We start from the raw sequence: 115,343 nt of genomic DNA on the forward strand, positions 1-115,343 counted from the left end.
GACACGTTTTGCATAAGACCAACCGATTCACGCGCACCCTGATCGCTTCGGCGGCCCTGATCACCACGTTTACGGCGGCCGGCACCGCGGCCGCCGCCGACACGTGGCCGTCCAAGACCATTCGCTTCGTCGTGCCGTTCTCGGCCGGCGGCGCCAACGATCTGATGGCCCGCGCGGCGGCCGAAGGCGCGTCGAAGGTGCTGGGCCAGACGGTACTGATCGACAATCGTCCGGGCGCGGGCGGTACCGTGGGCGCGGAAGTCGTCGCCCGCAGCGCCCCCGACGGCTATACGTTCCTGATCAGCGCGGCGGGCGTGATCTCGAACAGCATGATCAAGAAGTCGATCCCGTTCAAGGACGATGCGCTGGTGCCGGTCGTGATGATCGGCCTGGCCCCGTCCGTGATCGTGGTGCCGAAGAGCTCCCCGTACAACACCCTGCGCGAATTCGTCGATGCCTCGAAGAAAGGCAACGGCTTCAACTTCGCGACCGCGGGCACCGGCAGCACGCCGCATTTCGTGGCCGAGATCCTCAACGTGAAGTACGGCGCCAAGCTGCAGTCGATTCCGTACAAGAGCGGTGGCGAGAGCACGACCGCCGTGCTCGGCGGACAGGTGGAAGGCACGTCGGAGGCCAGCATCATCGCACTGCCGCATATCGTGGGCGAAGGCAAGTTCAAGCCGCTGGCCACGACGTGGACGCAGCGCATCTCCGCCTACCCGCAGCTGTCCACGGCCACGGAGCAAGGCTTCCCGGACCTGCAGATCGCGCACTGGGCCGGCGTGCACGCGCCCAAGGGCACGCCGCCCGCGATCATGGACAAGGTGGCGGCCGCGGTCGATCAGGCCATGCGCGACCCGGCCACGGCGGCCAGGCTCAAGTCCGTCGGTATCGAGCCCATCGGCGGCACGCGCGCCGAGTTCGTGAAGTTCGTGGACGCCGAACGCCGCCGCCTGGGCGAGATCGTCAAGGCCGCGAAGATGCAGGAAAAATAAGCGATCTCGCAAACCTGCAAACAAAAAGGCCGCCCCTCGGGGCGGCCTTTCTACATGGCGACGTGGCTTACGAAGCCAGCTGCTTCCACGTATCGATCACCGAATCAGGATTCAGCGAGATCGACTTGATGCCTTCCTTGGCGAGCCACGCGGCAAAGTCCGGATGGTCCGAAGGACCCTGGCCGCAGATGCCGACATACTTGTCCAGGCGCAGCGCCGTGGAGATCGCACGGGCCAGCATGAACTGCACCGCCGGATCGCGCTCGTCGAAGTCCTTGGCCAGCAGCTCCATGCCGGAGTCGCGGTCGAGGCCCAGCGTCAACTGCGTCAGGTCGTTCGAGCCGATCGAGAAGCCGTCGAAGTACTGGAGGAACTCTTCGGCCAGAATCGCGTTCGACGGCACTTCGCACATCATGATGATGCGCAGGCCGTTCTCGCCGCGCTTGAGGCCGTGCTTGGCCAGCAGCTCGATGACCTTTTCCGCCTGACCCAGGGTCCGCACGAACGGCACCATGATCTCGACGTTGGTCAGGCCCATTTCGTCGCGCACGCGCTTCATGGCCTTGCATTCCATCTCGAACGCCTCGGCGAAGTCGTCGGAGATATAGCGCGAGGCGCCACGGAAACCCAGCATCGGGTTTTCTTCGTCCGGCTCGTAGCGCGAACCGCCGATCAGCTTCTTGTACTCGTTGGACTTGAAGTCCGACAGACGCACGATCACGGGCTTCGGATAGAACGCCGCGCCGATCGTCGCGATGCCTTCGGCCAGCTTGTCCACGTAGAACGCGCGCGGGCTCGCGTGGCCGCGGGCCACCGATTCCACGGCCTTCTTCAGGTCGGCATCGACCTGCGGATAGTCGAGAATCGCCTTCGGGTGGACGCCGATGTTGTTGTTGATGATGAACTCGAGACGCGCCAGGCCCACGCCTTCGTTCGGGATCTGCGCGAAGTCGAACGCGAGCTGCGGATTGCCCACGTTCATCATGATCTTGACGTCGATGGCCGGCATTTCGCCGCGCTGGACCTCGGTCACTTCGGTCTCGAGCAGGCCGTCGTAGATCCGGCCTTCGTCACCCTCGGCGCAGGACACGGTCACCAGCGTGCCATCCTTGAGGATGTCGGTCGCGTCGCCGCAACCCACCACGGCGGGCACGCCGAGTTCGCGCGCGATGATCGCCGCGTGGCAGGTACGGCCGCCACGGTTCGTCACGATCGCCGAAGCACGCTTCATCACCGGCTCCCAGTTCGGGTCGGTCATGTCGGCCACGAGCACGTCGCCGGGCTGCACACGTTCCATTTCCGACGGATCGTTGATCACGCGGACCGGACCGGTACCGATCTTCTGGCCAATGGCGCGGCCGCTGGTCAGCACGGGTGCCGTGCCCTTCAGCTTGAAGCGCTGCTCGGCCTTGCCGGCGGACTGGCTCTTCACCGTTTCCGGGCGCGCCTGCAGGATGTAGATCTTGCCGTCCTTGCCGTCCTTGCCCCACTCGATGTCCATCGGGCGGCCGTAGTGCTTCTCGATGATGACCGCGTACTTGGCCAGTTCCGACACGTCGGCGTCGGTGATCGAGTAACGGTTGCGCAGTTCCACGGGCACATCGACGGTCTTCACGCGGCCGGCTTCGCCCGGTGCCGTGAATTCCATCTTGATGAGCTTCGAGCCGATCGAGCGGCGGATGATCGGGTACTTGCCCGACGCCAGCGTCGGCTTGAACACGTGGAACTCGTCCGGGTTCACGGCGCCCTGCACCACCGTCTCGCCGAGGCCGTAGCTCGACGTGATGAACACCACGTCGGGGAAGCCCGACTCGGTGTCGATCGTGAACATCACGCCCGACGATGCGAGGTCCGAACGCACCATGCGCTGGATGCCGGCGGACAGCGCCACCACGTCGTGGGCAAAGCCCTTGTGCACGCGGTACGAGATCGCGCGGTCGTTGTACAGCGAGGCGAACACGTGCTTGATCTTGTCCAGCACGTCATCGATGCCGCTGACGTTCAGATACGACTCCTGCTGGCCCGCGAACGAAGCGTCCGGCAGATCCTCGGCCGTGGCCGACGAACGCACGGCGAACGACGCCTCGGCGCCTTCGCGCGCGGACACCGTTGCGTAGAACTCGCGAATCTCCTTTTCCAGACGCGGCTGCAGGGGCGCGTTCACGACCCAGCCGCGAATCTCGGCGCCGGCCTCGGCCAGTGCCTTGACGTCGTCGACGTCGAGTGCCTTCAGGCGCGCGGAGATGCGCGCGGTCAGGTCGTTGTGAGCCAGGAAATCGCGGAAGGCGAGCGCGGTCGTCGCAAAGCCGCCGGGAACGCGGACGCCGGCTTGGGCCAGCTGGGAGATCATCTCGCCGAGCGACGAGTTCTTGCCGCCGACAGTCTCCACGTCGTGCATGCGGAGCTGCTCGAACGGCAGCACATAGGCGCCGTCGAGTGCGCCGGCATTTGCCTGATTGGCGTTGGTCATGAAAGCCTCAAAACAAAGTAAGAAATCTTTCGTGTCGCCCGGTATCTTGTTGGAGTTCTGTTCCCGGAAGCGATCGCTTGGCTAAGCATTTGCCCGGCATTTCCATCGCCTTTGCTGCGGCGCACATTGTTGACAATCGACCGTATGATCGTTGTCTGGCTTGCGCCCGCGCAATTGCTTAGCCAAAAGATCGCCGCTATTCTACCGTGCCGCACCGCACTTCGCGAAAATGCGGCTCCAAATAATTGATCAGACATGTCCCTTCCGGAAGCGCCTGATGCGCCGCAACCGGCGTCCGTAGCGCCCACCCCCGTCACCGGCGCCGCCGATCGCCCTGCCGTCCGTACGGTCTTTATCGTCTCGGATGGCACCGGCATTACCGCCGAAACATTCAGCCACTCGATCCTCGCGCAGTTCGAGATGCGTTTCCGCAAGGTGCGCATGCCGTTCGTCGATACGCCCGAGAAGGCACATATCGCCGTGGGCAAGATCAACGAGGCGTTCTACAACGAAGGCGTGCCGCCGATCGTGTTTACGACGCTCGTCAACGCCGAATCCAACAAGGCCATCCGCCGCGCCAAGGCGATGATCCTGGACATGTTCCAGACCTTCATCGAGCCGCTGGAGAAGGAGCTCGGCCTCAAGTCCACGCACGCGATCGGCCGCTTCCACCAGAACGCCGACACCGAGGCGTACAAGAACCGCATCGAGGCCATCAACTTCTCGCTCGCGCACGACGACGGCCAGTCGCACAAGAACCTGCAGGAAGCCGACGTCATCCTCGTGGGCGTCTCGCGCAGCGGCAAGACCCCGACCAGCCTCTACCTGGCCATGCAGTACGGCCTCAAGGCCGCCAACTACCCGCTGATTCCCGACGACTTCGAACGCGGCAAGCTGCCCACGGCGCTCTATGCGTTCAAGAACAAGATCTTCGGGCTTTCGATCGATCCGCAGCGCCTGACCGAAATCCGCAACGAGCGCCGGCCCGGCAGCAAGTACGCGGCCATCGAGAACTGCCGCTACGAGGTCAACGAGGCCGAGACGATGATGCGGCGCGAGGGCATCAAGTGGCTGTCCTCGACCCACAAGTCGATCGAGGAAATCGCGACGACGATCCTGCAGGAAATCAAGGTCGATCGCGACAACTATTGACCGCTATTTTGAGAATCGTCTCCTGTTCGGAGCCCTGACACGGTGGCAAATTTCAATGGCAACGCTGTCGTTGTCCACAGGAGAAAACCACCGTGTCCCATCCCCAAGGCCATGTGCATACCGCTGGCGACTTCCCGCATACCCTGACCCCACGCGATCCCGGCCACCTGCCGCCGAAGGTCGGCGCCCTTCTTTTCGCCGGCGTTCTCACGTCGCTGTCCGCCGTGTTTGCCATCGTGGAATACAGCGGCCGCGACCTGAAGGACGCCCTCGTTCGCATCGAAACCCAATTCGACAATCGGCTCGGTCGCCTGGAAACCCAATTCGACAATCGGCTCGGTCGCCTGGAAACCAAATTCGATCAGCGGTTTGATCGCCTCGAGGCGCAGGTGCACGCCCTCGATCGCAAGGTGGACAGACTCGAAGTTCGGCTCGACAAGGTCGAAGCATTCATCGCCCCGAAGACGGGGCAACCGGCGGACACCAGGGCGCAGACGCGCTAGCCCGCTATGCGCCCGCCCCGCGCCGCTGCCGCACCGCCTCGAACAGGCAAACGGCAGTGGCCGCCGCCACGTTCAGCGATTCGAGTCCGCCTGGCTGTGGAATGGTCACCGTGCGGGACACATGCGCCATCCATGCCGCGCTGACGCCAGCGCCTTCGTTACCGACGACCCACCCCACCGGCGCCCGCAGATCGGTATCGAATACCGCCGCATCCGCGTGCGAGGATGTCGCCAGCAACGGCACCCGCAGCCGGCTGGACAGCATGTCGAGCGTGCAGTGCTCGACGATATTCAGATGGAAGTTCGCGCCCATGCCGGCGCGCAGGGTCTTGGCCGACCATGCCGACGCGCTGCCGGTCACGAGGAACGCGTGCGGAATGCCCGCCGCGGCCGCGCTGCGCAGGATCGAGCCGACGTTGCCCGCGTCCTGCACGCCATCGAGAATCACGCAATCGGTGTCGATGGTCTGCGGCAGATGCCCGCCCGGCGTGTCGATCACGAACAGCAGATCGATCCCATTGGCGACGGGGGCGATCTGCGAGAACAGCGCGTCGGCCAGCACGATGACGCGGTGCTCGTCGACGGCGTCGCGCAGCGCCCGCACCTCGGGATGATCGTAGTGGCGCTCGCCGAGCACGCATTGCACGGGCTGCCCCAGCGCCGCGACGTAGGCCTGCGCGAGGTGCACGCCATCGAGCACGGACTGGCCCGCCTTGCGCTGCTGGTGGGTGGAGCCCGTCAGCGCCTTCAGATGCTTGAACAGCGCGTTGTCGCGCGATGTGATGTGCTTCACCGTAGAACCTTCAGAACGGCGGCGCTTCCTGCGCAACCGTCATGCGATCGAGCACGATGCGCACCGGCGCGAACGTGCGGCGGTGATGCGGCGTGGCCCCGAACTGCTCGAGCGCGGCCAGATGTTGCGGCGTGGGATAGCCCACATGGCTGTCGAACCCGTACTCGGGATACTGCTGGTGCAGCGCGTGCAGTTCGCGGTCGCGTGCGACCTTGGCGAGGATCGACGCCGCCGAGATCGCACGCACCTTGGCATCGCCCTTTACGATCGCTTCGACCGGAAACGCGACCTGCGGGCAGCGATTGCCGTCCACCTGCACGAGGTCGGGAATCACGCCTTTGGCGGCGAGCCCCTGCACCGCGCGCTGCATGGCCAGCATCGAGGCATGCAGGATATTGATCGAGTCGATCTCCTCGACCGTCGCAAACGAAATATGCCAGCCCAGCGCGCGTTCGCAGATGCGCTCGAACAGCACTTCGCGCTTCTCCGCGCTGAGGATCTTGGAATCGGCCAGCCCGCGGATCTGGCGCGCGGGGTCGAGCACCACGGCGGCCGCATACACGGGCCCCGCGAGCGGGCCGCGACCGGCCTCGTCCACGCCGCACAGGCGCTGTACGACGGCCACGGTCTGAGTGAGTTCGAGCCCCAGTTGCGGCGAAGGCGACTTGGCGCGCGGCATCAGCGTACCCCCCGCTGATGCATGAGATCGACCACGACATCGGCGGCGATCGATGCGGTATTGCGCTTGAGGGTCTCGTGCATCGCCGTGAAATGCTCGCGGAGGAATGCGATATTGCCTTCGTCGTTGAGCTGCAGCAGCGTTTCGCGCGCGAGCGCCTCGGGCGTGGCATCGTCCTGCAGCAGTTCCGGCACGACAAAGCGGCCGGACAGGATATTCGGCAGCCCGACATAGGGCAGATAGCCCTGCCGCTTCATGATCTGCGCGGTCAGCCAGGGCACCTTGTAAGAGATGACCATCGGCTTCTTGTACAGCGCGGCTTCCAGCGTGGCGGTGCCGCTCGCCAGCAGCACGACGTCGGCGGCTTCCATCGCAAGATGCGACTGACCATCGACGATCGTCACGTCGAGTTCCGGATGATCGAGCGCATGTCCCTCGATGATCGCGCGCAGCGGCGCGCTTGCCGCAGGCACGACGAAGGCGAGGTTGCCGTCCATGCGATGCATGCGCGCCATCGCGCCGAAGAACGTGGCGCCGAGGTTCTTCACCTCCGACTGCCGGCTGCCCGGCAGCACCGCGACGACGCGCTTGCCCTCGGGCAGGCCCAGCGTCGCGCGCGCACCGGCCACATCGGGCACCATCGGAATCACGTCGGCCAGCGGATGGCCGACATACGTCGCGGGAATGCCCGCGCGCGCGTAGATCTCGGGTTCGAACGGAAACAGGCAGAGGATATGGTCGACCGCGCGTGCGATCGTACGGATCCGCCCACCGCGCCATGCCCAGATCGACGGGCTGACGAAATGCACGACCGGAATCCCCGCGCGGCGCAGCGGGACTTCGAGGCCGAAATTGAAATCGGGCGCATCCACGCCGATAAAGCATAGCGGCGGCTGCGCAATCAGCTTCTCGCGGATCGCACGCCGCGTGGCGAGAATCTCGCGCAGCGAGCCCAGTACCTCCACATAGCCGTTGACGGAGAGCGTCTCCATCGGCCAGTGCGAGACGAAGCCCTGCTCCATCATGCGGCGGCCGCCGATGCCGGCATAGTCCACCGATTCGCCGAGCCGCTTGTGCAGCCCTTCGAGCAATAACGACGCCAGCAGGTCGCCGGAAGCCTCTCCGGCCACCATCGCGACGGTTCCGCGCTTTGCCTCGACCATGTCGCGTCGGCTTAGCGAACGATGCCGCGCTGCGTCGTGGCCAGGAAGTCGGCGAGCGCGCGCAGCGGCTCCGCCGTCGTGGCGTCCGATTGCGCGAGCAGCGCCGCGATTTCATTGCGCGCGTCGTCGAAGTTGAGGTCCGACTTGTAGAGCAGCTTGTACGCCTGGCGCAGCGCGGCGATCTGGCCCGCGTCGAAACCGCGGCGGCGCAGGCCCTCGACGTTCACGCCGTGCGGCGTGGCCTTGTTGCCGCCCTTGTCGCTCGCGGCGATCACGAACGGCGGAATGTCCTGCACGAGCGCCGAGGCACCGCCAAGGAACGCATGCGCGCCGATGCGCACGAACTGGTGCACGCCGCTCATGCCGCCGAGAATCGCCCAGTCGCCCACCTGCACGTGGCCGGCGATCTGCGCATTGCTCGAAAACACGACGTGGTTGCCAACGTCGCAGTCGTGCGCGATATGCACGTACGCCATGATCCAGTTGTCGTTGCCGAGGCGGGTCAGGCCGCGATCCTGCACGGTACCCGTATGGATCGTCGTGAATTCGCGAATCGTGTTGCGATCGCCAATCTCGAGCCGCGTCGGCTCGTTGGCGTACTTCATGTCCTGCGGCGTGCCGCCGATCGAGGCGTAGGGACCGATACGGTTACCCTCGCCCACGGTGGTATGCCCTTCGACGGTGGTATGCGAGCCGATCCGGGTACCGCTGCCAATCCGCACGTTCGGGCCAACGATGGAAAACGGGCCGACGGTCACGTCGGCGGCAAGTTCTGCCTTCGGGTCGACCAGTGCGGTGGGATGGATTTGCGTCATACGTCCTGTCCTGTGGTCTGATGCGTGTGAAGTGGCGCGGCTCAGGCGTCGGCCTGCTTGACCGTGCACATGAGTTCGGCTTCGCAGGCGACCTCGCCGTCCACGGTCGCATTGGCCTTGAACTTCCAGATGCCGCGGATATAGCGCTCCACGGTCACGTTCAGGTGCAGCTGGTCACCGGGGTACACCACGCGCTTGAAGCGCGCGCCGTCGATGCCGACGAAGTAGTACAGCGAGCCTTCCTTGCGCTCCATGTCCGCGCCGAACGTCAGCAGCCCGGCCGATTGCGCGAGCGCCTCGAGAATCATGACACCGGGCATCACCGGTTGTTCCGGGAAATGGCCCACGAAGTACGGCTCGTTGATGGTGACGTTCTTGAGCGTCTTGATCCGCTTCTGCGGCTCCAGCTCGAGCACGCGGTCGACGAGCAGGATCGGATACCGATGCGGCAGCAGCTTCAGGATCTTGCGAATGTCGATGTCGGATGCGGTCATGATGATTTCTCTTGGTCTTGTGTTGGGGCGGGATCCGGTGACTGGCCGCGCAGACGGCGCTCCAGCTGGATCACCCTTTCGCGAAGCTTCGCGAGCCCGCGTACGATGGCGGCGTTTCGCTCCCATTCGCCATGCGGCAGGAATGGGAAAACGCTCGTGAAATGGCCGCCAGGCTTGCTGATCGACTTCGTGATCGAGGTGCCGCCCGAAATCGTGGTCCGGTCGGCAATGGTCAGGTGGCCCGCGAAATTGGCCGATCCACCGATCACGCAGAAACGGCCGACACGGGTACTGCCCGCGATCGCGGCGCAACCCGCGATCACGGTATGCGCGCCGACCCTTACGTTATGCGCAATCTGGACCTGATTGTCGAGCTTGCAGCCCTCTTCGATCACCGTGTCCGCCATCGCGCCACGGTCGATCGCGGTATTGGCGCCGACCTCGACGTCATCGCCGAGCACCGCGCGACCCGTTTGGGGGATCTTCACGTAGGCAACGCCGGCCGGCCCGATATCGGGCGCAAAGCCGAAGCCGTCCGCGCCGATCACCGCGCCGCTATGCAGGATATTCCGTTTACCAACCACGCAGTGGTGATAAACCGATACATTCGCGTAAATCAGCGTATCGTCGCCGATCTCCGCGTGCGAACCGACAAAACTGTTGCCGACGATGCGTACACGCTCGCCCAGTCGCGCGCCAGCCTCGATCACCACGTTCGGGCCGATAAAGCACGAGGCGGGGACCACGGCATCGGCCGCCACGCTCGCGCGCGGGTCGATGCCCGTACGCGTGTCCGCGTTGGCGCGGTCGAAACGCTGCGCGACACGGGCAAAGCATACGTACGGATTGCGCGCGACGAGCCAGTTGCGGCCGTCGGCATGCCCTTCGGCGCGAATGCGCTCGAGGTCGGCGGGCGACACGATGATCGCCCCCGCGCCCGAAGCGACGGCCTGCGCGAGGTACAGCGGATTGGAGAGGAACGACAGGTCGCCGGGACCGGCCTGGTCGAGCGGCGCGAGGCCGGCAACGGTCAGGTCGGGATCACCCACAACCTGCGCGCCGTTCTCGGTGGCGAGCTGCCCCAGTGTGGGTGTCTGCATGGCGGTACTTCCTGAAAGGGAACGATCGAATCGACGCGCGATGGAACCTGCGGGCCGACGGGCTTACTTCGCGCCCGTGGTGCTCGCGTTCAGCGCCTTCATCACGTCGTCGGTGATGTCGATGCGCGGATTCACGTACACCGCTTCCTGCACGATCAGATCGTACTTGCGCTGCTCGGCCAGGCTGCGGATCACGCGATTGGCGCGCTCCAGCACCTGTGCCAGTTCCTCGTTGCGGCGCTGGTTCAGGTCCTCGCGGAATTCACGCTGCTTGCGCTGGAATTCGCGGTCGAGGTCGGCCACTTCGCGCTGACGGCGCTGGCGGTCGGAGTCCGCGAGCACCGCGGTGTCCTTGTCGAGCTTGTCGGCCATGCCCTTGATCTTCTGGGCCATGTCCTGCAGTTCGCGGTCGCGCTTCGAGAATTCCTGCTCGAGCTTGACCTGAGCGGCCTTCGCCGGCTGCGAATCACGCAGGATGCGCTCCGAGTTGACCGCGGCGATGCGCGCCTCCTGAGCCATCGCCGGCGCTGCCGCGCACAGGGCCGCAGCGGCCAGCGCGGCCGCGCTCAGGGATTTCATCAGTGGAGAATGGAGTTTCATGAAACGAATCCTTTGTCGCAATCAGAACGCGGTACCGATCTGGAACTGGAAGCGCTGGACCCGGTCGGTATCGTCCTTCTTGAGCGGGAAGCCGACGCTGACCTTGAGCGGGCCGATCGGAGACAGCCACGACATACCGAGACCGGTCGAGTACTTGAGGTCGCTGACCTTGATGGGCGCGCCTTCCTGATACACGTTACCGAAGTCGAAGAACGTGAACAGACGCAGCGTGCGGTCCACACCGGACCCCGGCAGCGGGAACACGAATTCGACGTTACCAATAAGCTTGGACGCGCCGCCGACCGGGTTGCCGTTCTGGTCCTTCGGACCCAGCGTGCTGGTCTGGTAGCCACGTACCGAGCCGATACCACCGGCGTAGAAGTACTTGAACACCGGGAACGGCGTGTCGCCGTAGCCGTGCCCGTACGCCACTTCACCGTTGAAGGCCAGCGTGAAGGCCTTCGACAGCGGATAGAAGTATTGCTGCTGGAAGCTGGCGCGATAGTACTGCGTATCGCCACCCGGCACGCCCACTTCGAGGTTGGCCTGCGTGTACGGACCCTTGGTCGGGATCAGCGCACTGTCGCGGCGATCGCGCGCCCAGCCGATCGTGAACGGGAAGTTGTTGATCGGGTCGCCACTGCTCTTGCCAATCTTCTGCAGCCACGCCTGGTACTGCGACGGCGTGTTGACCGAGGTGTAGACCTGCGTGCGCTCGTAGCCGATACCGAAGAACACGGTATCGTTTTCCGAGAACGGCACGCCGAACTTGAAGCCGCCACCCGCGGTGACGATCTTGTAGTCCTGGTCGCCCGTGTAGTACAGCGGACGCGCGGTACGGTAGTAGATATCGGTCGAGCGGCTGATGCCGTCCACCGTGAAATACGGGTCGTACTGCGTCAGCGAGATCGTGCGGAACGACTTCGCGGTGTTCACGTCCAGGCCGAGGCTGGTACCGGAGCCGAACACGTTGTCCTGGCGCAGGCCGGCCTGCAGCACGAGCTTGTCGGTCGAGGAGAAGCCCAGACCCAGGCTGATCTGACCGGTCGGCTTCTCGGTCACGTTCACGTTCACATCGACCTGGTCGGGCGCGCCCGGCACGTCCTCGGTGGTGATGTTCGTGTCGGTGAAGTAGCCGGTACGGTTGATACGCGCCTGCGACTGCGTGAGCTTCTCGCTGTCGAACCACGAGCTTTCCATCTGGCGCATCTCGCGGCGCACCACCTCGTCACGCGTCTTGCTGTTGCCGACCACGTTCACGCGGCGCACATAGACGCGGCGGCCCGGATCGACCATCAGCGTCAGCGCGACTTCGCGCTTGCCCTGATCGATGTTCGGCTGCGGATTGATCGTGGTGAACGCGTAGCCGTACGTGCCCAGCAGGTCGGTAATGGCCTTGGTGCTCGCGGTCAGCTTTTCGGACGAGAAAATATCGCCCTTCTTCAGCTGCATGAGCTTTTCCATCTCTTCCTGCTTGCCGAGCAGTTCGCCGGCCAGGCGGATGTCGGACACCTTGTACTGCTCGCCTTCCTTGATGTTCAGCGTCAGGTAGATGTCCTTCTTGTCCGGCGTGATCGACACCTGCGTCGATTCGATCTGGAACTCGAGGTAACCGCGGTTCAGGTAGTACGAACGCAGCGCTTCCAGGTCGGCCGTCAGCTTCTGCTTCGAATAGAGATCGTTCTTCGTGTACCAGGACAGCCAGTTCGGCGTCGACAGCTGCATCTCGTCGCGCAGCGTGCTTTCCTTGAACGCCTTGTTACCGACGATATTGATCTGGCGGATCTTCGCGACGGGGCCTTCGTCCACATTGAACACCACGGACACGCGATTGCGGTCCACCGGCGTCACGGTGGTCTGCACGTCGGCGGCATAGTAGCCGCGCGCGACGTACTGGCGCTTGAGCTCCTGCTCCGCCTTGTCGATCAGCGCCTTGTCGTAGTAACGCGCCTCGGCCACGCCGACGGCACGCAGCGAACGGCGCAGCGTGTCCTTGTCGAATTCCTTGATGCCGACGAACTCGAGCTGCGAGATGGCGGGACGTTCCTCCACCTGCACGACGAGCACGCCATCTTCGGCACGGATCTGCACGTCCTTGAAGAAGCCCGTGTTGTAGAGCGCGCGAATGGCATCGGCGCCCTTGTCGTCGGTGAAGGTTTCGCCGACGCGGACCGGGAGGTAGCCGAACACGGTGCCCGGCTCGACGCGCTGCAGCCCTTCGACGCGGATGTCCTTGACTACGAACGGATCGGCGGCCCAGCCCGCAGGGCTCCAGGCCGCGATAATCGCACTCGTCAGCACGCCCAGCGAGATGCGCTTATTTCTGATCAATGTCGATCCCCTCTCTCTCAAATCGATGCAATGCGATACAGGAATATTTTTTAGGCTCTGGCGCCGCGGCGCGTACCCGTCGTCCCGGCCAACGCGCAGCTACCCGCGCGCCAGGAACAATCGGCTGACGTCATTGAACAAAGCGAGTGAGGTCAGGAGCAAGATGCAGGCGATGCCGACCTTCTGCAGCGTCGCCTGCCAGTGATCTGGTACGGGCCTGCCAGTCAAAAATTCCACGCAATAATACAGCAAATGCCCCCCATCCAGAACCGGAATAGGTAACAAATTCAGTACACCGAGGCTGACGCTGACCAGCGCCAGGAAGCTGATGAACGGCTGCCAACCCATGTTGGCCGCGCGGCCCGCATAATCGGCGACGGTCAGCGGCCCGCTGAGATTCTGCAGCGACGCCTCGCCGATCAGCATCTTTCCGAGCAGCTTCAGCGAGAGCACGCTCGTGTTCCAGACCTGCGCCGCGGCACGGACCGTCGCCTGTCCGAGCGGATAGCGCACGGTTTCGGTCTGTACGGCCTGATTGAGCGCCGCGCCCAGCTTGCCGGCGGGCTTTGCCGCACCGCCATCCTTGGGCGCCTCGCCGGGCGCGGTGTCGAGCGTGACCGGCACGTCGAGCCGCTTGCCGTCGCGCTGGATGCCGAGCACCACCGCCTGGCCCGGCTGCGCGCGCACGGCGCGGATCAGCTCGCTCGCCTGCGTCAGCGGCTTGTCCCCGAACGCCACCACCTGGTCGCCCGCCCGCAGGCCGGCCCGTTGCGCGGCGCTGTCCGGCAGGACTTCGGCCACGGTGACCGGGCCGCCCTTGAGATTCAGGCCCAGCGTGGCCAGCGGGTCCTGCTCCGGATTGCCGCCCGTATTCGGCAGGCGGCCCAGCCGCACGTCGCGCTCGGCGCCGTCGGTGCCGCGCACGCGCAGCACGGCCGGGGCATCGTCGAATCCGTTTGAGAAAACGGCCATGCGCAGGTCGTTCCACGAGCGGATGGTCTCGGTACTGTCGTGCGCGGTCAGCGACAGCACGCGGTCGCCCTCGCGCACGCCGGCCTCCGCCGCGACCGTGCCGGCCGCGGGCGCCGCCACCACGGGCACCGGCTCGCGCATGCCGCCCGCGAGCAGCACCATATAGAAGACGATCGCCAGCAGGAAGTTGGCCAGCGGGCCGGCCGCCACGATCACGAACCGCTTGCCCACGGGCTGGCGGTTGAACGCGCGCGGCAGTTCGGCCGCGTCGATCGGCGGATCGACCTCGGGATCGCGCTCGCGCTCGTCGAGCATCTTGACGTAGCCGCCGAGCGGAATCGCCGCGAGCGTCCACTCGGTCCGGTCACGGCCCTTCGATACCCAGCGCGCGAGCGGCCGGCCGAAGCCGATCGAGAATCGCAGGACCTTGACGCCGCAGGCCCGCGCCGCCAGGTAGTGCCCCATTTCGTGCACGAAAATCAGAATGCACAGGGCAACGATAAAAGCGATCACGGTTTGCATGGCATGTCATCCGTCAAGACTGCGGACCTCGGCGAACGCGCATTGCACATCGCCGCGGTCGTTATCGCCACGATCATCAGCGAGCCAGGCTCGCCACCAGTTGTTGCGCGGCCGCGCGCGCGCCGGCATCGGCCGCGAGCACGCCGTCGAGCGACTCCGCCGAGCCTTCATGCGGCTGGCCGAGGACGCCCTCGACCACGCGCGCGATGTCGGTAAAGCGCGCGCCGCCGGTCAGGAACGCCTCCACGGCGACCTCGTTGGCGGCATTCAGCACCGCCGGCGCCACGCCCCCCGCGCGCAGCGCGTCGAACGCGAGCCCCAGGCACGGAAAGCGTTTCAGGTCCGGGGTCTCGAAATGCAGGCCGCCGGCCACGGTCAGGTCCAGCGGCGTCACGCCGGAGTCGATGCGCTCGGGGTACGCCATGCCGTAGGCGATGGGCGTGCGCATATCGGGGTTGCCGAGCTGCGCGAGCACCGAGCCGTCGGCATAGGCGACCATCGAATGGACGATGCTCTGCGGATGGATCAGGACTTCGATCTTGTCCGCGGGCGCGCCGAACAGCCAGTGAGCTTCGATGACCTCGAGGCCCTTGTTCATCATCGTCGCCGAATCCACCGAGATCTTGCGCCCCATCACCCATTTGGGATGGGCACAGGCCTCGTCGGGCGTGATGTCGTGCAGCGTCGAGGGATCGCGCGTGCGAAACGGGCCGCCCGACGCGGTGACCAGCACCTTCGACACGCCGGCGCGATAGCGCGGGTCGTCGGTCGGCAGGCACTGGAAGATGGCATTGTGCTCGCTGTCGATCGGCAGCAGCGTGGCGCCATGCTCGCGCACCGCGTCCATGAAGATGGCGCCGGACATCACGAGCGATTCCTTGTTCGCGAGCAGCACGCGCTTGCCCGCGCGCGCGGCGGCCAGCGACGAGCGCAGCCCCGCGGCGCCGACGATCGCGGCCATGACCGCATCGGTCCCCGTATCGGCGGCCACCGACTCGAGCGCCTCCGGTCCATGGCTGACTTCGGTCTTCACGCCGGCCTGGCGCAGCAGGCCCTCGAGTTCGCGTGCCGCTTCCGGGCTGCCCACGACGGCCCGTGCCGGACGAAACTCGGCACAGGCGGCCGCGAGCTTGTCGACCTGGCGATGCGCCGACAGCGCGTGAACCGTGTAGCGGTCCGGGTGGCGCCGCACGACGTCCAGCGTGCTTTCGCCAATGGATCCGGTTGCGCCGAGAATGGTGATGCGTTGCATAGAAACCAGTTCAGATAAGGGTCACAGCCACGCCAGCAGCAGCGCCGCCAGCGGAAATACGGGAATCAGCGCATCGATGCGGTCCAGCACGCCACCGTGCCCGGGCAGCAGGCCGCTGCTGTCCTTCATCCCGACCTGACGCTTGAGCAGCGACTCGAACAGATCGCCGATCACGCTCGCGGCCACCAGCAATGTCGTCAGCACCGCGACGAGGCCCAGACCGTGGCGGTCCGCCACCGCGGAGAACCAGGTCGGCGCGAACGCATGCGATGCCGCCAGTCCGAGGCCGAGCGCCATGACGAACACCCAGCCGCCCAGCGCGCCCTCCCAGGACTTGCCCGGGCTGATGGTCGGCGCGAGCTTGCGGCGGCCGATGGCCTTGCCCACGAAATACGCGCCGATATCGGCCACCCAGACCAGCACCGCCACCGACAGCAGGACGGCAATGCCCTGCCCGCGCAGCACCATCACGGCATGGCCGAACGCCGGCAGCATGATGACACCCAGAATCGCGCCCAGCCCGGTAAAGGCCGGCGTGGCCGTCCGCACGCCACGCGCGAGCAGCACCAGCGCGACGCCCCACGCGACGACGGCGGCCGCAAGCAGCACCATCACCGAGCGCGGATCGGGCGCGGCATCCCAGACCAGCAGCACGAGCAGGCAGACCACGGCATAGACGACGGGCATGGACCCCCGCAGGCCGATCAGGCGGCCGAACTCCCAGCCGCCCAGCAGGACGATGATCGCGACGAGCCCGGCCAGCGCCACCGGCGGTGCCAGAAACAGGATCGGCAGGATCAACAGCAGCAGGCAAACGGCGGTGATGACGCGGGTAATGAGCATGCGCTGCGGTGTCCCTGAGTGAATGGCCCGTGAACGGCAGGAGCGTCCCGAGGACGCTCAGGCGGTTCCCGACAGACCCGGCGCGACCAGCTGTGCGCTGGTGCGGCCGAAACGCCGTTCCCGCTGCCGGTACGACGCAAACGCCTTGTCGAGTTCGGCGGCGTCGAAATCGGGCCAGTAGGTATCGGTGAAGTAAAGCTCGGAGTAGGCGAGCTGCCAGAGCAGGAAATTGCTGATGCGCTGTTCCCCGCCCGTGCGGATGAACAGGTCCGGCTCCGGGGCGTAGGCCATCGCCAGATGCGGTGCGAGCACCGATTCGTCGATGGTTTCGGGGTCGAGCATCGGCTGGCGCGCGAGCATCTTGCGCATGGCCTGGAGCAGGTCCCACCGGCCCCCGTAGTTGGCGGCGATGGTCACCGTCAGGCCGGTATTCTTCGCGGTGCGCGCCTCGGCATCGGCAATCAGCTGCTGAATGCGCGGGCTGAAGCGGGACAGGTCTCCCACCACGCGCAGGCGAATATTGTTGGCGTGCATCTTGACCACCTCGCGGCGCAGGGCGGTCATGAACAGGCGCATCAGGAACGAGACTTCGTCCGCGGGGCGGCGCCAGTTCTCGGAACTGAATGCGAACAGCGTGAGGAACTGCACGCCACGCGCGGCGCTCGCCTCGACCACGGCCCGAACCGCGTCCAGGCCACGATTATGGCCGGCGATGCGGGGCAGATGGCGTTGTGTCGCCCAGCGGCCGTTGCCATCCATGATGATGGCAACGTGCTGGGGCACATAGCTGGTATCGGGAACGCCGAGCGTAGAACTGATGTGCTGCATGGTGACAGACGGTTTCACACCGTCATGATCTCCTTTTCTTTCTCGGCCACGAGCTTGTCGATCTCGGCGACGAACTTGTCCGTCAGCTTCTGGACTTCGTCCTGACCGCGGCGCTCGTCGTCCTCGGAGATCGTCTTGTCCTTGACCAGCTTCTTGAACTGTTCGTTGGCGTCGCGGCGCAGGTTGCGCACGGCGATCTTGGCACCCTCGGCCTCGCTCTTGACGACCTTGGTCAGCTCCTTGCGGCGCTCTTCGGTCAGGGCGGGCATCGGCACGCGGATCACGTCGCCCATGGTGGACGGGTTCAGGCCGAGGTCCGCGTCGCGGATGGCCTTCTCGACCGGCTGCACCATCTTCTTTTCCCACGGCTGCACGCTGATCGTGCGGGCATCGGCCAGGCCGACATTGGCCACCTGGCTGATGGGCACCGGCGAACCGTAGTAATCCACCTGCACGTGATCGAGCAGGCCGGTATGGGCACGGCCCGTACGAATCTTGGCCAGATCGGCCTTGAAGGCTTCGATCGACTTCTGCATCTTCTGCTCGACGCTCTTCTTTGTGTCGGCGACGGTCATGTTTACCTCCGGAAATGCCAGACAGGATCCCGCCCTGGGCGGGATCGAAAATGAACCATTCTACTCTCAAGGACCGCGCGAATTGCCATTCTGCCTCGGTCCGTCCACGTCAAACGTGCACCAGCGTACCTTCGTCCTCACCCTGGATCACACGAAGCAGCGCGCCCGGCTTGACGATCGAGAAAACCTTGATCGGCAGCTTCTGGTCGCGGCACAGCGCGAACGCCGTGGCGTCCATGACCTGCAGGTTGCGGGAAATCGCCTCGTCGAACGAGATCGTCGTGTAGCGCGTGGCGCTGGGATCCTTCTTCGGGTCGGCCGTGTACACGCCGTCCACCTTGGTGGCCTTGAGCACGATCTCGGCGCCGATCTCGGCGCCGCGCAGCGCGGCGGCCGTGTCGGTCGTGAAGAACGGGTTGCCGGTACCGGCCGCGAAAATCACGACCTTGCCTTCTTCGAGCTGGCGGATGGCGCGGGGGCGGATATAGGGCTCGACCACCTGGTCCATGCGCAGCGCGGACTGGACCCGGCCTTCGATATTGGCGTGACGCATGGCGTCCTGCAGGGCCAGCGCGTTCATCATCGTGGCCAGCATGCCCATGTAGTCGGCCGTCGCGCGGTCCATCCCGGCGGCACCGCCAGCCACGCCGCGGAAGATATTGCCGCCGCCGATGACCACGGCCACCTGGACGCCCAGCTTCACGATCTCGGCGATGTCGTTGACCATGCTTTCGATGGTGGAGCGGTTGATGCCGAAGGCATCGTCGCCCATCAGGGCCTCACCGGACAGTTTCAGAAGGACGCGCTTGTAGGCTGGCATGTTCACCCTCGGGCAAATTTAACTGGGAAACGCCGGTCGTAACCGGTTTTCGTCGTGACCCGGGGTGCCGGATCACGACGAAAACTGGCTGCTTGAACAGTGCTGGTGCAGTGCTACTTGTGCAGAGGGGCACCTTGCGGCGCCCCTCGGCATTATACGGTGGCAGCGTTGGGAGTCCGCATGGAACGCCCGCTTGCCACCCGGAACATCAGCCCTTCTGGGCAGCGGCCACCTGGGCAGCCACTTCGGCAGCGAAGTCGTCCTGCTTCTTCTCGATGCCCTCGCCCACCACGAACAGCGTGAAGCCCTTCACGGTCGTGTTGGCGGCCTTCAGCATCTGCTCGACGGTCTGCTTGTCGTTCTTCACGAACGGCTGGTTCAGCAGCGAGACTTCCTTCAGGTACTTCTGGACCGAACCCTCGACCATCTTGGAGACGATCTCGGCCGGCTTGCCCGATTCGGCAGCCTTCTGCTCGGCGATGCTGCGCTCCTTGGCGATCAGCTCGGCCGGCACGTCGTTCGACGACAGCGACACGGGCTTCATGGCGGCCACGTGCATGGCCACGTCCTTGGCAGCGGTTTCGTCGCCGTCGAACTCCACGACCACGCCGATACGCGTGCCGTGCAGGTACGAGGCCAGCTTGCCGCCGTTGGCGTAGCGCTTGAAGCGGCGGATCGCCAGGTTTTCACCGATCTTGCCGATCAGCGCGGTACGCGTGGCTTCCACCGACACGCCGTCGATCTCGAGCGCCGACAGGGCGGCCACGTCGGCCGGGTTCTGCTTGGCGATCAGTTCGGCGATCTTGGCCGAGAAGGCCAGGAAGTCGTCGTTCTTCGACACGAAGTCGGTTTCGCAGTTCAGCTCGACCAGCGCGCCGGTCGTGCCGTCGATGAACGTGGCGACCACGCCTTCGGCGGTCACGCGCGAAGCGGCCTTGCTGGCCTTGTTACCCAGCTTGACGCGCAGCAGCTCTTCGGCCTTTTCCAGGTTGCCATCGGCTTCCGTCAGGGCCTTCTTGCATTCCATCATCGGCGCGTCGGTCTTCGCGCGCAGTTCTGCAACCATGCTTGCGGTAATTGCCGCCATTTTTCACTCCTTGGATGTCACCGGCGGGAAAGGGTACGCACCGCGGATGACAGCTTGATAGTTTGAAAAAAGGGGGCGACGGATGTGCCCCCTGTTTCGGGGTTCGACCCCCGATTTCCCGGCATGGGCGCCGCCAGGGCGCCCGTGCCCGGAACATCAGCCTTCTTGCACTTCTACGAATTCGTCGCCTTCGCGAGCGGCTTCCACCACTTCCTGCACGGCGTTCGCACGGCCTTCCAGGATCGCGTCGGCCACGCCGCGCACGTACAGTGCCACAGCCTTGCTCGAGTCGTCGTTACCCGGAATCACGTAATCGATGCCTTCCGGCGAGTGGTTCGTATCGACCACGCCGATCACGGGAATGCCCAGCTTGTTGGCTTCGGTGATGGCGATCTTGTGGTAGCCGACATCCACCACGAAGATGGCGTCAGGAATGCCGCCCATGTCCTTGATGCCGCCGATCGACTTCTGCAGCTTGGTCATTTCGCGCTCGAACATCAGCGCTTCCTTCTTGCTCATGGTTTCCAGCGCGCCGGCTTCCTTGGCGGCTTCCATGTCCTTCAGGCGCTTGATCGAGATCTTGACCGTCTTGTGGTTGGTCAGCATGCCGCCGAGCCAGCGGGCATCGACGTAAGGCATGCCGGCACGGCCAGCTTCCTCGGCGAGGACTTCGCGCGACTGGCGCTTGGTGCCCACGAAAAGGATGGTGCCGCGGTTTGCAGCCAGCTGACGCACATACTTCAGTGCGTCCTGGAACATCGGCAGCGTCTTTTCGAGGTTGATGATGTGAATCTTGTTGCGATGGCCGAAGATGAAGGGGGCCATCTTCGGGTTCCAGAAGCGGGTCTGGTGGCCAAAGTGGCAACCGGCTTCCAGCATTTCGCGCATGGTCACGGACATGTGAGGTGCTCCAATAGGGTTGGGTCTGAAGTCCGCCCCGACATTCCTGAAAAGGAACACCCCGGATGGGCGGACAAGCGATTTACAAAAAGTTCCGAGTAATGCTCTCAAGCATTCGCTCTCGAGTACGACTCCGCTGCCTGCAACGGCAACCGTCAGCAAGGCAGCCCGCGATTGTAGCAACAAATCGGCATTTCCTTCAAGCGGGCCAGCAAATCCCTGCCAACCGCCCGGGTTGGTGAGATAATCTTACTTTGCGATTCGATTTCCGACGAGGTCTTTATGATCTTGTCGTCACATTTTCACAGCGCAGCATGAGCATCTACCTGAATACGGCCGACGACGTCGCGCAAATGCGCGTGGCCTGCCGTCTGGCCTCCGAGGTTCTCGACTACATTACCCCGCACGTCAAGGCCGGCGTGACCACGGGCGAACTCGATCGCCTGTGCCATGCCTATATGCGCGACGTGCAGGGCACGGTGCCGGCCCCGCTGAACTATGCGCCGCCGGGCTACCCGCCCTTCCCTGGCGCCATCTGCACGTCCGTCAACGACGTGATCTGCCACGGCATTCCCGGTGACCGCGTGCTCAAGAACGGCGATGTCGTGAACCTCGACATCACCGTGATCACGAAAGAAGGCTATTACGGCGACACCAGCCGCATGTTCGTCGTCGGCGAGGGTTCCATCCTCGCCAAGCGCCTGGCGCAGGTGACCTACGAATGCATGTGGAAAGGCATCCAGCAGGTGCGCAACGGCGCGCGCCTCGGCGATATCGGCCATGCCATCCAGACGCATGCGGAAGCGGCCGGCTACAGCGTGGTGCGCGAGTATTGCGGCCACGGTATCGGGAAGAACTTCCACGAGGATCCGCAGATCCTCCATTACGGCCGTCCGGGCACCGGCGCCGAGATCAAGAGCGGCATGATCTTCACGGTGGAGCCGATGATCAACGCGGGCAAGCGCGACATCCGCACGATGCCCGACCACTGGACCGTCAAGACGCGCGACCGCAGCCTGTCCGCGCAATGGGAACATACCGTGCTGGTCACCGACACCGGCTACGAGGTGCTGACGTTATCGGCGGGGTCGCCGGTACCGCCTCCCTTTATTACCGAACCCGTCGCGGCCTGAGGCCGCAAACGATACCGGGGCGCCGACGATGGCGCCCTTTGTGCTTTCAGCCGTGAAGAATTCACTCGCCCACGCCATGGACACCACGCCGGAACTGCTGCTCTGCCAACGCGTCCGCGACAGGCTGCGTGCCGACAAGCAGGCGCTGTTCGCCGAATTCGATGCGAGCAACCAGGTGCATCCGCTCGTCACGAAGCTGCGCCGCGCCGTGGACGCCGCGCTGATCGAGGCGTGGACCGGACTCGGGCTGCCGCGCGATGCCGCGCTGGTGGCCGTCGGCGGCTACGGCCGCGGCGAACTGTTTCCGTACTCGGACGTGGACGTGCTGCTGCTGTTGCGCGGGGAGCCCGATGCGGACACGGCCTCGCGGCTCGAGCGGTTTATCGGCCTGTGCTGGGACCTCGGGCTCGAGATCGGGTCCTCGGTACGGACCGTGGACGACTGCATCCGCGAGTCGGCGGCCGATATCACGATCCGCACCTCGCTGCTCGAGGCGCGCCTGCTGACGGGCAGCCGCAAGCTGTTCGACGAACTGCGCGCGCGCTACGACGCGGACATGGATGCCGGCGACTTCTTCCAGGCCAAGCTGCTGGAAATGCGCCAGCGCCATGCGAAGTACCAGGACACGCCCTACGCGCTCGAACCGAACTGCAAGGAAAGCCCGGGCGGCCTGCGCGACCTGCAGGTCATCCTCTGGATGACGCAGGCGGCCGGCCTCGGCGACAGCTGGAAACAGCTGTTCGAACGCGGACTGCTGACCGAGCGCGAAGCGCAGGAACTGACGCGTAACGAACGTCTGCTGCGCACGATCCGCGCGCGGCTCCATCTGCTGGCCGGGCGCCGGCAGGACGTGCTCGTGTTCGACCTGCAGACGGCGCTGGCCGAGGCCTTCGGCTATCGCCAGAACAACCACAAGCGCGCGAGCGAGCAGCTGATGCGCCGGTACTACTGGGCGGCCAAGGCGGTCACGCAGCTCAACAGCGTGCTGCTGCTCAATATCGAGGCGATGCTGTTCCCGAGCGAGTCCAAGGTGACGCGCGTGCTGAACGATCGCTTCGTCGAGCGCCAGGGCATGCTCGAGATCACGAGCGACGACCTCTACGAGCGCGAGCCGCACGCGATTCTCGAGACGTTCCTGCTGTACGAGCGCACGCCTGGCGTCAAGGGCCTGTCGCCGCGCACGCTGCGCGGGCTCTACAACGCGCGCACGGTGATGGACGCATGCTGGCGCAACGATCCCGAGAACCGCCGGCTGTTCCTGGCCATCATCCAGGAGCCGCACGGCATCACCCATGCATTGCGGCTGATGAACCAGACCAGCGTGCTGGGCCGGTACCTCATCAACTTCCGGCGCATCGTCGGCCAGATGCAGCACGACCTGTTCCACGTCTATACCGTGGACCAGCACATCCTGATGGTGCTGCGGAACCTGCGGCGGTTCGCGATCGTCGAGCATACGCACGAGTTTCCGTTCTGCAGCCAGCTCATCGCGAGCTTTGACCGGCCGTGGGTGCTGTGGATCGCGGCGCTGTTCCACGATATCGCCAAGGGCCGCGGTGGCGACCACTCGAAGCTCGGCATCGTCGATGCGCGGCGCTTCTGCAAGCAGCATGGCATTTCGCGCGAGGACACCGATCTGATCGCGTGGCTCGTCGAGCATCACCTGACGATGAGCCATGTCGCGCAGAAGCAGGACCTGACGGACCCCGAGGTCGTGCATGCATTTGCCAAGGTGGTGGGCAACGAGCGCTACCTCACCGCGTTGTATCTGCTGACCGTTGCCGATATTCGCGGGACAAGTCCCAAGGTCTGGAATGCGTGGAAGGGCAAGCTGCTCGAGGACCTGTATCGCATTACATTGCGGGTGCTCGGTGGCGCGCAGCTCGACCCGCATTCGCTGTGGGCGCAGCGCCGTGACGAAACCATCGCGCAGCTTAGGCTCAAGGCATTCGACCCGGAGCTCGGCAAGCCGCTGTGGGACAAGCTCGACGTGTCGTTCTTCCTGCGGCACGATGCGCGCGACATTGCGTGGCTGACGCGCAATCTCTTCAACAAGGTGGACAGCGAGACGGCCGTGGTGAAGGCGCGCATCTCGCCCGCCGGCGAGGGGTTGCAGATTGCCGTGTACGTGAAGGATCAGCCCGATCTGTTCGCGCGCATTTGCGGATACTTCGAGCGCAAGGCGTTCTCCATTCAGGACGCGAAGATCCACACCACGCGGCATGGGTATGCGCTGGATACGTTCCAGGTGACCGATCCCGGGCTCGCGGGCGACTATCGCGACATTCTCGCGCTGGTCGAGCATGAACTGGCCGAGCGGCTGCGGCTGGAATGTCCGCTGCCGGAGCCGACGCAGGGACGGCTGTCGCGCCAGTCGCGCAGTTTTCCGATCAAGCCGCGCGTGGACCTGCGGGCCGACGAGCGCGGCCAGTACTACATTCTTTCGCTTTCCGCCAATGACCGTACGGGTCTGCTGTACTCGATCGCGCTGGTGCTGGCGCGGCATCGGGTTTCGGTGTTCTCGGCGCGGATCAATACGCTCGGCGAGCGTATCGAGGACGTGTTCCTCGTCGATGGCGGACGCCTGTCTTCGGATAATCGATTACAGCTTCAGCTCGAGCAGGACCTGCTCGATGCGCTGGCGGTCTGAACGGCCGCCGCATTCGTACCCTACAAGATGACCGATAGCAAAACGCCCGGGCGCAAGACGCTGGGCATCAAGACCCCCTCCTCCTCCGACGCCGCGCCTGCCAAGAAGACGGGGGCGACGCGCCCCGTGCGCGTGTCGGACCTGAATCGCAAGCGGGTGCAGGCGGTGCAGGAGGGGATCCGGCAGGCGAAGGAACGGGCGGGGAAGCGGAAACCGCAGGGGGGGGAGAGTGGCGAGCGTGCGGCGTCGCCGGCGCGCAATGCCGGGGGTGGGTATGGCGACCGCCCGCCGCGACGGGAAGGCGACGCCCGGCCGCCGCGACGCTTTGACGGCGACTCGCGTCCGCCGCGACGCTTTGAAGGCGACTCGCGCCCGCCCCGTCGTGACGACGATGCCCGTCCGCCGCGCCGTTATGGCGACGACGAGGGCCGTCCGCCGCGACGCTTTGACAACGACTCGCGTCCGCCGCGACGGTTCGACAACGACTCGCGTCCGCCGCGCCGTGAGGGCGATGCCCGTCCGCCCCGGCCGTATGGCAACGACGAGGGCCGGCCGCCGCGACGGTTTGACGGCGACTCGCGCCCGCCGCGACGGTTCGACAACGACTCGCGCCCGCCGCGACGTGACGGCGATGCCCGTCCGCCCCGGCCGTATGGCAACGACGAGGGCCGGCCGCCGCGACGGTTCGACAACGACTCGCGTCCGCCGCGCCGTGAGGGCGATGCCCGTCCGCCGCGGCCCTATGGCAACGACGAGGGCCGTCCGCCGCGACGCTTTGACGGCGACTCGCGCCCGCCGCGACGGTTCGACAACGACTCGCGTCCGCCGCGCCGTGAGGGCGATGCCCGTCCGCCGCGGCCGTATGGCAACGACGAGGGCCGGCCGCCGCGACGGTTCGACAACGACTCGCGTCCGCCGCGACGTGACGGCGATGCGCGTCCGCCGCGGCCCTATGGCAACGACGAGGGCCGTCCTCCGCGGCGCTTTGACGGCGACGATCGGCCGCCGCGACGATTTGACAACGACTCGCGTCCGCCGCGCCGCGAGGGCGATGCACGTCCGCCGCGCCGTGACAGTGGCGACCGCCCCGCCCCGACCCGCGAACGTCGGTTCAGCGACAACGCCGACCGCGCCCGTCCGGCCCCGCGCCCCCCGGCCGCCGCGCCGCGCGGCGAGGATCATGCCTCCGCCCGCGCCGAGGACGACGGTCTCGTTCGGCTCTCGAAGCGCATGTCCGAACTCGGCCTGTGCTCGCGCCGCGAGGCCGATGAATGGATTCCGCGCGGCTGGGTGCTCGTCGACGGCAAACCCATCACCGAACTCGGCACGCGCATCCGCCCCGACGCCGAGATCGAGATCCTGCAGGCCGCCCGCTCCGAGCAGGGCGAACGCGTCACGGTGCTGCTCAACAAGCCCATCGGCTACGTGTCGGGCCAGGCCGAAGACGGCTACGAGCCCGCAGCCGTGCTGTTCGCCCCCGAGAACCAGTGGGAGAACGATCCCACCCGCAAGCGCTTCGCCCCCTGGCAACGCAAGAACCTCGCCCCCGCCGGCCGCCTGGACATCGACTCCACGGGCCTGCTCGTCCTGACACAGGACGGCCGCGTCGCCCGCGCGCTGATCGGCGACGACTCGACGGTCGAGAAGGAATACCTCGTGCGCGTGGTATGGCAATCCCCGCAGGGCGATGTCGAGCACAAGGTGAGCGAGGTCTTCCCGCCCGAGCAGCTCGACCTGCTGCGCCATGGGTTATCGCTCGACGGCGTGGTGCTCAAGCCCGCCAAGGTGAGCTGGCAGAACGAAGAGCAATTGCGCTTCGTGCTGCGCGAAGGCCGCAAGCGTCAGATCCGTCGGATGTGCGAACAGGTCGGACTCAAGGTGGTGGGGCTCAAGCGCGTGCGCATGGGGCGTATCGTGCTGGGCGACCTGCCCGTCGGCCAGTGGCGATTCCTCGGACCGTTCGAGAAGTTCTGAGGTCCCGGCCCTCTCCCCCGCAGGGAGAGGGCAACCAGCCGTCTACGATGCCAGCGGCGGCAGCCGCGACAAGGCCGCTTCGCTGGACTCGTCCACCGGCACATACACGAGCATCCGTACCCCATGCCGCGGCGACGACCACCAGTTGTTGCTATGCAGGGTCAACACGCCCGTGTCGGGGTGAAAAAAGCGCTTGGTCTGGTTCTCGAACCCGCGCACCTGATACCGCGGCCACAATGCCCGGAACGTCTCCGACACCGCCATATACCGCTGCAGCGCCGCCTGCCACACGGGGTCGTGCGTATGCTCCGCCATCTGCGCGCGGAACAGGGCGACCATCGCGGTCACCATGCCCTCCCAGTCCACGACGATCGATTTCCAGCTCGGTTGCGACAGCGCCAGGTAAAGGCAGTTGCGATCCTCGCGTGGCACCCGGGACAGGTCCATCCCCACCAGCCGGCAATAGGCATCGTTGAACCCGAGGATATCGAACCGCGTGTTCTCCACGATCGCCGGCAACGGGCTCAGCTGGTCGAGAATCCGCTGCGTCGCCGGCGGCACCGCCTCGCACGGCGCCTGGATCGCGGGCGGACGCGGCATGCCGGCCAGCACGAACAGATGCTCGGTCTCGGACTCGCTGCATTGCAGAGCCGACGCCACGGCGCCGAGCACCTTGTGGGAGACGCGAATCGGACGCCCCTGCTCGAGCTTCGTGTACCACGTGATGCCGATATCGGCGAGCGCCGCGACTTCCTCGCGCCGCAGCCCCGGCGTTCGCCGCCGCCCCATGCGCCCGAGACCCATGGCCGCGGGATCGAGACTTTCGCGGCGGGCGCGCAGAAAGGCGCCCAGCTCCAGCGAGCGGCTGTCCGAGACCCCGTCATCGGTCACATCGTCATCGAGCGACACCACATCGAGCCTACCCGGACGTGCAGTCATGCAAGAACTCCTCGGAAACCTAAGCTGACACAATTTATACCAGTCTAGACTGGGCTCTTGTACCAGTCTAGGCGACCTCCGATACTACCGCACATCGCATCGCGTCTGCAGGTAAACCCCAATGAGTACGACACCCTCCCCTTCGCTGGCCAAGTCCGGCCTCTATGTGCTGCTGGCCGGCCAGTTATTGCCGCAAATCGACTTCTCGATCGTCAACGTGGCCCTCAACGCCATCGAGCAGTCGCTGCACGCGACCGCCACCGAACTCGAACTGATGGTCGCCGTCTACGGCGTGGCCTTTGCCGTCTGCCTCGCCATGGGCGGGCGCCTCGGCGACAACTTCGGCCGCCGCCGCGTGTTCAATATGGGCGTGCTGCTGTTCGGCATCGCCTCGCTGCTGTGCGGCATCGCCGATTCGATGCTGATGCTGCTGGCCGCGCGCGTGCTGCAGGGCGCCGCGGCCGCGCTGCTGGTGCCGCAGATCCTCGCCACGATCCACGTGGGCCTGCGCGGCCACGCGCATTCGCGCGCGATCGCGCTGTTCGGTTCCGTCAGCGGCATCGCGTTCATCATCGGGCAGGTGCTCGGCGGCGTGCTCGTCTCCGCCGATATCGCCGGACTCGGGTGGCGCAGTGCGTTCCTGATCAACCTGCCGGTCTGCGCGGCCATCCTCGTGCTGTCGCCACGACTCATTCCCGAGACGCGCCGCGAGAATGCGTTCGGCATCGACGTGCCGGGCACCGCGATCCTCGCGGTCGTGATCATCGCGATCCTCGTGCCGCTCGCCATGGGTCCGACCATGCACTGGTCCTGGCCATTGCTGGCCACGATGGCCGCCGCGGTTCCGCTGATCGCGCTGCTCTGGCGTGTGGAACTGAATCAGGAACGCCGGGGCCTGCATCCGCTGCTGCCGCCCTCGCTGATGCGCCTGCCGAGCGTGCGCTTCGGCCTCGCGATCGCCATCCTGCTGTTCACGAGCTGGAGCGGCATGATGTTCGTGCTGGCACTCGCGCTGCAATCGGGCGCGCATCTGTCGCCGACCCAGTGCGGCAATGCGTTCATCGCGCTCGGTACCGCGTACTTCATCTGCGCCGTGCTCAGCGCGCGCATCGTCGCGGCCATCGGCCGCACACGCACGCTGATCGCCGGCTGCGCGATCCATATCGTCGGCATGCTCGCGCTGTGCTACACGCTGCATCACGTGTGGCCGCATCCGACGTGGCTGGACCTTGCCCCGCCGACCGTGGTGATCGGCTTCGGCAATGCGCTGATGGTGGGTTGTTTCTATCGCATCGGGCTGGCCGATATTCCGGCCGACCACGCGGGCGCGGGAAGCGCGATGCTGGCGACGATGCAGCAGGCCGCGTTCGGCCTGGGCTCGGCATTGCTGGGGACGGTGTTCGCGCAGGTGCTGCACCACCATGCGGGTGCCGCGATCCCGCCGGGCGCCTACCTCGATGCCACACAGGCGGGACTGGGCGCGGAACTGCTGCTGATTGTGCTGTTGCTGGCGGGCGCGCTGCGCTACCACGCGCGGCATGGGCAGCCGGTCGTGCCGGCCGCCGCCTGCCCGTCACGGTAAACCGTCGTCGCGATCAGTCGTCGCGATCAGTCGTCATAATCCGCGGGGAGCTCGGGAAAGAGGACTTCGGTAAAGCCGAAGCGCGAGAAGTCCTCGATCCGCATCGGGTACAGCACGCCGAGCAGGTGGTCGCATTCGTGCTGCACCACGCGCGCATGGAACCCGTCCGCGACGCGCTCGATGCGGTGCCCTTCGATGTCGTAGCCCGAGTACCGCAGATGCGTGTAGCGCGGTACCACGCCGCGCATGCCGGGCACCGACAGGCAACCTTCCCAACCCTCTTCGCGCTCTTCCGACAGCGGTTCGATGACGGGGTTGATCAGCACCGTCTTCGGCACCATCGGCCGGTCGGGCTGATTGGGCATGCGATCGAACCCGAAGATCACGACCTGCAGGTCCACGCCGATCTGCGGCGCCGCCAGGCCCGCGCCGTTCGCATGGGCCATCGTGTCGAACATGTCCTCGACCAGCGCCCGCAGTTCGGGCGTGTTGAACCGCGTCACGGGTTGCGCGATCCGCAGCAGTCGCGAATCGCCCATCTTCAGGATGTCTCGAATCATCGTGTTCCCTCCGGTTCAGCCCGCACTCGCGTCGCCCGCCAGTTCGGCGAGCAGTGCCAGCATGCCATCCTCGTCGATCACGGCCACGCCGAGCGACTGGGCCTTCTCGAGCTTGCTGCCCGCCTCGGCCCCGGCCACCACGTAATCGGTCTTCTTCGACACCGAACCCGCCACCTTGGCGCCCAGCGCCTCGAGCCGCTCCTTGGCTTCCTCGCGCGAGAGCGTGGGCAGCGTGCCCGTCAGCACGAACGTCTTGCCCGCGAGCGGCGCCGGCACGCGCGCGGCCGGTTCGCTCTCCGACGGGGTCACGCCCGAAGCCAGCAGATCCTCGATGACCTGACGGTTGTGTTCCTCGGCAAAGAAGTTCGCGATCGACTGCGCCACGACGGGGCCGACGTCATTGACCTCGAGCAGTGCCGCTTCGTCCGCATCCATGACCGCCTGCAGCCTGCCGAAGTGTTTGGCCAGATCCTTGGCCGTAGATTCCCCGACGTGGCGAATGCCCAGTGCGAAGATGAAACGATTGAGCATCGGCGTGCGCGAACGCTCGATGGCCTCGACGATATTGGCGGCCGACTTGTCCGCCATGCGGTCGAGCGCCGCGAGCTTCATCACACCGAGCTTGTACAGATCGGCCGGCGTGCGCACGATGCCCTGATCGACGAGCTGCTCGACGAGCTTGTCGCCGAGGCCTTCGATATCCATCGCGCGGCGCTGCGCGAAATGCAGCAGCGCCTGCTTGCGCTGGGCGGCGCAGATCAGCCCGCCCGTGCAACGCGCGATGGCCTCGCCTTCGAGCTTCTCGATATGCGAGCCGCATACGGGGCATGCGGTCGGCATCACGAACGCGCGCGCGTCCGCGGGCCGGCGCTCGGCCACCACCGCCACGACCTCCGGAATCACGTCGCCGGCGCGGCGCACGATCACGGTGTCGCCGATATGCACATCCTTGCGGCGAATCTCGTCCTCGTTGTGCAGCGTCGCGTTGGTCACCGTGACGCCCCCGACGAACACGGGCGCCAGCCGCGCCACCGGCGTGATCGCGCCGGTACGGCCGACCTGCACCTCGATGTCCTCGACGATCGTGGTCATCTCCTGCGCGGGAAACTTGTGCGCGAGCGCAAAGCGCGGCGCGCGCGAGACAAAGCCCAGTTGCTCCTGCTCCGCCAGCGCGTTGACCTTGTAGACCACGCCGTCGATGTCGTACGGCAGCTGGTCGCGGCGCGCGCCGATATCGCGATAGAACGCGAGCAGGCCCGGCGCGCCCTTGACCACGCGGCGCTCGGCACAGACGGGCAGCCCCAGCCGCGCAAAACCGTCCAGCATCACGCTGTGCGTGACGGGACGATCGGCACCCTGCAGCTCGCCGAGACCGTAAGCGAAGAACGACAGCGGACGCTTCGCGGTAATGCGCGGATCCAGCTGACGCAGGCTGCCAGCGGCCGCATTGCGCGGATTGACGAAGGTCTTCTCGCCGGCCTCGGCCTGGCGCGCATTGAGCTTGTCGAAGTCCTCGCGATACATGAACACCTCGCCGCGCACTTCGAGCACGGCAGGCGCCTCGCCCCGCAGCTTGAGCGGAATGGCCTTGATCGTGCGCACGTTGGCGGTGACGTCCTCGCCCGTCTCGCCATCGCCGCGCGTGGCGGCCTGCACGAGCTTGCCGCCCTCGTAGCGCAGCGACATCGCCAGTCCGTCGAACTTGAGTTCGCAGGCGTACTCCACCGCGTTGTCGGGCACGCGCGCGGTCTCTTCCGCCTGACTGAACAGATCCTGCGGGGCGTCGGCGGCGGGCACGGGCGCCGGACGCCCGAGGCCCTGCGCGCAGCGGCGGTCGAAGTTGACGACGTCGTCGTCCTCGAAGCCATTGTTCAGCGACAGCATCGGCACGCGATGCCGCACGGCATCGAACGCGGCAAGCGGCGCGCCGCCCACGCGCTGCGTGGGCGAGTCGTCGGTCAGCAGTTCGGGGTGTTCGGTCTCGAGCGCCTGCAACTCGCCGAACAGCGCGTCGTAGTCCGCATCGGGAATCGTCGGCGCATCCAGCACGTAATACTGGTAGCTATGGCGGTCGAGTTCTTCGCGCAGCCATTGCACGCGCTCCGCCGGCGCGGAGGTCGATGCCTGCGCGCCACGGGTTTTTCCGGTCATCGCGGCACTCCTAGAGGCTGAACAGTCGATGCGCGACGGGCGAGCCAGCCGGCATGCCACGTGCCTCGAGCTTTTCGTACAGCTTCTCCAGCTGGCCGAAAATCGCGACGAACGACGCCTCGCTCAGCGGCCGCATATTGTCATCGACGAGCTGCGCGCCCATGCGCTGCGCCAGGCTGTAGCCGTACTCGCACACGGTCTTGAACGGCTTGGTCGACTGCGCGGCCACCGGCACGTCCAGCAGCAGCGTGATCTGGCCGCCGGCGTTGATCGTCAGGTCGTCGCGCAGGAAGTTGGTATCGCCGAACTGCAGCGTGAACAGCGGACGCTGCACGCCGTCGCCATCGGCCTGATAGCGCGAGAAACGCGTGCCGTCGCGCGACAGCACGAGGCCGTCCTGCGTGGCCACGTTCTGCACGTACGCGGCCGACCACGGCGCACCATCGGAAATCACGTTGACGCCCAGCTGCACGTCGCAGCCCGCGGCAAACCCATCGAGCTCGCGCGCGTTGGCCACGGTCTCGGTCATGTCCGGCAGCTCGGCCGACGCGTCGAGCGCCTCGGCAAGCGCCTCGACCGCATTGACGAACTCCGAGAACTCGAGCGCGTTGAGCGGACCGCTGCGGTTGGCAAGCTGCACGGCCACCTGCAGGTCTTCATACTGGTGGCCCGCGGTCACGGGTTCCCACGCATTGGCTTCCACGCGCAGGCCTTCGATATGCACCTGCTTGGTCCCGGCACGGCGCAGACGGCCCGTGAGCGGGAGGATGCGATCGCCGGACGCCTTGCGTTCGAGGTGCATCGGCACGATGCAGTCGATCAGCGGGTCGATCACGGCGGGCGACGGCTGGCCATCCATCGGCGCGGTTTCGGGCTTCGGTTCCGGCTGGAGGCTCGCGGCGCCCAGTTGCGGCGACGACTGTGCCTCGGCGCTGGCCGTGGCCTGATTGGCCGCGGCAAGGTTGGCCGACTCGTCGTCGCCAGCCGCGGTGCCGGCCGCGTGAGTGCCATCGGCACCCTCGCCCGGCTTGCGCGCCACGGCGACCGCATTGGCCACCTCGTCCGCAACGGCCTCGTCGGCATCGGCGCCACCTGCCGCCGCATGCGCGGCCGCGGCCGCCACGCTGGCATCGCGCGCGTCGGCATCCTGGACCGCACCGGCCCCCACCGACACCTTGCCGGCACCGCCGAGCGTCGGCTCGCGGCGCGGGATATGTTCGGGCGGCGTCTCCTGCAGCTTGGCGGCCGTCTCGGGCCGCACGGTCTTGCCGACCACCGGCTCGCGCATCGGCGGCAGGTCGTCTTCCGGCATCAGCGGGCGCACGCGGCGCGACTTGTGGATCTGCCAACGGTTGTACGCCACCAGCAACAGCAGCAATACGACACCGGCGATGATCAGGGCATTCTGCAGTTCCATCAGGCGGCCTCCGCCATCGATACCGCTGCGTCCATATCCACCGCGACGATGCGCGATACGCCCTGCTCCTGCATCGTCACGCCGATGAGCTGATGGGCCATTTCCATTGCAATCTTGTTGTGCGAGATAAACACGAACTGCGTCTTGTCCGACATGCGCGCCACCATGTTCGCGTACCGCTCGGTGTTCGCGTCGTCGAGCGGCGCGTCCACCTCGTCCAGCAGACAGAACGGCGCGGGGTTGAGCTGGAACATCGCGAACACCAGCGCGATCGCGGTCAGCGCCTTCTCGCCGCCGGACAGCAGGTGAATCGTCGAGTTCTTCTTGCCGGGCGGCTGGGCCATGACCTGCACGCCGGCGTCGAGGATTTCCTCGCCGGTCATGATCAGGCGCGCCTGGCCGCCACCGAACAGCGACGGGAACAGCTCGCCGAAATGATGGTTGACCTGGTCGAACGTGCCCTGCAGCAGCGCGCGCGTTTCCTGATCGATCTTGGCAATCGCGTCCTCGAGCGTGTTGATCGCGTCGTTGAGGTCGGCGGACTGCGCGTCGAGGAACGTCTTGCGTTCGCGCGCGGCGGCCAGCTCGTCGAGCGCGGCCATGTTGACGGGGCCCAGCGCGTTGATCGCGTTGTTCAGGCGCGTGACTTCGCCCTGGAGGTACGACGGCTTGAGGTCGCCCGTGAGCTTGTCGGCCAGCGCGGCCTCATCGACTTCCGCCGTGGTCAGCTGCTCGCTGAACTGTTCCTGGTTCAGGCGCGCGGCCTGCTCCTTGAGCTGGTACTCGGTGATGCGGTCGCGCAGCGGCTGCAGGCTGCGCTCGGCGGCCAGACGCTGCTCGTCGAACTGGCGCAGCTGTGCCGACAGCGCGTCGAGTTCGATGCGCGCGGCCGACAGCTTCTCTTCCTTCTCGGCCCGCACTTCGAGCGCTTCCTGCAGGCCCGTGTTCGCGGTCTGTTCGTTGATCGTCTCGAGTTCCGCGCGGGCATTCTCGAGCGACTCGCCGATGCGCTCCGTCTGGTCGGCCGCCATCTGGATATTGCGGCGCAGTTCGTCGATACGGCCCGACAGGTTGCGCTCGGCGAACAGCGCTTCCTGCGCGGCGCGCTCGAAGTCGCGCAGCTGGTTGCGCGCGGTCGAGAGCTTGCCGTCCAGCGCGTCGAAGGCCATCTGCTGGTCCTCGTGCGCGGCCTGCAGGTCGGCAAGCGCGGCGTCGTGCTGCTCGAACGCGGCTTCCGATTCGGCGCGCACGGCGCGCTGCTCCTCGATCTGCGCCATGATCTCGGCGAGCTCGTCGCGAATCTGGCCGCTACGCGCGGAGAAACGCTCCATCGCCTGCGACAGCTTGAGCACGTCCATCTGCAGCGTGTGCACGCGGCGCGTGGCCTGCTCGGCGCGGCCGCGGGCCTCGCTCAGCGCCTGGCTTGCCTGCGTGTACGCCGCATCGGCGCGCACGGCCTGGCTCTTTGCCTCGTCGGACAGCAGCATCTGCGCGCGCACCTGCTTCTGCAGGTTCTCGATCTCCTGCTCGCGCGCGAGCATGCCGGCCTGTTCGGAGTCGGCAGCGTAGATCTGGATCGCGTTGCGGCCGATCAGGTGACCCTCGGCCACGACGAACGATGCGCCATCGGGCAGCGTATGGCGCGCGCCCATCGCCTGCGCGATATCGGTGGCGGTATAGATATCGGCCAGCCAGTCCTGCATGACCGCGCGGATGCCGGGCTCGGTGATCTGCACGAGCGACATCAGCGGCCGCAGGCCTGCCGGTGCCTCGATCGGGCGCGCGGCCGGCGGCGGCGTATAGAACGCGAGCTTGGCGGGCGGCGCGTCGGAGAGGAAGGCCTTGACCCAGTCGAGGTTCGACACTTCCAGCGCGGCCAGCTTCTCGCGCAGCACGGATTCCAGCGCGTTTTCCCAGCCCGGCTCGATATGCACCTTCTTCCAGAGCCGCGGCAGCTCGGCCAGGCCGTGGCGTTCGAGCCAGGGCTGGACCTTGCCATCGGTCTGCACGTTTTCCTGCAGCTGGCGCAGCGCGGCCAGGCGCGCCTCGAGCGAGGCAATGGCGGCGGCTTCGCTCTGCACGCGCTCCTGCGCGGTGCGGCGATCGGCATCGAGGCGCGGTACGCTGTCCTCGCTGTCCATCAGCACGGCCTGCGCTTCCTCGAGCATGGCTTCCTGCTCGGCGAGTTCCTCGCGCTGCTGTTCCAGCCGGGTTTCGTCCGGACGGTCGAGCCCCTTCTCCTCGAGCGACAGGCGTTCGCGGCGCTGCTCGAGCTGTTGGAGCGTCTGGTCCGCGTTACGCTGCTGCGCGGCCTCGAGTTTCAGCGTCTGTTCGGCCTGCGCGATGGCGGTGCGCTGCTCGTTGAGGCGCTGCTGCGCATCGCGCCACTGCCCCTCGAGCGTCGGCAGTTCGTCGGTTTTCACCGCGACCGTTTCCTGCGCTTCCACCGTGCGGCCTTCGGCCACGGCGAGGCTTTCCTCGGCCTGCGCGAGTTCGTCGGCGGCCTGCTCGGCCTTGCCCTGCCACTGGTCGCGTTGCGCGGTCAGCGCGGCGATCTGCGCCTGCGCGCGATTGCGCGACTCCACGACGAAGCGGATCTCGGCCTCGAGCTTGCTGACCGTGGCATTTGCCTCGTACAGCGCGCCCTGTGCGGCATGCATGCCGTCCGACGCGGTGTAGTGCGCGGCGCGCATGGTCTCGAGCTCGGCTTCGACGTGGCGCAGCTGCGCGGTCTGGGCTTCGAGGTCGATCTGCGCCTGCTCGATCGCGCGCTGGTGGCGTTCCTGCTCGGCCTGGGCTTCGCGCTTGCGCAGCAGCCACAGCAGATGCTGTTTCTCCTCGCCCTCGGACTGCAGCGTCTTGAAGCGCTGCGCCACTTCGGCCTGCCCTTCGAGCTTGTCGAGGTTGGTGCCGAGTTCGCGCAGGATGTCCTCCACGCGCGTCAGGTTCTCGCGTGTGTCGGAAAGGCGGTTCTCGGTCTCGCGGCGGCGTTCCTTGTACTTGGACACGCCCGCGGCTTCTTCCAGGAAGATCCGCATGTCATCGGGCTTGGCCTCGATGATCCGCGAGATCATGCCCTGCCCGATGATCGCGTAGGCGCGCGGACCCAGGCCCGTACCGAGGAAGATGTCCTGGATATCGCGGCGGCGGACCGGCTGGTTGTTGATGTAGTACGAGGAAGTGCCGTCGCGCGTCAGCACGCGCTTGACGGCCACTTCGGCGTACTGGCTCCACTGGCCCGCCGCGCGGCCCTCGGCGTTGTCGAACACGAGTTCGACGCTCGCCCGGCCGGCCTGCTTGCGCGCCGTGGAACCGTTGAAGATGACGTCCTGCATGGACTCGCCGCGCAGCTCGGAAGCGCGTGACTCGCCCAGCACCCAGCGCACGGCATCAATGATGTTCGATTTGCCGCAGCCGTTGGGACCGACGATGCCGACCAGTTGGCCCGGCACTTGAAAATTGGTGGGATCGACGAAGGACTTGAAGCCCGCCAGCTTGATCGATGACAGTCGCACGTTGTCGTGTGGTTTTCGGCGTTACGGATGAGAATGCGGGCGGGCGTGGTGTCACGTGTGACTTAATACCCACTTTAAACCTGAGGTGCCCGACGGAATGGCGACAATCATACCATCGCGAAACGCCCCACCGGCCGCTTTATCGACCGTTGCGCGCGGCACGAAAACCCACTCGGGTGACCCGGAAAAGTGTTGTATATCCAAGACTTGCGCGCCATGCTTGAACCAGTCTCTAGAACGCCTAATACCGACATCCAATTGTCACATGGGCAAATCGGAGGGAAACTCGCCAGGGTTACACCCCAGACAACATGGAGAAGCCACATGACGTGGTCGGTCGATGAAATCGATTACGACGCCATAGACGTTTCACGCGTGCGCCCGAACCGCACGTTGTTCTACCTGCTGACCTCCGCGTCCTATATGGAGAGCGGCTCCGATACCTACGCCGGCAACCTCGCGCGCCACTATGCGGAGACGCCGGAAGCCGCGGGCTGGCTCAAGCAGCACTGGGAGCGCGAGGAACTCCAGCACGGCCTCGCGCTGCGCCGCTATGTGGAGCACGTCTGGCCGGACTTCGACTGGGAGGCCGGCTACGAACGGTTCTTCGGCGAATACCGCCTGACCTGCAACGACGACAACCTCGAAACCTCGCGCGCGCTGGAGATGGCGGCGCGCTGCGTGGTCGAGACGGGCACCGCCTCCTACTATCGCGCGCTCGCTTCGGCCAGCGACGAACCCGTGCTGCGGGACCTCGCGCGCCGCATCTCCAGCGACGAGGTGGGCCACTACAAGCACTTCTTCCGCTACTTCAACGACCTGAACGGCCGCGAGCGCCATGGCCGCCTGAAGGTGCTCGGCGTGATCGCGCGCCGGCTGCTGGAGATCAAGAACGACGACGCCGAGATCTCGCTGCGCAATATCCTGCGCGTGGAGCGCGGGCAGGACGAGATTCCGGCCGCCGACGTGGCCGCGCTGAATTCCCGGTGCAGCGACGTGGTGCGGCATAACCTGCCCATCGAGATGACGATCAAGATGCTGTTGCGGCCGCTGCACCTGCATGCCCGCATCGAGCGTCTCGTGCATCGTCCGCTGGTCGCGATGGTGTCCCTGACCATCCTGCGCTAGCGCCGGGCGCGGGCGGGTCTGGCGCGGTAGGATCGGGGGCGGCATTCCTCTATAATGCTGCGTTTCCACCGCATGCAAAGCCAAGCCACTGTGAACCCGCGCCTCGACCTGCTCCAGACCTATCCTTTCGAGAAACTGCGCGCGCTGGTGGCCGACGTGAAACCCGCCGACATCCCGGCGATCAGCTTCGGCATCGGCGAGCCCAAGCACCCGACGCCGCAGTTCATCAAGGACGCGATGATCGAGTCGCTCGGCGGCCTCGCGGTCTACCCGAGCACCATCGGCTCCGACGCGCTGCGCCAGACCGTCGCGCGCTGGCTCGAGCGCCGGTACCGCCTGCCGGAGGTCGATGCCCTGACGCAGGTGCTGCCCGTGGCCGGCTCGCGCGAGGCGCTGTTCGCGTTCGCGCAGACCGTGATCGATGCCTCCCGGCCGAATCCGCTGGTGGTGTGCCCGAACCCGTTCTACCAGATCTACGAAGGCGCGGCCCTGCTGGCCGGCGCGCGGCCGATCTTCGCGAACAGCGATCCCGCGCGCAACTTCGCGCCCGCGTTCGAACAGATTCCCGACGTGGCCTGGGCCGACGTGCAACTGCTCTACGTCTGCTCGCCGGGCAATCCGACGGGCGCCGTGATGTCCCTCGAGGACTGGAAACAACTGTTCGCGCTGTCGGACCGCCACGGTTTCGTGATCGCGTCCGACGAGTGCTATTCCGAAATCTACTTCGACGAAGCCAACCCGCCGCTGGGCGCGCTGGAAGCCGCGCACAAGCTGGGCCGCGGCTTCGAGCGCCTGGTCATGTTCTCGAGCCTTTCCAAGCGCTCGAACGTGCCGGGCCTGCGCTCGGGTTTCGTCGCCGGCGATCCGGCGCTGCTCAAGAAATTCCTGCTGTACCGCACGTACCACGGCACCGCGATGAGCGCTTCCGTGCAGGCCGCCAGCGTGGCCGCGTGGAACGACGAAGTGCACGTCCGCGACAATCGCGCGGCCTACGTGGAGAAATTCCGCGAGGTCACGCCGATGCTGTCGGAAGTGCTCGACGTCGCGCTGCCCGATGCCGCGTTCTACCTGTGGGCCGACGTGTCGCGCACGGGCCTGTCGGACACCGAGTTCGCGCGTCGCCTGCTGGCCTCGCAGAACCTCACGGTGCTGCCCGGCAGCTTCCTCGCGCGCGACGCGCACGGCGTGAATCCCGGCGTCAACCGCGTGCGCATGGCGCTGGTCGCCACGCCCGAGGAATGCCGCGCGGGCGCGCGCCGCATCGTCGAGTTCTGCAAGTCGCTGGGCTGACCCCAACAAACCATCTACGACATTTCGATTTTTCGACTGAGAAAACCATCATGACGCAAGCCCTGCAAGCCCTGATCGATCAAGCCTGGGAAGACCGCGCAAGCCTGTCGCCGAAGTCGGCGCCCGCCGATATCCGCGAGGCCGTGGCCAACGTGATCTCGCAACTGGACTCGGGCGCCCTGCGCGTGGCCGAGAAGCAAGGCAAGGACTGGATCGTCAACCAGTGGATCAAGAAGGCCGTGCTGCTGTCGTTCCGTCTGGAAGACAACGCGCCGATGAGCGCCGGCGGCTTTGCCCAGTTCTACGACAAGGTGCCGACGAAGTTCGCCAACTGGTCGGGCGACGACTTCGCCAAGGCCGGCTTCCGCGTGGTGCCGCCCGCCGTGGCGCGCCGCGGTTCGTTTATCGCGAAGAACGCCGTGCTGATGCCGTCGTACGTGAACATCGGCGCCTATGTCGATGAAGGCACGATGGTCGATACGTGGGCCACGGTCGGTTCGTGCGCGCAGATCGGCAAGAACGTCCACCTGTCGGGCGGCGTGGGCATCGGCGGCGTGCTGGAGCCGCTGCAGGCCAACCCCGTCATCATCGAGGACAACTGCTTTATCGGCGCGCGTTCGGAAGTCGTGGAAGGCGTGATCGTCGAAGAAAACTCGGTGATCTCGATGGGCGTGTACCTCGGCCAATCGACCAAGATCTACGATCGCGAAACGGGCGAGATCCACTACGGCCGCGTGCCGGCGGGCTCGGTCGTCGTGGCCGGCAACCTGCCCTCGAAGGACGGTTCGTACAGCCTGTACTGCGCCGTGATCGTGAAGAAGGTCGACGCGCAGACGCGCGCCAAGACCAGCCTGAACGACCTGCTGCGCGGCGACTGATCGCATTGCCCCGCATGGCTCTGGACCCCGCGACCGTCGGCACCGTCCTGTCGCTGCTGCCCACCATTCTCGAGCAGGCCAACAAGACCATCGAGAAGATCAAGAAGGGGCGGCGCAAGGACGGTTCGCCCGATAACGCCGACGCGCCCGGCGGCCGCGCGCTCGGCGATGCCGATTCCCAGGCGCGCATTGCCGAGCTCGAGGCGGCCGCGGTCCAGCAGGCGGAGGCCGTCAAGCTGCTGGCCGAGCAGCACGCGATCACGATCGAGGCGCTGCGCAAGGAAGCGGCCCGCCTCGACCGCCGCCTGCGCCTGATGACGGCGGTGGCGATGGGTGGCGTGGCGCTCGGCATCGGCGCGCTCGTGATCGCCCTCAATCTCCTGCTCCGAACATCATGACCGTCCTGCTCTACGGCATTCCCAACTGCGACACCGTCAAGAAGGCGCGCACCTGGCTCGCCGACAACGGCGTCGACTACACGTTCCACGACTTCAAGAAGCAAGGCGTCAGCGAAACGATGCTGCGCGGCTGGCTGAAGCACGTGCCGCTGACCACGCTGCTCAACAAGAAGGGCACCACGTACCGCGCGCTATCGGATGCCGACAAGGCCCGCGCGGAAAGCGAAGCGGGTGCGATCGCGCTGATGCAGCAGAGCCCGTCGCTGATCAAGCGGCCCGTGCTCGAGTCCGCGGGCAAGGTCGAAGTCGGGTTCAAGCCCGAACAGTATTCCGGTATTTTCTAAGCGATCTTTGTTCATGAATCCCACGCTCGCCCTCACCGAAGACCTGATGCGCCGCCGCTCGGTCACGCCCGCCGACGAAGGCTGCCAGGCCGTGCTCGAGTCGCGCCTCAAGGCGCTCGGCTTCACCTGCGAGGCCATCGTCAGCGGCCCCGACGACTTCCGCGTGACCAACCTCTGGGCGGTCAAACGCGGTACGCAGGGCAAGGACGGCAAGCTGCTCGCGTTCGCGGGCCATACCGACGTCGTGCCGACGGGCCCGCTCGACCAGTGGTCGTCGGACCCGTTCCTGCCGACGCACCGCGACGGCAAGCTCTACGGCCGCGGCGCCGCGGACATGAAGACGTCGATCGCGGGCTTCGTGGTCGCCGTCGAGGAATTCGTGCAGGCGCATCCGGCCCACGCGGGCTCGATCGCGTTCCTGATCACCAGCGACGAGGAAGGTCCCGCCCACGACGGCACCGTCAAGGTCGTGGAAGCGCTGCGCGCGCGCGGCGAGCGCCTGGACTACTGCGTGGTCGGCGAGCCGACCTCGGTCGATACGCTCGGCGACATGGTCAAGAACGGCCGCCGCGGTTCGCTGTCGGGCAAGCTCACCGTGAAGGGTGTGCAGGGCCATATCGCCTACCCGCACCTCGCGCGCAATCCGATCCATCTGGCCGCGCCCGCGCTGACCGCGCTCGTCGGCGAGACGTGGGACGAAGGCAACGAATACTTCCCGCCGACCACGTGGCAGATGTCGAATATCCACGCGGGCACGGGCGCGACCAACGTGATTCCGGGTCACGTGACCATCGACTTCAACTTCCGTTTTTCCACGGCAAGCACGCCGGACGGCCTCAAGGCGCGCGTGCATGCGATTCTCGACGCGCACCAGCTCGACTACACGCTCGACTGGACGCTCGGCGGCGAGCCGTTCCTGACGCCGCGCGGCGACCTGTCGGAAGCGTTGACGGCGGCGATCGCCGCGGAGACGGGCGTCAAGACCGAGCTCTCGACGACCGGCGGCACGTCGGATGGCCGTTTTATCGCAAAGATCTGTCCGCAGGTGATCGAATTCGGTCCGCCGAACGCGAGCATCCACAAGATCGACGAGCACGTCGAAGTGCGCTTTATCGAGCCGCTCAAGAACGTCTATCGCGGCGTGCTCGAACGCCTCATCGCCTAATCATTTCCGCATCATGGCCCCTACTGCTTCAAACTCCCCGCTGCGCACCGTGCGCGATCTGCTGCGCTACGCGGTGTCGCGCTTCCATGGGGCCAAGCTCTCGTTCGGCCACGGCAGCGCCAACGCGTACGACGAGGCCGCCTACCTCGTGCTCCACACGCTGACGCTGCCGCTCGACACGCTCGACCCGTTCCTCGACGCGCGCCTGCTGCCCGAGGAAATCGACGCGGTGCTGGCCGTGATCGAGCGCCGCGTCACCGAGCGCGTGCCGGCCGCGTACATCACGCACGAAGCCTTCATGCACGGCCTGCGCTTCTACGTGGACTCGCGCGTGATCGTGCCGCGCAGCTTCGTGGGCGAACTGCTGCAGGAAGGCCTCGAGCCGTGGGTCGGCGACGTGTCGCAGATCGGCCCCGTGCTGGAACTCTGCACGGGCTCTGGCTGCCTGCCGATCATCGCGGCACATGTCTGGCCCGAGGCGCGCATCGACGCGGTGGACCTCTCGCCCGACGCGCTCGCCGTTGCGCGCCGCAATGTCGCCGACTACCGCATGGAGGATCGCATCTCGCTGTACGAGGGCGACCTCTACGATCCGCTGCCCGCGGGTGCCACGTACGACGTGATCCTGACCAACCCGCCCTACGTCAACGAAGCGTCGATGCGCGACCTGCCGCCGGAATACCTGGCGGAGCCGCGCATGGCGCTGGCGGGCGGCGACGATGGGATGGACATCGTGCGCCGGATCGTCGCGGGCGCGAAGAAGCGCCTCAATCCGGGTGGCGTGCTCGTGGTCGAGATCGGCAACGAGCATGCGAATGTCGAGGCCGCGTTCCCCGATCTCGAGATCGTCTGGCTGCCGGTCAGCGCGGGCGAGGAACAGGTGTTCCTCGTCACCTACGAAGCCCTTCCTGGCTAATTCCCACTTGTTGCAATAGTGGCATGCGTGCCACGGTTCTTTGTTGCAATCCGCGGCCTGCTTGACGGCTTGCCGCGGCGATAGGATCATTCGGGCCTTTACGAATCGTAATGCGACTGGTTCGCATTACGATTATCAGACTCGTTTCCATCCTTTCGATCCGTCATGACCTTTTGCCGCACCCCTCGCGTTCGTCCTATTGCCGCTCTCGCCCGCACGGTGGTGCTGGCCGGTTTCCCGCTCTGCGGTGCCGCGCTCGCCCAGACCGCCACGCCCGCGCCCGAAGCCGCGCTGCCGACCGTGACCGTGCAGGCGCGGCAGGACATCGACGTGGGCCCGCAGCTCGAGAAGAAGGCATCGGGCGGCGCACTCGGCAACCGCACGCAGCTGGAGACGCCGTTCTCGACGACCGTCGTCAGCGGTGACGACATTGCCGATCGCGGCGTGACCAAGATCGGCGACGTGTTCTTCAACGACGCGTCGGTGACGGACAACAGCAATCCGGGCAATGCGTGGGCGTCGTACACGACGGTGCGCGGCCTGCAGCTCGACTGGCGCAACGCGTACAAGATCAACGGCATGCCGTTTATCGCGTACGGCATCACCATGCCCTACGAACAGCTCGAGCAAGTGGAACTGCTCAAGGGCGCATCGGGCTTCATGTACGGCTTCGGCAATCCGGGCGGCACGGTCAACTACGTGACCAAGAAGCCGACCGACCAATTCACGGCCAGCGTCGACCTCGGCTACCGCTCGTCGCACGTCTGGACCGAGCACGTCGACGTCGGCGGCCGCGCGGGCCCCGACAACATGTTCGGCTACCGCCTGAACCTCACGCACGAGGAAGGCAAGCCCAGCAACGCCGTCGGCCTGAACCGCAATACCGTCTCGCTGGGCCTCGACGCGCGCATCACGCGGGACCTGACCTGGACGTTCGACGGCATCTACCAGGACCGCAACACCTGGGGCGGTACGCCGTCCTTCTATGTGGGCGGCATTCCGGCCGGGGGCCAGCTGCCGAGCGTGATCAGCGGCCGTGGCGGCCTGTACGCGGGCCCGGACACGCACTTCTACTCGAACCTGCAGGTCTACCAGACGGGCCTGCGCTATCGCCTCAACGACGACTGGACCGTCAGCACCACGTACAGCTTCAGCAAGCAGTCGCGCACGCGTAACGAGTCGACGTTCTTCCTCTCGAACGCGGCCGGCGATTACACGGACCTTCGCTACGACGGCTCCGAGAGCCAGCAGTTCACCAACTGGACGACGATGGTCGAGGGCAAGTTCCGCACGGGCTTCCTGCGCCATGAACTGGTGGCGGGCCTGAGCTGGCAGGAACAGATCGACCGTTACAGCAGCAACTACGTCAACACTCCGCTGCCCGGCGGCAACCTGTTCGCCCCGTACGTGGGCCAGTACTACAGCCAGTGGGGCATGAACAAGTACCGCGCCGGCGATACCACGCAGAAGGCCGCGTTCGTCAGCGATACCGTCCACATCACCGACAAGTGGTCGGTGCTCGGCGGCCTGCGCGTGACGAATTACGAGCAGAACGGCTACGGCACGCCGGGTTCGGTCGGTGGCGACTCGAACTACAACAAGCATGGCCTGCTGACGCCGACCGCGGCGATCATGTTCAAGCCGATGCCGAGCACGATGCTGTACGCGAGCTACGTCGAGTCGTTCGACGGCGGCGGTATCGTATCGTCGTTCTATTCGAACGCCGGCCAGGCGCTGACGCCCGCGAAGAGCCGCCAGTACGAAGTGGGCGCAAAGACCGAACAGGGCATCTGGAACGGCACCGCCGCGCTGTTCCGCATCGAGCAGCGCACCGAGTACGGCCGCAACGCGGGCACGGGCACGCTGCCCGTGTTCGTGCAGGACGGCAAGTCGATCTATCAGGGCGTGGAACTCGCGGCGGGCGCGCGCATCGGTTCGCAGTGGGAAGTCGGCGGCAGCGCGATGTACCTCGACAGCTACTACGACCAGGGCCAGGCCAATATCGGCAACCGCGTGGCGGGCGCGCCGAACTTCATGCTGACGGGTCGCCTGGCCTATCGCGTACCTGTCGTGCCGGGCCTGAAGGTCGGCATCGACGGCAAGTACACGAGCACGGTCAAGGCGCGCCCGGAAGGCGACCTGACGCTCGGCGGCTATACGATCTTCAACCTCGGCGCGACGTACAACACGCGCATCGCGGGCAAGGAAGTCACGCTGCGCGCCGCGCTGAGCAACCTGACCAACAAGCGCTACTGGGGCTTCCAGTACGCGAGCTATATCCAGCCCGCGGATCCGCGGGCGGTCAGCATCAGCGCGAAGATCGCGTACTGAGTTCCGGCTTCGTTTCTGCCTCGCAAAGCAAAGGGCACACCGCGGTGTGCCCTTTTTTCATCGATGCTCCGCCTACCGCTTATTGCGGACCCACCGAGAAGATCGTGCCGTTCGACGAGACCTGATAGTAGTCGGCCCCGACGCCGACCCAGTGATGGCCCTTTCTCGGGGCCGGCAGGTCGTATTGCTTGTAGTTGTCGATCACGTACTGGCGATCGCGGAACTCCGTCGGGAGCTTGTCACCCTTGCTCCATTTCTGCGGCGCGTACGGCGACTGCGCGCCCATCGGTGGGGCTGGCGGCCGGCCGCCGCTCATGGCGGGCGGCGGGCCCGGCGGGCGTTGCTGCGACATACCGGGATCGCCCTGCATGCCAGGGCCACCGGGACCGCCAGGTCGCATGGGACGGCCATAACCGCCACCGCCCGTGGCAGGTGGCATCGGCGTGGCCGTCGAGGGCGAGCCGCCCGCCTGGCCCGGTGCGGGCATCGGGCGCGGACCCATCGGCGCGGTCTGGCCCGGCACGTCGCCCGGCATCTGGTTGGTGGGCTGCGCATGGAGCCACGGCGTGGCCAGCAGACCCGTGGCGACGAGGATGGATGGTATTAACGACTTCGTTTTCATCGTGATCTCCTCACTGATGGAACGTAGGCCGCCCGGCCGGGCAACCTGAACTTAGGTTAGTAGCAATTGCGGGGCCTGCCCCCGCCGAGCCCCGAATTGTCGTGCGCCGGCGGCCAACTTGCCGCTTTCCGCCGCGTGTTCGCGCGGGCCGGGCTTGTAGTTTTGGCATGCGCTTGTCAGATTGACTTGCTGCACCGCGCCACAAGTCGTCCTTGCGCATCGTGTCAACGTCTCCTAAAAATTGGTCTGACCGCCTGACCCTTTGACCCGTCCTGTCGAGGTGACATGCCCATCCAGCAGATCGAGCCGCGACGTCTCTATCGCCAGATCGCCGACCAGTTGCGCCGGCTGATCGAAGGCGGCGAGTTTCCGGCCGGCAGGCGTCTGCCGGCGGAGCGCGACCTCGCCGTGCAACTGGGCGTGTCGCGACCCTCGGTGCGCGAGGCGCTGATCGCGCTCGAGGTCGAGGGGTTCGTCGAGGTGCGCATGGGTTCGGGCATCTACGTGTGCGACGTCCATGCTCCGGAACGCGCGCGCACGGACAGCGTCGTTGCCGAGTCTCCGCTCGACGTCATTCGCGCGCGCCAGACCATCGAAGGCGAAATGGCCGCGACCGCCGCGCGGCGCTGCACGCCCGCGCTGCTGCAGGGCCTCGATGCGGCAATCGAGATGATGGTCGAGGAAGCCGGCAGCGGACAGATTCCGGTGCGGGGCGACCGGCTGTTTCACCTGCGCATCAGCGAAACCGCGGAGAACGCAGTGCTCGTGCGGCTGGTGGCCGAACTGTTCGACGAACGGCAGAACCCGCTGTGGGCGCAGTTCGGCAATCATTTCGAGAACGCACAAAGCTGGCATGCCGCGATTGCCGAGCACCGCGCGGTGGTCGATGCCATCGCCTCGGGCTCGACCGATGCCGCGCGCGCGGCCATGTGCGACCACCTCGAACTGTCGCACCAGCGTTTCTATGCAGCCTGGCCCGGCGCGTCCGACGCCAGCCGTGCCGCCGTGGCTTCGCTCAAGGAGACCTCGTGATGTCGCTGACTACCCCGTCGCTGACTACGCCGTCGTTGACCATGCCGTCGTTGACTATGCATATCCACGGGAGCGAGGATCTTCGCTACACCGAGACCGAGGCCCCCTCTCCCGGCCCGCACGACGTTCGCGTGCGCCTCGGCGCGGCCGGCATCTGCGGTTCGGACCTCCATTACTTCTTCCACGGCAAGGTCGGCGCGTTCGTGATCCGCGAACCGCTGACGCCGGGTCACGAAGCGGCGGGCATCGTCGACGCCGTGGGCAGCGCCGTCACGCGGCTCGCGCCCGGCATGAAGGTCGCGATCAATCCCTCGCATGCGTGCGGCCAGTGCGACTACTGCCGCGAGGGCCGCGACAACCTCTGCCGCAATATGCGGTTTCTGGGCAGCGCGAGCGTGTATCCGCACGTGCAGGGCATGTTCCGGCAACACTTCCTCATGCATGAGCGCCAGCTCACGCCCGTCGATACCGATCTCTCGCTTGGCGAGCTCGCGTTCGCGGAACCGCTGTCGGTGGCGCTGCACGGCGTCAACCGCGCGGGCCCGCTGCTCGGCAAGACGGTACTGGTGACGGGCGGCGGCACCATCGGCAGCCTGACCGTGATGGCCGCGCGCCTTGCCGGCGCGGCGCGCATCGTCGTCTGCGATATTGCCGACCGCCCGCTCGAGGTCGCGCGCACGGTGGGCGCCGACGAGACGATTCGCAGCGATCAGGCCACACCGGCCGAATTGCAGGACATCGCCGATATCAGCCTCGAAGCGGCGGGCAGCCCCGGCGCGCTGGCCACCTGCCTCGCGGCGACGCGCCGCGGCGGACGCATCGTGCAGATCGGCACGCTGCCCGCGGAGGGCCTCCACTTTCCCGCCAACAGCGTGATGGCGCGCGAACTCGACTACGTCGGCGCATTCCGCTTTGGCCGCGAATTCGACTGGGCGGTGCAGACCCTGGCGCGCCGCCGCCTGGACGTGCGCCCGCTGCTGTCCGCGCAATTGCCGCTGGCACGGGCGATCGAAGCGTTTCACCTCGCGGCCGACAAGGGCCGCAGTACGAAGGTGCAGTTGACCGGTTAGCCCCCGCGCGACGGCTCGCAGAGGCCGCGCGTCCATAACGGAAATCAGGAGACATCCATGTTGCGCAATCATCGGTTCGCGTCATTCGGTCGGTTCTCGTCGTACGTCCTCGGTGCCGCGCTGCTGATGGCCGGCATTGCCATGCCCGCCGCGGCGCAGGCCCCCGCCCCCACCAAGCTCAAGTGGGCCCACGTCTACGAGACCTCGGAGCCGTTCCACAAGTGGTCCGTGTGGGCCGCCGAAGAAATCAAGAAGCGCAGCAACGGCAAGTACCAGATCGACGTGTTCCCGGCCTCGCAGCTCGGCAAGGAGAACGATATCAACCAGGGCCTCGTACTGGGCACGGTGGACATCATCATCTCGGGGTCGAGCTTCGCCGCGAAGTCGTTCCCGCGCATCGGCGTGACGTACTACCCGTACACGTTCCGCGATCCCGCTCACCTCGTGGCCTACACCAAGAGCGATATCTACAAGGAGCTCACGCGCGGCTACGAGGAGAAGACCGGCAACCATATCGTCTCCACCACGTACTACGGCACGCGCCAGTCCACGTCGAACAAGCCGTTCGCGCACTGCGCGGAGATGAAGGGCCTGAAGATGCGGGTGCCGGACGTGCCCGCCTACCTCGCCATGCCGCGCGCGTGCGGCGTCAACACGTCGCCGATCGCGTTCGCCGAGGTCTACCTCGCGCTGCAGAACGGCACCGTGGAGGCGCAGGAGAACCCGCTCGGCACCATCGAGGCGAAGAAGTTCTACGAGGTGCAGAAGTACATCGTGCTCACGGGCCATATCGTCGATCACCTGAACACCATCGTCGCGGGCGGGCTGTGGAAGAAGCTCCCCGATGCCGACAAGCAGATGTTCACGGAGGTGATGCAGCAGGCCGCCGTCAAGGCGACCGAGGACGTGGCCGCGCGCGAGAAGGAGCTTGTCGATGTGTTCACGAAGAAGGGCATTACCGTGACGCAGATCAGCGTGCCCGAGTACCGCGATGCCGTGCTCAAGAACGTGAGCTTCGAATCGCAGGGGTACCGCAAGGCCGATTGGGAAAAGATCCAGGCGGTGAAGTGACATGGCCACGCACGCATCCAACGCGGTACGCAAGCCACCCGACGAGGCGTCGGCCCCCTCCCCCCATATGTCCTCGGTGGAGGACATCGTCCAGAGCTTCGAGGAAGCCGACGCGCAGCCGGTCGATATCTCGGGGCACGGGGTCGAGGATTGGTTCACCGTCGGGCTGTTCTGGATCATGACGGTGCTCGTGTTCCTGCAGTTCTTCACGCGCTACGTGATGAACGACTCGCTGTCCTGGACCGAGGAACTGGCGACGTACTGCCTGATCGGCGTGGTCTTCATCGGTTCATCGATGTGCATGCACCGCTGCCGGCATATCCAGGTGGACCTGCTCTACCGCTACCTGCCGCACGGCGCGGCGCGCGTGCTGTCCACGCTCGTCGATATCGTGCGCAGCGCGTTCTTCGCGTACGCGGCCTGGCTGGTCTGGCGCTATATCGGCATCGTGGGCGAGGAGCCGATGACGACGATCGAATGGAACAAGAGCCATGTGTACTGGTTCGCGCTCGCCGGTTTCATCCTGATGTTCGCGCGGTCCTGCCAGGTCAGCTGGGAGAACTGGCGCCGCGGCTACTCGATCCTCGAGCGGCCGCAGGCCTTCGAAGCCATCGACGACTGACCGCGGAGCGCACACCATGTGGACCCTGATCCTGTCCTTCCTCGCCCTGATGCTGGTCGGCATGCCCGTCGCCGTGGCGATGGCCCTTGCGTCGCTGCTCTATATCTGGACCAGCGGCACCGTGCCCGACGTCATCCTTGCGCAACGGATGATCGCGGGCGTGGAAAGCTTTCCGCTGCTCGCGGTGCCGTTCTTCATCCTTGCCGGCAACCTGATGAACGTGGCCGGCATCACGGGCCGCATCTACAACTTCGCGGTGGCGCTCGTGGGCTGGATGCGCGGCGGCCTCGGGCACGTGAACATCATCGGCTCCGTGATCTTCTCGGGCATGTCGGGCACGGCCATCGCCGACGCGGCCGGCCTCGGCACCATCGAGATCAAGGCCATGAGGGACCATGGTTACGAGACGGAGTTCGCGGTCGGCGTGACTGCCGCGTCGGCCACGCTCGGACCCATCATCCCGCCGTCGCTGCCGTTCGTGATCTACGGCATGATGGCCAACGTGTCCATCGGCTCGCTGTTCCTCGCCGGCATCGTCCCGGGCCTCGTCCTCACGCTGTTCATGATGGCCACGGTCGCGTGGATCGCGCGCCGGCGCGGCTGGGGCGGCGACACGGCGTTCTCGTGGAAGCTGCTGGGTTCGGCCAGCATCGAGATCGTCGTCGTGCTCGCGTTTCCGCTCGCCATCTGGCTGATGACGCAGGCCGGTGTCTCGACGAACATGGCCGCGCTGTCGGCGCTCGTCATCCTCCTCGCGCTCGACTGGTACTTCGACTTCTCGGCCGTGATGGCGCTGATGGCGCCCGTGATCCTGATCGGCGGCATGACGCTCGGCTGGTTCACGCCGACCGAGGCCGCCGTGGCCGCGGTCATCTGGGCCCTGTTCCTCGGCCTCGTGCGTTACCGCTCGATGAGCCTGCGCGCGCTGACCAAGGCCACGCTCGACACGATCGAGACCACGGCATCGGTGCTGTTCATCGTCACCGCGGCATCGATCTTCGCGTGGCTGCTGACCACGAGCCAGGCCGCGCAGATGCTGACCGACGCGATTCTCGGCTTCACGCAAAACAAGTGGGTGTTCCTGCTGCTGGCCAACCTGCTGATTCTGCTCGTGGGCTGCTTTATCGACACGACGGCCGCCATCACGATCCTCGTGCCGATTCTGCTGCCGATCGTGCTCAAGCTCGGCATCGATCCGATCCACTTTGGACTCGTGATGACGCTGAACCTGATGATCGGCCTGCTCCACCCGCCGCTCGGCATGGTGCTGTTCGTGCTCGCGCGCGTGGCGAAGCTGTCGGTGGAGCGCACGACGATGGCGATCCTGCCGTGGCTCGTGCCGCTGTTCCTCACGCTGATCGCCATCACCTACGTGCCGCAGATCACGCTGTGGCTGCCACAGATGGTGGGCACCAAATAACCGGTGGGCAGCCAATAACCGTTCCATTCCTTCCGGGAGTTCGCATGTCACAGAGACTGGCAGGGAAGCTCGCGCTCGTCACGGCCGCGGGCCAGGGCATCGGCCGCGCCACCGTGGAAGCCTTCCTGCGCGAAGGCGCGCGCGTCATTGCGGCCGATATCAACCCGGAAGCGCTGGCCGAACTCGCCCGCCTGCCGCAATGCACCGCGCGCCGGCTCGACGTGACGGACGCCGCCGCGGTCGATGCGGCCGCCGCGGAGATCGGCGCGATCGATATTCTCTTCAACGGCGCGGGCTACGTACACCACGGCAACATCCTCGACTGCGATGCCGACGCCTTCGATTTCTCGATGACGCTCAACGTCACCGCGATGTACCGCATGATGCGCGCGTTCCTGCCCGCGATGGTGGAACGCCGGCGCGGGTCGATCATCAACATGTCGTCGGTGGCCGGCAGCATCAAGGGCGCTCCGAACCGCTTCGTCTACGGCGCCAGCAAGGCCGCCGTGATCGGCATGACCAAGTCGGTCGCGGCCGATTTCATCGCGCACGGCATCCGCTGCAACGCGATCTGCCCGGGCACGGTGGAGTCGCCCTCGCTGCGGCAGCGTATCGACGACCAGTCGCGGCGCAGCGGTCGGTCCCTCGCACAGGTGGAAGCGGACTTCGTCGCGCGCCAGCCGATGGGCCGCATCGGCACCGCGGCCGAGATTGCCGCGCTGGCGGTCTACCTCGCCGCCGACGAATCGGCATTCACGACCGGTACCGCGCAGATCATCGACGGCGGATGGTCCAACTGACGCCATGACCGCCCCCACCGCTCCGAACTCCGTCCGCATGCACGCGAACGACGATATCGTCATCGCGTGCCGCCAGTTGATCGCCGGTACCGTGCTCGCCGAAGACGGCGTGACGGTGCAGGGACTGATTCCCGCCGGCCACAAGGTGGCCGTGCGCGCGATTGCGGCCGGCGCGCCCGTGCGCCGCTACAACCAGGTCATCGGCTTTGCGCGGCAGGATATCGCGCCGGGCCAGCACGTGCATACGCACAACCTTGCGATGGGAACCTTCGCGCGCGATCATGCGGCCGGCGCGGACGTGCACGCCACCGACTACGCCACGGACAAGGCGACGTTCGAGGGCATCGTGCGCGCGGATGGCCGCGTGGCCACGCGCAACTACATCGGCATACTGACCTCGGTCAACTGCTCGGCCACGGTCGCGCGCGCCATTGCCGACCACTTTCGCCGCGATATCCATCCGGAGGCGCTCGCGCGGTATCCCAATATCGATGGCGTGGTCGCGCTCACGCACGGCGCGGGCTGCGCGACCGACAGCGATGGCGAGAACCTGCGCGTGCTGCGGCGCACGCTGGCCGGCTATGCGCGGCATCCGAACTTCGCCGCCGTGCTCGTGGTCGGCCTGGGCTGCGAGACCAACCAGATCGACGCGCTGCTCGCGGAACCGGGGCTCGGCGATCTGGCGGCGGGGCCGCGCTTCCACAGCTTCAATATCCAGGACACCGGCGGCACGACAAAGACCGTGGCGCGTGGTGTGGGCGTGGTGCAGGCGCTGCTCGACGATGCCAATCGCGTCACGCGCCAGCGCGTGCCCGCGCGCCATCTGATCGTGGGCCTGCAATGCGGAGGGTCCGACGGATATTCGGGCATTACCGCCAATCCCGCGCTCGGCGCGGCCGTCGATCTGCTCGTCCGCCATGGAGGCACCGCGGTCCTGTCCGAGACACCCGAGATCTACGGGGCCGAGCATCTGCTCACGCGCCGCGCGGTATCGCCGGCCGTTGCCGAACGCCTGCTCGCGCGCATCCGCTGGTGGGAGGACTACTGCGCGCGCAACGCGGGCAATCTCGACAACAATCCGTCGGCCGGCAACAAGGCCGGCGGCCTGACCACGATCCTCGAGAAATCGCTCGGCGCGGTGGCCAAGAGCGGCACGACCAACCTCGTCGAGGTGTACGAGTTCGCGCAGCCCGTGCAAGCGCAGGGGCTCGTGTTCATGGACACGCCCGGCTACGACCCCGTTTCCGCCACGGGACAGGTGGCCGGCGGCGCCAACCTGATCTGCTTCACCACGGGCCGGGGCTCGGCCTATGGGTGCGCGCCCTCGCCTTCGCTCAAGCTGTCCACGAACAATGCGCTGTTCGCGCGGCAGGCCGAGGACATCGACATCAACTGCGGCGACATCCTCGATGGCGCGAGCACGGTCGCGCAGAAAGGCGAGGCGATCTTCCGGCTGATGCTCGAGACCGCGTCCGGCCACAAGACGCGCAGCGAGCTGCATGGCTACGGGCAGAACGAGTTCGTGCCGTGGGCGCTCGGCGCCGTGATGTAAACCACAAGGTCAAGACAGGAGACAGGGATGAAGATCACCGGCGCGCGCGTCATCGTCTGCAGTCCGGGGCGCAACTTCGTGACGCTCAAGATCGAGACCGACGAGGGCGTCGATGGCATCGGCGATGCCACGCTCAATGGTCGCGAGCTCGCGGTCGTGGCCTACCTCGAGGAGCATGTGATTCCGTGCCTGATCGGCCGCGACGCGCATCAGATCGAGGACATCTGGCAATACCTGTACCGCGGCGCGTACTGGCGGCGCGGACCGGTGACGATGACCGCGATCGCGGCCGTGGACACCGCGCTGTGGGATATCAAGGCCAAGGCCGCGGGCCTGCCGCTGTATCAGTTGCTCGGCGGCAAGAGCCGGACCGGCGTGATGGTGTATGGCCATGCCAACGGCAGCGATATCGCCTCCACCGTCGACGAGGTGCTGCGCTACAAGGAGATGGGCTACCGCGCGATTCGCGCGCAGTCTGGCGTGCCCGGGCTCAACAAGGTGTACGGCGTGTCGCGCGACCGCATGTTCTACGAACCTGCCGATGCCAATCTGCCGTCGGAGCACGACTGGAGCACCGAGCGTTACCTCGACCATACGCCGAAGCTGTTCGAGGCCGTGCGCGAGGCCGCGGGCTGGGATACGCATCTGCTGCACGACGTGCATCATCGGCTCACGCCCATCGAGGCGGGCCGGCTCGGCAAGTCGCTGGAGCCGTACCGCCTGTTCTGGATCGAGGATGCGACACCGGCCGAGGATCAGGAAGCGTTCCGGCTGATTCGCCAGCATACGGTCACGCCGCTGGCCGTGGGCGAGGTGTTCAGCAGCATCTGGGACTGCAAGGCGCTGATCGAATCGCAACTGATCGACTATATCCGAGCGACGGTCGTGCATGCGGGCGGCATCACGCATCTGCGGCGCATCGCCGACCTGGCCGCGCTGTACCAGGTGCGCACAGGCTGCCATGGCGCGACCGACCTGTCACCGGTCTGCATGGGCGCGGCGCTGCACTTCGATCTGTGGGTACCGAACTTCGGCGTGCAGGAGTACATGCGGCATAGCGAGGAGACCGATGCGGTGTTCCCGCATGCGTATACGTTCGAGAACGGCATGATGTATCCCGGCGATGTGCCGGGCCACGGCGTGACCATCGACGAGGCGCTGGCCGCGAAGTATCCGTACCAGCGGGCGTATCTGCCGGTGAACCGGCTGGCGCACGACGGCACGCTGTGGCACTGGTGAGCGCGCATGGAACGACTCGGTCCGAACCAATTGGAAGCGCTGCGCGTGCAGCGGCCGCGCTATCACCGAGACTTGCTGCGCGGCGGCATCGTGCATCTGGGCATCGGCGCCTTTCATCGCGCGCATCAGGCTGTGGTGACAGAGGATGCGATCGAGGCGGACCCCGATGGCCATCGCTGGGGCATCGTCGGCGTCTCGCTGCGGCGGCCCGATACGCATGACGCGCTCATGCCGCAGGGCGGGCTCTATACGCTGGCGATACGCGACGGTGGCAGCGTCGATCATCGCGTGATCGGCGCGGTGATCGACGTGCTCGTCGCGGACCACGACCCCGAGGCGGTGCTCGAACGGCTCGCGCATGCGGACACGCGCATCGTCAGCCTGACGATTACCGAGAAGGGCTATTGCCACGATCCGGCCACGGGCGCGCTCAACCCGCGGGATGCGGGCATCGCGCACGATCTGTCGAACGCGGCGCCGCCGGTGACCGCGCTCGGCTACCTCGCGCGGGGCCTGCAACGCCGGCGGCAACGCGGTCTCGGGCCCGTGACGCTGCTGTCGTGCGACAACCTCGCGAGCAACGGCGATACGCTGCGAGGCGTGCTGCTAGCGTTTGCCGAACGCGTGGACCCCGCCCTGCGCGACTGGATTGCCACGCACTGCACGTTTCCGAACAGCATGGTCGATCGCATCGTGCCGAAGACCACGGCAGACGACGTCACGCGGGTATCGAACGCCCTGGGGCTGCACGATGCCTGGCCCGTGGTCGGCGAACCGTTCCTGCAATGGGTCATCGAGGACCGCTTTGCCGCGGGACGTCCGCGCTGGGAAGCCGGTGGCGCGCAGTTTGTCGATCGCGCGCAGCCGTTCGAGCGGCTCAAGCACCGGCTCGTCAACGGCAGCCAGTCGATGATGGCCTACTTCGGCGTGATGGCGGGCTGGCCGACCACCGATCGCGTGATCGCCCAGCCTGGCCTGCGCGCCTTTATCGACGATGCGATGCGCCACGAGCTGCAGCCGACGCTGCCCCTGCTGCCCGGGCTCGATGTCGATGCGTATCGCGAAAGCCTGCTGCCGCGCTTCGAGAACCCCGCGCTTGGGCATCGCACACGGCAGATTGCCATGGATGGTTCGCAGAAGATCCCGCAACGACTGCTGGCACCGATCGCCGAACGTCTCGCGCGCGGCCAACCGTTCGATCGCCTCGCGCTCGGCGTGGCCGCGTGGATCCACTTCCTGCGCGGCTACGATGAACATGGCGAGGCCTATCCGATCGAGGATCCGATGGCCGACCTGTTGCGGCCGCTGGCGAGCGATGTGCGGGCGATCACCGGCTTTGCCCCGGTGTTTGGCGCGCTGGGCACGTCGGCGGTGTTCGTCGACGCGGTGGGGCGGCAACTCGGGCGACTGCGTGCGCAAGGCACGCTTGTCGCGCTCGCCGGTATCCTCAAAGCACCTTAGGCACCGCCGCCGCCAGCATGGCCACGCCCGACAGCGTCAGCAGCGACAGCACGATGCGACGGAACGCGATGTCGCTGATGCCGAGGTACACGCGCGTGCCCAGAAACGCGGGAATCAGCATGGCCGGTGCGACGATCGCGAACTTCGGCAGCATGTCGGCCGTCACGATGCCCGTGCCGACATAGATGGCCATCGTGACGATCAGCGCGCCGAGGTTGAAGTTCTGGATGATCGTGCGCTGTGTGTCCTTCTCGAACCCGCGCAGCGTGCACCAGAGCGTCGGGATCATGCCCGTGATGCCGCCGATGCCGCCCATGATGCCGCCGAGCCAGCCCGCAACGCCGTCGGCAAAGCGGCCGCCGCGCGTGATGCGCGGCATGTTCGCCGAGAACAGCATGATCGGGCACCAGATCACGAGCACGGTGCCGAGCAGGATCTTGAACCAGTGGACGTTGAGCATCGGCAGCAGTATCACGCCGACCGGAATGCCCAGCACGCCGCCGAGCAGGAACGGCAGCAACGCCGCCCAATGAAACTTGCGCCGGACCGTGAATGCCGCGAGCAGCTGGCCCGTCAGCGCGCCGAACACCGACATCGCCGCGGCGAGCCTGGGTTCCACGGCCCAGGCCCAGAACGACATGGCCACCATGCCGAATGCGAATCCCGAAAGTCCCTGTACAAAGCCCGCCACGATCGCGCCCAGTGCGATCAGCAGCAGCGTGGTGTCGATAGACATGTCTCTCGTTGTTATGCGTTGTTGTCTCGTCAGCGCACGATACCTTTTTCCACCGCGTCCGTCACCTGTGCGACCACGCCTTCGCGCCAGTCGTCGCTATCGATATAGAACGCCTGCCAGATCGCGTGCCTGATCAGCGCGCGCTGGTTCTCGTCGGCATCGGGATGCCGGTGCAGCCAGTGATCCCCGCGCAGGGCCTCCAGCACCTCCGCGATCGGCAGCGTGCCGAACTCGAGCGCGATGCCTGCATAGTCGAGCGAGGCAAGCGGGCCCAGTGTCTGCGGTAACGCAAGCCACGCCACGCCGCTCAGGTGGGCGGACGTGGACGAGCCGTCGTACATCGACGTCACCCCGCTGCCCCAGACCTGCTGCGTGCGCGCCAGTTGCGCGGCATCGTCGGGGCCCATGTAGATGGGCTCGCCATAGCCGCGCGGGCCGAGACCCGTATGGATATCGATCCATCTGAACGACTCGCGCCCGGAACCGAAGCGCGCGAGGATGCGGCGCAGCGTGTAGTTGCTCCATGTCGCGCGCGTGCCGCCGAAGAACATGCCATCGGGATCCTGATACTGGCCCGCGCTCACCGCGGCCTGGTACCAGGCCATGCCGCGCGCCGCAATCGCCTGCATGAGCGCGGCATGGTCGGCCTGCGACGGCGGCCATTGTTCCGGCAACAGCAGGGGCGCGACCTCGGCGTAGGCCGCGTTCGCGGGCAGCGGCTGGTCGAAATCCATGAAGTTGCGGTTCAGGTCGACATTGTCCTCGTTGACGCGCCGCAGATGCGAGAAGCCATACGGATTCACCGCGTGCACGAGCAGCAGCGCCACGCGCGCCTCCGCGCAGGCGGCATGCAGCGTGGTATCGCGCAGCAGCGCGACCTGCGCGCCGGCGCCGCAATAGCCTTCGGCGCCGTGGATGCCCGAGGTGACCATCAGGCAATGCGGGGCGTCGGCCGCGCCCACGAGCGCCACGTCGATGGCCAGCGGCTCGTCGTCGCGGCCCAGTTCGGTGGGATGGGGGAATTCGGTCAGCGCGGCGCCGGCATTGCGCGCGGCATCGAGGAACTTCTGGCGCGCAACGGCATAGCTCGGCGCGAAACAGTCGGCAGCTCGCATGGCGGCAAGGGGCCTGGGGGGCCGGAGTCCGGAGGACGATGCTGCGATTAGACGCCTTTTCGGCGCGTCTTTCCACCCCGCCGGGTCAGAAACGTTCCGCGGCCAGTCCAGTGCGGAACGCGTGCGGATGCATGACGATGCCCGCCGCGGCGATCTGGGCGGACGACAGCACCAGATGTCTGGCAAGCCAGTCATGCACGCCGCGCAGAAAACGGATGTTCTCGACGCTGTTCGATTCCGCAATCAGGCGTTCGAGCTTGACATGCGCGGTATAGACATCGAGCAGGTTCTCGGCCTTGAGCCGGGGCGGCGTGCTAGGACTGCGCTCGATGCCGAGCACGCGCGTCACCTGCGCGTCGGAAAGCGGCTCGCCGCGCGCGATCTGGCGGTAGATGTCGTCCAGCGCCGGAAACCTGACGGTCGGCTGCACGCGCGGCACCCCGGCGACCTTTTCCATGCGCAGGACGACGTACCGCGTGGCGGCATTGCGGCGGGCGAGCTTGCGGGCGGCTTCCTTGTCGATGGCGTCGCCTTTGCCACCGCCGCCTTGGCCGCTGCCGCGATCGCCACGCCCCGTGCCCGCCGCGCGCGGCGCGCGGGCCGCAGGCCGCAGGCCCACGTCGGTCCCGCCGGTCCCGTCGGTCCCCTCGAACGAATCGTCCGGGAGCGAGGCGGCAGTTGCGGACGCGGCCGGCATATCGCGCTCGGTGTAGTCGGGCACGGTCTCGAGCCACGACGGCTCGGTCAACACCGCCCGCGCGCAATCGGCGCCAAACGGATACTCGTGCCCCGCGGCGTCGCGCAGGATATACGCGTGGCCTTCCGGAAAACCATGGTGGCGGCCGCCCAGCGGCGAGCGCGCATGGCAGCGGGTATGGGCGGGATCGACAAAGTCCTTGCGGACCGGCGTCCAGCCGTCGGGGACGGTCATGATCGAATGCGGCGGGTCGAAGCAGGCGACATTATCGCCTGCCGCCGCCCCGCGGCTACTTCAGCATGAACGACATCGCCGACAGCGAGTTCAGCATCCGCACGGCCGACTGCACCGAATCCGCCTGGAACGCGAGCAGGTCGCCCTCCAGGCGTTCAAGCACGGGCCACTGGCAGAACAGGTCCGCATGCGCGGGGGTCATGGTCTGCAACCGCACCTTGATCGGTCCCGTGAGCTCGAGGCAGCGCGCCTCGGGCCGCTCGATGGCCAGCCGCGTGGCGGCTTCGGCGGCCTCGGCAATCGCCTGCCGCGCACCGGCTGGCGACAGCGACGTACCGCTGCCCTGCCCGCCCGCCTGCTTGGTTTCCACGTACCGCACCCATGGCATCAGCGGCCGCGTCTCGTTGACGAACACGTCATCGCCGCTCGCCAGCAGCACGGGCACATCGAACTCGCCGGCCAGCGCCGCGTAGATGCCCGCCTCGCCGAGCTCGAGCCCGTTGAGCCAGACCCGCGCGAACGCACCGCTGTTGATCGTATGCGCGAGCACGCCGCGGCTCTGCGCGCGGCCGTGATAGCCGATCATGAACACGCCATCGCAATCCTGCTCGACGCCGGCCATCATACTGAGGTAGCGCGGCTTGCCGAGCACGAGCTGCACGCGCGGATCGAGCTGATCGGGCAGCAGGTTGCGGAAGCCGCCATGCGAATCGTTGACGATGACCGCAGTCGCGCCGCCGGCGAAAGCGCCCTGCGCGGCGGCGTTGGCCTCGGCCGTCATCCACGCACGCGCGCGTTCGTACTCGCCGTTGCCGGCCCGCGTCTGTTCGGGATGGAATACGCCGGCCACGCCCTCGATATCGGCCGAAATCAGAATCTTCATGGTCTACGGTTCAAAATGCGAGCATCTCTCGCAATGCGGCGCGGCGATGGCCGTCGCGGCCGGTCACGGCTTCGGCGTGCCACAGTGCATGGACAATGGCCTGCTCGACGCTGTCGGCGGCCGCGCGGAACAATGGATCGAGCCGCGACTCGTGGAGCATGGCAACGGCCGGCATGGGCGCGTCGGTGCCATGCGGCACCGTGTAGGCCGTGGAAAACGCGAACGCGATATCCCCAGAGCCATGCCCGAACACCGAACCCGTGCGCGCAAGGCCCGCGCCGGCACGCAGCGACAAACGCCGCAGCTGCCGCGCATCGAGCGGCGCGTCGGTGGCAACGACCATGATGATCGAGCCCTTTTCCGGCGCCGCCGTCTGTTCGGCCAGCTTCGCGGCCAGCCGCGCGCCCACGTGTTCGCCGGCGAGTATCAGCGACTCCGGCGTGCCGAAGTTGGACAACACGAGCGCGCCGACGGTGTACCGTTCGCCATCGTGCCGGCCATCGCACGACACCACGCGCGAGGCCGTGCCGATTCCCCCCTTCACCCCAAACGACGACATCCCGCGCCCCGCGCCGATCGCGCCCTGCGCCACATCGGCACCGGCCCCACTCAGCGCGCGCGCATAGTGGTCGCCCGCGACCACCATCGCCTGGATATCGTTCAGGTACCCGTCATTGCACTCGAACACGAGCGGATTGACCGTGGGCCACGCGCGGCCGATCTCGGGATTGTCGGCAATCGCCGCGCGGATCTGCGCCTGCGCCACCGCCCCCACGGAGAACGTATTGGTCAGCGCGATCGGCGTCTCCAGCACGCCGAGCTCGTCCACCTGCACGAGGCCGATGCTCTTGCCAAAGCCGTTGAGCACCGACGCCGCGGCGGGCACCTTGTCGGTATAGACGTTGCCGCCATGCGGCCGCACGACCGTCACCCCGGTCTGGCAGGCATCGTGCGCAAGCGTGCAGTGGCCGACGGTCACGCCGGCCACATCGGTGATCGCATCGCGCGGCCCCGAAGGCAGTGGCCCGATGCGCGGCGGGTTCGAAAGGGTCATCACCGATCAGCGACGATCGATCTTCGGATCCAGCGCGTCGCGCAGGCCGTCGCCGAGCAGGTTGAACGCCAGCACGGTCAGGAAGATCGCCACGCTCGGGAAGATCGCCACATGCGGCGCGGTCACCATGTCGGCCCGCGCCTCGTTGAGCATCGCGCCCCATTCCGGGGTCGGCGGCTGCGCGCCAAGGCCCAGGAACGACAGGCCCGCGGCCGTGATGATCGACGTGCCGATACGCATCGAGAAGTAGACGACGATCGACGACACGGTGCCCGGCAGGATATGCCGCATCAGGATGGTCCAGTCGGACGCGCCGATACTGCGCGCGGCCTCCACGTACGTCAGCTGCTTGAGCATCAGCGTGTTGCCGCGCACGAGCCGCGCGAACGCCGGAATGCTGAACACCGCGACCGCGAAGATCACGTTGGTCATGCCGTTGCCGAGAATGGCCACGATGCCGATGGCGAGCAGAATGCCCGGGAACGCGAACAGCACGTCCGAGATCCGCGTCACGATGCGGTCCCACCAGCCTTCGTAGTAGCCGGCCAGCAGGCCCAGCACGGTGCCGATGATCGCACCGATGATCACCGAGAAGAAGCCCGCGGCCAGCGAGATACGCGTGCCCGCGATGATGCGGCTGAAGATATCGCGGCCGAGCGAGTCGACGCCCATCCAGTGCGCGACCGACGGCCCCGCGTTCAGCGAGTCGTAGTCGAAGTAGTTCTCCGGATCGTACGGCACGATATAAGGCGCGAGCACCGCGATGACGACGAGCATCAGCACGAACGCCCCGGCGGCGATGGCGAGATGCTGCTTGCGGAACTTGCGCCAGAACTCCGTCCACGGCGTGCGCACGCGCTCGCGCGAAAATGGATTGACGGTGGCCGCTTCGTGCGAACCGGAACTGGCTGGCGTAGAGATATCAGACATGCCGGCCTCCCTTATTTGTAACGGATAGCAGGATTGATCACCGTGTAGAGCAGGTCCACCACGAGGTTGATCAAGATGAATTCGAGCGAGAACAGCAGCACCTCGGCCTGAATGACCGGGTAGTCGCGCATCTCCACGGCGTCGACGAGCAGGCGGCCGAGGCCGGGCCAGTTGAACACCTTTTCGACGAGGATCGAGCCGCCCAGCAGAAAGCCGAACTGCAGGCCCATCATCGTCACGACGGGAATCATCGCGTTGCGCAGCGTGTGCTTGACCACCACGACCGTCTCGCGCACACCCTTGGCGCGCGCGGTGCGCACGAAGTCTTCCTGCAGCACTTCGATGAACGAGGCCCGCGTGAAGCGCGCCATCACGGCGGCCACGGCGGCGCCGAGCGTCAGCGACGGCAGGATGTAATGCTTCCAGCTATCGGCGCCGATCGACGGCAGCCAGCCCAGCTGGACCGAGAACACTTCCATCAGCAGCATGCCCAGCGCGAACGCGGGGAACGAGATGCCCGACACCGCGAGCGTCATGCCCAGGCGATCGGGCCACTTGTTGCGGAATACCGCCGAGCCGATACCGATGGTCATGCCGAACACCACCGCCCATGCCATCGACGTCAGCGTCAGATAGAGGGTGGGCAGGAAGCGCTCGCCAATTTCCTCGCTGACGGGACGCTTGGTCCGCAGCGACGTGCCGAATTCTCCCTGCAGCGCGTTCGAGAAGAACCGGACGAACTGTTCGTGCATCGGACGGTCGAGACCCAGGTCCTTGCGCACGAGCTCCACGGTCGCCTGGTCGGCTTCGGGGCCGGCTGCCAGCCGCGCCGGATCGCCGGGCAGCATATGGACGAACAGGAACACCATCACCGCCACCAGCAGCAGTGTCGGAATCACGCCCAGGCATCGTTTGAGGAAGTAATTCAGCATCGAGAACTCTTGTTGTAATTGCTCCCCTCCCCCCATGGGGGAGGGGTCATGCCTACCGCTTACTGCTTGATGTCGATCTCGTCGAAGTTGAACGAGCCGTCAGGCATCGCGTACGCACCCGACAGGCGCTTCGCACGCGCGAACAGCACCTTCTCGGTCACGAGGAACGCCCACGGTGCATCCTTCCAGATACGCTCCTGCGCGTCCTTGTACAGACGGGCCTTCTCGGCGCGGTCGGTCGTACGCAGCGCGCCGGCGATATCGGCATCCACCTGGTCGTTCTTGTAGTACGCGGTGTTCAGCAGCTTCGGCGGCATCGATTCCGAGGCCAGCAGCGGACGCAGCGCCCAGTCCGACTCACCGGTCGACGACGACCAGCCCACGTAGTAGAGGCGCACGCCAGCGTCTTCCGGCTTCTGCACGCTCTCCACCTTTTCCACGCGCTGGCCGGCTTCCAGTGCCTGCACGCTGGCCTTGATGCCGACCTGCTGCAGCTGCTGCTGCACGAACTGGATCACCTTCTGCGCGGTGGTGTGGTTATACGCGGACCACAGCGTGGTCTCGAAGCCGTTCGGGTAGCCGGCTTCCTTCAGCAGCTCGCGCGCCTTGGCCGGATCGTACGGCCAGGGGCCCAGCTTCTCGGCATAGTCCACGCCGGCGGGCACCACGCCTTCGGACGGCGTGGCGTAGCCTGCGAACGCCACCTTGGCCAGCGCGTCCTTGTTGATCGCGTAGTTGATGGCCTGGCGCACCTTCGGGTCGTTGAACGGCTTTACCTGCGTGTTGAACGAGATGTAGCGCGCGATGATCGACGGCGCGTCGATCAGGTCCACCTTCGGGCTCGTCTTCAGCACGGCGGCCTGCTCGAACGGAATGCGGAACGCAAAGTCGGCTTCGCCGGTCTGCATGACCGCGGCGCGCGTGTTGTTGTCCACCACGGGCTTCCACGTGATCGAGTCGATCTTCGGATAGCCGGTCTTCCAGTAGCCCGCGAACTTCTTGCCCTTCAGGTAATCGGTCTGCTTCCACTCGACGAACTCGAACGGACCCGTGCCCACCGGATGGAACGCGATTTCCTTGCCCCACTTCTTGAGCGCGGTCGGCGAGATCATCACGGCCGACGGATGCGACAGCACGTTGATGAACGGCGAGAACGGCTCCTTCAGCGTGATCTTGACCGTGTTGGCGTCCACCACGTCGGTCTTGGCCACGCGGTTGAACAGCGTGTAGCGCTTGAGCTTGTTGGCCGGGTCGATCACGCGGTCGAAGTTGGCCTTGACGGCGTTCGCGTCGAACGTGGTGCCGTCATGGAACTTCACGCCCTTCTTGAGCTTGATCGTGTAGGTCAGGCCGTCCTTGCTGGCTTCGTAGCTTTCGGCCAGCACGTTGACGAGCTTGAGGTCCTTGTCCAGGCCGAACAAGCCCTGGTAGAACGACTTGGTCACCGCCTGCGACAGCGTGTCGTTCGAATCGTACGGATCGAGCGTGGTGAACGTGGAGTCCACGGCCATCACGGCGTCCTTGGCGGCAAACGCGGGGCTCGCACCGAGCATGCCCAGAGCGCCTGCTGCAACGGCGCCGGCAAACAGCCTGGGCGAAACCATACGGATAGTCATTCTTCTTTCTCCTGGTGGAAGTACCACAAACTTCAGTAGGCGCCGCCGACCGGATGGCGGGCGACATAATGTCCATGCGCGCCGCTGCCGGAGACGGGCACCAGTGGCTTCACCACGGGCTCGTCGCCGACCGCGCGGATCGGGCTGGGGATTTCATCGGACAGCGGTTCGCGCTTCAGGTGGCGGCGCGCCGGATCGGCGATCGGCACCGCCGACATCAGCTTCCTGGTGTACGGGTGCTGCGGATTCTCGAAGATCGCGCGGCGCGGGCCGATCTCGACGATCTGGCCCAGATACATCACGGCCACGCGATGGCTCACGCGCTCCACCACGGCCATGTCGTGGGAGATGAACAGGAACGCCACACCGAGCTCGCGCTGCAGGTCGAGCATCAGATTGACGATCTGCGCCTGGATCGAGACGTCCAGCGCGGACACCGACTCGTCGGCGACCACGACCTTCGGGTTCAGCGCGAGCGCGCGCGCGATGCAGATGCGCTGGCGCTGGCCGCCCGAGAACTCGTGCGGATAGCGGCCGGCCTGCTCGGGCGTGAGGCCCACCTTCTCCAGCAGCCACGCCACGCGCTTCTCGGCTTCCTTGCCGCTCGCCACCTTGTGCACGAGCAGCGGTTCCATGATCGAGTAGCCCACGGGCACGCGCGGGTCCAGCGACGCGAACGGATCCTGGAAGATGAACTGGATATTGCGGCGCAGGCTCTGGAGCGCGGAGCCCTGCATCTGGCTGATGTTCTGGCCCGCGAATTCGATGGTGCCGCTCTGTGCGTTCACCAGGCGCAGCAGCGAACGGCCCGTCGTGGACTTGCCGCAGCCGGACTCGCCGACCAGCGCGAGCGTCTCGCCCGGGTACAGGTCGAAGCTCACCTGCTCCACCGCGTGCACGCGGCGCGTGACGCGGCCGAACATGCCGCCCGGCACATCGAAGCGCGTGACGAGGTCGCGCACGCGCAGGATCGGCTCGGCGTCCTGCGCCACGGTGTCCTGCGGAATCTCCACCACGGGGCCCGCCGCGTCGTTGACCTGCACGAGCGGGAACTTGGCCGGCAGCTCGGTCCCCGTCATCGCGCCGAGCTTCGGCACGGCCGACAGCAGCGCGCGCGTGTACGGATGCGCGGGCGTATGGAACACGTCGTCCGACGCGCCTTCTTCGACTTTCTCGCCGCGGTACATCACGAGCACGCGGTCGGCCACCTCGGCCACCACGCCCATGTCGTGCGTGATGAAGACCACGCCCATGTGCATCTCGGCCTGCAGGTTGCGGATCAGCTGCAGGATCTCGGCCTGAATGGTCACGTCGAGCGCCGTGGTCGGCTCGTCGGCGATCAGCAGCGCCGGCTTGCATGACAGCGCCATCGCGATCATCACGCGCTGGCGCATGCCGCCCGACAGCTGGTGCGGAAAGCGGTCCAGCACGCGGCGCGCTTCGGGAATGCGCACGAGTTCGAGCATGCGCAGTGCCTCGGCACGCGCGGCCGAGCGGCTCATGCCCTGATGCAGGCGGATGGATTCGGCAATCTGCTCGCCGACCGGGAACACCGGGTTCAGCGAGGTCATCGGCTCCTGGAAGATCATCGCCACGTCCGCGCCGCGCACGCTGCGCAGCGTGGCATCGTTGGCGTTGACGAGGTCGATGACATCGCCGCTGCGGCGGCGCAGGGACATGCTGCCGCTCACGATGCGGCCGCCGCCGTGTTCGACCAGGCGCATCAGCGCCAGCGACGTGACGGACTTGCCGGAGCCCGATTCGCCGACCACGGCCAGCGTTTCACCGCGATCGACGTGGAACGACAGGTTGCGCACGGCTTCCACGCTGCGCTCGCTGGTCGCAAAGCGCACCGTGAGGCCGCGCACGGCGACCACGCGTTCGGGCGGCAGCACGAGGCCGGAGGGAGGGATTCGAGAATTCATGCTCAACCGTAAATCCAGACGTTGACGGGCTCGCCCACGCGCGCGATGCCGCGGTACATGCCTTCGGTATTGAACGGCAACGTGACGTTGCCCGCGCGATCCACCGCGATCAGGCCGCCACGGCCGTTGATCGCGGGCAGTTTTTCCATGACCACGCGGCGCGCGGCCTCTTCGAGCGACAGGCCCGCATAGCGCATCTGCGCGGCGACGTCGTAGGCCGCCACCGTACGGATGAACATCTCGCCCGTGCCCGTGGCGGACACCGCGGCCACATCGTCCGCGTAGCAGCCGGCGCCGAACACCGGCGTATCGCCGACGCGGCCCACCTGCTTGTTGGTCACGCCGCCCGTGGACGTTGCTGCCGCGAGGTTGCCCTGCGCGTCGCGCGCCACCGCGCCCACCGTGCCGAACTTGCGGTCCGGATCGATCGGGTCCGTACCGCCGGCCTTCGCCTGCGCGGCCAGCGCGGCCGCGTCGTGGTCGAGCAGTGCCATGCCGGCAGACGCACGCGCGCGCAGCCACTGGTCGTGACGCGCCTGCGTGAAGTAATAATCGGGGGATACGAGCTCGAGGCCCTGCGCCTCGGCGAACGCTTCCGCGCCCTCGCCCGCGAACAGCACGTGTTCGCTGTGCTCGAGCACCGCGCGCGCGGCCAGTACCGGGTTGCGCACGCGCTTGACGCAGGTAATCGCGCCCGCGTTCAGCGTCGCGCCGTCCATCACGGAGGCATCGAGTTCATAGGTGCCCGCGTGCGTGAGCACGGCGCCCTTGCCCGCGTTGAACAGCGGGCATTCCTCGAGCAGGCGCACGGCCTCGGTCACCGCGTCGAGCGCGCTGCCGCCGGCGGTCAGCACGCGCTGGCCTTCGCGCAGCACGTGTTCGAGCGCTTCGGTGTATTCGCGTTCGCGTTGCGCGTCCATCGCGGCGCGGGTAATCGTGCCGGCGCCACCGTGAATGGCAATGACAGCGGAATTCATCTGTACGGGTAACTCAGTCAGGAGATTTCGGGGCGGCAGGACGCGAGGCGCCTTGCCGGGATTGCGTGTCGCGGTCATCGCTGCGCGCGCCGGGCGCGCCATACAGCCATGGCAGCAGGAATTCGGTCATCTCGGCCGCGGCCTTCACCGAACGCGCCGAGCGATAGGCCACCGCACCGCACAGCGCCTCGATCAGCGCGAGCACCGTGGCATCGGAGTTCGCCGACAGCCGGTTGCCCGCGTTCGCATACAGCGCGATATCGGCAAGCGGCGCCAGCGGCGAGGTCGGGCCGTCCGTCAGGGCGAGCAGGCGGCCGCCGTGCGCCTTCACGCGCTGGGCCAGCAGCATCGAGTCCGCGACGTAGCGCGGGAAGGCGATGGCGATCACGAGGTCCTGCGGCTGCAGCTTGAACAGTTGCCGGGCCGCGTGCGAGGCACCGCCCGCGTTGGACACCGAGGTGACCATGCGGCAATGCATCTCGAGGCCGTGCTGCAGCAGGCCGGCGAGGAAACCGCTCGCGCCGAAGCCCATCACGTAGACGCGCTCGGCGCCGAGAATGGCATCGACGGCGCGCTCGCAGGCATCGGCATCGAGCGAGCGGCGCGTGGCTTCCAGATTGCGCGCGCCGTCTTCGAGCGCGGCGGCGATGACGTCGGCCACGGACGACGGCCGTTCCAGTTCCGTGCGCAGCCGCTCCACGGGCGCGAGCGTCGCCTCGAATCCGCGCACGAGTTCGGCGCGGAACTGCGGGTACCCTTCGAACCCGAGCGCGCGCGCAAAGCGGTTCGCGGTGGCCACCGAGACATCGACCGCGGTCGCGAATTCGTCGATACGCATCGTCGCGGCGCGGAACAGGTTGTCCAGCACATAGCTGGCCATACGCTGATGCGCGGGCGTCAGCGTGGGCAGGCTACGGGCGATACGCTCGGAAATCGACAGACCTTCGTGCATGGGGGGTAATATCCTGCGGGCGGGCAGGCTTCAATCTGGTGCAAGACTTGGGTCCAAGGAACGGTCCGCACCAATATTGGGACCGATCGGAAGCTTCAGGAAAGCATGCCTGATGAAAAGGCACTTTCCTCGTGCGCCAGTTCATGTAAATAAATTTACACGCAAACGGCATACCAGGAGAACCCCGGCGAACCCGAATACGGGTAATCCCCTATACGCCGGGCACAGCGCCGCGCCGCGCTACAATGCCGCCCTGCCTCACCGTCCATCGCCCGTCTTCCCGTGATCCGAATCGACCAGCTTGTCCTCCAGCGCGGCACCAAGGTGCTGTTCGACCATACCAGCGTGACGCTGAACCCCGGCGAACGGGTAGGCCTCGTCGGGGCCAACGGCAGCGGCAAGTCGACGCTGTTCTCGATGCTGCGCGGCGACCTGCACCCCGATGGCGGCGACGTATTCATCCCCGCAAGCTGGCGCATCGCCCACGTCGCGCAGGAAACCCCGGCCGTCTCGCGCAGCGCGGTGGACTATACGATCGACGGCGACACCCGTCTGCGCGAGATCGAAGCGCGCATCGCCGCGGCACAGGCCTCGGGCGACGGCGCCGCCGAGGGCGAGGCGCATGCCGCCTATGCCGACGCCGACGGCTACACGGCAAGCTCGCGCGCGGAGGCGCTGCTGCTGGGTCTCGGTTTCACGCTCGCGCAGGTCTCGCAACCGGTCTCGTCCTTCTCGGGCGGCTGGCGCATGCGCCTGAACCTCGCGCAGGCCCTGATGTGCCCGTCCGACCTGCTGCTGCTCGACGAACCGACCAACCACCTGGACCTCGACGCCATCGTCTGGCTCGAAGACTGGCTCGCGCGCTATCCCGGAACGCTGGTCATGATCTCGCACGACCGCGAGTTCCTCGACGCCATCTGCACGGTCACGGTCCATATCGAGCATCTGAAGCTCAATCGCTACGGCGGCAACTACACGCAGTTCGAGACGCTGCGCCTGCAGCAGATGGCGCTGCAGCAGGCCGCCTATGCGCGCCAGCAGAAGGAAATCGCGCATCTCGAATCGTTCATCACGCGCTTCAAGGCCAAGGCGACGAAGGCCCGACAGGCCCAGAGCCGCGTCAAGGCCCTCGAACGCATGGAGCGCCTGGCGCCCGTGCACGCCGCCGCGGGCTTCGCATTCGAATTCCGCGAACCCGAGTCCGCCCCGAACCCGATGATGGTGCTCGACGGCGTGGATTGCGGCTACCCCGACGCGCAGCCGCCCGTCACGATCCTGCACAATCTGGCGCTGTCGATCCAGAACGGCCAGCGTATCGGCCTGCTCGGCGCCAACGGCCAGGGCAAGTCCACGCTGGTGAAGACGCTCGCGGGCACGCAGGATCCGATGAAGGGTACGCTGCGCCACGGCAAGGGCCTCGTCATCGGCTACTTTGCCCAGCATCAGCTGGAAACGCTGCGCGATCACGATTCCCCGCTCCAGCATCTGGCGCGCCTCGCGCCCGATACGCGCGAGCAGGAACTGCGCGACTTCCTCGGCAGCTTCAATTTCCGCGGCGACATGGCCACCGCGCCGATCGAACCGTTTTCGGGCGGCGAAAAGGCGCGCCTCGCGCTGGCGCTGATCGTCTGGCAGAAGCCCAACCTGCTGCTGCTCGACGAACCGACCAACCACCTGGACCTCGACACGCGCGAAGCCCTGACCATGGCTTTGGCGCAGTTCGAAGGCACGCTGATTCTCGTCTCGCACGACCGTCACCTGCTGCGGGCCACGTCGGACCAGTTCATGCTCGTGGCCGACGGCACGATCCGGCCGTTCGACGGCGACCTCGACGACTATCGGGACTGGCTGCTGCAACAGGCGGCCGCGAAGCGCAACGCCGCCACGGCCGCGCATGCGACCGACGCGGCGCCGGCGGTGAACCGCAAGGACCAGCGCCGCGCGGAGGCCGACGAACGCCAGCGCCTCGCGCAGCTGCGCAAGCCGCTGACGAAGGAAGTCGAGAAAATCGAGAAGCGGATGGCCGTGCTGCAGGCCGACAAGGACGCCATCGACGCGTTCATGGCCGACGAGTCGAGCTACGCGGAGGCCAACAAGGCGAAGCTGATGGAGATGCTCAAGCGCCAGGGCGAGGTCACTGGCGAACTTGAGACGCTGGAAGAACGCTGGCTGGAACTACAGGAACAGATCGAACAAATTCTGTAGTTTTGAAGCGGTCTCCCTTACCGATTACCGGAAATGCTTTTCGCGGCGAATCAGGCCGACCGCGAGAGTCAGCGTCAGACTCACAAGCCAGATCAACGACCACGCCGGAATCGACAGCCCCAGAATCGGCGGCAATTCCGCCGTGCAGAGGCCATCCGAGTAGAACAGCTGCGGCAGCACCCGCGCGGTCGGCAGCTGGTTGACCCAGTTCTCGAGCGGATCGATACCGCACGATGCCTTCGGGTTCAGCAACAGCGACACGTGATACCCCGCCACCGCGATGCCCGCGACGCCCGACAGCATGCCGAGCCCCTGCCACAGCGTGCGCGTGTTCTGCGCGACGACCGCGAGCAGCGAGAAGATGCCGATACCGAGGAACGCAAAGCGCTGCATGATGCAGAGCGGACAGGGCTGGTAGCCCTCGGCCATCTGCAGGTAAACGGCGAACGCGACCGCGCCGAAAGAAAGGAACGCGATCAGCAGAAAGTAAGCTCGGGAATTGGCTTGCATGGGCATCGAATACAGGGAAAGTCATGCGAGGCATGACGAACGTTTCGACGCGCATTATGGCCGATTTTCCCGTCCGCGTTCGGACCGCACGGACAAACACCGCGCGGGGCGCTGCGGCGGATTGCCGCAGTGCCCCGCGAACATCCTGTCAGCGTCCCGTCACGCTGCCGTCTGCGCCGACAGATACCGGCGGCGCCACGGCTTGAGGATGGCGATCGCCAGCACGGCCGTGATGATGTCGAGCGCGATGGCCACGCCGAACACCGGCATCCAGCTGCCCATGCGCTCGTGCATCAGCGCCGCGAGCGGACCGCCGAAAATCGAGCCGATGCCCTGCGAGATATAGAGCCAGCCGTAATTCGTCGTGGCGTACTTCGTGCCGAAGGTATCGGTCAGCGTCGACGGGAACAGCGAGAAGATTTCGCCCCAGCCGAGGAACACCACGCCCGACAGCAGCACGAACAGCACCGCGTTCTCGCGCGTCAGCAGCCACAGCGTCATGGCCACGGCTTCCAGTGCAAACGCGAAGCACATCGTGTTTTCGCGCCCCCACTTGTCCGAGACCCAGCCGAACAGCGGCCGCGTCAGCCCGTTGGTCAGGCGGTCGATGGTCAGCGCGAGCGGCAGCGCGGCCATGCCGAACACCACGGCGTTGGACACGCCGAAGTCCTTGGCGAACGCGGCCATCTGCGACGTGACCATCAGGCCCGACGTCGACATCATCGTCATCATCGCGAACAGCAGATAGAACAGCGGCGTCTTCAGCATCGTGCGCGTCGGCACGTCCGCGACGTTGGACGTCACCTGCGACGACGCTGCCGGCAGCACGTCGCCGGCAGCCGGCGCGCGAAGCCCCTGCGAGGCGACGAAACCGATCGCCGCGAACAGCAGGCCGAACTGCCACAGCGTGGACTCGAGGCCCTTGCCGGCCAGCGATGCCGCAATCGGGAACGTCGTCACGATCGCGCCCATGCCATAGCCGGCCGCGACCATGCCCACCGCAAACCCGCGGCGATCGGGGAACCAGCGCACCATCTGGCCGACCACGCCGACGTAGACGATGCCGGTACCGAGGCCGCCCACGATGCCATAGCTCAGATACAGCATGCCCACGGTCTGCGCCTGCGAAGCGAGCACCCAGCTGAGGCCCGCGAGCACCGTGCCGAGCGCGATCAGCCGGCGTGGGCCGAAGCGCTCGATCAGCGCGCCCTGGAACGGCGAAAAGAACGTCTGCAGCACGATCAGCATCGAGAACGTGATCTGCAATTCGGACAGCGGCACGCCAAGCTTGGCCGAGAGCGGCTTGGTGAACAGCGTCCAGACGTATTGCGGGCTCGAGATCGCCATCATGCAGGCGAGGCCCAGCAACAACTGTATCCAGCGCGTGCGCGCCAGCGGCAATGCCTGCGACGCCGGAAGCGCCGCACCTTCAGCAACGGTACGCATCGAACTACTCCTTCACACTGTCAGACGGACTTCAAGAAAAGCCGCGCGCCGGTCGGCGCGCGGCGGAAACCTGGGCCGGCGCCCCGCTACCACCCCACGGCCGCGCCGTCGCTGCGCGGATCGCTGCCGCCCTCGTAGAGCCCATCGGCGCCGAGCACGATCGCGCCCGCATGGCCCATCGTCTCGTCGTACGGCAGCAGGATCTCCACGTCGTGCCCCAGCGCGCGCAGCGCGTGCTGCGTGGCCTCGGGAAAGCGTGACTCGAGCTTGAGCGTGTCGCTGGTCTGGCCCCACGTGCGGCCGAGCAGCCAGCGCGGCGCATCGATCGCGGCCTGCGGATGCATGCCGTAATGGACGATGCGCGAGAACACGGCCGACTGCGATTGCGGCTGGCCGTCGCCGCCCATGTTTCCGTAGACGAGCGTGCGGCCGTCGTTCAGCCGCGCCATGGCGGGGTTCAGCGTGTGGAACGGCTTGCGCCCCGGCATCAGCGGATTGCGCGCCTCTGCATCGAGAGAGAAGCTGCAACCGCGGTTCTGCCAGTTGACGCCGGAGACCGGCAGCACGATGCCGCTGCCGAACTCGTGATAGATGCTCTGGATAAAGCTGACGGCCACGCCGTTGCGATCGATCGCGCCCATCCACACGGTGTCGGCCGGCCCCATGCCCTCGCCCCACGGCAGCACCGCATCGGGACGGATGCGCGCGGCCGCGGCATCGAGCCACGGCGGCGCGAGCAGATCGCGCACGTCGACCTCCATATAGGCGGGGTCGGTGATATGGCGGTCGCGCACGCGGAACGCCTGCTTGGTGGCCTCCACGCATGCATGCACGAAGGCCGGACCGTTGGGGTCCGTGCCCAGGCCGTTGTCAGGCGCGAGCCGGTCGAGTTGCCCGAGAATCAGCAGCGACACGAGGCCCTGCGTGGGCGGCGGCATGTTGTAGACCGTGCCGCGCGAATGCGCGAGCGCGAGCGGCGTCTTCCAGACCGCGCGATGCGCCTGCAGGTCGGCCAGCGACAGCGGGCTGCCCACGTCGCCGAGTTCGCCGGCGAGCGTGCGCGCCAGGTCGCCGCGATAGAAATCGTCGAAGCCCGCCTGCGCAAGCTGCTCGAGCGTGGCGGCAAGGCGCGGCTGCCGGAAACGCTGGCCCGCCTTCGGCAGCCCGCGCGACAGGAACGTCGCCGCAAACCCCGGCATATCGTGCAATTCGTCCGCCTTGAGCGCGACGCATGCGGCCTGGCTTTGCGTCATCGGCACGCCATCGCGCGCATAGGCGATGGCGTCGGCCAGCAGGCGCGTGCGCGGCAGGCGTCCGCCGAGCGCTTCGCGCGACCATTCGAGCGCGGCATGCCAGCCGGAAATGGTGCCCGCCACGGTATTCGCGGCCATGCCGCCGCGCGTGGGCACACGGTCGAAGCCCGCCTCCCGATAGCGCGCGATGGTCGCCGCGCCCGCGGCCGCGCCGCAGGCCTCGAGCCCGCGCGGCGCCTCGCCCGGCCGTCCGATCAGCCAGAAGCCGTCGCCGCCGATGCTGTTCATGTGCGGGTAGACCACCGCGATGGTTGCCGCCGCGGCGACCATCGCCTCCACGGCATTGCCGCCCTCGCGCAGAATGGCCGCCGCGCTCTGCGCGGCCAGCGCGTGCGGGGCAACGGCCATGCCGCGGCTGCCGCGACTGGGTTGAAGATGAAAGCTCACAGGACGATCCGCGATTTATGTATACATAAATTTCCTGCGGTATCGATTGCAACATGTGTGCCAAAGGCGATGGCCGGTTACGCGCGACGCGTCAGGTCACAGGCTGCGAGGCGCGGGCGCACGGCCCGGGCGGCCCCGCAAGGGGCCCCCATGGCCGCAAAGGCGGCTATTGCCGGGATGGCCGGGATGGGAGAGACGGTGTGTGCGACGGAGGAGAGGCCGCGCCATGCGCGTCACGGTTGCCGCGACAAAGATGGGCCGGGACCGCCCGTCAGCCGAAACGCCTGCGCCGTGCAGGTGCGTTCGCGCCTTCGGGCCGCACAAGGCTGGTGCGGGCCTGCTCGAGCCGTTCCGTCGTCAGGCGGCTCACTTCGGCGCGGCCATCCTCGATATGCGCGGACAGCAGCGCGACCGCCCGCGCGCCATCGCGCGCGTCCAGCGCGGCGAGAATCGCGCCATGTTCGTCGTAGGTCAGCGCGATGCGCGTGCCGAACGCAAAGTCGAGCCGTCGGATGATGCGGATGCGGTCCGTCACCTGCTGATGCACGGCCGCGGCCTCGGGGTTGCCGGCCGCATGGACGATCGACAGATGAAACGCCTCGTCGAGCTCGGCCACGCGCTGGCCGTCGTCGAGCCGTTCGGCCACCGGCACGCGCCAGATCGCACCGAGCTCGGCCACAAGCTTCGCGACCGCGGCGTCGTCCGACGCCCCGCCACCGCATAGGCGCATGACCGCATGTGTCTCCAGCATCGTGCGCAGCTCGTACAGGGCCTCGAAGCGCGCCAGGTCGAGCGGCACCACCTCCCAGCCATTGCGGTAATAGCCACGCACGAGGCCATCGCCCTGCAACCGCAGCAGCGCCTCGCGCACGGGCGTGCGCGAGATGCCGAGCCGTTCGGCCACATCGTTCTCGGTAAAGCGGTCGCCGGGCAGCAGCCGGAACGCGAAGATATCGTCGCGCAGGCTCTGGTAGGCCGCGTGCGAACGCGACGGCCGGTCGGCGCGCGCGGTCATTATTCGAGGTGCCGCACGCGGTCGATCGCCTGCTCGATGCGCTCCACCGCGATCACCTCGAGCCCGTCGATGGCCTGCTTCGGCGCGTTGGCCTTCGGAATCACGGCCACCGTGAAACCGAGCTTGGCCGCTTCCTTCAGGCGCTCCTGCCCGCGCGGGCTCGGACGAATCTCGCCGGCCAGCCCGACCTCGCCGAACACGACGAGGCCGCGCGGCAACGGCTTGTTGCGCATCGACGAATGGATCGACAGCAGCACGGCCAGGTCGGCGGCCGGCTCGGTGATCTTCACCCCGCCCACCGCGTTGAGGAACACGTCCTGATCGAAACACGCGATGCCCGCATGCCGGTGCAGCACGGCCAGCAGCATCGCCAGCCGGTTCTGCTCCAGACCGACCGCCAGCCGCCGCGGATTCGGCGAGCCCGCGGCGTCCACCAGCGCCTGCACCTCCACCAGCAGCGGACGCGTGCCCTCCTGCGTCACGAGCACGCACGAGCCGGGCACCGATTCCTCATGCTGCGACAGGAACAGCGCGGACGGATTGCTGATGCCGCGCAGTCCCTTCTCCGTCATCGCGAACACGCCCAGTTCGTTGACCGCGCCAAAGCGGTTCTTGAACGCGCGGATCAACCGGTGCGAGGAATGCGTGTCCCCTTCGAAATACAGCACCGTATCGACGATATGCTCGAGCACGCGCGGACCGGCGAGGCTGCCCTCCTTGGTCACGTGGCCGACGAGGATGATCGTGATGCCGCTGCTCTTGGCAATGCGCGTCAGCTGCGCCGCGCATTCGCGCACCTGCGCCACCGAGCCCGGTGCCGAGGTCAGCGCCTCCGAATACAGCGTCTGGATCGAGTCGATCACCGCCACTTCGGGCTTCTCCGCATCCAGCGCGGCCTGGATCTTCTCCAGCTGGATCTCGGGCAGCAGTCCCAGGGACGGGCTTTCCACGCCCAGCCGCTGCGCGCGCAGCGCGATCTGCGCGCCCGATTCCTCGCCGCTCACATAAAGCACGCGGCGCTCGCCGGCCAGATTGGCCAGCGCCTGCAGCAGCAGCGTCGATTTGCCGATACCGGGATCGCCGCCGATCAGCACCACGCCGCCGGCCACGAGGCCGCCGCCGAGCACGCGGTCGAATTCATCGATCCCGCTCGAGAAACGCGGCACATCGGCCGCATCGATCTCGGACAGCTTGCGCACGACGGCCGAGGCCGCCAGCGGCTGAAACCGGCGCGCGGCCGTGGAGCCCGTATCGGCCACGCTCTCGACCAGCGTGTTCCATTGCTGGCAATGCGGGCACTGGCCCTGCCAGCGCGGCGTGGTGCCGCCGCATTCCGTGCATGTGTAGACAGTCTTGATCTTGGCCAAGCTCGACTTCCCTCGTTAAGCTTCCGGCGCACCGGTAATGGTGGCGACAGTCGTCGGGACGCGCGGCGCCAGCGCGCACATCAGCTCGTAGCCGACCGTGCCGCTGGCCGCGGCCACGTCGTCGATCGGCAGCCCGTGACCCCACAGCGTGACCGGCGAACCGACGCGCGCCTTCGGGCACGGCGTCAGGTCCACGCACAGCATATCCATCGACACGCGGCCCACGAGTTCGGTGCGCACGCCATCGACGAGCACCGGCGCGCGTAGTTCGCCCCAGCCGCTGGCGTGGCGCGGGTAGCCGTCGGCATACCCGCACGCGACCACGCCGATCCGCATCGGCCGCTCCGCTGTATACAGGGAGCCATAGCCGACGGTCTCGCCGACCTGCAGGTCCTGCACGGCGATCAGCTCGCTATGCAACGACATCGCGGGCTGCAATCCGGTGTCGGCGATATCGGCCGAGCGGCCGCTCGGCGAGGCACCATAAAGGATCACACCGGGCCGCACCCAGGCGCGGTGCGCCTCGGGGTGCCACAGCACGGCCGCCGAATTGGACAGGCTGGCCTCGCCCGGCAGGTTCGCCGTGGCGGCGTCGAACGCCTCGATCTGGTGGGCGATACCGCGCGGGCCGTCCGCGTCCGAGAAATGGGTCATATGGACGATGCTGCCCACGCACGACATCGTGCGCGCGCGCTCCCACGCGGTGCGGTACTGCGCCGGGCGGAAGCCGAGCCGGTTCATGCCCGTATTGAGCTTCAGCTGCAGCGCCAGCGGCCCCCTGGGGCGCGCGACTTCGAGCATGCGCAGCTGCTCTTCGTTATGGACGGCCGTGGTCAGCCGGTACTGCTCGATCAGGGCCACGTCCTGCGGCTGGAAGAAGCCCTCGAGCAGCAGGATCGGGCCCTGCCAGCCCAGGTCGCGCAGCAGAACGGCCTCGTTGAGGTCCAGCAGCCCGAACCCGTCGGCGCCCCGCAGGCCCGCGAACGCCCGGCGAATGCCGTGTCCGTAAGCATTGGCCTTGACCACGGCCCAGACGCGCGCACCGGGCGCGCGGCCGCGCACGACCTCGAGGTTGTTGGCGAGGGCGGGCTGGTGGATAACAGCTTGGATGGGTCTTGGCATGGTAAAGATTGTTGGAACATCCACGGCAATGGCTGGTCCGTTGGAAAGCTGGCGCTGGAAAGCGGCGAGGTGGAAAGCCGCTCTCCGGCGGCGCGGTCATCAGGGTAGACCCCGTCACCGCCCCGCAAGTGCCCAACGTTTTACAGACCGTGATCCATACGGTGGTGGCTGGCATCGCCGCCCGGGGGCTACAGGCCACATCCGGGCGCGCGCCGCGCAGCCGGTATTTGAACACAGTTGGATGCGGATTCCGGGAATCGATTCCGCCACCCGCTGTCAAAAAGGCCGTCCGCGAGTGTGCTGAAATGTCGCGTTTTCGTGATATAAAGCCGGACGCTCAGGCCATGTTTTATAAGTGAAGCAATATGTCTATGACGGTTCGGCAAGCCTCCCGGCGAGCAAATGTCACGCATCCGCCCCACTTTGACACGGCCGCCGTGCCAGCTTCCCTGCCCGCCCGCGATGGAGACAAAGTCGACAGTATGAAGAAGGGTTTCTATACCATCATGGCCGCGCAGTTTTTCTCGTCGCTGGCCGACAATGCGCTGCTCATCGCAGCCATCGCCCTTCTTACCGAGTTGCATTCCCCGCAGTGGATGACGCCGCTGCTCAAGCTGTTCTTCGTGCTCTCCTATGTCGTCCTCGCCGCGTTCGTCGGCGCGTTCGCGGATTCGATGCCGAAGGGCCGCGTGATGCTCATCACGAATGCCATCAAGATCGTCGGTTGCGCCATCATGATGTTCGGGTTGCACCCGCTGCTGGCCTACGGGATCGTCGGCTTTGGCGCCGCGGCCTACTCGCCGGCCAAGTACGGCATCCTTACCGAACTGCTGCCCCCCGAGAAACTCGTGATGGCCAACGGCTGGATCGAGGGCCTCACGGTCGGGTCGATCATCCTCGGCACCGTGGTCGGCGGCGCGCTGATCTCGGTGCATGTGTCCGATATCCTGCTGCGCCTCGACGTGCCGTATATCGATACCGGCATCAACACCCCGGCCGAGGCGGCCATGGTCGTGATCATGCTGTGCTACCTGATCGCGTCCATCTTCAATGTCTTTATTCCCGACACCGGCGCGCGCTATCCCGCGCAGGAAAAGAACCCGATCAAGCTGATCGCCGAGTTCGGCGACTGCTTCGTGGCGCTGTGGCGCGACAAGCTGGGCCAGATCTCGCTGGCCGTGACCACGCTGTTCTGGGGGGTGGGTGCCACGCTCCAGTTCATCGTGCTCAAGTGGGCCGAGCATTCGCTGGGGCTCAACCTGTCGCAGGGAGCGCTGTTGCAGGCCGTGGTGGCTGTCGGTGTGGCCGTCGGCGCGATTCTCGCGGCCGCGCGCATTCCGCTCAAGCGGTCGCTGTCGGTGCTGCCGTTCGGCGTGGCCATGGGTGCCACCGTGATGCTGATGGCGTTCTACACGAAGGACGCGATGCCGGCCGTGACCCTCGACCTGATGGGCTGGCACATGCCGCTGTATATGGCCATCGCCTATGTGTTCCTGGCGATCGTCGGGGCGATGTCCGGTTACTTCGTGGTGCCGATGAACGCGCTGCTCCAGCACCGCGGGCACGTGCTGCTGTCGGCGGGCCACTCGATCGCGGTGCAGAACTTCAACGAGAATGTGTCGGTGCTGCTGATGCTGTGCCTGTATGCGCTGCTTATCAAGCTCAACTGCCCGATCGGTTTCGTGATCATCGCGCTGGGCCTGTTTATCTGCATCACGATGTACCTGGTGATGCGGCTCCACCGCTATAACGTGCGCACGTTCAATTCGCTGGCGATGATCGGCGAGGACAAGCACCACTGAAATGGCATGGCCGGGCAATGCCCCGGCCGAGCTGCCGCGACTACGGGCGCCCCACGCGCTCCACGGCCCGCGCTTCCCAGCCTTCCGGCACGACGAATCCCCGCGAAATCTCGATCCACCCCTCGTGCCCATGCGGGCCGGCGGGGGCGAGTTCGCACAGCATGACGGGCGCCTCCCGCCGCCAGCTTTGCTCCGGATCCGGATCGTCGAACCGCGTGGCCAGCGCGGCCCGCAGCGCTGAAACCTCCTCGAACACGAGTTCGCCGGCCGGCGCCGCAACGTCCACCCGCATGGCGGACAGCCAGTCCGCGCGCGACAGCCGGCACCAGCGCGAGGCGGGTCGTGCCGCCGCCCGCGCGGCCCACGCATCGAGCGTCGACCACCAGCCGCGCAGATGATCGGGCGCGATGCCGAGCGCGTCGAGGCCCGGTGGCAATACCCCATCTCGATAGAACAGCCAGCCCAGCAGATAGACCTCGCCGCGGTCGATCCCGCGGCCCAGCGCCGCACGCGCTTCCGGGGTGTCGCCAAGCGGCAGCTGCCGCCGGACGATATGCTCGAGCTTGTCGCCAAGGCGGTCCACGAGGTTCGGGCCGACAAAGGCCCGAAGGCACGGCGTCGCCGCACCCGTGTCCACATGCAGGTAGAACTTGGTGGCCATTTCCCAATGCACCACTTCGTCGCGCACGGGGTCGCGCCAGACGAAGTCCAGCTCGCCCAGCGTACGGATACCGTGATCGTGACGATGCCGCACGGGCACGTTGGCGGCGAGCAGTTCGAGGCCCGGGGCATGGGACAGCGCAAACTGGAGCAGCCGCTCGGCATGGCGGCCGAGCCGCAGGCTGCGGTTGGCGGCACGCGCGCCGTGCCCGGCTCCCCGCGCGCTGCCGCCCGCGAGGCGCTCCCCGGCCCCGCGCTGGTCCGCGAGTTCGGCGATGGTTTCGGGCAGCGTGGCCGGATCGGCCGCGGCGAGCCAGCGAACCCACGCGGCGCGGGATTCGGCGGGCCAATGCGCCAGATGAAAGGCAGGCTCGGCCATGGGCAGGCGCGACAGCAGCGGCGGTGCCAGCGAGCACCATGCCAGATCCCGCACCCGCTGCGACGCCGCGTAGCGCCACAGCGGCCACACCTCGCCCACCCCGTCGGGTCCGGCCAGTGCCGGTCCGCCGGGGCTCAGGGCATGCGCGAGGTCAGGCTTGAGCTCCCGCACGATCGTGGACCTCGCGTGCCAGGCACAGATCCTCCCACGCGCGTGCCTTGTCGGTCAGCGTGCGCAGCAGGTAGGCCGGGTGATAGGTCACCACGACCGGAATGCCCTCGTATTCGTGCACCGTGCCACGCAGCTTGCCGATCGGCGTGGTCGTGCGCAGCAGGGACTGCGCGGCAAACCGGCCCAGCACGACGATGACCTTCGGCCGGATCAGCGCGATCTGCCGGCGCAGATAAGGCTCGCATTGCTCGACCTCGTTCGGCGCGGGGTCGCGATTCTCGGGCGGCCGGCACTTGAGGACATTGGCAATGAACACGTTGTGCCCGCGCGCGAGGTTCAGCGCGCCGAGCATATTGTCGAGCAGCTTGCCGGCCTGGCCGACGAACGGCTCGCCCTGCAGGTCCTCGTTCTGGCCCGGGGCCTCGCCCACGAGCATCCATTCGGCGGCGCGGTCGCCCACGCCGAGCACGGTATTCGTGCGGGACTCGCACAGGCCGCAGGCCGTGCAGCCGGACACGCTCGCCTCGAGCGCGGCCCAGTCCATGGCCGCGATCTCCGCCGCGCGCTGCGGCACGACCGGGCTGACTCGCGCCACCGCGGGCGCGTCCTCGGGGATGGGCTGGTGTGCCGCACCGCGCGGCCCGGCGTCCGCCATCGGCACGGGCTGCGCGACGTTGTCGGCCTGCACGGCCTCGCGCGCAGATGTTGCTGCCCCAACCGGCATCCCCTTCGGCATCCCCTTCGGCATCCCCTTCGGCAGCCACTCGGTGCGAATCCCAAGCACCTCCAGAAACTGCGCACGACGGTCCACCACGTTCTCCTTCATGGCGCCGCCTCCTCGCCCTGCCAGCTACGCCGCATGACGAGCGCATCCTCGCGCCCCTGCGCCGCGGCCGGATAGTACCCGCGCCGGCGGCCAATCTCCACAAACCCGGCTTCCTGATACAACGTAATGGCCCCGGTATTCGAAGGCCGCACCTCGAGCAGCATCGTAAAAAGCCGATGATCGTGCGACGTGGCAAGCGCCACGCCCAGCAGCATGCGGCCCAGCCCCTGCCGCTGGCGCCGCGGATCGATCGTGATATTGAGCAGATGCATCTCATCGACCACGGGCATCAGCACCGCATAGCCGACGAGCGCATGCGTCGGATCGCGCATCGTCAGGCCCAGATGGCCCGCCTTGAGCGAATTCTCGAAATTGCCGCGCGTCCACGGATGGCTATAGGCCCGCTGCTCGATCTCTGCCACCGCCGACAGATCCAGCGCGCTCATCCGCCCCAGCCGCCAGCCGTCCGGCAGCACGGGCATGACCGGCACATCGGGCCAGGCGCCATCGGCAAACGGCTGGAGCGCGGCACTCACGACGCGCTCCCCGCCGCCAGCGCCGCGGCCTTGGCCGCGGCAACCGCCTCGCGCTCGACGATCGTCTGCGCCACCTTGTCGCGCAGATAGATCGGCATCGCGTCGGCCGCATCGATGGTCTCGCCGCGCGCCAGCGCGCGTTGGGCAATCGAAACCAGCGCGCGCGCATCGGGCATCGCGTCGGGCACCTGCCGCGCGGCACCGGCCGCGACCGCCAGCCGCTCGCCGAACACCGCCATCGCATTGCCCGCGATCCAGTACGTGCCCTCCGGCCGGACCACCGCCTCCGCGGGACCGACGCCGATCGGGCCGGTCACCCGCCATTCTCCAGCCGCGTCATCCCAGGCGAACGTGCCCGAGTAGACCTCGTCCATGCGCGCGTCGAGCGTTACCAGCACCGGCATGCCGGCGGGCAATGGCGACGCCGCGGACGCCAGCGTCCGCGCGGCCTCGGCACAGGCCATCAGCGTATTGACGGGAATGACGGGCAATTCGGCCCCGAACGCGAGGCCCTGGGCCACGCCGCACGCGGTGCGCAGGCCCGTGAACGAGCCGGGCCCGGCGCCGAACGCGATGGCCGCGCAGTCGGCCAGCCGCACGCCGGCCTCGGCCAGCACTTCGGCGACCGCCGGCAGCACGCGCGAGGACGAGCGCGGGCCCGTGTGGTCATGACGAAAGACACACGGGGCGTCGCCATCGTTCGCGGCGCGCCCCAGTGCGACGGAGCACCACTCTGTGGAGGTCTCGACAGCAAGAATCCAGGACATGCCGCGATTGTATCCGTTGTCCCCGCGACAAGGCGCGACCGAAGGCTTCTTCGGATTTTTTTGCCGCAAACGGCGCGCGGGCGCGGCTATCATCGGACATCGCACAAAATTCACCGCAATTTCTTGAAACAGGAGTCCCCCATGAGCGATCTTCAGGCCCGCTTCGAACAAGCCACGGTCGATGTCAAAGCGCTGAGCGAGCGCCCGAGCAACATGACGCTGCTGCGCCTCTACGCGCTGTACAAGCAAGGCAGCGAAGGCGACGCGCATGGCGACAAGCCCGGCATGACGGATTTCGTCGGCCGCTACAAGTTCGAGGCGTGGGAATCGCTGAAGGGCACGGCGAAGGACGAGGCGATGCAGAAGTACATCGACCTCGTCGAAGAACTGCGCAGCGGCGCCGTCAGCTGACCCGCCGCGGGGGCCGGCTCAGCCGAGCCGGCCGCTGTGCGCGACCTCGCGGATCTTGCGCACGGTGTCCAGGTCCGCCTCGTGATAGGCGGACTTGACGATCTCCGCGTAGCGGTCGTCGCCGCTCGCGTCCACCGCCGGCATCGTCGTCTCGTAGATAAAGCGCAGCAGCAGCGCATCGGGGCCCGGCGTCTCGATCACCATCGTCAGCGTGCCGCCCGCATGCTCGGCCGTGGCCGCGGTTTCATACCGGACCTGCCGCTGCGGCTCGTACACCACGCGGTCCCGGATCTTTGCCTCGCCGAAGTGCAGCACCCGTTCGATCCAGCCTTCGCCGCGCGCCGTCACCTCGGCGCGGTCGAGCCCCAGGATGAACTCGGTCGGCTCTTCCGCGCGCAGCACGAGCCCCTGCCATAGCTGCCCTGCCGTCAGCGGTTCCACCGCGGGATTGCCGGGATCGTTGATCTCCACCAGGTGTTCGAAACGCAACTCACTTCTCCAGTTCGTCAATGCCGTCATTATGAATGCGTGACGAACATGGTGCCGCAGATGCATAAAAAAAGCCCCCGGGAGAACCCGGGGGCTTTGCCGATTCGCGACGAGGCGGATCAGACTTCTTCGTACAGCGGCAGCGTCAGGAATTCGGCGAAGTCTTCCGACGTGGACATCTGCTCGAAGATCTGCGCGGCGCGGTCGTAGGTCGGCGTTTCACCGCCGACGACCTGCTTCACCTTCGCCAGCTCTTCCGGAATCAGCGCGCGCACCAGCTCGGCGGTCACCTTGCGGCCATCCTCGAGCTTGCCCTTCGGCGAACGGATCCACTGCCACACCTGCGAGCGCGAGATCTCGGCCGTGGCGGCGTCTTCCATCAGGTTGTGGATCGGCACGCAGCCATTGCCGGCCAGCCAGGCGCCGAGGTAATGGATGCCCACGTTGATGTTCATGCGCAGGCCATGCTCGGTGATCGGCGTCTCCGGCTTGAAGTCGAGCAGATCGGCGCCCTTCACGTTCACGTCCGGACGCTGCTTCTCGAACTGGTTCGGCTTGTCGCCGAGCACCGCGACGAACTCCTTCATCGCCGGCTCCACGAGGCCCGGGTGCGCGACCCAGCCGCCGTCGTAACCGTCGGTCGCATCGCGGCGCTTGTCGCTGATGATGCCTTCCATCGCAATCGCGTTCTTCTCCGGATCGTTCTTGATCGGGATCAGCGCGCTCATGCCGCCGATCGCGGGCGCGCCGCGCTTGTGGCAGGTCTTGAGCAGCAGCAGCGCGTAGGCGCGCATGAACGGCGCGGTCATCGTGACCTTGGCGCGGTCGGCCAGGCAGAAGTCCTTGTCCACCTTGAACTTCTTGATGCACGAGAAGATGTAGTCCCAGCGGCCGGCGTTCAGGCCCGCGCTGTGATCGCGCAGTTCGTACAGGATCTCTTCCATCTCGAACGCGGCGAGGATGGTCTCGATCAGCACGGTCGCCTTGACCGTGCCCTGCGGCAGGCCGACTTCCTTCTGCGCCATCACGAAGACGTCGTTCCACAGGCGTGCCTCGAGGTGGCTTTCCATCTTCGGCAGATAGAAGAACGGGCCCGCGCCGCGCGCGATCTGCTCCTTGCCGTTATGGAAGAGGAACAGCGCGAAATCGAAGATACCGCCCGAAATGCGCTTGCCGTCGATCGTGACGTGCTTCTCGTCCAGATGCCAGCCGCGCGGACGCACCTGCAGCGTGGCGATCTTGTCGTTGAGCTTGTAGTGCTTGCCGTTGGAGTCCAGCGTCAGCGTGCGGCGCACGGCGGCCTTCAGGTTGACCTGGCCCTGCATCTGGTTGTGCCAGTTCGGCGTGTTCGAGTCCTCGAAGTCCGTCATGTAGCTGTCGGCACCCGAGTTGAACGCGTTGATCACCATCTTGGCCTCGACCGGACCGGTAATCTCCACGCGGCGGCATTCGAGCGCCTTCGGTACCGGGGCCACCTTCCAGTCGCCCTCGCGAATGGACTTCGTTTCGGGCAGGAAATCGGGGATTTCGCCGGCGTCGAGGCGCTTCGCGCGCTCCACGCGCGCGGCCAGCAGTTCCTGGCGGCGCGGCTCGAAGGCGCGGTGGAGCTTGTCTACGAGGGCCAGGGCTTCCGGCGTCAGGATGTCTTCATAGGCCGGCAGGATCTCGCCGGTAATCTTCATGCCCGCGGGCAGCGTGATAGCCATCAGTGTTCTCCTGTATATGCGATGGAATGGTGAGGGGTAGACCCGCGCGTCAGTTCGGCACGCCACGGGTGGCGACGAAAGCGAGCAGGTCGTTCATGTCGTGCCCGGTCCCGGCAGGCGCCACGTCGAGGCGCTCCGCCGGATGGCCGGCACGGTTGATCCAGAACGTCGTATAGCCGTACCAGGCGGCCCCGCAGGCGTCCCAGCCATTGGAGGACACGAACAGGATCTCCTGCACGGGCAGGTCGAACGCGGCCGGGCCGAGCGCATAGGCGGCCGGCGCGGTCTTGTACTGGCGCACGGACTCGACCGACAGCACATGGTCGAACAGGCCCTGCATGCCCGCGCTCTTGACCGAGATATCGAGCATCTCGGGATTGCCGTTCGACAGGATGCCGAGCGGCAGCCCCGCGCGCTTCAACCGCTTGAGCGCGCCGAGGTTCTCCGGGAACGCGGACAGGCAGGCGTACTCCTTGAGCAGCTGCGCCTCCGTGCCCGCGTTCATGTCCAGCCCCAGCCGTTCGGCCGCAAAGCGCAGCGCGTCGATCGTGATCTCCCAGAACGGCTTGTACCGCGCGCCATCGGGCGCCGCCATCGTGCGCACGCGCGTGTAGTCGATCTGACGCTCGCGCCACAGCAGTGCCAGCGCTTCCCCCTTGCCCGGAAACAACTGCTCCGCGCGCGCCGTGACCGAATACACGTCGAACAGCGTGCCATAGGCATCGAACACGACCGCGCGAATCTTGTGCATGAATGGACTGAATGGGGTTGTACACGTCTGAATGCAGGGCATTGTAGGCACGCAGTGCAGTGCGACAAAGCCGGTGGGGGTCACTTGATCTTTTACTTTTCGGCATCTAATCTAGCCCGATTCCGCTGAAACTCATGCGTTGCAACCGTGGACCACTTCAAACAACTCGAGACGTTCGTGTCGGTCGCATCACGCGGCAGCCTCTCTGCGGCCGCCGCGGCCGAGGGGGTGGCGCCCGCGATCATCGGCCGCCGCATCGACGCGCTCGAGGAACGTCTGGGCGTCAAGCTGCTGGTCCGCACCACGCGCCGCCTCACGCTGACCTTCGAGGGATCCGCGTTTCTCGAGGACTGCCAGCGCATCCTCAACGACCTGCACAACGCCGAGGCCAGCGTGTCCGCCGGCGGCGTCAAGGCCAGCGGCCACCTGCGCGTGACCGCGCCGGCCGGCTTCGGCCGCAAGCACGTGGCGCCGGTCGTGCCGCTGTTCATCGAATCGCACCCCGACGTCACCATTACGCTCGACCTCGCGGACCGCGTGGTGGACCTCGTCAACGAGGGGTTCGACTGCGCAATCCGGCTCGGCGATCTGCCCGACTCGAATCTCGTGTCGATCCGGCTGGCCGAAAACCGCCGCGTGGTCGTGGCCTCGCCGGCCTACCTCGCGCGCGCGGGCACGCCGCCCGATCCGGAATCCCTCGCGCGCCACAACTGCCTGGCGTTCGGCGCCAGCGCGAACGTCCAGCGTGGCTGGGTGTTCCAGCAGGACGGCCAGCCCGTGACCGTCAAGGTGGGTGGCACGATGGAATGCACGGACGGCGCGGTGCTGCACGAGTGGTGCCTCCAGGGCCATGGCCTCGCCTGGCGCTCGTGGTGGGAAGTCGGCCACGAGATCGCGGCCGGCCGGCTCGTGACCGTGCTCGACGAATTCCAGGCGCCCCCGATCGGCATCCACGCCGTCTTTCCGCAGCGCAAGCATCTGCCGCTGCGTGTACGGCTGTTTATCGATCATCTCAAGAACACCTACGGCAATCCCGCCTACTGGCGCCGCGCCGAGCAGGCGGCCGCGCTCGCGGCCGAGGCCGGCCACGACATCGTGGCGTAACGGTGCGTGCGGCACGGCACGATGCGGTTTGATCTGAAACAAGGGCAGGCGTCGCAAGCGGACTAGAATGAACTTGTCGGGTTGACTTCGTGAAAGGAGGTCCAGCATGTTCAAGCACATCCTGTTACCCACGGACGGTTCCGCGCTGTCGAAGAAGGCCATCGACGGCGGCCTGGAACTGGCCAAGGCGATCGGCGCGCGCGTCACCGCCTATGTCTGCCTCGAGGAGTATCCCTACACGCCTTTCAGCGAGATCGTGGTGGAGGCGCCGCAGGCGTTCAAGGACCGCATCGAGAATCAGGCGCGGCTCTATCTGCGCGAGATCGAGACCGCGGCACGGGCCGAGGACCTGCCGTTCGACGCCGACATGACCACGTTCGCGGTGCCCTACCTCGGCATCATCGACGCGGCCGAGCGCCACGGCTGCGACGTGATCTTCATGGCCTCCCACGGCCGCCGCGGCCTGACCGGCCTGCTACTCGGCAGCGAGACGCAGAAGGTGCTCACGCACACCGACATCCCGGTCATCGTCTATCGATAGCAGGCGCTCCCCGTCTCCCCTCTCCCCCTCTCCCATCCAGGGAGCGGGGGAGAGGGGGAGCGACCTTACGCTGCCTTGCGCTCGGCCTTCTTCTCGTCGAAGAACTGCTCATCCTCGGTCGAGCCCTTGAGCGCCGTGGTCGAGGACTGGCCGCCTTCGATGGTCTGCGTGACCGCATCGAAGTAACCGGTGCCCACTTCGCGCTGGTGCTTGACCGCGGTAAAGCCCTTCTCGGCCGCGGCGAACTCGTTCTCCTGCAGTTCGACGAACGCGCTCATCTGGTTGCGCGCATAGCCGTAGGCGAGGTTGAACATCGAGTAGTTCAGCGAGTGGAAGCCCGCCAGCGTGATGAACTGGAACTTGTAGCCCATCGCACCGAGTTCCTTCTGGAACTTGGCGATCGTCGCGTCGTCAAGGTTCTTCTTCCAGTTGAACGACGGCGAGCAGTTGTACGCAAGCAGCTTGCCCGGGAACTTCGCGTGCACGGCCTCGGCGAACTTCTTCGCGAACTCCAGATCGGGCTTGCCGGTCTCGCACCAGACGAGGTCGGCCACTTCGGCGTAGGCAATGGCGCGCGCGATGGCCTGATCGATGCCGGGCTTGGTGCGATAGAAGCCTTCGACCGTGCGCTCGCCCGTGCAGAACGGCTTGTCGCGATCGTCCACGTCCGAGGTCAGCAGATCGGCCGCCTCGGCATCGGTCCGCGCAATCACCAGCGTCGGCACGCCCGAGACATCCGCCGCCAGACGCGCGGCATGCAGCTTGGCCACGGCTTCACGCGTCGGCACGAGCACCTTGCCGCCCATATGGCCGCACTTCTTGACGGAAGCGAGCTGGTCTTCGAAGTGGACGCCGGCGGCACCCGCCTCGATCATGGCCTTCATGAGTTCGAACGCGTTCAGCACGCCGCCGAAACCGGCTTCGGCGTCGGCCACGATCGGCGCGAAGTAGTCGACATCGCCCGAACCTTCGCTCCACTGGATCTGGTCCGCGCGCTGGAACGTATTGTTGATGCGCTTGACCACGAGCGGCACCGAGTTGGCCGGATACAGCGACTGATCGGGATACATCTCGCCCGCGACGTTCGCGTCGCCGGCCACCTGCCAGCCCGACAGATAGATCGCCTTCAGGCCCGCCTTCACCTGCTGCATGGCCTGGTTGCCCGTCAGCGCGCCGAGCGTGTTCACGAACGGCTCGGTATTGAGCAGATGCCAGAGCTTCTCGGCGCCACGGCGCGCGAGCGTGTGTTCGACCTGGATGGAACCGCCCAGGCGGATCACGTCCTCGGCCGTGTAGTTACGCGACACGCCCTTCCAGCGCGGGTTGGTTTCCCAGTCTTGCTGGAGCTTCTGGATATCTTGTTGGCGGGACATGGTGTTCTCCTGTGATCGATGGGGTGGGCTTCGAAACTCGTGACACCGACCGGTTTTTGCTGCCGCAGGTCATGTGTCTTATATAAGAGTGTAGGGAAGCCTCCCGCGTCGCAACAAGCGTAGAACCGTCCGCAGGCGAAGATTTTTATTCCTTTATATTCAATGTGTTACAGGATAAATTTCGCGATGTGGCATGCGGTCTTTCATGATGAGAAATGCACGTTGTGCTCCGCACCCATGCATTTTTGCGCACCAAAACAGCTTTCCGCATCGTGAAATTCTGGCGGTCACGGGATCAGGCGGCTGCCACGTCCCGCGCGCGTCGATATTCGACCCAGTCGCCGCTCTCGATTCGCGCGAGCCCCGCCACGGCGCTATCGGCCACGGGGTACAGCAGGCACGGCACCATGGCGCCGCCGTGCGCAATGTCGCGCACCTCGCGCACGAACAGCGTGGCCTGGCCGGGATAGACCTCCTCGATCTCGTCGAGCACGGGCAGCAGCGCCTCGGGAATGTCGTAGATGTCGCCGGCCACCGGACCGGCCGCGGCGTCGAGCACGAGGCCCGGATAGGTGCCGAAGTCATAGAGGCGGCCGGCGATCACGCCGGGGCCGACCAGTGTCGGCGCCGCAATGCCATGCCGCGCCGCGGCGAGGTTCAGGTCGTTGACTTCACCGGCACGGAGCGTGCCGTAGACGAATACGCGATGCATGATGGGACGGACAGGATGGGGAAAGACACGCCATCTTATGCGATTACATCTGCTTGAAGAGGTGCGCATACTGCCGCGCCACGGGCAGCGACTCCGCGCGGTTGCGCAGCCGCAGCGACACACGCCCGAGCGACTGGTTGACCGCGCTCGCCACGCAATCGATGTTCACCACGGTGCCGCGGTGGATCTGCCAGAAGCGGTCGGGATCGAGCTGCTGCGCCAGTTCGCGCAGGCTCGTGCGGATCAGTGCCTCGCCGTTGGCGGACACCACGTTCACGTATTTGTCCGTGGCCTCGAGGTAGATCACCTCGTCCACGGGAATGATGCGGACCTCCTGCCCGACCAGCGCCTTGATAAAGCGCAGGTACTGGCCCGGCGCGACGCCGCGCTGCGGTGGCGGATTCTCGAGCGCCTCCAGCCGGTGCAGCAGCTGCGCGAGCCGATCGGCGTCCACCGCGGCCGGCTCGGGCTCGGCCGCCGGGGACGACAGCCGCACCGACAGCCGCTCCCGCAGCCGCGCCACCGTGGCTTCCAGCCGCTCGTGCTGCACGGGCTTGAGCACGTAATCGACCGCCGCGCGCTCGAAGGCCTCGAGCGCGAACTGATCGTAGGCGGTCACGAAAACCACGAGCGGCGGCGCATCCAGCTCCACGAGTTCGCGCGCGACGTCCATCCCGCTCATGCCGGGCATGCGGATATCGAGAAAGGCCACGTCGGGCCGGTGCTCGCGCGCGGCATCCAGCGCGGATACGCCGTCATGCACCACGGAGACGATGCGCGCCTCCGGCCAGAGCGCACCGAGCTCGGCCTCGAGCACGCGCGCAAGCAGCAGTTCGTCATCGGCGATCAGCAGCGTCGGGGACATCGCGGGAGTGGGTTGTGGATCAGGGATGCGCCGGCGACACGGTACCGCCCGCCGGACGGGCGCGCGCCGGCACGGCCGCCACGCCCTCGGCGGGCACTACCGGCACGGTATCGGTCCGCCGCACGAGCGGCAGCGTCAGCCGCACGATCACGCCGCGCGGCTGGTTTTCTTCCATCTGCATGGTCGCAGCCGCGCCGAAGATCCGCGCCAGCCGCTCGCGCACGTGCGTGAGGCCCATGCCGGACCCCTTGCTGCCGCCCTGGCAGAAGCCCACGCCGCTGTCGGTGATCACCACCTGCACATTGCCATCGCCGGGGTCGCGCGCGGCCAGCACGATCGCGCCGCCCCGCATGCACGGCTCGATGCCGTGCGTCACGGCGTTTTCGACCAGGGGCTGGATCAGCATCGGCGGAATTTCCACATCCGCGAGCGCGGGCGGCAGGTCGATCTCGAACGCCAGCCGCGAGCCGAAACGCATCGACTGGATTTCGAGGTAGCTGCGCAGCAGTTCGAACTCCTGCCGCAGCGTGCATTGCTCCGCCCGCGTGTGCTTGAGCGACGTGCGCAGGAAGCCGATCAGCCGCTGAAGCAGCTGCCGCGCCGCGCGGGGATCGGTGGCGATCAGCCCGTCGAGGTTGGCCAGCGAATTGAACAGGAAATGCGGCTCGATCTGGGCCTGCAGCGCCATGAGCTGCGCGCGCACGAGCTGTTTCTCCGCTTCCTCGCGCTGCAGCGCGTCCAGCGCGGCCTGCCGCTCGAGGTAGGCGAGCTTCTCGCGCGACCAGTAGAAATAGATCATGCTCGCCGAGGCGAGCATCCCCACCACCAGGCACATGCGCAGCATGTCGCCGGTCTCCGCATGCGAACGGATCGGCAGGTTCAGCACCTCGCGCGTGGCCCAGCTGCCGAAGAGCACGCCCACGGGCACGGCCACGGCGGCCAGGCACAGGAACGGCCAGCGGCGGGGCCGGTCGTTCCACCAGATTCCCACGCGCGGGATATCGATCAGCGCCCAGATGGAGAGGCCGATCAGCTGGCTATAGACGAGATTGTGGAACAGCGAACCGCCAGTGCGGAAGCCGTAGTTGAGGCTCAGGGCGATCACGGTGTTCATGCAGATGACGAACAGCAGATCGCGGCCAAGGATGGTCAGCCTCGACGGTAGCGCGGCATACAGACAACGGTTCACGGGGTCTCGTCCCTCCAGCAATGCTGCGTGGACGTAACTTTACGCCGGTTACCGGGCCGGGGGAAGCGCCGTGCGACGAAACGCACCGGCACGGCGCCAAGTGTGCGAAAACCGGTGGGATCAGGCCGCCTGGAGCGCCTGCCCGCGCACGGTCTCCGCGAGCGCGGTGGAAATCGTGTCCGCCGACAGGTGCGGCGCGAACATGCTGATAAACGCCTGCGCATAGCCGCGCAGGTAGGCCCCGCGCCGGACCGCCACACTGGTCGTGTTGGGTTCGAACAGGTGATCGGCCGTAATGCGCACGAGCCCCGCGTCCTTGCGCGCGTCGTACGCCATGGACGCGATGATGCCCACGCCCAGGTCCAGTTCCGCATACGTCTTGATCACGTCCGCGTCCATCGCGGTCAGCACGATCTCTGGCTGGAGGCCCGCCTCGGCGAACGCGCCGTCGATCTTGCGCCGGCCCGTGAAGCCCGCGTCGTACGTGATGATCGGAAAATTGACGATGTCCTCGAGCGACGGTTCAGGAATGCGCGTGAGCGGATGGTCGGGCGAGACCACGAGCACGTGCTGCCAGCTGTAGGCCTCGAACGACGTCAGGCCCGCCTCGCTCGCCACCGCCTCGGTCGCGATGCCGATATCGGCCTGACCGGTCAGCAACAGCTCGACGATATGCTGCGGCGACGCTTCCTGCAGGGCCAGCGTCACGTGCGGGTATTCGCGCCGGAAGCTCTGCACCACCTTCGGCAACGCGTAGCGTGCCTGCGTGTGCGTGGTGGCCACCGTCAGGCGGCCCGTATGGCGGCCCGCGAACTCGTCGCCGGCCTGCCGCAGGTTCTCGGCCTCGAGCAGCAGACGCTCGACGATGCGGACGATTTCGCGGCCCGGCTCGGTCAGGCCGGTCAGGCGCTTGCCATAGCGCTCGAAGATTTCCACGCCGAGCTCTTCCTCGAGTTCGCGGATCTGGCGCGACACGCCCGGCTGCGAGGTGTACAGCGCGTTGGCGACTTCGGTCAGATTGAACTGGCGGCGTACCGCCTCGCGAATCGATCGCAGTTGCTGGAAGTTCATGGCGTGACTCCGTTGTTCTTGTCCTGCACAGGGGTGTCGCGCGTGAAGACGCGCAACTGGCGGGGCCGCACGGCGAGCAGTTCGCCCTCGCGGAAGCCCAGATGGCGGAAGCGTTCGAGCGGCAGCGCCACCTCGATCACGTCCTGGTTGTCTTCGCGCTCGAGTTCCAGCTGGGCGACCGGGCCCAGCGTCAGCGCGCGGCGCAGCGTCACGGCAATCCCGTCGGTGCCCGGCGCGTAGCGCTCGAGGTCGAGGTCGTGCGGGCGCACATAGGCCACGGCATCGCCGGCGGTCTCGTGGCCCTGCCCCACCACGGGCAGCACCGAGTCGCCCGTATGCAGCAGGCCGCCGGTGTCGCCGACTTCCAGGCGGCCGTGGAACAGGTTCACATTGCCGAGGAAGCCGAACACGAACGGCGTGGCCGGATGGTTATAGACGGCCTCCGGCGTGCCGAACTGCTCCACGCGGCCGCGATTCATCAGGACGACCTGATCGGCCACTTCGAGCGCTTCTTCCTGGTCATGGGTCACGAACACGCTGGTCACGTGCAGTTCGTCATGCAGGCGGCGCAGCCAGCGGCGCAGTTCCTTGCGCACCTTGGCGTCGAGCGCGCCGAACGGCTCGTCCAGCAGCAGCACGCGCGGCTCCACGGCCAGCGCGCGGGCCAGCGCGATACGCTGGCGCTGGCCGCCCGACAGCTGCGACGGATAGCGGTCGGCCAGCCAGTCCAGTTGCACGAGTTCCAGCAGCGACTTCACCTTCTCGCGGATCTTCGCTTCCGACGGACGCTCGGCGCGCGGCTTCACGCGCAGGCCGAAGGCCACGTTCTCGAACACCGTCATGTGCTTGAACAGCGCGTAGTGCTGGAACACGAAGCCCACGTTACGCTCGCGCACGTGATGCTGCGAGGCATCGGTACCTGCCAGCACGACCTGCCCGGCATCCGCGCGTTCCAGGCCGGCGATGATGCGCAACAGCGTGGTCTTGCCACAGCCGGACGGGCCCAGCAGCGCGGTCAGCTCGCCTTCGTCGAAGTCGAGCGACACGTTGTCCAGTGCCACGAAGTCGCCGAAGCGCTTCTCTACGTTCCTGACCTGAATGCTCATGATGCCTGTCCCTGCAGCGGTTGTTGCTGCGATTGATGCGATGCTTGTTGCGTGGTGTGTTGCGTGGTGTGTTGCGTGGCGGGTTCCGATACCGCACCCTTGGGCGAGGACGGGGCCAGTACCGGATCGGCCGGCCGCTCCAGCGCGTCCTCGCTGTGTTCGCGCGCGGCGCGCATCTCGACCAGCGTCTTGATGCCGAGCGTCACGAGCGCCAGCAGCGTCAGCAGCGACGCCACCGCGAACGCGGCCGCGAAGTTGTATTCGTTGTAGAGAATTTCCACGTGCAGCGGCATCGTGTTGGTCAGGCCGCGGATATGGCCCGACACCACCGACACGGCGCCGAACTCGCCCATGGCGCGCGCGTTGCACAGGATCACGCCATACAGCAGGCCCCAGCGGATGTTCGGCAGCGTGATATGCCGGAACGTCTGCCAGCCCGACGCGCCGAGCACGATCGCGGCCTCTTCTTCCTCGCTGCCCTGCGCCTGCATCAGCGGAATGAGCTCGCGCGCGACGAACGGGAACGTCACGAAGACCGTCGCGAGCACGATGCCGGGCACCGCGAACATGATCTTGATGTCGTGCGCCTCCAGCCATGGGCCGAACCAGCCCTGCGCGCCGAACATCAGCACATAGATCAGGCCCGAGATCACGGGCGACACCGAGAACGGCAGGTCGATCAGCGTGATCAGCAGGTTCTTGCCGCGAAAGTCGAACTTCGCGATGGCCCAGGCCGCGGCCACGCCGAACACCACGTTCAGCGGTACCGCGATGGCGGCCACCGTCAGCGTGAGCTGGATCGCCGAGACCGCGTCGGGCTCGGTCAGCGCGCTCAGGTACGTATCGACGCCCTTCTTGAACGCTTCAAAGAACACCGATGCCAGCGGTACGAACAGGAACAGTGCGAGAAACAGCACCGCCACCGTGATCAGCGTATAGCGGACCCATCGGGACTCGCCGGTGGCGTCGTAGGGATGATGGGCCGTGCCCTTCGATCCGAGTCGGGAAACTGCGCCGGCCATCTCTTAATCCTTCGCCACGATTTCTGCAGCCGCGCGCGCACCAGTCTGGTGGCGTCGCGTCCAGGCCTGCAACAGGTTGATCAGCAGCAGCAGCACGAACGAGATCACGAGCATCACCACGGCCACCGCGGTCGCGCCCGCGTAGTCGTACTGCTCGAGCTTCGAATAGATCATCAGCGGCGCGATCTCCGACACCATCGGCATGTTGCCGGAGATAAAGACCACCGAACCGTACTCGCCCGTGGCGCGCGCGAACGACAGCGCAAAACCCGTGAGCAGCGCGGGCAGGATGGCCGGCAGGATCACGCGATAGAACGTCTGCAGGCGCGAGGCGCCGAGGCTCGCCGCGGCTTCCTCGAGCTCGCGCTCCACGTCCTCGAGCACCGGTTGCACGGTGCGCACGACAAACGGCAGGCCAATGAACGTCAGGGCCACGACGATACCCAGCGGCGTGAACGCGACCTTGATGCCATGCGGTTCCAGATACTTGCCGATCCAGCCATTGCCCGCGAACAGCGCGGTCAGCGCGATACCGGCCACCGCCGTGGGCAGCGCGAACGGCAGATCGACGAGCGCGTCGATGAATCGCTTGCCGAAGAAGCGGTAGCGCACGAGCACCCACGCGACGATCAGGCCGAACACGGTATTGATGATGGCCGCGACGAACGATGCGCCGAAGCTCAGTTCCAGCGAATGCACCACGCGGGGTTCCGTCACGGTGCGCCAGAACGCTTCCCACGTCATCGTGAACGTCTTCAGGAACGTCGCCGACAGCGGAATCAGGACGATCAGCGTCAGGTAGAAGATCGTGAAGCCCAGCGACAACCCGAATCCGGGCAGTACGGTAAAGCGCTGGTTCGTCCTCGGACGGAGCGTACGGCTGGCTGGCTTGGGCCCGGACGGTGGCAGGTCCGTGGCGGTAATGGATGGCGGCATATCGTCTCGCTTATGAAGCCGGCGCATAACGCGCGGGCTACCGAGACAAATTTTGCAGATAGGCCCTTATAAACAGAACGAATCTTTCTGCATGTCTTTAGACGGTTTAGATATAAGGAGTGGTGCAGCCGAGCTCCACGCTCGACTCCCAGCAGCCTGAAACATCACTTTCCGTGCCTTGCGACTCGATGCGCTGGAGCAATGTGGCGAGATAGGCCTGCCCGACCGGCCATTCGCCAAGCCCGGAGTCCGCATTGATATGGCCGAGCTGGCCCGCATCGACGAGTTCGCTGCCCCACAGCGCGCCCCAGCTGAACGCCGTGCGCTGCACCATCCACGGGTCGTCGCGGCTCGCGATCAGCACGGTCGGAAACGGCAGCTTCCACGTCGGCAGCAGCGCGCCGACGCCGAACTTGTCCGGATCGGCCGGCGCCACGAGCAGCGCGCCCGCGATACCGACCGGATCGAGGGCCGCCTGCCGGAGCGTGGCCAGACACCCAAAACTGTGCGCGACGAGCACCGCACCACCCTGGGCCACGCGCCGTGCGCGCATGACGCCCTCGGACACGCGCTCCGACCACAGCGGCAGGCTTGGCCGCGACCAGTCGTGCTGTTCGATGCGCTGCCAGTCCGGATGCCGCGCCTCCCAGCGCGACTGCCAGTGCGCGGGGCCGCTGCCGTGCAGGCCCGGCACGGTCAGGATCTGCAGTCCGCGCGGGACGGCCAGCTGGCCGGACGGCGCGCTGTCGGCCGACGGCAACGATGCGGCGGTTTCTCCGGTGGGGGGCAATGCACTCATGCTGGCTCCTTGCGCGACGCGCTCGCGGCTGTCCCTGACTTGTCGGTTCCCGCGTGCAATTGCCGTGCCGACACGGCCTCGCCCGCGGCGATACCCTGCCCCAGCGCGATGCCCGCGGCCTGTAACCGCTCCACCGACAGCGTGTCCTGCAGCCGGCGGCCGATCAGCGTCACGCCCGCGTTCGCGGCGCTCGCGCGCAGACCGGACAACTGGCGGTCCGTCCATGTGCGGCGCATGTCGAGCTTGAGCCAGTCCGGCAATGCATGCGCCATCAGCGCGCCCGCCTCGGCCGGATCGGACGCCTGCAGGCTCACCGCAAACCCGTTGCGCCGGTAATTGCCCACCACGTGCAGCAGCAGCGGCAGATCGTCGTTGGCGCTCGCGGGCACCTGGATCACGAACCGCTCGAGCGGCAGGCCCAGCGATTGCAGCGCGCGCCGGAATGCGGCCCCGTGATCGTCGGCCACGGCCGCCAGCAGGCGGTTATGCACGTTGAGCACCAGCTTGTGCCCGCCGTCCTGCTCGGGCGGGCCGGCGAAATAATTGATCGCATGCACGAGCCGCGACAGGCGGTCCAGCGACACCAGCGAGGCATCGTCGGCCGCCATGGCGAACAGCTTCCATGCGGCAAGCCCCACGCCGTCCTCGGCGTAGGTGTGAATGGCGCCCTCGTGCGCGACGACGCTGCGATCCGCCAGCGTGACGAGCGGCTCGAAGACGCTCGTCAGCGAACAGTTGAAGTACTGGCCCTGAACCTGGCCACTCGCATCGCGCCACAGCTCCCGCCCCGCGACGGGACCCCGGGGCAACGTTTCCAGATAGCGGTCGAGCGCGTCGGGCATGGTATGGACCCTCAGAGCTTGGCCAGCGACACCTCGGTCGCCTTGACCAGCGCCACGACCTCGCTGCCCTTGACCAGGCCCAGGTCGCGGATCGACCGCGTGGTGATGACCGACGTCACGATACCCGCCGGGGTTTCCACATCGACTTCCGACACCACAGGTCCCTCGATGATGTTGGCCACCTTGCCACGGAACTGATTACGTACGTTGATCGCCTGAATGCTCATGATAGAAGCTCCTTCGGAAAAAATGATTCACATTCGCCGGGGGTCGTATCAAACCGCCCAGCCCACCGAGTCGAAATGCCGGACGCGCGGCACCTCGACGACCACCTCTTCGCTGCCCTCATGTCCCTCGTGCTGCATGACACGGCGCAGGACCCTGTCCTCCAGCTGCGCGAACGCTACCGAGCCACGCTGCCGCGGCCGCGGCAGATCCACGCGCTCGTCCAGCGCGATGCGGCCGTCCTCGATCAGCACCACGCGATCGGCCAGCGCGATCGCCTCCGACACGTCGTGCGTCACGAGCAGCGCCGTAAAACCGAGCCGGCGCCACAGCGATTCGATGAGGCCCTGCATCTCGATGCGCGTCAGCGCGTCGAGCGCGCCGAGCGGCTCGTCGAGCAGCAGCAGCCGCGGGTGATGGACGAGCGCGCGCGCCAGCGCCACACGCTGCCGCTGGCCGCCCGAAAGACGCGCGGGCCATTCCTGCGCCCGTTCGGCCAGGCCGACCTGCGCGAGCACCTGCGCGGCATCGGCCGCGCGTTCCTTCGGCAGGCCCAGCGCCACGTTGTCCAGCACGCGCTTCCACGGCAGCAGGCGCGCGTCCTGGAACATCACGCGGATGTCCTCGCGCTGCGTGCGGCCATCGCGGCCATCGAACGTGATCGCGCCTTCGTCGCGGCCTTCGAGGCCCGCGACCAGACGCAGCAGCGTGCTCTTGCCGCAGCCGCTGCGGCCCACGATCGCCACGAACTCGCCGGGCGTCGTCTGCAGCTCGATGCCGTGCAGCACCTCGCGTCCGTTATAGCGCTTGACCACCTGCTGCACGTGCAGCGCAACGCCGCCCTGCGCGCCGTTGCGCGCGACGGCGCGGGCATGGCCCTGCGGATGCGTGAGATCGTCGGCCGTCTGGCGCCGCAGGGTGGCGTCCACATAGGCGACCGCGGCCGCTTCGAGGGGATGACTTTGCATGCGATAACTCCTGCTCAGGATGTCTGGTAACCGGGATGCCAGCGCAGCCAGTAACGTTCGAGCGCGCGCGACAACACGTCGGCCAGCTTGCCGAGCAGCGCGTAGAGCAGAATGCCCACGAGCACCACATCGGTCTGCAGGAACTCGCGCGCATTCATGGTCATGTAGCCGATGCCCGACTGCGCGGAGATCGTCTCGGCCACGATCAGGATCACCCACATCAGGCCGAGCGAAAACCGTACGCCGACGAGGATGTTCGGCAGCGCGCCAGGCAGGATCACCTCGCGATACAGGCGCCAGCCGGAGAGCCCATAGCTGCGGGCCATCTCGACAAGCGCGGGATCGACGGCGCGGATGCCGTGATACGTGTTGAGGTACACCGGAAAGAACACGCCGAGCGCGACCAGGAACAGCTTCGCGGTCTCGTCGATGCCGAACCACAAGATCACGAGCGGAATCAGCGCTAGCGTCGGAATGTTCCGGATCATCTGCAACGTGCTGTCGAGCAGCGTGGCGGCCGTACGGAACGTGCCCGTCAGCAGGCCGAGCGCAAGCCCGAGCCCGCCGCCGACGGCCAGCCCGATCAGCGCGCGCCACGTGCTCACCCACACGTGCCGCCACAGTTCGCCCGACACGGCGAGCCCCCAGGCGGCTTCCACCACGGCCAGCGGGGCCGGCAGCACGCGGTTGGACAGCCAGCCCAGTTGCGACGCGGCCTGCCACGTGAAGATCAGCAGCACGGGCACGATCCAGGGCGCCACGGCGCGCAGCGCGCCCGCGGCGTTGGTCGCCTGCCGGCCGGTGCCGCGGTTGACGGGAATCGACGGTGCGGACATTGCGGGCTCCTTCAGCTTTGCGCGGCGCGCGGCACGAGGCCGGTTGCCATGACTTCGCCGAACGGTCCCGACAGGACCTGGCCCGGCAGCTTCTCGCGCACGTTGCGCGGCAGCAGCGGGAACACCAGTTCGGCAAAACGATAGGCCTCTTCGAGGTGCGGATAACCGGAGAGGATGAACGTGTCGATACCGAGCGCCGCGTATTCCTCCATGCGCGCGGCCACGGTCTTCGGATCGCCCACGAGCGCCGTGCCCGCGCCTCCGCGTACGAGGCCCACGCCCGCCCACAGGTTCGGACTGATCTCGAGCGCCTCGCGCGTACGCGCGTTCTTGCCGCCCGCATGCAACGCGGCCATGCGGCGCTGGCCTTCGGAGTCCATCTTCGCGAACACCGCCTGCGCGCGCGCCACGGTCTCGTCGTCGAGCCGGCTGATCAGGTCTTCGGCGGCGGCCCATGCGGCCTCGTCGGTTTCGCGCACGATCACATGCAGACGAATGCCGAAACGCACGGTGCGGCCAAGCTTCTCGGCCCGCGCGCGCACGTCGGCAATTTTCTTCGCGACCTCCGCGGGCGGCTCGCCCCAGGTCAGGTACGCCTCCACCTGTTCCGCGGCGAGGTCATGCGCGGCCGCCGACGATCCGCCGAAATACACGGGCGGATGCGGGCGCTGCAGCGGCGGATACAGGACCCGCGCGCCCTTGACGTTGATATGCTTGCCGGCAAAGCTGATCTCGCCGCTGTCGTGACTGGCGGCCAGCACGTCGCGCCAGACGCGGATAAATTCGGAGGACGCCTCGTAGCGCTCGGCATGATCGAGAAACAGGCCATCGCCTTCCAGTTCGGCCACATCGCCGCCCGTCACCAGGTTGACCAGCAGGCGGCCACCGGAGATGCGGTCGAACGTGGCGGCCATGCGCGCGGCCAGCGTCGGCGTCATCAGCCCGGGGCGCACCGCGACCAGGAACTTCAGCTTGCGCGTGACCGCGGCCAGCGCGGACGCGGCGACCCACGGGTCCTCGCACGAGCGGCCGGTCGGGATCAGCACGCCTTCATAGCCGAGCGTGTCCGCGGCCGTCGCGATCTGCCGCAGGTAGTCGAAATTGACTTCGCGCGCGCCCTCGGAGGTACCGAGGTAGCGGCTGTCGCCGTGCGTGGGGATAAACCAGAAGACTTGCATGAACGTTGCCTCGTAGCGATCTCGTTGGATAAGCGAACGAACGCTCCCCTGTCGGCCCGAACACGGCGACATGCATGGAGCGGAAAAAAACAAGCCGGAATCAGATCAGGCGGAACATCGCCATCTGGCGCGCCACGAACGCGGCGCGGATTGCCTGGGTGGAAGGATCATCATTGCTTGCGTCTCCTTCAGGCATGCCGGGGCGGCGCGCCCCGGCCTTGTTCGGCAATCAGCGCTTGCCCGGCTGATAGATCTGGTCGAACGAACCGCCATCGGCGAAGTGCGCCTTCTGGGCCTTCTGCCAGCCGCCGAACGCCTCGTCGATCGTGAACAGCTTGATCTTCGGGAAGTTGGATGCGTACTTGGCCGCGATCTTCTCGGAAATCGGACGGTAGTAGTTCTTTGCCGCGATTTCCTGGCCTTCGTCCGTGTACAGGAACTGCAGGTAGGCCTCGGCCACCTTGCGCGTGCCCTTCTTGTCCACGACCTTGTCGACCACGGCCACCGGCGGCTCGGCCAGGATGGAGACCGACGGAACCACGATATCGAACTTCTCGGGACCGAGTTCCTTGATCGCGAGGATCGCTTCGTTTTCCCATGCGATCAGCACGTCGCCCAGGCCGCGCTCGACGAACGTCGTCGTCGCGCCGCGCGCGCCCGAGTCCAGCACCGGCACGTTCTTCAGCAGCGCGCCGACGAATTCCTTGGCCTTCGCTTCATTGCCGCCCGGCTGACGCAGCGCGTAGCCCCATGCGGCCAGGTAGTTCCAGCGCGCGCCGCCCGAGGTCTTCGGGTTCGGCGTAATCACCTGCACGCCCGGCTTGACCAGATCGTTCCAGTCCTTGATCTGCTTCGGATTGCCCTTGCGCACCAGGAACACGATGGTCGAGGTGTACGGCGAGGCGTTGTGCGGCAGGCGCTTCTGCCAGTCGGCCTTGAGCAGACCCTTCTCGGCAATCGCGTCGATGTCGTAGCCGAGCGCCAGCGTGACCACGTCCGCGTCCAGGCCATCGATCACGGAACGGGCCTGCTTGCCCGAGCCGCCGTGCGACTGACGAATCGTCACGTTGTCGCCGCCCTGGGCCTTCCAGGCCTTGGCGAAGGCGGCATTGACGTCCACGTAGAGCTCACGGGTCGGATCGTACGAAACGTTGAGCAGGTTGGTGTTGGCCGAGGCGGTCTGGGCGGCGCCGATCGCGGCGAAAGCGGCGAGGCCGATGGCCAGCTTGCGAATCATCTGAAGTGCTCCCGTCTGAAAAGGTCGTGAATCGGCGCGTGGCGCCTGGTTGTTCAATGTGTCAGGGATGGAGACTACCGACGGGGCTATCTGAACGGAACGAATGGTTTCATCGAACCTTGCACGTTTTCCGCATAAGAACAGGCGGCAATATGCACATACCGCCATGAGAAGCCATGAAAAGCGACGAGCGGCCAAAAAATAGCCCGCGGGACTTGCGTGCCGCGGGCCAAGTTTCCATTTGGAAACGGGTAGACAAGCCATGGAGAGCGCCCCCGCATCTCCATGACAGGATCGATGCTACCGATCGCGATGTGCGCTTGCCTTGATCTGTGTCAGTTGCGAGCGCATTCGCCGGCACCCGCTACATCTTGTGGCAGGCGCCCCAGACGACGCTGTCGACATCCCTGCGCATTTCGTTGAGGTAGATCAGATGGGTGTCGCCCAGCGGCATCAGCACCTGCTCGCGAATCAGCTCCGTGTGGGGCTGTATGGGCGGATCGAACCATTTCACGTGGGCCAGCCCGCCGACGGAAGCCGGCCGGGTCTCGCTGAAGTTGCCGAACGCGGCGTTCAGCGAGAGATCGCTGACGATGCCCGGCACCCGCCCCGTGGCAACGGTGCCCCCATCGATCCACAAGGAATGGCCGGCCATCGCGCCGCTGAGCTGGGCGCCTGCCAGCACCGAAAAGCTGACGTCCGGCTGCCGGCAGGACCAGTTGCCCGACAGGGCGCCGTCCCGCAAAGGCCGGGCGCTGCGCAGGACCCACGCGCCCAGATCGAGCTTGCCGCCCAGCGATTGCTGCTGATCGATAAACAGCGTCCAGGCATCGCCATCGCGCGACAGGAACACGCGCCCCGCCACCTCGCCGTCCGCGCGTAACTCGAACGCGCCCGGATAGCGCGTCTGATCCGCCGGGTGGAGCGTGGCGCCCGGCGCCGGCTCGCCCGTGTCCGGGGACGTGCAATGGTCCCGGTAATCCTGCCCCCGGCAGATGGCGAGCCGTCCGTCCGCGGTAATCCGCGCCTGCCCGGCCGCCGCCTGGTTGCTACCATGCACGGGGGAAAGATCCCCTTCCGCGCGATCGACGTGCGTCATCACAAAGGCATAATCGCCCGCAATGTCGGCCATGGCCGGCAATGCCGCGAGGGACGTCGCGTGGATCAATCCCGCGAGCCGTGCCGCGCCCGGTAACGCCGATGCCGGCAGATTGGCGATATCGCCGCCCAACCGGTCGTCTCCCAACCGGTCGCCCCCCAGCCGGTCGTCCCCCAACCGGTCGTCTCCCACGCGGAAGGCCACCTCGAGCTCGCCGAGCTGCGACACGACATGGCCGGGCGGCGGATCGGCGGCATCCGCCTCGAGGCTCGTGACCACATAGCCGTCGCCGTCGGGCATGTAGTGGCCGACGACGCTGCCGTGCAGGCCGAACGGTGAATCGGCGAATCGCAGCGTGACCCTGCCCGGGGCCGGCGCGTCGAGCGTCAGCGCGATCGTGCCGCCGAGCGACATCATGCCGAGATAATGTTTCGGGGGCTTCGCGGGCCCCGGGGTGCCGGTGCCCGCGCTCGCCGGGCGACTCGCGGGTTGCGCCCCCTCCTCCGACGGGCATCCCGCGAGCAGACCGCAGACCAGACTGGAGAGCAGACCGTAGAGCGGACCGTAGAGCGGACCGTAGAGCGGCCCATACAGCGGACCATAAAACGGCCCCCTGCCCCGCGCATGCGTGACGCCTGCCATGGCTTCCATGGATACGTCCTCAGTGGCTGGGTCGCCCGGGCCGCTTGTCCGATCTTCGGTAGCACAGCCCCGCAACCGTGCTCTCCGCCTTGCCGTCGACTTCGCGCAGATAGGCAAAGGACTGGTCGTCGAGGGGCAATATCACTTCCTCGCGCTCCTCGCCGGTGCCGGGCCGCGTCTGCGTGTCCTGCCTGAACGCGTACACGACGCCGGGCAAAGGCGCTGGCTTCGCGTTGGCATCGGCGGCGAACCCTGCATTGAATGTCAGACGCGCCGAGTCCAGCGAACCGTGATCGTCGCTCGCGATGCCCCCGCCCTTCAGGATCCAGTCTCTCTCGTCGATCATGCCGCTGGATACCGGCGGATTCAGCGCTGTGGCCGCAAGGTCGAGCGCTGGCTGGATGCACCGCCACTTGCCGTCGAGCGCATCGGCTGCAAGGGGCTGCGTCGTCGCCTGCATGATCCAGCTACCGATCTGCACGGTATCGTTTCCCACTCCCCCCTGCTGTGCCATGCGCAGATTCCACTTGCCCATGTCCTCCTGCGCGAAGAGGCGGCCGACGAGGACATCCGCGCTCCACACCTCGAACTGGCCGGGATGCCGCGTCTGATCCGCAAGCCGTACCTCCGCGGTCATGACCGCATCGCCGCTGCGCACCGGCTCGCACGCCTCGGCGTAGACCTGATTCGGGCATGCCCTGAATTTGCCATCGCTCTCGATGCGCAACTGGCCCACCTGCGCGCTCTGGCTACCCGGCAGCGGTGCGAAGTAGCGCGCCGGGTACCGCGCGGTCTCGCTTATGTACGTGTACGTCCCCGCGATGCTGGCCAGCGGCGGCGCGCTCTCGGTGGCCACCGCGTGAATCGTTCCGGCCAGTATCGCCGATCCCGGATGCCGGGTCTTCACCGTGCCGGGTGGTTCGCCCCCCTGCGCCAGCGCGACATTGGGCAGCCCTTCGATCTCGCCGCGCAATGCACCGTTGCCAATGCCGAACCGCACGCCAATACGTGGCAACGCCTCGATCACGGCTTCGGGCGGCGGGTCGCTGCCGTCGGACACAAGCGCGGTCACGGCCAGCCCGCCGCGCCCCGATACCTTGCGCACATCGCCGACGATGGCACCCTTGAGCCCGAACGGCGAATCCTCGAAGCGGATCGTGGCCTTGCCGGCCTCCGGCTGGTTGATGACCATGACGAATGTGCCACCGAAGGACAGCGTGCCGCGAAAGGCAAGCGGCGCGTTCACGTCCTCGGGCTTCGGTGTCGGCGCAGTGGCCGGTGTCGATGACGTGACGGACGTTTTGGATCCCGTGCCGCCGGTCGCATTCGGTCCGATCTGCTCCGGGCATCCCCACAGGACCAGACAGGCCGGAAGCATCGCCCATCGGCAGACCTGTGGCGCCGCGCGTACCGTCAACCGCTTCGCCGTTGTTTCTCTCTCACTTGCCATCATGCCCTCGCGCACTCGGTGGAAACAGAAACGAGGCTAGAGGGCCGAGGCCCGTATGGAATTGACTTCCATCAAGTGTCACGGCGCCAAGACGCCCGACGACACACAATTCGGAATAGGACGATGAAACAACGACTCTGAAAAAAAACGCCCCGCCCTGTCGGGCGAGGCGCGTTCTCAGCGAAGTGCGATTACGGACGGAACGTGTCGCCCAGCACCACGCCTTCGCGGCGCGGATCGGTGCCGCCGGTCCAGATCGGCGTGCCCCCGTTCTGCGAGCGCATGACCGTGTTCACGCCGCTCGATTGCGCGGAAGTCGAGACCGTATGGCCCAGCGCGCGCAGACCCGTGATCAGCGGATCGTTGTTGCCGCTGTTCGTGATGTCCACGTTCGGATGCTCGCCACCCACGGTCGTCGTCGCGGAGTTGCTCGCACCGAAGTCGACGAGACCCGACGATTGCTGCGCGTCCAGGCCCCAGTCGAGCACGCCCACGAGCGTCTTCACGACGTATTGCGGGATGGTGCCGCCGCCCGGCGAACCGGTGGCCATGAAGAAGTCGCCGATGGAACCGTCGGCGGCCTTGCGGAACACCATCGTCGGCGACATCGAGCTACGCGGACGCTTGCCCGGCTGTACGCGGTTGGCAATCGGCACGCCGAGCGAATCGGTCGGCGTCGCGTTGAAGTCCGTCAGCTGGTTGTTGAGCAGGAAGCCGTTGGTCATATGGAACGACCCCATGCTCGATTCCACCGACGTGGTCGCGCTGACCACGCTGCCGTCGGCATCGACGATCGTGAACTGGTTCGTGCCGTGCTCGATCAGCGATGCCACGCCGAGCGGCACGTTGCCGAGGTTGCCCGCGGTCGCCGTGCCCATGCTCGCCGTCGGCGAGATCAGTGCCGCGCGCGATGCCATGTACGACTTGTTCAGCATCGTGTTGGCGGAACCGCCGGGCAGCGGCACGAAGTCCGTGTCGGCCACGTACTTGTCGCGATCGGAGTAGGCCAGGCGCTCGGCCTCGCTCACGTAATGCACGCCGAGCACGGCGGGCTTGCCGCCCTCGCCGTCGATCGCGGTCGGCTTCATCGAGGCCATGTCGAAATTCTCGAGAATGCCCATCGCCGACAGCACCGTGATACCGCCCGACGTCGGAGGCGGCGCACCGCAGATCCAGTACGCGCGGTACGTCGTGCAGATTGGCTCGCGCATCTTGGCCTGATATGCGGCCAGATCCGCCAGCGTGGTCTTGCCCGGGGTGATCGGGCTGCCGTCCACCGCCGCGGTCGTGCCGATCTTGTTGATGATGTCCTGCGCGATCTGGCCCGTGTAGATCGCGTTCGCCCCGTTCGCGGCCATCTGGGTCAGCGTGTTGGCGTAGGCCGGATTCTTGAGCACCGTGCCCAGCGCCTTCGGCGTGCCGTCCGCATTGAAGAAGTACGCGAGCGCTTCGGCATCACGCTTCAGCGAGGTGGCATTGCTCGAGATTGCCGCGGCCAGGCGGCCGCCGATCGGAAAGCCGTTCGAAGCCAGCGAGATCGCATCGCCGAACAGATCCTTCCACGCGAGCTTGCCGTGTTCCTTCTGCACGCGTTCGATCAGGCGCGGAATACCGACCGTGCCGATCGAGCGTCCGCTCGCGCGCGCGCTCGGCACGGGCGTCGTCTGCGTGGTCACGTCGTCGATCCAGCGCAGGTAGTTCTCGGTCGCCGCGGCCGGGGCCGACTCGCGGCCGTCGTAGGCCTGCACGGACTTGTTGCGCGCGTCGTAGTAGAGCATGAAACCGCCCGAGCCCATGCCCGTGGCTTCGGGCACGGTCAGGCCGAGTACCGACTGCACGGCCACCGCCGCATCGGCCGCGCTGCCGCCCTTCTTCAGCACCGCGCAACCGGCGGCGCTGGCATAGGCGTTCGACGACGAGACCATATAGGTCTTCGCGCTGACCGGCTTCAGCCCCTTGCGATAGCCCGATGCGGGCTCCGGCAGCGACGGATCGCCCGGCTGGTTCGATCCCACGACAACGGTGGTGCCATTGTCCGCCAGCACCTGACAGCTGGTGTCCGCGGGCGTGACCGGCGTGGTCGGGGTGGATGACGTGGGGGGATTGTCATCGCCGCCGCACGAGATGACGAGCAGGGTACTGGCGACGGCCGTGGCCAGTGCCAGCTGCTTTCTTTTGAGATGCAACACGATTTGTCCTCCGGGACTACGACCAAAAATAAAAGGAAAAACGCCCCCCTGCCGCGCTGGTGGCTCGACCAGGCGGCATCGCTCGATGCTCGACGAATAAAGGGGAAATGCAGGGACTCGCGCTAGGGCGAGAAGAGGCTCAGCGAACGTGTATCGGCCATGATGTGAGGGGCTCGTTTCTTATCGGATTTGTGTCCAGCGTACTACACGCATATCGATATACAAGCCCATCGCGCGGCCGATTATTACAGCGTGTTTAACGGCCCGCACCGCGTTGCAGCATGCCGTCCCGGTGCGCCCATGCGCAGGGCCGTGTGCACTGCAGCGGAAACAAAAAAGCCCGTGTGCGGCGCATGCGGCGGTGCATGCATCGAACACGGGCCGACCGGGCACCCACTTGGGGTCGCCCGGATACCACAGTTTCTTTCTTCAGGCTTTCAGGTTCGGCCCCTGCTTAGCCTTTGACTGCGGACAGCGCGCCGTTCAGCGTCTTGCTCGGACGCATCACGGCTTCCAGCTTGGCGACGTCGGGCTGGTAGTAGCCGCCGATATCCACGGGCTTGCCCTGCACGTCGGCGAGTTCGCCCACGATGGTCTTCTCGTTCTCCGTCAGCGTCTTGGCCAGCGGCTTGAAGGTCTCGGCCAGCGCGGCATCCTGCGTCTGCGCGGCGAGTTCCTGGGCCCAGTACATGGCCAGGTAGAACTGGCTGCCACGGTTGTCGAGCTGACCGGTCTTCGGGGACGGGCTCTTGTTGTTGTCCAGCAGCTTGCCGGTCGCGGCGTCGAGCGTCTTGGCCAGGATCTTGGCGCGCTCGTTGCCGGTCTTGATGCCCAGCTCCTCGAGCGAAACCGCCAGGGCCAGGAATTCGCCCAGCGAGTCCCAGCGCAGGTGGTTCTCTTCGACCAGCTGCTGCACGTGCTTCGGTGCCGAACCGCCGGCGCCCGTTTCGTACATGCCGCCACCGGCCATCAGCGGCACGATCGACAGCATCTTGGCGCTGGTGCCCAGTTCCATGATCGGGAACAGGTCGGTCAGGTAGTCGCGCAGGATGTTGCCCGTGGCCGAGATCGTGTCCAGACCGCGGATCACGCGCTCGAGCGTGTAGCGCATGGCGCGAACCTGCGACATGATCTGGATGTCCAGACCCTTGGTGTCGTGATCCTTCAGGTAGGTTTCCACCTTCTTGATCAGTTCGGCTTCGTGCGGACGGTACGGGTCGAGCCAGAACACCACGGGGGTGTTCGAGTTGCGCGCGCGCGTCACGGCCAGCTTCACCCAGTCGCGGATCGGTGCGTCCTTGACCTGGCACATACGCCAGATGTCGCCGGCTTCCACGTTTTGCGTCAGCAGCACTTCACCGGTCGCCAGATCGACAATGCGCGCTTCGCCGGCTTCCGCCACTTCGAAGGTCTTGTCGTGCGAGCCGTATTCCTCGGCCTGCTGGGCCATCAGGCCCACGTTCGGCACCGTGCCCATGGTCGTCGGATCGAACGCGCCGTTGGTCTTGCAGAAGTTGATCACTTCCTGATAGATCCGTGCGAACGTGCTTTCCGGGATCACGGCCTTGGTGTCCTTCGGACGGCCGTCGGCGCCCCACATCTTGCCGCCGATACGGATCATGGCGGGCATCGACGCATCGACGATCACGTCGTTCGGCGCGTGCAGGTTCGAGATACCCTTGGCCGAGTCCACCATCGCCAGTTCCGGGCGATGCTCGTGGCAGGCGTGCAGGTCGCGCACGATTTCTTCTTTCTTCGACTCCGGCAGCGACTCGATCTTCGAGTACAGGTCCACCAGGCCGTTGTTCACGTTGATGCCCAGCTCGTCGAACAGCTTGCCGTGCTTCTCGAACGCTTCCTTGTAGAAGATGCGGACGGCGTGGCCGAACACGATCGGGTGCGACACCTTCATCATGGTCGCCTTCACGTGCAGCGAGAACATGACGCCCGTCTCGCGCGCGTCTTCCATCTGCTCTTCATAGAATTCGCACAGCGCCTTCTTGCTCATGAACATGCTGTCGATGATCTCGCCGTCCAGCAGCGAAACCTTCGGCTTCAGCACGATGGTCTTGCCACTCTTCGTGACCAGTTCCATCTTCACGTCGCGGGCGCGATCCAGCGTCATCGACTTCTCGCCATGGTAGAAGTCGCCATGCTTCATGTGGGCCACGTGCGTGCGCGACGCCATGCTCCACTTGCCCATCGAATGCGGGTGCTTGCGCGCGAAGTTCTTCACGGCGGCCGGTGCGCGGCGGTCCGAGTTGCCCTCGCGCAGCACGGGGTTCACGGCGCTGCCGATCACCTTCTGGTAGCGCTGGCGAATCGCCTTTTCTTCGTCGGTCTTCGGATCTTCCGGGAAATCGGGAATCTTGTAGCCCTTGGCCTGGAGTTCCTTGATCGCGCTGGTCAGCTGGAACACCGATGCGCTGATGTTCGGCAGCTTGATGATGTTCGTGTCCGGCAGCAGCGTCAGGCGGCCCAGCTCGGCCAGGTTGTCCGGCACGCGCTGCTCTTCGGTCAGGTATTCGGGAAACAAGCCCAGGATGCGGCCCGCCACCGAGATGTCGCTCGTCTCGACGTTCACGCCGGCCGGCGCCGCGAATGTACGGATGATCGGCAGGAAGGCGCTGGTCGCCAGCAGCGGGGCCTCGTCGGTCAGGGTATAGATGATGGTGGGCTGCTGGGTACTCATTGCATGTCTCGCGATAAATAATCAGGTTGAGAAATCGCCGTCGCGCACATTTGCATGCAGGGCGGCAGACCGCAATTTTGCCTGATTTTGCTTTCGGGGGGATTGCATTGGGACGGCTTTCTGCGAAATGCGCCGAAAAATACGGATTTGGACCCGTTCTTACGCCATTGCGACGCAAGTGAATTGCACCCCTCCCCCGTCGGGGAAGGGGTGCCCAGCCTTAGTGCATCAGTGCAGCGACCGGCCGAACGTGAACTCGCCGTCCGTAAAGTCCACCGGGACCACGTCCTTCGCGGCGAACTTGCCCTCGAGAATCGCCCGCGCCACCGGGTTCTCGATCTGCTGCTGGATCGCGCGCTTGAGCGGACGCGCCCCGAACACCGGGTCGTACCCCGCGCTCGCGATACGGGCCAGCGCCGCCTCGCTGACATCGAGCGTCATGTCCATGCGAGCCAGACGCGACTGCAGGCGTTGCAGCTGGATCCGCGCGATGGACTCGATGTTCTTCTGATCCAGCGCGTGGAACACCACCACCTCGTCGATCCGGTTCAGGAACTCGGGGCGGAAATGCGTGCGCACTTCCTGCCAGACCGCGCCCTTCACCACGTCCTGCGGCTCGCCCGACATCGACTGGATCAGTTGCGAACCCAGGTTCGAGGTCATGACGATCACCGTGTTCTTGAAATCCACGGTACGGCCCTGCCCGTCGGTCAGACGGCCATCGTCGAGGACCTGCAGCAGCACGTTGAACACGTCCGGGTGCGCCTTCTCGACTTCATCGAGCAGCACCACCGAATACGGCTTGCGGCGTACGGCCTCGGTCAGATAACCGCCTTCCTCGTAGCCCACGTATCCCGGCGGCGCGCCGATCAGCCGGCTCACGCTGTGCTTCTCCATGAATTCGCTCATGTCGATGCGAATCAGGTGATCCTCCGAGTCGAACATGAACTCGGCCAGCGCCTTGCACAGCTCGGTCTTGCCCACGCCGGTGGGCCCGAGGAACAGGAACGAGCCATACGGCTTGTTCTCGTCCGCCAGACCCGCGCGCGAACGGCGAATCGCATCGGACACCAGGCGCACGGCCTCGTCCTGGCCAACCACGCGCGCATGCAGGCGGTCTTCCATCTTCAGCAGCTTCTCGCGCTCGCCCTGCATCATCTTCGACACGGGAATGCCCGTCGCGCGGCTCACCACCTCGGCGATTTCCTCGGCGCCGACCTGCGTGCGCAGCAGCTTGTTCGGCTGCTTCTGCTCGTTGGCCTCGGCCTTGTTCGCCGCCTGCAGCTTGCCCTCGAGTTCGGGCAGCTTGCCGTACTGCAGCTCCGCCACCTTGTCGAGCTTGCCCGCGCGCTGCAGCCGCGTGATCTCCAGACGAATCTGTTCGATCTCTTCCTTGAGCGCGGCCGCGCCCTGGGCGGCACCCTTCTCGGCGCGCCAGATCTCGTCGAGGTCCGCGTATTCCTTCTCCAGGCGCGCGATCTCCTGCTCGATCAGCTCGAGCCGCTTCAGCGACGCCTCGTCGGTTTCCTTCTTCACGGCCTCGCGCTCGATCTTCAACTGGATCGTGCGGCGCTCGAGCTTGTCCATCGCCTCCGGCTTGGAATCGATTTCCATCTTGATGCGCGCGCCCGCCTCGTCGATCAGATCGATCGCCTTGTCCGGCAGGAAGCGGTCCGTGATGTACCGGTGCGAAAGTTCGGCCGCGGCCACGATGGCCGGGTCGGTGATCTCCACGCCATGGTGCAGTTCGTACTTCTCCTGCAGTCCGCGCAGGATCGCGATGGTCGCTTCCACGCTCGGCTCATCGACGAGCACCTTCTGGAAGCGGCGCTCGAGCGCGGCATCCTTCTCGATGTACTTGCGGTACTCGTCGAGCGTGGTCGCGCCGATGCAATGCAGCTCGCCGCGCGCGAGCGCCGGCTTGAGCATGTTGCCCGCATCGATCGCGCCCTCGGCCTTGCCCGCGCCGACCATCGTGTGGATCTCGTCGATGAAGACGATCGTCTGGCCTTCGTCCTTGGCCACGTCGCCGAGCACGGCCTTGAGCCGCTCCTCGAACTCGCCGCGGTACTTGGCGCCGGCCAGCAGGCCCGCCATGTCGAGCACGAGCACGCGCTTGTTCTTCAGCGATTCCGGCACTTCGCCGTTGACGATGCGCTGCGCGAGACCTTCGACGATCGCGGTCTTGCCCACGCCCGGCTCGCCGATCAGCACCGGATTGTTCTTGGTGCGGCGCTGCAGGATCTGGATCGCGCGGCGAATCTCGTCGTCGCGGCCGATCACGGGATCGAGCTTGCCCGAACGCGCGCGCTCGGTCAGATCGACCGTGTACTTCTTGAGCGCCTCGCGCTGCGATTCCGCATCGGCGCTGTTGACGCCGTCGCCGCCGCGCACGGCCACGATCGCGGCCTCGAGCGACTTGCGGACGAGCCCGTTCTCGCGCGCGATGCGCCCGGCCTCGCCCTTGTCGTCGGAGACGGCGAGCAGGAACAGTTCGCTGGCGATGAACTGGTCATTGCGCTTGATCGCCTCTTTCTCGGTGGCGTTGAGCAGATTGACGAGGTCGCGCCCGATCTGGACCTCGTTGGTGCCCGAGACCTGCGGCAGCCGCTTGATGGCCGCATCCAGCGCGGTCTGCAGGCCGTTGACGTTGACACCGGCGCGCGACAGCAGCGCGCGGGCCGCGCCGTCGTTCTGGGCGAGCAGCGCGCGCAGCAGATGCTGCGGTTCGATGTACTGGTTGTCATTGCCCAGCGCCAGGCTTTGCGCGTCGGAAAGCGCTTCCTGGAACCGGGTGGTGAATTTATCTAGACGCATGTGGAACCCTCTCTCTCGATGAGTGTGTCCTGATGCGGGACGGGACGCGCACGTCTTGCCGCGTACGCTCCGTATGCCCTGCCGGACACTGACTCAACGAAAGATAGGGCTTCGTGTAGTCTTTTCAAGACGCGCCGATGCCAAAGAGGCGATCGGCGCGTCATGCTTCAAACATCACAAACGTTCACGCGTCAAATATGCTCAATTCGGCACATCGACAACGTTCGCCGATACCGAGATCGTATTCGACGGGCCCGGCGATGCCGAGATCGGCGGCACGTTCGTCGCGGTGATGGCCGGCGCCGGCGTGCCGTTGGGCCCGCCCCGCGGCGTCGTGCGCACCACCTGGGACGGCGGCAGCGGCTGGTTGCTGCGCAGGTTCGCGTACACGGCATCGAGTGCGCGGTTCAGGTACAGGTGCAGCGGAATGTACCGGTTGCCGTACCCGGCGATGGCGCCGATAAACGCGTCGAAGTGCTGGCCGTTCTCCACCTCGATATACGAGAGCTTGCTGGCGGCCCCCTCCTGCGCGCGATTGAAGCCCAGATACGGGCGCGACGTATGGTTGACCGGCAGCAGGCCGTCGCTGCGGCCGTGCACGATCATGGCGGGCTTGCCGCGCAGGTTACCCGTGCGGTACGTCTGCGAAATGCCCGTCTGCACCGCCAGTGCCTGCGCGGTCGTACCCGTCAGCAGATCGCGCAGGCATTTGGCGCCCGGGAAGTTCGCGTCGGCCACGCCGCTCCCCGTCGACACCGACACGAAGTCGCGCGTCGGGCCACCCGATGCGACATCGTTGATCAGCGTCACGCCGCCGCCCGGCGGCACGCCATTGCCCGTGGCGAAGAACACGTTGAGCACGGCCGGCGAAATCTGCACGGGCGTGGACGCACCGCCGCCGATCGCCGCAAAGCTGTAGTTGCAGAGCCGGTCCGTCACGCTCGCGCGCGCATAGGCGTTGGCATAGGTGACCGAGATCGAACTGCCGACCTCGAGTCCCGACAGCGAGGCATAGAGGTCGTCGGACTCGGCTTCCCATCCGGCCGCCCGCAGCGCGGCGCGCGCGCTTGCGGACCGCGCGCTGATATCGGCACCGGTCACGAGGCCCGCGGTCGCGAGCGCCGCGCAACGATTGCCTGCGGTCACGGCCGGCACCCCCGCGAGGAACGGCGCATTGACGAGATTCACGTCCTGGCTCGCGCACAGCTGCATCAGGTTCGCCGTGGTCGTGTAGTCATAGAGATGCTTGCCCGACGCGGGCACCGACACACCGCCGCGGCGGACGGACACGCCCGCGGTAGGCGGCAGGTTCAGGTTCGGCTCGCCGACGGCCACGCCATCGATCAGCCCCGAGCTGTCCTGCTCGGCCGCGGCGATCGCCGCGCCGCCGCCGTTGGACACCGCCGAGGCAATGACGATGATCTTGTCCTTGCCGATGCTGGCCTGCCGCGTGCCATCGGTGGCCAACGCGCCGAACCGGTCGTTGATGGCCCAGATCGCGAACTCGATCGCCTGCAGCGTGTTATTGCCCCAGTCTTTCTCGGGATTCTGCTTCGAGTGCGCGTGCTTGAAGGCAAGCCGGTGCGGGAAGGCCGCGGTAAAGTCGGAGAGGGACTGCGCGCCCGGCTGCGCGACGAACTGCGCGGTCTTGCCCGCGCCCACGCGGGCCGCGCGCGTGCCATTGATCAGCGGCACGGTATCGGTGTCGAGGTCGTGCGGCGCGGCGCCCGTGCCCTTGTCCGTGAATGCCACCGCGCAGCCGCGCTTGAGTCCCCACTCGGCTACCGCAATGCCGCCGTAGATGCCGCGCGAGCCCGACGATGTGGCCGAGATCAGGCAGGGATTATTCGGATCGAACGTCGCCGGAATCTGAGCCATCAGCGTCACGTTCTGCAGGCCCGTGCCGTCGTCGGCAAACGCCAGATACTCGACGCCCGCGATCTTGCCCTGCCCGCTCGTGATATTGCCCTGCGCATCGACATTGGGACCGTACAGCGAACCGTAGCCACCGCTGGCCGTGGTGTCGACGATCGCACGGTAGTTGTTCCAGATGGCATAGCGCCGCAGTTCGGCGGCGGTCGGCGCGTTGGGGTCCGCCGGCACCGGCGCCGTGGCGCTGCCGATGCCGTCCTTGCCCAGGCCGCCCGTCAGCAGGTCGTCGGTGTTGCCGTCGTAGGACAGCGTGTTGATGGTCCCGACCACGAACGTGGGCCGGTTGTTCGGATTCTGGCTGGTCCCCCCGCCACCGCCTCCGCCATTATTGTTGTTGTCGGAGCCGCCACAGGCGGCAATGGCGATGGTGCCGGCCGCTAGCGCGATCAGCTTCTGGCTCGCATGCATGAACTGTCTCCGTTGTCTTGAACTGCTTTGTGGGGCAAATCA

General features: G+C 66.5%; 96 protein-coding genes and 1 pseudogene. 29 read left to right on the forward strand and 68 right to left on the reverse strand.

Annotated features, from left to right (window positions below):
* Positions 1–38: 38 nt before the first annotated feature.
* Complete coding sequence (locus FOB72_RS07545) at positions 39–995, forward strand: tripartite tricarboxylate transporter substrate binding protein (protein WP_223851491.1); 957 nt, start codon at positions 39–41, stop codon at positions 993–995.
* 67 nt (positions 996–1,062) lie between these two features.
* On the opposite strand, the gene ppsA is transcribed toward FOB72_RS07545, so the two are convergent.
* Positions 1,063–3,465, reverse strand: a complete 2,403-nt coding sequence (ppsA, locus tag FOB72_RS07550; protein WP_150371960.1) for a phosphoenolpyruvate synthase — start codon at positions 3,463–3,465, stop codon at positions 1,063–1,065.
* A 255-nt stretch (positions 3,466–3,720) separates the two neighbouring features.
* Between ppsA and FOB72_RS07555 the strand changes: the two genes are divergently transcribed.
* On the forward strand, positions 3,721–4,617 hold the full coding sequence (locus FOB72_RS07555) for a pyruvate, water dikinase regulatory protein (protein ID WP_150371961.1): 897 nt from the start codon (positions 3,721–3,723) through the stop codon (positions 4,615–4,617).
* Between the two features lie 92 nt (positions 4,618–4,709).
* Positions 4,710–5,120 carry a hypothetical protein gene (locus tag FOB72_RS07560; RefSeq protein WP_150371962.1) on the forward strand — a complete coding sequence of 137 codons (411 nt, stop codon included), beginning with the start codon at positions 4,710–4,712 and terminating at the stop codon, positions 5,118–5,120.
* Between the two features lie 4 nt (positions 5,121–5,124).
* Here FOB72_RS07560 and FOB72_RS07565 read toward each other — a convergent pair whose 3' ends face one another.
* The 16 genes and pseudogenes from FOB72_RS07565 to rpsB form a co-directional block, all read right to left on the reverse strand.
* Complete coding sequence (locus FOB72_RS07565; RefSeq protein WP_150371963.1) at positions 5,125–5,913, reverse strand: TrmH family RNA methyltransferase; 789 nt, start codon at positions 5,911–5,913, stop codon at positions 5,125–5,127.
* 109 nt (positions 5,914–6,022) lie between these two features.
* A pseudogene (locus FOB72_RS07570) lies at positions 6,023–6,592 on the reverse strand (ribonuclease HII); the annotation flags it as partial.
* Entirely contained in the window at positions 6,592–7,755 is a 1,164-nt protein-coding gene (lpxB, locus tag FOB72_RS07575) for a lipid-A-disaccharide synthase (protein ID WP_150371965.1), read from the reverse strand. The pseudogene FOB72_RS07570 and the gene lpxB, both read right to left, overlap by 1 nt.
* A gap of 11 nt (positions 7,756–7,766) precedes the next feature.
* A complete protein-coding gene (gene lpxA, locus FOB72_RS07580; protein WP_150371966.1) occupies positions 7,767–8,570 on the reverse strand; it encodes an acyl-ACP--UDP-N-acetylglucosamine O-acyltransferase in 804 nt (267 codons plus the stop codon).
* Between the two features lie 41 nt (positions 8,571–8,611).
* The gene (gene fabZ / locus FOB72_RS07585; RefSeq protein ID WP_150371967.1) at positions 8,612–9,064 is read right to left on the reverse strand and encodes a 3-hydroxyacyl-ACP dehydratase FabZ; all 453 of its coding nucleotides are present in this window, start codon (positions 9,062–9,064) and stop codon (positions 8,612–8,614) included.
* Entirely contained in the window at positions 9,061–10,164 is a 1,104-nt protein-coding gene (gene lpxD / locus FOB72_RS07590; RefSeq protein WP_150371968.1) for a UDP-3-O-(3-hydroxymyristoyl)glucosamine N-acyltransferase, read from the reverse strand. Before lpxD ends, fabZ begins: the two co-directional genes overlap by 4 nt.
* 63 nt (positions 10,165–10,227) lie before the next feature.
* Positions 10,228–10,764, reverse strand: coding sequence for an OmpH family outer membrane protein (locus FOB72_RS07595; protein ID WP_109581241.1), 537 nt, complete (start codon positions 10,762–10,764; stop codon positions 10,228–10,230).
* Positions 10,765–10,785: 21 nt separating this feature from the next.
* On the reverse strand, positions 10,786–13,095 hold the full coding sequence (gene bamA / locus FOB72_RS07600; RefSeq protein ID WP_150371969.1) for an outer membrane protein assembly factor BamA: 2,310 nt from the start codon (positions 13,093–13,095) through the stop codon (positions 10,786–10,788).
* 99 nt (positions 13,096–13,194) lie between these two features.
* Positions 13,195–14,589, reverse strand: a complete 1,395-nt coding sequence (gene rseP / locus FOB72_RS07605; protein WP_150371970.1) for an RIP metalloprotease RseP — start codon at positions 14,587–14,589, stop codon at positions 13,195–13,197.
* Positions 14,590–14,665: 76 nt separating this feature from the next.
* Positions 14,666–15,841, reverse strand: a complete 1,176-nt coding sequence (ispC, locus tag FOB72_RS07610; RefSeq protein ID WP_150371971.1) for a 1-deoxy-D-xylulose-5-phosphate reductoisomerase — start codon at positions 15,839–15,841, stop codon at positions 14,666–14,668.
* Between the two features lie 21 nt (positions 15,842–15,862).
* Complete coding sequence (locus tag FOB72_RS07615; RefSeq protein WP_150371972.1) at positions 15,863–16,684, reverse strand: phosphatidate cytidylyltransferase; 822 nt, start codon at positions 16,682–16,684, stop codon at positions 15,863–15,865.
* Between the two features lie 57 nt (positions 16,685–16,741).
* Positions 16,742–17,512, reverse strand: coding sequence for an isoprenyl transferase (locus FOB72_RS07620; protein ID WP_150373791.1), 771 nt, complete (start codon positions 17,510–17,512; stop codon positions 16,742–16,744).
* 14 nt (positions 17,513–17,526) lie between these two features.
* Complete coding sequence (frr, locus tag FOB72_RS07625; RefSeq protein ID WP_150371973.1) at positions 17,527–18,087, reverse strand: ribosome recycling factor; 561 nt, start codon at positions 18,085–18,087, stop codon at positions 17,527–17,529.
* A 109-nt stretch (positions 18,088–18,196) separates the two neighbouring features.
* A complete protein-coding gene (pyrH, locus tag FOB72_RS07630) occupies positions 18,197–18,907 on the reverse strand; it encodes a UMP kinase (protein WP_150371974.1) in 711 nt (236 codons plus the stop codon).
* A 208-nt stretch (positions 18,908–19,115) separates the two neighbouring features.
* Positions 19,116–19,994, reverse strand: a complete 879-nt coding sequence (tsf, locus tag FOB72_RS07635) for a translation elongation factor Ts (RefSeq protein ID WP_150371975.1) — start codon at positions 19,992–19,994, stop codon at positions 19,116–19,118.
* A gap of 156 nt (positions 19,995–20,150) precedes the next feature.
* Positions 20,151–20,894 carry a 30S ribosomal protein S2 gene (gene rpsB / locus FOB72_RS07640; protein ID WP_109581250.1) on the reverse strand — a complete coding sequence of 248 codons (744 nt, stop codon included), beginning with the start codon at positions 20,892–20,894 and terminating at the stop codon, positions 20,151–20,153.
* A gap of 314 nt (positions 20,895–21,208) precedes the next feature.
* Between rpsB and map the strand changes: the two genes are divergently transcribed.
* The 3 genes from map to FOB72_RS07655 all read left to right on the forward strand — a co-directional run bounded on the left by map (position 21,209) and on the right by FOB72_RS07655 (position 26,651).
* A complete protein-coding gene (map, locus tag FOB72_RS07645) occupies positions 21,209–22,027 on the forward strand; it encodes a type I methionyl aminopeptidase (RefSeq protein ID WP_150371976.1) in 819 nt (272 codons plus the stop codon).
* 76 nt (positions 22,028–22,103) lie between these two features.
* A complete protein-coding gene (locus FOB72_RS07650) occupies positions 22,104–24,677 on the forward strand; it encodes a [protein-PII] uridylyltransferase (RefSeq protein WP_150373792.1) in 2,574 nt (857 codons plus the stop codon).
* 27 nt (positions 24,678–24,704) lie between these two features.
* The gene (locus tag FOB72_RS07655; RefSeq protein ID WP_150371977.1) at positions 24,705–26,651 is read left to right on the forward strand and encodes a pseudouridine synthase; all 1,947 of its coding nucleotides are present in this window, start codon (positions 24,705–24,707) and stop codon (positions 26,649–26,651) included.
* A 42-nt stretch (positions 26,652–26,693) separates the two neighbouring features.
* Here FOB72_RS07655 and FOB72_RS07660 read toward each other — a convergent pair whose 3' ends face one another.
* The gene (locus tag FOB72_RS07660; protein WP_150371978.1) at positions 26,694–27,590 is read right to left on the reverse strand and encodes a helix-turn-helix transcriptional regulator; all 897 of its coding nucleotides are present in this window, start codon (positions 27,588–27,590) and stop codon (positions 26,694–26,696) included.
* Positions 27,591–27,711: 121 nt separating this feature from the next.
* Between FOB72_RS07660 and FOB72_RS07665 the strand changes: the two genes are divergently transcribed.
* Positions 27,712–29,172 (forward strand): MFS transporter, encoded by a 1,461-nt coding sequence (locus FOB72_RS07665; RefSeq protein WP_150371979.1) that lies wholly within the window; start codon positions 27,712–27,714, stop codon positions 29,170–29,172.
* 26 nt (positions 29,173–29,198) lie between these two features.
* Here FOB72_RS07665 and def read toward each other — a convergent pair whose 3' ends face one another.
* Genes def through smc form a run of 4 tightly spaced genes read right to left on the reverse strand, consistent with a single transcriptional unit; the run spans position 29,199 to position 36,815 of the window.
* Positions 29,199–29,732, reverse strand: coding sequence for a peptide deformylase (gene def, locus FOB72_RS07670; protein ID WP_150371980.1), 534 nt, complete (start codon positions 29,730–29,732; stop codon positions 29,199–29,201).
* 15 nt (positions 29,733–29,747) lie between these two features.
* The gene (gene ligA, locus FOB72_RS07675; RefSeq protein WP_150371981.1) at positions 29,748–31,883 is read right to left on the reverse strand and encodes an NAD-dependent DNA ligase LigA; all 2,136 of its coding nucleotides are present in this window, start codon (positions 31,881–31,883) and stop codon (positions 29,748–29,750) included.
* A 10-nt stretch (positions 31,884–31,893) separates the two neighbouring features.
* Entirely contained in the window at positions 31,894–33,300 is a 1,407-nt protein-coding gene (locus tag FOB72_RS07680) for a cell division protein ZipA C-terminal FtsZ-binding domain-containing protein (protein WP_150371982.1), read from the reverse strand.
* Positions 33,300–36,815 (reverse strand): chromosome segregation protein SMC, encoded by a 3,516-nt coding sequence (gene smc, locus FOB72_RS07685; RefSeq protein WP_150371983.1) that lies wholly within the window; start codon positions 36,813–36,815, stop codon positions 33,300–33,302. Before smc ends, FOB72_RS07680 begins: the two co-directional genes overlap by 1 nt.
* A gap of 324 nt (positions 36,816–37,139) precedes the next feature.
* Between smc and FOB72_RS07690 the strand changes: the two genes are divergently transcribed.
* From FOB72_RS07690 to FOB72_RS07725, 8 genes are all read left to right on the forward strand, one after another.
* Positions 37,140–37,943 (forward strand): ferritin-like domain-containing protein, encoded by an 804-nt coding sequence (locus FOB72_RS07690; protein WP_150371984.1) that lies wholly within the window; start codon positions 37,140–37,142, stop codon positions 37,941–37,943.
* Positions 37,944–38,033: 90 nt separating this feature from the next.
* The gene (dapC, locus tag FOB72_RS07695; protein ID WP_150373793.1) at positions 38,034–39,233 is read left to right on the forward strand and encodes a succinyldiaminopimelate transaminase; all 1,200 of its coding nucleotides are present in this window, start codon (positions 38,034–38,036) and stop codon (positions 39,231–39,233) included.
* Positions 39,234–39,283: 50 nt separating this feature from the next.
* On the forward strand, positions 39,284–40,111 hold the full coding sequence (gene dapD, locus FOB72_RS07700; protein ID WP_150371985.1) for a 2,3,4,5-tetrahydropyridine-2,6-dicarboxylate N-succinyltransferase: 828 nt from the start codon (positions 39,284–39,286) through the stop codon (positions 40,109–40,111).
* Between the two features lie 14 nt (positions 40,112–40,125).
* Positions 40,126–40,509 carry a hypothetical protein gene (locus FOB72_RS07705; protein ID WP_150371986.1) on the forward strand — a complete coding sequence of 128 codons (384 nt, stop codon included), beginning with the start codon at positions 40,126–40,128 and terminating at the stop codon, positions 40,507–40,509.
* Positions 40,506–40,853 carry an arsenate reductase gene (locus tag FOB72_RS07710; protein WP_150371987.1) on the forward strand — a complete coding sequence of 116 codons (348 nt, stop codon included), beginning with the start codon at positions 40,506–40,508 and terminating at the stop codon, positions 40,851–40,853. Before FOB72_RS07705 ends, FOB72_RS07710 begins: the two co-directional genes overlap by 4 nt.
* Positions 40,854–40,866: 13 nt before the next feature.
* Positions 40,867–42,018: a succinyl-diaminopimelate desuccinylase gene (gene dapE, locus FOB72_RS07715; protein WP_150371988.1), complete on the forward strand. Its 1,152-nt coding sequence runs from the start codon at positions 40,867–40,869 to the stop codon at positions 42,016–42,018.
* Between the two features lie 13 nt (positions 42,019–42,031).
* Complete coding sequence (prmB, locus tag FOB72_RS07720; protein WP_150371989.1) at positions 42,032–42,934, forward strand: 50S ribosomal protein L3 N(5)-glutamine methyltransferase; 903 nt, start codon at positions 42,032–42,034, stop codon at positions 42,932–42,934.
* A 165-nt stretch (positions 42,935–43,099) separates the two neighbouring features.
* Positions 43,100–45,265, forward strand: a complete 2,166-nt coding sequence (locus tag FOB72_RS07725) for a TonB-dependent siderophore receptor (RefSeq protein ID WP_150371990.1) — start codon at positions 43,100–43,102, stop codon at positions 45,263–45,265.
* Between the two features lie 79 nt (positions 45,266–45,344).
* Here FOB72_RS07725 and FOB72_RS32445 read toward each other — a convergent pair whose 3' ends face one another.
* Positions 45,345–45,887, reverse strand: a complete 543-nt coding sequence (locus FOB72_RS32445) for an RcnB family protein (protein WP_223851459.1) — start codon at positions 45,885–45,887, stop codon at positions 45,345–45,347.
* 285 nt (positions 45,888–46,172) lie between these two features.
* Here FOB72_RS32445 and FOB72_RS07735 point away from each other — a divergent pair, with 285 nt between their 5' ends.
* The 9 genes from FOB72_RS07735 to FOB72_RS07775 all read left to right on the forward strand — a co-directional run bounded on the left by FOB72_RS07735 (position 46,173) and on the right by FOB72_RS07775 (position 56,154).
* Positions 46,173–46,919 (forward strand): FadR/GntR family transcriptional regulator, encoded by a 747-nt coding sequence (locus FOB72_RS07735; protein WP_150371991.1) that lies wholly within the window; start codon positions 46,173–46,175, stop codon positions 46,917–46,919.
* Complete coding sequence (locus FOB72_RS07740; RefSeq protein WP_411859815.1) at positions 46,919–47,989, forward strand: L-idonate 5-dehydrogenase; 1,071 nt, start codon at positions 46,919–46,921, stop codon at positions 47,987–47,989. The genes FOB72_RS07735 and FOB72_RS07740 overlap by 1 nt, the downstream gene beginning before the upstream one ends.
* A gap of 126 nt (positions 47,990–48,115) precedes the next feature.
* On the forward strand, positions 48,116–49,060 hold the full coding sequence (locus tag FOB72_RS07745) for a sialic acid TRAP transporter substrate-binding protein SiaP (protein ID WP_150373796.1): 945 nt from the start codon (positions 48,116–48,118) through the stop codon (positions 49,058–49,060).
* Position 49,061: 1 nt separating this feature from the next.
* Positions 49,062–49,682 (forward strand): TRAP transporter small permease, encoded by a 621-nt coding sequence (locus FOB72_RS07750; RefSeq protein ID WP_150371992.1) that lies wholly within the window; start codon positions 49,062–49,064, stop codon positions 49,680–49,682.
* Between the two features lie 16 nt (positions 49,683–49,698).
* On the forward strand, positions 49,699–51,102 hold the full coding sequence (locus FOB72_RS07755) for a TRAP transporter large permease (protein WP_150371993.1): 1,404 nt from the start codon (positions 49,699–49,701) through the stop codon (positions 51,100–51,102).
* Positions 51,103–51,146: 44 nt separating this feature from the next.
* A complete protein-coding gene (locus tag FOB72_RS07760; RefSeq protein WP_150371994.1) occupies positions 51,147–51,902 on the forward strand; it encodes an SDR family oxidoreductase in 756 nt (251 codons plus the stop codon).
* Positions 51,903–51,906: 4 nt separating this feature from the next.
* A complete protein-coding gene (locus tag FOB72_RS07765) occupies positions 51,907–53,454 on the forward strand; it encodes a UxaA family hydrolase (RefSeq protein ID WP_150371995.1) in 1,548 nt (515 codons plus the stop codon).
* A gap of 27 nt (positions 53,455–53,481) precedes the next feature.
* Complete coding sequence (gene manD, locus FOB72_RS07770; RefSeq protein ID WP_150371996.1) at positions 53,482–54,693, forward strand: D-mannonate dehydratase ManD; 1,212 nt, start codon at positions 53,482–53,484, stop codon at positions 54,691–54,693.
* Between the two features lie 6 nt (positions 54,694–54,699).
* On the forward strand, positions 54,700–56,154 hold the full coding sequence (locus FOB72_RS07775) for a mannitol dehydrogenase family protein (protein ID WP_150371997.1): 1,455 nt from the start codon (positions 54,700–54,702) through the stop codon (positions 56,152–56,154).
* Here FOB72_RS07775 and FOB72_RS07780 read toward each other — a convergent pair.
* The 11 genes from FOB72_RS07780 to FOB72_RS07830 form a co-directional block, all read right to left on the reverse strand.
* Positions 56,141–56,890, reverse strand: a complete 750-nt coding sequence (locus tag FOB72_RS07780) for a sulfite exporter TauE/SafE family protein (RefSeq protein WP_150371998.1) — start codon at positions 56,888–56,890, stop codon at positions 56,141–56,143. The genes FOB72_RS07775 and FOB72_RS07780 overlap by 14 nt on opposite strands.
* A gap of 29 nt (positions 56,891–56,919) precedes the next feature.
* Positions 56,920–58,005, reverse strand: a complete 1,086-nt coding sequence (locus FOB72_RS07785; RefSeq protein WP_150371999.1) for a M14 family metallopeptidase — start codon at positions 58,003–58,005, stop codon at positions 56,920–56,922.
* A gap of 85 nt (positions 58,006–58,090) precedes the next feature.
* Entirely contained in the window at positions 58,091–58,936 is an 846-nt protein-coding gene (locus tag FOB72_RS07790) for a hypothetical protein (protein WP_150372000.1), read from the reverse strand.
* 55 nt (positions 58,937–58,991) lie between these two features.
* Positions 58,992–59,819, reverse strand: a complete 828-nt coding sequence (locus FOB72_RS07795; RefSeq protein ID WP_150372001.1) for a M55 family metallopeptidase — start codon at positions 59,817–59,819, stop codon at positions 58,992–58,994.
* 10 nt (positions 59,820–59,829) lie between these two features.
* Positions 59,830–60,873 carry a P1 family peptidase gene (locus FOB72_RS07800; protein ID WP_150372002.1) on the reverse strand — a complete coding sequence of 348 codons (1,044 nt, stop codon included), beginning with the start codon at positions 60,871–60,873 and terminating at the stop codon, positions 59,830–59,832.
* A 6-nt stretch (positions 60,874–60,879) separates the two neighbouring features.
* Positions 60,880–61,803 carry a glutathione ABC transporter permease GsiD gene (gene gsiD / locus FOB72_RS07805; protein ID WP_150372003.1) on the reverse strand — a complete coding sequence of 308 codons (924 nt, stop codon included), beginning with the start codon at positions 61,801–61,803 and terminating at the stop codon, positions 60,880–60,882.
* Between the two features lie 11 nt (positions 61,804–61,814).
* Positions 61,815–62,735, reverse strand: coding sequence for a glutathione ABC transporter permease GsiC (gene gsiC, locus FOB72_RS07810; RefSeq protein ID WP_150372004.1), 921 nt, complete (start codon positions 62,733–62,735; stop codon positions 61,815–61,817).
* A gap of 59 nt (positions 62,736–62,794) precedes the next feature.
* The gene (gene gsiB / locus FOB72_RS07815; RefSeq protein ID WP_150372005.1) at positions 62,795–64,351 is read right to left on the reverse strand and encodes a glutathione ABC transporter substrate-binding protein GsiB; all 1,557 of its coding nucleotides are present in this window, start codon (positions 64,349–64,351) and stop codon (positions 62,795–62,797) included.
* 32 nt (positions 64,352–64,383) lie between these two features.
* Positions 64,384–66,276 (reverse strand): dipeptide ABC transporter ATP-binding protein, encoded by a 1,893-nt coding sequence (locus tag FOB72_RS07820; RefSeq protein ID WP_150372006.1) that lies wholly within the window; start codon positions 66,274–66,276, stop codon positions 64,384–64,386.
* A 2-nt stretch (positions 66,277–66,278) separates the two neighbouring features.
* Positions 66,279–67,253, reverse strand: a complete 975-nt coding sequence (locus FOB72_RS07825; RefSeq protein ID WP_150372007.1) for an isoaspartyl peptidase/L-asparaginase family protein — start codon at positions 67,251–67,253, stop codon at positions 66,279–66,281.
* A gap of 13 nt (positions 67,254–67,266) precedes the next feature.
* A complete protein-coding gene (locus FOB72_RS07830; RefSeq protein WP_150372008.1) occupies positions 67,267–68,205 on the reverse strand; it encodes a MurR/RpiR family transcriptional regulator in 939 nt (312 codons plus the stop codon).
* A gap of 282 nt (positions 68,206–68,487) precedes the next feature.
* On the opposite strand from FOB72_RS07830, the gene FOB72_RS07835 reads away from it, so the two are divergent.
* A complete protein-coding gene (locus FOB72_RS07835) occupies positions 68,488–70,410 on the forward strand; it encodes an ATP-binding cassette domain-containing protein (RefSeq protein ID WP_150372009.1) in 1,923 nt (640 codons plus the stop codon).
* Between the two features lie 24 nt (positions 70,411–70,434).
* Here FOB72_RS07835 and FOB72_RS07840 read toward each other — a convergent pair whose 3' ends face one another.
* The 6 genes from FOB72_RS07840 to alr form a co-directional block, all read right to left on the reverse strand.
* Positions 70,435–70,920, reverse strand: coding sequence for a disulfide bond formation protein B (locus FOB72_RS07840; protein ID WP_150372010.1), 486 nt, complete (start codon positions 70,918–70,920; stop codon positions 70,435–70,437).
* A 159-nt stretch (positions 70,921–71,079) separates the two neighbouring features.
* Positions 71,080–72,366, reverse strand: coding sequence for an oxalate/formate MFS antiporter (gene oxlT / locus FOB72_RS07845; RefSeq protein ID WP_150372011.1), 1,287 nt, complete (start codon positions 72,364–72,366; stop codon positions 71,080–71,082).
* Between the two features lie 86 nt (positions 72,367–72,452).
* Positions 72,453–74,027, reverse strand: coding sequence for a gamma-glutamyltransferase family protein (locus FOB72_RS07850; RefSeq protein ID WP_150372012.1), 1,575 nt, complete (start codon positions 74,025–74,027; stop codon positions 72,453–72,455).
* Between the two features lie 310 nt (positions 74,028–74,337).
* The gene (locus FOB72_RS07855; protein ID WP_150372013.1) at positions 74,338–75,081 is read right to left on the reverse strand and encodes a GntR family transcriptional regulator; all 744 of its coding nucleotides are present in this window, start codon (positions 75,079–75,081) and stop codon (positions 74,338–74,340) included.
* Positions 75,081–76,448 carry a DNA repair protein RadA gene (gene radA / locus FOB72_RS07860; protein WP_150372014.1) on the reverse strand — a complete coding sequence of 456 codons (1,368 nt, stop codon included), beginning with the start codon at positions 76,446–76,448 and terminating at the stop codon, positions 75,081–75,083. The genes FOB72_RS07855 and radA overlap by 1 nt, the downstream gene beginning before the upstream one ends.
* 15 nt (positions 76,449–76,463) lie before the next feature.
* Complete coding sequence (gene alr, locus FOB72_RS07865; protein ID WP_150372015.1) at positions 76,464–77,570, reverse strand: alanine racemase; 1,107 nt, start codon at positions 77,568–77,570, stop codon at positions 76,464–76,466.
* A gap of 482 nt (positions 77,571–78,052) precedes the next feature.
* On the opposite strand from alr, the gene lplT reads away from it, so the two are divergent.
* On the forward strand, positions 78,053–79,372 hold the full coding sequence (gene lplT, locus FOB72_RS07870) for a lysophospholipid transporter LplT (RefSeq protein ID WP_150372016.1): 1,320 nt from the start codon (positions 78,053–78,055) through the stop codon (positions 79,370–79,372).
* A 40-nt stretch (positions 79,373–79,412) separates the two neighbouring features.
* On the opposite strand, the gene FOB72_RS07875 is transcribed toward lplT, so the two are convergent.
* From FOB72_RS07875 to tsaB, 4 genes are read right to left on the reverse strand one after another with little or no spacing between them, the layout of a single operon-like run.
* Positions 79,413–80,582 (reverse strand): DUF1853 family protein, encoded by a 1,170-nt coding sequence (locus FOB72_RS07875; protein WP_150372017.1) that lies wholly within the window; start codon positions 80,580–80,582, stop codon positions 79,413–79,415.
* Positions 80,563–81,408, reverse strand: coding sequence for a uracil-DNA glycosylase (locus FOB72_RS07880; protein ID WP_411859816.1), 846 nt, complete (start codon positions 81,406–81,408; stop codon positions 80,563–80,565). The genes FOB72_RS07875 and FOB72_RS07880 overlap by 20 nt, the downstream gene beginning before the upstream one ends.
* Positions 81,405–81,944: a ribosomal protein S18-alanine N-acetyltransferase gene (gene rimI, locus FOB72_RS07885; RefSeq protein WP_411859817.1), complete on the reverse strand. Its 540-nt coding sequence runs from the start codon at positions 81,942–81,944 to the stop codon at positions 81,405–81,407. The genes FOB72_RS07880 and rimI overlap by 4 nt, the downstream gene beginning before the upstream one ends.
* Positions 81,941–82,711, reverse strand: coding sequence for a tRNA (adenosine(37)-N6)-threonylcarbamoyltransferase complex dimerization subunit type 1 TsaB (gene tsaB, locus FOB72_RS07890; protein ID WP_150372018.1), 771 nt, complete (start codon positions 82,709–82,711; stop codon positions 81,941–81,943). The genes rimI and tsaB overlap by 4 nt, the downstream gene beginning before the upstream one ends.
* A 141-nt stretch (positions 82,712–82,852) precedes the next feature.
* Between tsaB and FOB72_RS07895 the strand changes: the two genes are divergently transcribed.
* On the forward strand, positions 82,853–83,122 hold the full coding sequence (locus FOB72_RS07895) for an acyl-CoA-binding protein (protein ID WP_150372019.1): 270 nt from the start codon (positions 82,853–82,855) through the stop codon (positions 83,120–83,122).
* 18 nt (positions 83,123–83,140) lie between these two features.
* On the opposite strand, the gene FOB72_RS07900 is transcribed toward FOB72_RS07895, so the two are convergent.
* The 3 genes from FOB72_RS07900 to FOB72_RS07910 all read right to left on the reverse strand — a co-directional run bounded on the left by FOB72_RS07900 (position 83,141) and on the right by FOB72_RS07910 (position 86,068).
* On the reverse strand, positions 83,141–83,611 hold the full coding sequence (locus tag FOB72_RS07900) for an SRPBCC family protein (protein ID WP_150372020.1): 471 nt from the start codon (positions 83,609–83,611) through the stop codon (positions 83,141–83,143).
* A gap of 119 nt (positions 83,612–83,730) precedes the next feature.
* The gene (gene aceB, locus FOB72_RS07905; RefSeq protein ID WP_150372021.1) at positions 83,731–85,317 is read right to left on the reverse strand and encodes a malate synthase A; all 1,587 of its coding nucleotides are present in this window, start codon (positions 85,315–85,317) and stop codon (positions 83,731–83,733) included.
* 49 nt (positions 85,318–85,366) lie between these two features.
* The gene (locus tag FOB72_RS07910; RefSeq protein WP_150372022.1) at positions 85,367–86,068 is read right to left on the reverse strand and encodes a haloacid dehalogenase type II; all 702 of its coding nucleotides are present in this window, start codon (positions 86,066–86,068) and stop codon (positions 85,367–85,369) included.
* Between the two features lie 147 nt (positions 86,069–86,215).
* Between FOB72_RS07910 and FOB72_RS07915 the strand changes: the two genes are divergently transcribed.
* Positions 86,216–87,172: a LysR family transcriptional regulator gene (locus tag FOB72_RS07915; RefSeq protein WP_150372023.1), complete on the forward strand. Its 957-nt coding sequence runs from the start codon at positions 86,216–86,218 to the stop codon at positions 87,170–87,172.
* 106 nt (positions 87,173–87,278) lie between these two features.
* On the forward strand, positions 87,279–87,713 hold the full coding sequence (locus FOB72_RS07920) for a universal stress protein (protein ID WP_150372024.1): 435 nt from the start codon (positions 87,279–87,281) through the stop codon (positions 87,711–87,713).
* A 65-nt stretch (positions 87,714–87,778) separates the two neighbouring features.
* On the opposite strand, the gene aceA is transcribed toward FOB72_RS07920, so the two are convergent.
* The 21 genes from aceA to FOB72_RS08025 all read right to left on the reverse strand — a co-directional run bounded on the left by aceA (position 87,779) and on the right by FOB72_RS08025 (position 115,301).
* Entirely contained in the window at positions 87,779–89,086 is a 1,308-nt protein-coding gene (gene aceA, locus FOB72_RS07925) for an isocitrate lyase (RefSeq protein WP_150372025.1), read from the reverse strand.
* A gap of 295 nt (positions 89,087–89,381) precedes the next feature.
* Complete coding sequence (locus FOB72_RS07930; protein ID WP_150372026.1) at positions 89,382–89,798, reverse strand: gamma-glutamylcyclotransferase; 417 nt, start codon at positions 89,796–89,798, stop codon at positions 89,382–89,384.
* A 43-nt stretch (positions 89,799–89,841) separates the two neighbouring features.
* On the reverse strand, positions 89,842–90,663 hold the full coding sequence (locus tag FOB72_RS07935; protein WP_150372027.1) for a LytR/AlgR family response regulator transcription factor: 822 nt from the start codon (positions 90,661–90,663) through the stop codon (positions 89,842–89,844).
* A 19-nt stretch (positions 90,664–90,682) separates the two neighbouring features.
* Positions 90,683–91,852: a sensor histidine kinase gene (locus tag FOB72_RS07940; RefSeq protein WP_223851460.1), complete on the reverse strand. Its 1,170-nt coding sequence runs from the start codon at positions 91,850–91,852 to the stop codon at positions 90,683–90,685.
* Between the two features lie 120 nt (positions 91,853–91,972).
* Complete coding sequence (locus FOB72_RS07945) at positions 91,973–92,923, reverse strand: CysB family HTH-type transcriptional regulator (RefSeq protein WP_150372028.1); 951 nt, start codon at positions 92,921–92,923, stop codon at positions 91,973–91,975.
* Positions 92,920–94,029, reverse strand: a complete 1,110-nt coding sequence (locus FOB72_RS07950) for a sulfate/molybdate ABC transporter ATP-binding protein (RefSeq protein ID WP_150372029.1) — start codon at positions 94,027–94,029, stop codon at positions 92,920–92,922. Before FOB72_RS07950 ends, FOB72_RS07945 begins: the two co-directional genes overlap by 4 nt.
* Positions 94,026–95,051: a sulfate ABC transporter permease subunit CysW gene (cysW, locus tag FOB72_RS07955; protein WP_150372030.1), complete on the reverse strand. Its 1,026-nt coding sequence runs from the start codon at positions 95,049–95,051 to the stop codon at positions 94,026–94,028. Before cysW ends, FOB72_RS07950 begins: the two co-directional genes overlap by 4 nt.
* A 3-nt stretch (positions 95,052–95,054) precedes the next feature.
* Positions 95,055–95,987, reverse strand: a complete 933-nt coding sequence (cysT, locus tag FOB72_RS07960) for a sulfate ABC transporter permease subunit CysT (RefSeq protein ID WP_150372031.1) — start codon at positions 95,985–95,987, stop codon at positions 95,055–95,057.
* Positions 95,988–96,093: 106 nt separating this feature from the next.
* Positions 96,094–96,786, reverse strand: coding sequence for an RBBP9/YdeN family alpha/beta hydrolase (locus tag FOB72_RS07965; RefSeq protein ID WP_150372032.1), 693 nt, complete (start codon positions 96,784–96,786; stop codon positions 96,094–96,096).
* The gene (locus FOB72_RS07970; RefSeq protein WP_150372033.1) at positions 96,783–97,628 is read right to left on the reverse strand and encodes an EAL domain-containing protein; all 846 of its coding nucleotides are present in this window, start codon (positions 97,626–97,628) and stop codon (positions 96,783–96,785) included. The genes FOB72_RS07965 and FOB72_RS07970 overlap by 4 nt, the downstream gene beginning before the upstream one ends.
* Positions 97,629–97,639: 11 nt before the next feature.
* On the reverse strand, positions 97,640–97,855 hold the full coding sequence (locus tag FOB72_RS07975; RefSeq protein ID WP_109581308.1) for a molybdopterin-binding protein: 216 nt from the start codon (positions 97,853–97,855) through the stop codon (positions 97,640–97,642).
* A 48-nt stretch (positions 97,856–97,903) separates the two neighbouring features.
* The gene (locus tag FOB72_RS07980; RefSeq protein ID WP_150372034.1) at positions 97,904–98,821 is read right to left on the reverse strand and encodes an ATP-binding cassette domain-containing protein; all 918 of its coding nucleotides are present in this window, start codon (positions 98,819–98,821) and stop codon (positions 97,904–97,906) included.
* Positions 98,822–98,835: 14 nt separating this feature from the next.
* On the reverse strand, positions 98,836–99,657 hold the full coding sequence (gene ssuC / locus FOB72_RS07985; protein ID WP_223851461.1) for an aliphatic sulfonate ABC transporter permease SsuC: 822 nt from the start codon (positions 99,655–99,657) through the stop codon (positions 98,836–98,838).
* An 11-nt stretch (positions 99,658–99,668) separates the two neighbouring features.
* Entirely contained in the window at positions 99,669–100,835 is a 1,167-nt protein-coding gene (ssuD, locus tag FOB72_RS07990; RefSeq protein WP_150372035.1) for an FMNH2-dependent alkanesulfonate monooxygenase, read from the reverse strand.
* A 229-nt stretch (positions 100,836–101,064) separates the two neighbouring features.
* Positions 101,065–102,072 carry a sulfate ABC transporter substrate-binding protein gene (locus tag FOB72_RS07995; protein WP_150372036.1) on the reverse strand — a complete coding sequence of 336 codons (1,008 nt, stop codon included), beginning with the start codon at positions 102,070–102,072 and terminating at the stop codon, positions 101,065–101,067.
* 364 nt (positions 102,073–102,436) lie between these two features.
* Positions 102,437–103,822: a hypothetical protein gene (locus tag FOB72_RS08000; RefSeq protein ID WP_150372037.1), complete on the reverse strand. Its 1,386-nt coding sequence runs from the start codon at positions 103,820–103,822 to the stop codon at positions 102,437–102,439.
* 10 nt (positions 103,823–103,832) lie between these two features.
* Positions 103,833–105,059, reverse strand: a complete 1,227-nt coding sequence (locus FOB72_RS08005) for a hypothetical protein (protein WP_150372038.1) — start codon at positions 105,057–105,059, stop codon at positions 103,833–103,835.
* Between the two features lie 395 nt (positions 105,060–105,454).
* Entirely contained in the window at positions 105,455–107,398 is a 1,944-nt protein-coding gene (locus FOB72_RS08010; protein ID WP_411859829.1) for a gamma-glutamyltransferase family protein, read from the reverse strand.
* A 508-nt stretch (positions 107,399–107,906) separates the two neighbouring features.
* Entirely contained in the window at positions 107,907–110,144 is a 2,238-nt protein-coding gene (locus FOB72_RS08015; protein WP_150372039.1) for an NADP-dependent isocitrate dehydrogenase, read from the reverse strand.
* 228 nt (positions 110,145–110,372) lie between these two features.
* Positions 110,373–112,961 (reverse strand): ATP-dependent chaperone ClpB, encoded by a 2,589-nt coding sequence (clpB, locus tag FOB72_RS08020; protein WP_150372040.1) that lies wholly within the window; start codon positions 112,959–112,961, stop codon positions 110,373–110,375.
* Positions 112,962–113,162: 201 nt separating this feature from the next.
* Positions 113,163–115,301, reverse strand: coding sequence for a 3-hydroxybutyrate oligomer hydrolase family protein (locus FOB72_RS08025; RefSeq protein ID WP_150372041.1), 2,139 nt, complete (start codon positions 115,299–115,301; stop codon positions 113,163–113,165).
* Between the last annotated feature and the right edge of the window lie 42 nt (positions 115,302–115,343).

This window comes from Cupriavidus pauculus, assembly GCF_008693385.1.
Classification (GTDB): Bacteria; Pseudomonadota; Gammaproteobacteria; order Burkholderiales; family Burkholderiaceae; genus Cupriavidus; species Cupriavidus pauculus_D.

Excerpts from the sequence above, each read along its gene's own strand:
- ppsA (WP_150371960.1), bottom strand. The coding sequence starts at position 3,465 with ATGACCAACGCCAATCAGGCAAATGCCGGCGCACTCGACGGCGCCTAT.
- FOB72_RS07555 (WP_150371961.1), top strand. The coding sequence starts at position 3,721 with ATGTCCCTTCCGGAAGCGCCTGATGCGCCGCAACCGGCGTCCGTAGCG.
- lpxB (WP_150371965.1), bottom strand. The coding sequence starts at position 7,755 with ATGGTCGAGGCAAAGCGCGGAACCGTCGCGATGGTGGCCGGAGAGGCT.
- lpxA (WP_150371966.1), bottom strand. The coding sequence starts at position 8,570 with ATGACGCAAATCCATCCCACCGCACTGGTCGACCCGAAGGCAGAACTT.
- fabZ (WP_150371967.1), bottom strand. The coding sequence starts at position 9,064 with ATGACCGCATCCGACATCGACATTCGCAAGATCCTGAAGCTGCTGCCG.
- lpxD (WP_150371968.1), bottom strand. The coding sequence starts at position 10,164 with ATGCAGACACCCACACTGGGGCAGCTCGCCACCGAGAACGGCGCGCAG.
- FOB72_RS07595 (WP_109581241.1), bottom strand. The coding sequence starts at position 10,764 with ATGAAACTCCATTCTCCACTGATGAAATCCCTGAGCGCGGCCGCGCTG.
- rseP (WP_150371970.1), bottom strand. The coding sequence starts at position 14,589 with ATGCAAACCGTGATCGCTTTTATCGTTGCCCTGTGCATTCTGATTTTC.
- ispC (WP_150371971.1), bottom strand. The coding sequence starts at position 15,841 with ATGCAACGCATCACCATTCTCGGCGCAACCGGATCCATTGGCGAAAGC.
- FOB72_RS07615 (WP_150371972.1), bottom strand. The coding sequence starts at position 16,684 with ATGCTCATTACCCGCGTCATCACCGCCGTTTGCCTGCTGCTGTTGATC.
- FOB72_RS07620 (WP_150373791.1), bottom strand. The coding sequence starts at position 17,512 with ATGCAGCACATCAGTTCTACGCTCGGCGTTCCCGATACCAGCTATGTG.
- frr (WP_150371973.1), bottom strand. The coding sequence starts at position 18,087 with ATGACCGTCGCCGACACAAAGAAGAGCGTCGAGCAGAAGATGCAGAAG.
- pyrH (WP_150371974.1), bottom strand. The coding sequence starts at position 18,907 with ATGCCAGCCTACAAGCGCGTCCTTCTGAAACTGTCCGGTGAGGCCCTG.
- tsf (WP_150371975.1), bottom strand. The coding sequence starts at position 19,994 with ATGGCGGCAATTACCGCAAGCATGGTTGCAGAACTGCGCGCGAAGACC.
- rpsB (WP_109581250.1), bottom strand. The coding sequence starts at position 20,894 with ATGTCCGTGACCATGCGCGAAATGCTGGAAGCCGGTTGCCACTTTGGC.
- map (WP_150371976.1), top strand. The coding sequence starts at position 21,209 with ATGAGCATCTACCTGAATACGGCCGACGACGTCGCGCAAATGCGCGTG.
- FOB72_RS07650 (WP_150373792.1), top strand. The coding sequence starts at position 22,104 with ATGGACACCACGCCGGAACTGCTGCTCTGCCAACGCGTCCGCGACAGG.
- FOB72_RS07655 (WP_150371977.1), top strand. The coding sequence starts at position 24,705 with ATGACCGATAGCAAAACGCCCGGGCGCAAGACGCTGGGCATCAAGACC.
- FOB72_RS07660 (WP_150371978.1), bottom strand. The coding sequence starts at position 27,590 with ATGACTGCACGTCCGGGTAGGCTCGATGTGGTGTCGCTCGATGACGAT.
- FOB72_RS07665 (WP_150371979.1), top strand. The coding sequence starts at position 27,712 with ATGAGTACGACACCCTCCCCTTCGCTGGCCAAGTCCGGCCTCTATGTG.
- def (WP_150371980.1), bottom strand. The coding sequence starts at position 29,732 with ATGATTCGAGACATCCTGAAGATGGGCGATTCGCGACTGCTGCGGATC.
- ligA (WP_150371981.1), bottom strand. The coding sequence starts at position 31,883 with ATGACCGGAAAAACCCGTGGCGCGCAGGCATCGACCTCCGCGCCGGCG.
- FOB72_RS07680 (WP_150371982.1), bottom strand. The coding sequence starts at position 33,300 with ATGGAACTGCAGAATGCCCTGATCATCGCCGGTGTCGTATTGCTGCTG.
- FOB72_RS07690 (WP_150371984.1), top strand. The coding sequence starts at position 37,140 with ATGACGTGGTCGGTCGATGAAATCGATTACGACGCCATAGACGTTTCA.
- dapD (WP_150371985.1), top strand. The coding sequence starts at position 39,284 with ATGACGCAAGCCCTGCAAGCCCTGATCGATCAAGCCTGGGAAGACCGC.
- FOB72_RS07705 (WP_150371986.1), top strand. The coding sequence starts at position 40,126 with ATGGCTCTGGACCCCGCGACCGTCGGCACCGTCCTGTCGCTGCTGCCC.
- FOB72_RS07710 (WP_150371987.1), top strand. The coding sequence starts at position 40,506 with ATGACCGTCCTGCTCTACGGCATTCCCAACTGCGACACCGTCAAGAAG.
- dapE (WP_150371988.1), top strand. The coding sequence starts at position 40,867 with ATGAATCCCACGCTCGCCCTCACCGAAGACCTGATGCGCCGCCGCTCG.
- prmB (WP_150371989.1), top strand. The coding sequence starts at position 42,032 with ATGGCCCCTACTGCTTCAAACTCCCCGCTGCGCACCGTGCGCGATCTG.
- FOB72_RS07725 (WP_150371990.1), top strand. The coding sequence starts at position 43,100 with ATGACCTTTTGCCGCACCCCTCGCGTTCGTCCTATTGCCGCTCTCGCC.
- FOB72_RS32445 (WP_223851459.1), bottom strand. The coding sequence starts at position 45,887 with ATGAAAACGAAGTCGTTAATACCATCCATCCTCGTCGCCACGGGTCTG.
- FOB72_RS07735 (WP_150371991.1), top strand. The coding sequence starts at position 46,173 with ATGCCCATCCAGCAGATCGAGCCGCGACGTCTCTATCGCCAGATCGCC.
- FOB72_RS07740 (WP_411859815.1), top strand. The coding sequence starts at position 46,919 with ATGTCGCTGACTACCCCGTCGCTGACTACGCCGTCGTTGACCATGCCG.
- FOB72_RS07745 (WP_150373796.1), top strand. The coding sequence starts at position 48,116 with ATGGCCGGCATTGCCATGCCCGCCGCGGCGCAGGCCCCCGCCCCCACC.
- FOB72_RS07750 (WP_150371992.1), top strand. The coding sequence starts at position 49,062 with ATGGCCACGCACGCATCCAACGCGGTACGCAAGCCACCCGACGAGGCG.
- FOB72_RS07755 (WP_150371993.1), top strand. The coding sequence starts at position 49,699 with ATGTGGACCCTGATCCTGTCCTTCCTCGCCCTGATGCTGGTCGGCATG.
- FOB72_RS07760 (WP_150371994.1), top strand. The coding sequence starts at position 51,147 with ATGTCACAGAGACTGGCAGGGAAGCTCGCGCTCGTCACGGCCGCGGGC.
- FOB72_RS07765 (WP_150371995.1), top strand. The coding sequence starts at position 51,907 with ATGACCGCCCCCACCGCTCCGAACTCCGTCCGCATGCACGCGAACGAC.
- manD (WP_150371996.1), top strand. The coding sequence starts at position 53,482 with ATGAAGATCACCGGCGCGCGCGTCATCGTCTGCAGTCCGGGGCGCAAC.
- FOB72_RS07775 (WP_150371997.1), top strand. The coding sequence starts at position 54,700 with ATGGAACGACTCGGTCCGAACCAATTGGAAGCGCTGCGCGTGCAGCGG.
- FOB72_RS07780 (WP_150371998.1), bottom strand. The coding sequence starts at position 56,890 with ATGTCTATCGACACCACGCTGCTGCTGATCGCACTGGGCGCGATCGTG.
- FOB72_RS07785 (WP_150371999.1), bottom strand. The coding sequence starts at position 58,005 with ATGCGAGCTGCCGACTGTTTCGCGCCGAGCTATGCCGTTGCGCGCCAG.
- FOB72_RS07790 (WP_150372000.1), bottom strand. The coding sequence starts at position 58,936 with ATGACCGTCCCCGACGGCTGGACGCCGGTCCGCAAGGACTTTGTCGAT.
- FOB72_RS07795 (WP_150372001.1), bottom strand. The coding sequence starts at position 59,819 with ATGAAGATTCTGATTTCGGCCGATATCGAGGGCGTGGCCGGCGTATTC.
- FOB72_RS07800 (WP_150372002.1), bottom strand. The coding sequence starts at position 60,873 with ATGACCCTTTCGAACCCGCCGCGCATCGGGCCACTGCCTTCGGGGCCG.
- gsiD (WP_150372003.1), bottom strand. The coding sequence starts at position 61,803 with ATGTCTGATATCTCTACGCCAGCCAGTTCCGGTTCGCACGAAGCGGCC.
- gsiC (WP_150372004.1), bottom strand. The coding sequence starts at position 62,735 with ATGCTGAATTACTTCCTCAAACGATGCCTGGGCGTGATTCCGACACTG.
- gsiB (WP_150372005.1), bottom strand. The coding sequence starts at position 64,351 with ATGACTATCCGTATGGTTTCGCCCAGGCTGTTTGCCGGCGCCGTTGCA.
- FOB72_RS07820 (WP_150372006.1), bottom strand. The coding sequence starts at position 66,276 with ATGAATTCTCGAATCCCTCCCTCCGGCCTCGTGCTGCCGCCCGAACGC.
- FOB72_RS07825 (WP_150372007.1), bottom strand. The coding sequence starts at position 67,253 with ATGAATTCCGCTGTCATTGCCATTCACGGTGGCGCCGGCACGATTACC.
- FOB72_RS07830 (WP_150372008.1), bottom strand. The coding sequence starts at position 68,205 with ATGCACGAAGGTCTGTCGATTTCCGAGCGTATCGCCCGTAGCCTGCCC.
- FOB72_RS07840 (WP_150372010.1), bottom strand. The coding sequence starts at position 70,920 with ATGCAAGCCAATTCCCGAGCTTACTTTCTGCTGATCGCGTTCCTTTCT.
- oxlT (WP_150372011.1), bottom strand. The coding sequence starts at position 72,366 with ATGCGTACCGTTGCTGAAGGTGCGGCGCTTCCGGCGTCGCAGGCATTG.
- FOB72_RS07850 (WP_150372012.1), bottom strand. The coding sequence starts at position 74,027 with ATGGCCGTTGCCCCGCACGCGCTGGCCGCGCAGAGCGCGGCGGCCATT.
- FOB72_RS07855 (WP_150372013.1), bottom strand. The coding sequence starts at position 75,081 with ATGACCGCGCGCGCCGACCGGCCGTCGCGTTCGCACGCGGCCTACCAG.
- alr (WP_150372015.1), bottom strand. The coding sequence starts at position 77,570 with ATGCCAAGACCCATCCAAGCTGTTATCCACCAGCCCGCCCTCGCCAAC.
- lplT (WP_150372016.1), top strand. The coding sequence starts at position 78,053 with ATGAAGAAGGGTTTCTATACCATCATGGCCGCGCAGTTTTTCTCGTCG.
- FOB72_RS07880 (WP_411859816.1), bottom strand. The coding sequence starts at position 81,408 with ATGAAGGAGAACGTGGTGGACCGTCGTGCGCAGTTTCTGGAGGTGCTT.
- tsaB (WP_150372018.1), bottom strand. The coding sequence starts at position 82,711 with ATGTCCTGGATTCTTGCTGTCGAGACCTCCACAGAGTGGTGCTCCGTC.
- FOB72_RS07895 (WP_150372019.1), top strand. The coding sequence starts at position 82,853 with ATGAGCGATCTTCAGGCCCGCTTCGAACAAGCCACGGTCGATGTCAAA.
- aceB (WP_150372021.1), bottom strand. The coding sequence starts at position 85,317 with ATGGCTATCACGCTGCCCGCGGGCATGAAGATTACCGGCGAGATCCTG.
- FOB72_RS07910 (WP_150372022.1), bottom strand. The coding sequence starts at position 86,068 with ATGCACAAGATTCGCGCGGTCGTGTTCGATGCCTATGGCACGCTGTTC.
- FOB72_RS07920 (WP_150372024.1), top strand. The coding sequence starts at position 87,279 with ATGTTCAAGCACATCCTGTTACCCACGGACGGTTCCGCGCTGTCGAAG.
- aceA (WP_150372025.1), bottom strand. The coding sequence starts at position 89,086 with ATGTCCCGCCAACAAGATATCCAGAAGCTCCAGCAAGACTGGGAAACC.
- FOB72_RS07930 (WP_150372026.1), bottom strand. The coding sequence starts at position 89,798 with ATGCATCGCGTATTCGTCTACGGCACGCTCCGTGCCGGTGAAGTCAAC.
- FOB72_RS07935 (WP_150372027.1), bottom strand. The coding sequence starts at position 90,663 with ATGTCCCCGACGCTGCTGATCGCCGATGACGAACTGCTGCTTGCGCGC.
- FOB72_RS07945 (WP_150372028.1), bottom strand. The coding sequence starts at position 92,923 with ATGAACTTCCAGCAACTGCGATCGATTCGCGAGGCGGTACGCCGCCAG.
- FOB72_RS07950 (WP_150372029.1), bottom strand. The coding sequence starts at position 94,029 with ATGAGCATTCAGGTCAGGAACGTAGAGAAGCGCTTCGGCGACTTCGTG.
- cysW (WP_150372030.1), bottom strand. The coding sequence starts at position 95,051 with ATGGCCGGCGCAGTTTCCCGACTCGGATCGAAGGGCACGGCCCATCAT.
- cysT (WP_150372031.1), bottom strand. The coding sequence starts at position 95,987 with ATGCCGCCATCCATTACCGCCACGGACCTGCCACCGTCCGGGCCCAAG.
- FOB72_RS07965 (WP_150372032.1), bottom strand. The coding sequence starts at position 96,786 with ATGAGTGCATTGCCCCCCACCGGAGAAACCGCCGCATCGTTGCCGTCG.
- FOB72_RS07970 (WP_150372033.1), bottom strand. The coding sequence starts at position 97,628 with ATGCCCGACGCGCTCGACCGCTATCTGGAAACGTTGCCCCGGGGTCCC.
- FOB72_RS07975 (WP_109581308.1), bottom strand. The coding sequence starts at position 97,855 with ATGAGCATTCAGGCGATCAACGTACGTAATCAGTTCCGTGGCAAGGTG.
- FOB72_RS07980 (WP_150372034.1), bottom strand. The coding sequence starts at position 98,821 with ATGCAAAGTCATCCCCTCGAAGCGGCCGCGGTCGCCTATGTGGACGCC.
- ssuC (WP_223851461.1), bottom strand. The coding sequence starts at position 99,657 with ATGTCCGCACCGTCGATTCCCGTCAACCGCGGCACCGGCCGGCAGGCG.
- ssuD (WP_150372035.1), bottom strand. The coding sequence starts at position 100,835 with ATGCAAGTCTTCTGGTTTATCCCCACGCACGGCGACAGCCGCTACCTC.
- FOB72_RS07995 (WP_150372036.1), bottom strand. The coding sequence starts at position 102,072 with ATGATTCGCAAGCTGGCCATCGGCCTCGCCGCTTTCGCCGCGATCGGC.
- FOB72_RS08000 (WP_150372037.1), bottom strand. The coding sequence starts at position 103,822 with ATGGAAGCCATGGCAGGCGTCACGCATGCGCGGGGCAGGGGGCCGTTT.
- FOB72_RS08015 (WP_150372039.1), bottom strand. The coding sequence starts at position 110,144 with ATGAGTACCCAGCAGCCCACCATCATCTATACCCTGACCGACGAGGCC.
- clpB (WP_150372040.1), bottom strand. The coding sequence starts at position 112,961 with ATGCGTCTAGATAAATTCACCACCCGGTTCCAGGAAGCGCTTTCCGAC.
- FOB72_RS08025 (WP_150372041.1), bottom strand. The coding sequence starts at position 115,301 with ATGCATGCGAGCCAGAAGCTGATCGCGCTAGCGGCCGGCACCATCGCC.